This window comes from Streptomyces sp. NPDC046759 (assembly GCF_040645475.1).
In the GTDB taxonomy this organism is placed as follows: Bacteria; Actinomycetota; Actinomycetes; order Streptomycetales; family Streptomycetaceae; genus Streptomyces.
Genome location: NZ_JBEYYJ010000030.1, coordinates 1 through 114,938, shown reverse-complemented (window position 1 = coordinate 114,938; position 114,938 = coordinate 1). Strand labels below are relative to the sequence as shown.

Annotated in this window: 100 protein-coding genes, 2 pseudogenes and 1 riboswitch (1 of these 103 running past the window's edge); of the genes and pseudogenes, 26 read left to right on the top strand and 76 right to left on the bottom strand. The window is 72.3% G+C overall.

Translation table 11 applies throughout. The annotated features are described in order from the left end of the window. Positions 1-314, top strand: partial view of a glycoside hydrolase family 31 protein gene (locus ABZ919_RS32835; protein ID WP_361254963.1) — the 3' end only. Its footprint begins 2,065 nt before the window's first position; the window shows 314 of its 2,379 coding nt (coding positions 2,066-2,379); its start codon lies beyond the left edge, outside the window; it ends in the stop codon at positions 312-314. Here the strand turns inward: ABZ919_RS32835 and ABZ919_RS32830 are convergent. After that, positions 305-841, bottom strand: coding sequence for an NUDIX domain-containing protein (locus ABZ919_RS32830; protein WP_361254960.1), 537 nt, complete (start codon positions 839-841; stop codon positions 305-307). The two genes, ABZ919_RS32835 and ABZ919_RS32830, sit on opposite strands and share 10 nt — an antisense overlap. 46 nt (positions 842-887) lie before the next feature. After that, a pseudogene (locus ABZ919_RS32825) lies at positions 888-1,699 on the bottom strand (M15 family metallopeptidase). A gap of 142 nt (positions 1,700-1,841) precedes the next feature. Between ABZ919_RS32825 and ABZ919_RS32820 the strand changes: the two are divergent. From ABZ919_RS32820 to glpK, 5 genes are all read left to right on the top strand, one after another. Then, complete coding sequence (locus ABZ919_RS32820; protein WP_361254957.1) at positions 1,842-2,294, top strand: zinc ribbon domain-containing protein; 453 nt, start codon at positions 1,842-1,844, stop codon at positions 2,292-2,294. After that, positions 2,291-3,481, top strand: a complete 1,191-nt coding sequence (locus tag ABZ919_RS32815; protein ID WP_361254954.1) for a lipid-transfer protein — start codon at positions 2,291-2,293, stop codon at positions 3,479-3,481. Before ABZ919_RS32820 ends, ABZ919_RS32815 begins: the two co-directional genes overlap by 4 nt. A gap of 128 nt (positions 3,482-3,609) precedes the next feature. Beyond that, positions 3,610-5,259, top strand: coding sequence for a GGDEF domain-containing protein (locus ABZ919_RS32810; protein WP_361254951.1), 1,650 nt, complete (start codon positions 3,610-3,612; stop codon positions 5,257-5,259). A 343-nt stretch (positions 5,260-5,602) separates the two neighbouring features. Then, entirely contained in the window at positions 5,603-6,352 is a 750-nt protein-coding gene (locus tag ABZ919_RS32805) for an MIP/aquaporin family protein (RefSeq protein ID WP_361254948.1), read from the top strand. Between the two features lie 253 nt (positions 6,353-6,605). Beyond that, positions 6,606-8,129 carry a glycerol kinase GlpK gene (gene glpK, locus ABZ919_RS32800; RefSeq protein ID WP_361254945.1) on the top strand — a complete coding sequence of 508 codons (1,524 nt, stop codon included), beginning with the start codon at positions 6,606-6,608 and terminating at the stop codon, positions 8,127-8,129. Positions 8,130-8,216: 87 nt separating this feature from the next. Here the strand turns inward: glpK and ABZ919_RS32795 are convergent, their stop codons facing one another. The 4 genes from ABZ919_RS32795 to ABZ919_RS32780 all read right to left on the bottom strand — a co-directional run bounded on the left by ABZ919_RS32795 (position 8,217) and on the right by ABZ919_RS32780 (position 13,108). Then, complete coding sequence (locus ABZ919_RS32795) at positions 8,217-8,822, bottom strand: ATP/GTP-binding protein (protein ID WP_361254943.1); 606 nt, start codon at positions 8,820-8,822, stop codon at positions 8,217-8,219. A 171-nt stretch (positions 8,823-8,993) separates the two neighbouring features. Continuing rightward, a complete protein-coding gene (locus ABZ919_RS32790) occupies positions 8,994-9,389 on the bottom strand; it encodes a DUF742 domain-containing protein (protein ID WP_361254940.1) in 396 nt (131 codons plus the stop codon). Between the two features lie 9 nt (positions 9,390-9,398). Continuing rightward, a complete protein-coding gene (locus tag ABZ919_RS32785; RefSeq protein ID WP_361254937.1) occupies positions 9,399-9,833 on the bottom strand; it encodes a roadblock/LC7 domain-containing protein in 435 nt (144 codons plus the stop codon). Then, complete coding sequence (locus tag ABZ919_RS32780) at positions 9,830-13,108, bottom strand: nitrate- and nitrite sensing domain-containing protein (RefSeq protein WP_361254934.1); 3,279 nt, start codon at positions 13,106-13,108, stop codon at positions 9,830-9,832. The genes ABZ919_RS32785 and ABZ919_RS32780 overlap by 4 nt, the downstream gene beginning before the upstream one ends. Before the next feature lie 419 nt (positions 13,109-13,527). On the opposite strand from ABZ919_RS32780, the gene ABZ919_RS32775 reads away from it, so the two are divergent. Then, positions 13,528-14,058, top strand: coding sequence for a hypothetical protein (locus tag ABZ919_RS32775; RefSeq protein WP_361254991.1), 531 nt, complete (start codon positions 13,528-13,530; stop codon positions 14,056-14,058). Positions 14,059-14,077: 19 nt separating this feature from the next. Here ABZ919_RS32775 and ABZ919_RS32770 read toward each other — a convergent pair whose 3' ends face one another. The 4 genes from ABZ919_RS32770 to ABZ919_RS32755 form a co-directional block, all read right to left on the bottom strand. Then, positions 14,078-18,736, bottom strand: a complete 4,659-nt coding sequence (locus tag ABZ919_RS32770; protein ID WP_361254932.1) for a hypothetical protein — start codon at positions 18,734-18,736, stop codon at positions 14,078-14,080. Positions 18,737-18,800: 64 nt separating this feature from the next. Then, positions 18,801-19,679, bottom strand: a complete 879-nt coding sequence (locus ABZ919_RS32765; RefSeq protein WP_361254929.1) for a hypothetical protein — start codon at positions 19,677-19,679, stop codon at positions 18,801-18,803. A gap of 31 nt (positions 19,680-19,710) precedes the next feature. Beyond that, a complete protein-coding gene (locus ABZ919_RS32760; RefSeq protein ID WP_361254926.1) occupies positions 19,711-21,240 on the bottom strand; it encodes a hypothetical protein in 1,530 nt (509 codons plus the stop codon). Between the two features lie 110 nt (positions 21,241-21,350). Further along, positions 21,351-22,040 (bottom strand): GntR family transcriptional regulator, encoded by a 690-nt coding sequence (locus ABZ919_RS32755; protein WP_361254923.1) that lies wholly within the window; start codon positions 22,038-22,040, stop codon positions 21,351-21,353. A 111-nt stretch (positions 22,041-22,151) separates the two neighbouring features. Between ABZ919_RS32755 and ABZ919_RS32750 the strand changes: the two genes are divergently transcribed. Further along, a complete protein-coding gene (locus ABZ919_RS32750; protein WP_361254920.1) occupies positions 22,152-23,003 on the top strand; it encodes a putative hydro-lyase in 852 nt (283 codons plus the stop codon). A 770-nt stretch (positions 23,004-23,773) separates the two neighbouring features. On the opposite strand, the pseudogene ABZ919_RS32745 reads toward ABZ919_RS32750, so the two are convergent. The 5 genes and pseudogenes from ABZ919_RS32745 to ABZ919_RS32725 all read right to left on the bottom strand — a co-directional run. After that, positions 23,774-24,601: pseudogene (locus tag ABZ919_RS32745) on the bottom strand (SGNH/GDSL hydrolase family protein); the annotation flags it as partial. Continuing rightward, positions 24,598-25,773 (bottom strand): glycosyltransferase, encoded by a 1,176-nt coding sequence (locus ABZ919_RS32740; RefSeq protein ID WP_361254917.1) that lies wholly within the window; start codon positions 25,771-25,773, stop codon positions 24,598-24,600. The gene ABZ919_RS32740 and the pseudogene ABZ919_RS32745, both read right to left, overlap by 4 nt. Then, positions 25,770-26,897 carry a glycosyltransferase family 1 protein gene (locus ABZ919_RS32735; protein ID WP_361254914.1) on the bottom strand — a complete coding sequence of 376 codons (1,128 nt, stop codon included), beginning with the start codon at positions 26,895-26,897 and terminating at the stop codon, positions 25,770-25,772. The genes ABZ919_RS32740 and ABZ919_RS32735 overlap by 4 nt, the downstream gene beginning before the upstream one ends. Positions 26,898-27,107: 210 nt before the next feature. Then, positions 27,108-28,526: a HEAT repeat domain-containing protein gene (locus tag ABZ919_RS32730; protein ID WP_361254911.1), complete on the bottom strand. Its 1,419-nt coding sequence runs from the start codon at positions 28,524-28,526 to the stop codon at positions 27,108-27,110. Between the two features lie 300 nt (positions 28,527-28,826). Continuing rightward, positions 28,827-29,219 carry an ankyrin repeat domain-containing protein gene (locus ABZ919_RS32725; RefSeq protein ID WP_361254908.1) on the bottom strand — a complete coding sequence of 131 codons (393 nt, stop codon included), beginning with the start codon at positions 29,217-29,219 and terminating at the stop codon, positions 28,827-28,829. Positions 29,220-29,532: 313 nt separating this feature from the next. On the opposite strand from ABZ919_RS32725, the gene ABZ919_RS32720 reads away from it, so the two are divergent. Together ABZ919_RS32720 and ABZ919_RS32715 are read left to right on the top strand one after the other, a co-directional pair. Then, positions 29,533-29,727: a hypothetical protein gene (locus ABZ919_RS32720; RefSeq protein WP_067046482.1), complete on the top strand. Its 195-nt coding sequence runs from the start codon at positions 29,533-29,535 to the stop codon at positions 29,725-29,727. A gap of 40 nt (positions 29,728-29,767) precedes the next feature. Then, on the top strand, positions 29,768-31,477 hold the full coding sequence (locus ABZ919_RS32715; protein WP_361254905.1) for a hypothetical protein: 1,710 nt from the start codon (positions 29,768-29,770) through the stop codon (positions 31,475-31,477). A 109-nt stretch (positions 31,478-31,586) separates the two neighbouring features. On the opposite strand, the gene ABZ919_RS32710 is transcribed toward ABZ919_RS32715, so the two are convergent. After that, positions 31,587-33,095: a PLP-dependent aminotransferase family protein gene (locus tag ABZ919_RS32710; protein ID WP_361254902.1), complete on the bottom strand. Its 1,509-nt coding sequence runs from the start codon at positions 33,093-33,095 to the stop codon at positions 31,587-31,589. A gap of 102 nt (positions 33,096-33,197) precedes the next feature. Here ABZ919_RS32710 and ABZ919_RS32705 point away from each other — a divergent pair, with 102 nt between their 5' ends. The 4 genes from ABZ919_RS32705 (at position 33,198) to ABZ919_RS32690 (ending at position 36,677) form a co-directional block, all read left to right on the top strand. Continuing rightward, on the top strand, positions 33,198-33,851 hold the full coding sequence (locus ABZ919_RS32705) for a hypothetical protein (protein WP_361254899.1): 654 nt from the start codon (positions 33,198-33,200) through the stop codon (positions 33,849-33,851). Next, positions 33,848-34,624 (top strand): glycerophosphodiester phosphodiesterase, encoded by a 777-nt coding sequence (locus ABZ919_RS32700; protein ID WP_361254896.1) that lies wholly within the window; start codon positions 33,848-33,850, stop codon positions 34,622-34,624. The genes ABZ919_RS32705 and ABZ919_RS32700 overlap by 4 nt, the downstream gene beginning before the upstream one ends. A 53-nt stretch (positions 34,625-34,677) precedes the next feature. Continuing rightward, positions 34,678-36,024 carry an MFS transporter gene (locus ABZ919_RS32695; RefSeq protein WP_361254893.1) on the top strand — a complete coding sequence of 449 codons (1,347 nt, stop codon included), beginning with the start codon at positions 34,678-34,680 and terminating at the stop codon, positions 36,022-36,024. Positions 36,025-36,302: 278 nt separating this feature from the next. Continuing rightward, positions 36,303-36,677 carry an RNA polymerase-binding protein RbpA gene (locus ABZ919_RS32690; RefSeq protein WP_003977404.1) on the top strand — a complete coding sequence of 125 codons (375 nt, stop codon included), beginning with the start codon at positions 36,303-36,305 and terminating at the stop codon, positions 36,675-36,677. A 122-nt stretch (positions 36,678-36,799) separates the two neighbouring features. On the opposite strand, the gene fxsA is transcribed toward ABZ919_RS32690, so the two are convergent. The 4 genes from fxsA to ABZ919_RS32670 form a co-directional block, all read right to left on the bottom strand. Continuing rightward, the gene (gene fxsA, locus ABZ919_RS32685; protein ID WP_361254890.1) at positions 36,800-37,354 is read right to left on the bottom strand and encodes an FxsA family membrane protein; all 555 of its coding nucleotides are present in this window, start codon (positions 37,352-37,354) and stop codon (positions 36,800-36,802) included. Between the two features lie 68 nt (positions 37,355-37,422). Next, complete coding sequence (locus tag ABZ919_RS32680; RefSeq protein ID WP_361254887.1) at positions 37,423-38,220, bottom strand: polyprenol monophosphomannose synthase; 798 nt, start codon at positions 38,218-38,220, stop codon at positions 37,423-37,425. A gap of 556 nt (positions 38,221-38,776) precedes the next feature. Continuing rightward, positions 38,777-40,390, bottom strand: a complete 1,614-nt coding sequence (locus ABZ919_RS32675) for an amidohydrolase (protein ID WP_361254884.1) — start codon at positions 40,388-40,390, stop codon at positions 38,777-38,779. 56 nt (positions 40,391-40,446) lie between these two features. Further along, complete coding sequence (locus ABZ919_RS32670; protein ID WP_361254881.1) at positions 40,447-40,887, bottom strand: Lrp/AsnC family transcriptional regulator; 441 nt, start codon at positions 40,885-40,887, stop codon at positions 40,447-40,449. Between the two features lie 244 nt (positions 40,888-41,131). On the opposite strand from ABZ919_RS32670, the gene ABZ919_RS32665 reads away from it, so the two are divergent. Next, on the top strand, positions 41,132-41,566 hold the full coding sequence (locus ABZ919_RS32665; RefSeq protein ID WP_361254879.1) for a hypothetical protein: 435 nt from the start codon (positions 41,132-41,134) through the stop codon (positions 41,564-41,566). Between the two features lie 6 nt (positions 41,567-41,572). Here the strand turns inward: ABZ919_RS32665 and ABZ919_RS32660 are convergent, their stop codons facing one another. Both ABZ919_RS32660 and ABZ919_RS32655 read right to left on the bottom strand, forming a co-directional pair. Continuing rightward, a complete protein-coding gene (locus ABZ919_RS32660) occupies positions 41,573-42,670 on the bottom strand; it encodes a phosphotransferase family protein (protein ID WP_361254876.1) in 1,098 nt (365 codons plus the stop codon). Between the two features lie 14 nt (positions 42,671-42,684). Further along, complete coding sequence (locus ABZ919_RS32655; protein ID WP_361254873.1) at positions 42,685-43,785, bottom strand: hypothetical protein; 1,101 nt, start codon at positions 43,783-43,785, stop codon at positions 42,685-42,687. Positions 43,786-43,922: 137 nt separating this feature from the next. On the opposite strand from ABZ919_RS32655, the gene ABZ919_RS32650 reads away from it, so the two are divergent. Continuing rightward, a complete protein-coding gene (locus ABZ919_RS32650) occupies positions 43,923-44,168 on the top strand; it encodes a hypothetical protein (protein ID WP_361254870.1) in 246 nt (81 codons plus the stop codon). Here ABZ919_RS32650 and ABZ919_RS32645 read toward each other — a convergent pair. Further along, positions 44,131-45,339: an acyl-CoA dehydrogenase family protein gene (locus tag ABZ919_RS32645; protein ID WP_361254867.1), complete on the bottom strand. Its 1,209-nt coding sequence runs from the start codon at positions 45,337-45,339 to the stop codon at positions 44,131-44,133. The genes ABZ919_RS32650 and ABZ919_RS32645 overlap by 38 nt on opposite strands. Positions 45,340-45,672: 333 nt before the next feature. Between ABZ919_RS32645 and ABZ919_RS32640 the strand changes: the two genes are divergently transcribed. Beyond that, the gene (locus ABZ919_RS32640; RefSeq protein ID WP_361254864.1) at positions 45,673-46,905 is read left to right on the top strand and encodes a glycoside hydrolase family 18 protein; all 1,233 of its coding nucleotides are present in this window, start codon (positions 45,673-45,675) and stop codon (positions 46,903-46,905) included. Positions 46,906-46,959: 54 nt separating this feature from the next. On the opposite strand, the gene ABZ919_RS32635 is transcribed toward ABZ919_RS32640, so the two are convergent. The 5 genes from ABZ919_RS32635 to ABZ919_RS32615 form a co-directional block, all read right to left on the bottom strand. Then, entirely contained in the window at positions 46,960-47,613 is a 654-nt protein-coding gene (locus ABZ919_RS32635; protein WP_361254861.1) for a TetR/AcrR family transcriptional regulator, read from the bottom strand. Positions 47,614-47,694: 81 nt separating this feature from the next. Next, a complete protein-coding gene (locus tag ABZ919_RS32630) occupies positions 47,695-47,835 on the bottom strand; it encodes an SCO1431 family membrane protein (RefSeq protein ID WP_361254858.1) in 141 nt (46 codons plus the stop codon). Between the two features lie 114 nt (positions 47,836-47,949). Then, positions 47,950-49,320 carry a peptidase C39 family protein gene (locus tag ABZ919_RS32625; RefSeq protein WP_361254855.1) on the bottom strand — a complete coding sequence of 457 codons (1,371 nt, stop codon included), beginning with the start codon at positions 49,318-49,320 and terminating at the stop codon, positions 47,950-47,952. Positions 49,321-49,584: 264 nt separating this feature from the next. Next, positions 49,585-51,126 (bottom strand): amino acid permease, encoded by a 1,542-nt coding sequence (locus ABZ919_RS32620; RefSeq protein ID WP_361254852.1) that lies wholly within the window; start codon positions 51,124-51,126, stop codon positions 49,585-49,587. A gap of 51 nt (positions 51,127-51,177) precedes the next feature. Further along, a complete protein-coding gene (locus ABZ919_RS32615) occupies positions 51,178-52,134 on the bottom strand; it encodes a hypothetical protein (RefSeq protein WP_361254850.1) in 957 nt (318 codons plus the stop codon). 259 nt (positions 52,135-52,393) lie between these two features. Here ABZ919_RS32615 and ABZ919_RS32610 point away from each other — a divergent pair, with 259 nt between their 5' ends. Beyond that, positions 52,394-53,014 (top strand): hypothetical protein, encoded by a 621-nt coding sequence (locus ABZ919_RS32610; protein WP_361254988.1) that lies wholly within the window; start codon positions 52,394-52,396, stop codon positions 53,012-53,014. 429 nt (positions 53,015-53,443) lie between these two features. Beyond that, positions 53,444-55,306, top strand: coding sequence for an AAA family ATPase (locus ABZ919_RS32605; protein ID WP_361254847.1), 1,863 nt, complete (start codon positions 53,444-53,446; stop codon positions 55,304-55,306). Positions 55,307-55,404: 98 nt separating this feature from the next. On the opposite strand, the gene ABZ919_RS32600 is transcribed toward ABZ919_RS32605, so the two are convergent. The 9 genes from ABZ919_RS32600 to ABZ919_RS32560 all read right to left on the bottom strand — a co-directional run bounded on the left by ABZ919_RS32600 (position 55,405) and on the right by ABZ919_RS32560 (position 62,829). Then, positions 55,405-56,490, bottom strand: coding sequence for a hemolysin family protein (locus tag ABZ919_RS32600; RefSeq protein ID WP_361254844.1), 1,086 nt, complete (start codon positions 56,488-56,490; stop codon positions 55,405-55,407). Then, positions 56,487-57,821 (bottom strand): hemolysin family protein, encoded by a 1,335-nt coding sequence (locus ABZ919_RS32595; protein WP_361254842.1) that lies wholly within the window; start codon positions 57,819-57,821, stop codon positions 56,487-56,489. The genes ABZ919_RS32600 and ABZ919_RS32595 overlap by 4 nt, the downstream gene beginning before the upstream one ends. Positions 57,822-58,024: 203 nt before the next feature. After that, positions 58,025-58,492 carry a PH domain-containing protein gene (locus tag ABZ919_RS32590; RefSeq protein WP_361254839.1) on the bottom strand — a complete coding sequence of 156 codons (468 nt, stop codon included), beginning with the start codon at positions 58,490-58,492 and terminating at the stop codon, positions 58,025-58,027. Positions 58,493-58,507: 15 nt separating this feature from the next. Beyond that, a complete protein-coding gene (gene hisG, locus ABZ919_RS32585; protein ID WP_361254836.1) occupies positions 58,508-59,356 on the bottom strand; it encodes an ATP phosphoribosyltransferase in 849 nt (282 codons plus the stop codon). 62 nt (positions 59,357-59,418) lie between these two features. Then, positions 59,419-59,691 (bottom strand): phosphoribosyl-ATP diphosphatase, encoded by a 273-nt coding sequence (locus tag ABZ919_RS32580; protein WP_361254834.1) that lies wholly within the window; start codon positions 59,689-59,691, stop codon positions 59,419-59,421. A 34-nt stretch (positions 59,692-59,725) separates the two neighbouring features. After that, positions 59,726-60,211, bottom strand: coding sequence for a 6,7-dimethyl-8-ribityllumazine synthase (gene ribH / locus ABZ919_RS32575; protein WP_361254831.1), 486 nt, complete (start codon positions 60,209-60,211; stop codon positions 59,726-59,728). 31 nt (positions 60,212-60,242) lie between these two features. Further along, positions 60,243-61,580: a bifunctional 3,4-dihydroxy-2-butanone-4-phosphate synthase/GTP cyclohydrolase II gene (locus ABZ919_RS32570; protein WP_361254828.1), complete on the bottom strand. Its 1,338-nt coding sequence runs from the start codon at positions 61,578-61,580 to the stop codon at positions 60,243-60,245. Then, a complete protein-coding gene (locus ABZ919_RS32565) occupies positions 61,577-62,224 on the bottom strand; it encodes a nicotinamide mononucleotide transporter family protein (protein WP_361254825.1) in 648 nt (215 codons plus the stop codon). Before ABZ919_RS32565 ends, ABZ919_RS32570 begins: the two co-directional genes overlap by 4 nt. After that, on the bottom strand, positions 62,221-62,829 hold the full coding sequence (locus ABZ919_RS32560; RefSeq protein WP_361254822.1) for a riboflavin synthase: 609 nt from the start codon (positions 62,827-62,829) through the stop codon (positions 62,221-62,223). Before ABZ919_RS32560 ends, ABZ919_RS32565 begins: the two co-directional genes overlap by 4 nt. 157 nt (positions 62,830-62,986) lie before the next feature. Then, positions 62,987-63,117, bottom strand: a riboswitch (FMN riboswitch). A gap of 341 nt (positions 63,118-63,458) precedes the next feature. Here ABZ919_RS32560 and ABZ919_RS32555 point away from each other — a divergent pair. Further along, complete coding sequence (locus ABZ919_RS32555) at positions 63,459-64,202, top strand: NAD(P)H-binding protein (protein WP_361254820.1); 744 nt, start codon at positions 63,459-63,461, stop codon at positions 64,200-64,202. 553 nt (positions 64,203-64,755) lie between these two features. Here ABZ919_RS32555 and ABZ919_RS32550 read toward each other — a convergent pair. Next, positions 64,756-65,985 (bottom strand): ROK family transcriptional regulator, encoded by a 1,230-nt coding sequence (locus ABZ919_RS32550; RefSeq protein ID WP_361254817.1) that lies wholly within the window; start codon positions 65,983-65,985, stop codon positions 64,756-64,758. Between the two features lie 138 nt (positions 65,986-66,123). Here ABZ919_RS32550 and ABZ919_RS32545 point away from each other — a divergent pair, with 138 nt between their 5' ends. After that, positions 66,124-67,338, top strand: coding sequence for an MFS transporter (locus ABZ919_RS32545; protein WP_361254815.1), 1,215 nt, complete (start codon positions 66,124-66,126; stop codon positions 67,336-67,338). Here ABZ919_RS32545 and ABZ919_RS32540 read toward each other — a convergent pair. Next, a complete protein-coding gene (locus tag ABZ919_RS32540) occupies positions 67,298-67,756 on the bottom strand; it encodes a thioesterase family protein (RefSeq protein ID WP_361254812.1) in 459 nt (152 codons plus the stop codon). The two genes, ABZ919_RS32545 and ABZ919_RS32540, sit on opposite strands and share 41 nt — an antisense overlap. A 92-nt stretch (positions 67,757-67,848) precedes the next feature. Next, positions 67,849-69,141: an alginate lyase family protein gene (locus tag ABZ919_RS32535; RefSeq protein WP_361254809.1), complete on the bottom strand. Its 1,293-nt coding sequence runs from the start codon at positions 69,139-69,141 to the stop codon at positions 67,849-67,851. 155 nt (positions 69,142-69,296) lie between these two features. Between ABZ919_RS32535 and ABZ919_RS32530 the strand changes: the two genes are divergently transcribed. Further along, positions 69,297-70,703, top strand: a complete 1,407-nt coding sequence (locus ABZ919_RS32530) for a solute carrier family 23 protein (RefSeq protein WP_361254806.1) — start codon at positions 69,297-69,299, stop codon at positions 70,701-70,703. On the opposite strand, the gene ABZ919_RS32525 is transcribed toward ABZ919_RS32530, so the two are convergent. Beyond that, on the bottom strand, positions 70,655-71,809 hold the full coding sequence (locus ABZ919_RS32525) for a glycoside hydrolase family 6 protein (RefSeq protein ID WP_361254985.1): 1,155 nt from the start codon (positions 71,807-71,809) through the stop codon (positions 70,655-70,657). The two genes, ABZ919_RS32530 and ABZ919_RS32525, sit on opposite strands and share 49 nt — an antisense overlap. A gap of 181 nt (positions 71,810-71,990) precedes the next feature. Here ABZ919_RS32525 and ABZ919_RS32520 point away from each other — a divergent pair, with 181 nt between their 5' ends. Next, the gene (locus ABZ919_RS32520; protein WP_361254803.1) at positions 71,991-72,677 is read left to right on the top strand and encodes a DUF5995 family protein; all 687 of its coding nucleotides are present in this window, start codon (positions 71,991-71,993) and stop codon (positions 72,675-72,677) included. A 104-nt stretch (positions 72,678-72,781) separates the two neighbouring features. Here the strand turns inward: ABZ919_RS32520 and ABZ919_RS32515 are convergent, their stop codons facing one another. The 12 genes from ABZ919_RS32515 to ABZ919_RS32460 form a co-directional block, all read right to left on the bottom strand. Continuing rightward, on the bottom strand, positions 72,782-74,479 hold the full coding sequence (locus ABZ919_RS32515) for an NAD(P)/FAD-dependent oxidoreductase (RefSeq protein WP_361254801.1): 1,698 nt from the start codon (positions 74,477-74,479) through the stop codon (positions 72,782-72,784). Positions 74,480-74,527: 48 nt separating this feature from the next. Then, entirely contained in the window at positions 74,528-75,316 is a 789-nt protein-coding gene (locus ABZ919_RS32510) for a carbon-nitrogen hydrolase family protein (RefSeq protein ID WP_361254799.1), read from the bottom strand. 199 nt (positions 75,317-75,515) lie between these two features. Further along, complete coding sequence (locus ABZ919_RS32505) at positions 75,516-75,809, bottom strand: hypothetical protein (protein ID WP_361254796.1); 294 nt, start codon at positions 75,807-75,809, stop codon at positions 75,516-75,518. Positions 75,810-75,982: 173 nt separating this feature from the next. Further along, positions 75,983-76,612 (bottom strand): DUF4232 domain-containing protein, encoded by a 630-nt coding sequence (locus ABZ919_RS32500; RefSeq protein ID WP_361254793.1) that lies wholly within the window; start codon positions 76,610-76,612, stop codon positions 75,983-75,985. A 116-nt stretch (positions 76,613-76,728) separates the two neighbouring features. Further along, complete coding sequence (locus tag ABZ919_RS32495) at positions 76,729-77,109, bottom strand: DUF742 domain-containing protein (RefSeq protein ID WP_361254790.1); 381 nt, start codon at positions 77,107-77,109, stop codon at positions 76,729-76,731. A 7-nt stretch (positions 77,110-77,116) separates the two neighbouring features. Then, positions 77,117-77,554 (bottom strand): roadblock/LC7 domain-containing protein, encoded by a 438-nt coding sequence (locus ABZ919_RS32490; RefSeq protein WP_361254787.1) that lies wholly within the window; start codon positions 77,552-77,554, stop codon positions 77,117-77,119. After that, positions 77,544-80,255: a nitrate- and nitrite sensing domain-containing protein gene (locus ABZ919_RS32485; protein WP_361254785.1), complete on the bottom strand. Its 2,712-nt coding sequence runs from the start codon at positions 80,253-80,255 to the stop codon at positions 77,544-77,546. The genes ABZ919_RS32490 and ABZ919_RS32485 overlap by 11 nt, the downstream gene beginning before the upstream one ends. A 94-nt stretch (positions 80,256-80,349) precedes the next feature. Next, positions 80,350-81,816, bottom strand: coding sequence for an HAD-IA family hydrolase (locus ABZ919_RS32480; RefSeq protein ID WP_361254782.1), 1,467 nt, complete (start codon positions 81,814-81,816; stop codon positions 80,350-80,352). Between the two features lie 80 nt (positions 81,817-81,896). Beyond that, positions 81,897-82,973 (bottom strand): ABC transporter ATP-binding protein, encoded by a 1,077-nt coding sequence (locus ABZ919_RS32475; RefSeq protein ID WP_361254779.1) that lies wholly within the window; start codon positions 82,971-82,973, stop codon positions 81,897-81,899. Between the two features lie 6 nt (positions 82,974-82,979). Beyond that, positions 82,980-83,798, bottom strand: a complete 819-nt coding sequence (locus tag ABZ919_RS32470) for an ABC transporter permease subunit (RefSeq protein WP_361254777.1) — start codon at positions 83,796-83,798, stop codon at positions 82,980-82,982. Beyond that, complete coding sequence (locus tag ABZ919_RS32465; protein ID WP_361254774.1) at positions 83,783-84,682, bottom strand: ABC transporter permease subunit; 900 nt, start codon at positions 84,680-84,682, stop codon at positions 83,783-83,785. Before ABZ919_RS32465 ends, ABZ919_RS32470 begins: the two co-directional genes overlap by 16 nt. Next, positions 84,679-85,839, bottom strand: coding sequence for an extracellular solute-binding protein (locus ABZ919_RS32460; protein ID WP_361254772.1), 1,161 nt, complete (start codon positions 85,837-85,839; stop codon positions 84,679-84,681). The genes ABZ919_RS32465 and ABZ919_RS32460 overlap by 4 nt, the downstream gene beginning before the upstream one ends. A gap of 213 nt (positions 85,840-86,052) precedes the next feature. On the opposite strand from ABZ919_RS32460, the gene ABZ919_RS32455 reads away from it, so the two are divergent. Next, complete coding sequence (locus ABZ919_RS32455) at positions 86,053-86,793, top strand: GntR family transcriptional regulator (RefSeq protein WP_361254769.1); 741 nt, start codon at positions 86,053-86,055, stop codon at positions 86,791-86,793. A 26-nt stretch (positions 86,794-86,819) separates the two neighbouring features. Here the strand turns inward: ABZ919_RS32455 and ABZ919_RS32450 are convergent, their stop codons facing one another. The 9 genes from ABZ919_RS32450 to fmt all read right to left on the bottom strand — a co-directional run bounded on the left by ABZ919_RS32450 (position 86,820) and on the right by fmt (position 96,254). Next, a complete protein-coding gene (locus tag ABZ919_RS32450; RefSeq protein ID WP_031174468.1) occupies positions 86,820-87,272 on the bottom strand; it encodes an Lrp/AsnC family transcriptional regulator in 453 nt (150 codons plus the stop codon). Between the two features lie 27 nt (positions 87,273-87,299). Next, positions 87,300-88,787 carry an amino acid permease gene (locus ABZ919_RS32445; RefSeq protein WP_361254764.1) on the bottom strand — a complete coding sequence of 496 codons (1,488 nt, stop codon included), beginning with the start codon at positions 88,785-88,787 and terminating at the stop codon, positions 87,300-87,302. A gap of 463 nt (positions 88,788-89,250) precedes the next feature. Then, on the bottom strand, positions 89,251-90,693 hold the full coding sequence (locus ABZ919_RS32440; RefSeq protein WP_361254761.1) for a GuaB1 family IMP dehydrogenase-related protein: 1,443 nt from the start codon (positions 90,691-90,693) through the stop codon (positions 89,251-89,253). A 132-nt stretch (positions 90,694-90,825) separates the two neighbouring features. Continuing rightward, on the bottom strand, positions 90,826-91,155 hold the full coding sequence (locus ABZ919_RS32435) for a barstar family protein (RefSeq protein ID WP_361254758.1): 330 nt from the start codon (positions 91,153-91,155) through the stop codon (positions 90,826-90,828). Next, positions 91,152-91,637 (bottom strand): ribonuclease domain-containing protein, encoded by a 486-nt coding sequence (locus tag ABZ919_RS32430; protein WP_361254755.1) that lies wholly within the window; start codon positions 91,635-91,637, stop codon positions 91,152-91,154. Before ABZ919_RS32430 ends, ABZ919_RS32435 begins: the two co-directional genes overlap by 4 nt. Positions 91,638-91,872: 235 nt before the next feature. Next, positions 91,873-92,916: a sugar-binding domain-containing protein gene (locus ABZ919_RS32425; RefSeq protein WP_361254752.1), complete on the bottom strand. Its 1,044-nt coding sequence runs from the start codon at positions 92,914-92,916 to the stop codon at positions 91,873-91,875. A gap of 90 nt (positions 92,917-93,006) precedes the next feature. Further along, the gene (rpe, locus tag ABZ919_RS32420; protein WP_361254749.1) at positions 93,007-93,693 is read right to left on the bottom strand and encodes a ribulose-phosphate 3-epimerase; all 687 of its coding nucleotides are present in this window, start codon (positions 93,691-93,693) and stop codon (positions 93,007-93,009) included. 128 nt (positions 93,694-93,821) lie between these two features. Further along, on the bottom strand, positions 93,822-95,240 hold the full coding sequence (locus ABZ919_RS32415) for a transcription antitermination factor NusB (protein WP_361254746.1): 1,419 nt from the start codon (positions 95,238-95,240) through the stop codon (positions 93,822-93,824). Positions 95,241-95,321: 81 nt separating this feature from the next. Continuing rightward, entirely contained in the window at positions 95,322-96,254 is a 933-nt protein-coding gene (gene fmt / locus ABZ919_RS32410; RefSeq protein WP_361254743.1) for a methionyl-tRNA formyltransferase, read from the bottom strand. Positions 96,255-96,506: 252 nt separating this feature from the next. On the opposite strand from fmt, the gene ABZ919_RS32405 reads away from it, so the two are divergent. Then, positions 96,507-97,049, top strand: coding sequence for a hypothetical protein (locus ABZ919_RS32405; protein WP_361254740.1), 543 nt, complete (start codon positions 96,507-96,509; stop codon positions 97,047-97,049). A gap of 166 nt (positions 97,050-97,215) precedes the next feature. Here ABZ919_RS32405 and ABZ919_RS32400 read toward each other — a convergent pair whose 3' ends face one another. The 14 genes from ABZ919_RS32400 to pyrR all read right to left on the bottom strand — a co-directional run bounded on the left by ABZ919_RS32400 (position 97,216) and on the right by pyrR (position 114,035). Beyond that, on the bottom strand, positions 97,216-99,375 hold the full coding sequence (locus tag ABZ919_RS32400; RefSeq protein ID WP_361254737.1) for a primosomal protein N': 2,160 nt from the start codon (positions 99,373-99,375) through the stop codon (positions 97,216-97,218). Between the two features lie 353 nt (positions 99,376-99,728). Continuing rightward, positions 99,729-100,937 carry a methionine adenosyltransferase gene (gene metK / locus ABZ919_RS32395; RefSeq protein ID WP_361254734.1) on the bottom strand — a complete coding sequence of 403 codons (1,209 nt, stop codon included), beginning with the start codon at positions 100,935-100,937 and terminating at the stop codon, positions 99,729-99,731. 250 nt (positions 100,938-101,187) lie between these two features. Next, entirely contained in the window at positions 101,188-102,390 is a 1,203-nt protein-coding gene (gene coaBC / locus ABZ919_RS32390; protein WP_361254732.1) for a bifunctional phosphopantothenoylcysteine decarboxylase/phosphopantothenate--cysteine ligase CoaBC, read from the bottom strand. A gap of 102 nt (positions 102,391-102,492) precedes the next feature. Next, positions 102,493-102,765: a DNA-directed RNA polymerase subunit omega gene (gene rpoZ / locus ABZ919_RS32385; RefSeq protein ID WP_005319902.1), complete on the bottom strand. Its 273-nt coding sequence runs from the start codon at positions 102,763-102,765 to the stop codon at positions 102,493-102,495. Between the two features lie 53 nt (positions 102,766-102,818). Continuing rightward, complete coding sequence (gmk, locus tag ABZ919_RS32380) at positions 102,819-103,376, bottom strand: guanylate kinase (RefSeq protein ID WP_361254729.1); 558 nt, start codon at positions 103,374-103,376, stop codon at positions 102,819-102,821. A 60-nt stretch (positions 103,377-103,436) separates the two neighbouring features. Further along, complete coding sequence (locus tag ABZ919_RS32375; protein ID WP_003977346.1) at positions 103,437-103,760, bottom strand: integration host factor; 324 nt, start codon at positions 103,758-103,760, stop codon at positions 103,437-103,439. 300 nt (positions 103,761-104,060) lie between these two features. After that, complete coding sequence (gene pyrF, locus ABZ919_RS32370) at positions 104,061-104,906, bottom strand: orotidine-5'-phosphate decarboxylase (RefSeq protein WP_361254982.1); 846 nt, start codon at positions 104,904-104,906, stop codon at positions 104,061-104,063. Between the two features lie 5 nt (positions 104,907-104,911). Then, positions 104,912-106,018 (bottom strand): quinone-dependent dihydroorotate dehydrogenase, encoded by a 1,107-nt coding sequence (locus ABZ919_RS32365; RefSeq protein ID WP_361254726.1) that lies wholly within the window; start codon positions 106,016-106,018, stop codon positions 104,912-104,914. Between the two features lie 78 nt (positions 106,019-106,096). Continuing rightward, the gene (gene carB / locus ABZ919_RS32360; protein WP_361254724.1) at positions 106,097-109,405 is read right to left on the bottom strand and encodes a carbamoyl-phosphate synthase large subunit; all 3,309 of its coding nucleotides are present in this window, start codon (positions 109,403-109,405) and stop codon (positions 106,097-106,099) included. Continuing rightward, positions 109,398-110,540 carry a glutamine-hydrolyzing carbamoyl-phosphate synthase small subunit gene (carA, locus tag ABZ919_RS32355; protein WP_361254721.1) on the bottom strand — a complete coding sequence of 381 codons (1,143 nt, stop codon included), beginning with the start codon at positions 110,538-110,540 and terminating at the stop codon, positions 109,398-109,400. Before carA ends, carB begins: the two co-directional genes overlap by 8 nt. After that, positions 110,537-111,097 (bottom strand): hypothetical protein, encoded by a 561-nt coding sequence (locus ABZ919_RS32350; protein WP_361254718.1) that lies wholly within the window; start codon positions 111,095-111,097, stop codon positions 110,537-110,539. Before ABZ919_RS32350 ends, carA begins: the two co-directional genes overlap by 4 nt. Next, a complete protein-coding gene (locus ABZ919_RS32345) occupies positions 111,094-112,380 on the bottom strand; it encodes a dihydroorotase (protein WP_361254715.1) in 1,287 nt (428 codons plus the stop codon). Before ABZ919_RS32345 ends, ABZ919_RS32350 begins: the two co-directional genes overlap by 4 nt. 5 nt (positions 112,381-112,385) lie before the next feature. Next, positions 112,386-113,363 (bottom strand): aspartate carbamoyltransferase catalytic subunit, encoded by a 978-nt coding sequence (locus ABZ919_RS32340; protein ID WP_361254712.1) that lies wholly within the window; start codon positions 113,361-113,363, stop codon positions 112,386-112,388. A gap of 90 nt (positions 113,364-113,453) precedes the next feature. Next, the gene (pyrR, locus tag ABZ919_RS32335; protein ID WP_361254710.1) at positions 113,454-114,035 is read right to left on the bottom strand and encodes a bifunctional pyr operon transcriptional regulator/uracil phosphoribosyltransferase PyrR; all 582 of its coding nucleotides are present in this window, start codon (positions 114,033-114,035) and stop codon (positions 113,454-113,456) included. Positions 114,036-114,288: 253 nt separating this feature from the next. Between pyrR and bldD the strand changes: the two genes are divergently transcribed. Beyond that, a complete protein-coding gene (gene bldD, locus ABZ919_RS32330) occupies positions 114,289-114,792 on the top strand; it encodes a transcriptional regulator BldD (RefSeq protein WP_014671524.1) in 504 nt (167 codons plus the stop codon). Positions 114,793-114,938: the final 146 nt, after the last annotated feature.

The window sequence follows — 114,938 nt, the reverse complement described above, 5'->3', positions numbered from 1 at the left end:
GACCGGCGCAGGTGCTCGTCGACGCGCCGCTGTCACGGATACCGGTGTTCGCGCGTGCGGGTGCGGTCATCCCCGTGCGCGCCGCCGACGGTGGCCTGGAACTGGAAGTGTGGGCACCCGCGCGTGGCCGTACGGGAGGCGGTCTGGTCGTGCCGGACGCCGGCGACGCGTGGGACGAACCGGAGATCGAACGCTACGTCGCCCGCCGTCAGGGCCCCCGGGTGGTGGTCACCCGGGAGCGGGAGCACGGTTGCGCCGAGCCGCCCCGCCCGGTGCGGGTGCGGGGACTCGGCTGTTCCGCCGCTCAGACGTAACGGCCCTCGAACCAGGCCCGTACGGCGACGGTGTGCAGCGGGAAGGCGAGTTCCTCGGGCCGGCGCAGCAGCTGCCAGCCCTCGGTCTCGTCCGTGGGGTCGGACGGCGGGAGTCCTTCCGCCGGACGCTCCGGGAGGAGGCCGAACAGCAGCAGGTGCCCGTCGGGCGAGCTCATGGCGTCCACGAGCCGCACCTCGCGCGCCACCGCGTCGATGCCGGTCTCCTCCTTCAGTTCGCGTACGACGGCCTGCCTCCAGTCCTCCCGGTCGTCGATGTAGCCGCCGGGCAGTGCCGTGCCGCCGCGCGCGGGGGCCACGGTCCGGGTGATGACGACCAGGGCCGTGCCCTTGGTGTCGTACACGGGCTGGAGCGCGATCGCGACCGGCAGCGGGTTGCGGTAGGTGACGGTCCCGCAGGTCGGGCAGGTGCGCGGCCAGCCGGAAACGCCCTCTCCATAGGGCGCTCCGCAACTCGAACAGTACGAGCCCGGTGCGGAGTTGGCAGTTGGGTGCTGAGTTTCGGACACGCGCGGACTGTATCCGATCAGATGGAGGGCGTGTTCCGTCCGTATCTCAGTTGCCGCTGATGAGCGACTTGCGGGACACGGGGAAGTCGAAGTAGGTGTCCGGGTAGGGCTCGGACTTGTACGTGTAGTGCCACCATTCCTCGGCGAGGTTCACGAATCCGAGGCGCTCCATGGTGCTCTTGAGCAACAGGCGGTTGGCGCGCTGTTCGCCTTGGATCCGGGGGTCCAGCGTATGCGCGAGGGTGTCGAAGCAGTCGAATCCGGTGCGCCCATGTCGACGGAGTCGTCGGGGAAGCGTTCACCTTTGGGCGCGTAGCAGGGCACGAGCGGATGTCCGGGGTGGTACGCCGGGGTCGGCCTCGCGGGGAGCTTCACGATCGTGAGGTCCATGGTGGAGCCGCGGCTGTGGCCGGACCTCTCGGCGATGTAGCCGTCCGCGAACAGGCTGGTCTTGTCGACGTGGGGGTAGAACTCGCCCTCCATCGCCTGGTCGTCGAGGTCCTCGGCCCAGCGGACGAAGTGGTCCACGGCGCGCTGCGGCCGGTAGCAGTCGTACACCTTGAGGGTGTAGCCCTTGCGCAGCAGGCTCAGCCGGGCCCTGTGGAGCGCTTCTGCGGCGGGGCGGGTGAGGATGCAGATCGGCTGCTCGTAGCCGTCGATGCGCCGGCCGACGAAGTTGTGCGCGGTGAAGTAGCGGATCTCCTGGATGATCGCCGGGTCCACGGTGGACAGGGCCACGAAGTCCTTCGGTGCCCGGGGCTCCGTCCGCGCCTGGGCGGGGGCGGGGGTGACGGTCGGGGCCAGCAGGGCGGCGAGGGCGGTGACCAGCCCTCGGACTGCACGGGTGAGGCGTGTCATGCCCCCTGCGTCTATCAGCCGGGGGGAGGGCCGGGAAGCGACCGGCGGCGTTCCGCCCGGCGGTTCCTGCGGTGCCCTGCCCTTTTCCGGGCGCCCGTGCGAAACTCCTGACGCTCCGTCAGCAACCGAGCGGGGAGGGATCTTGCAGCACACACGCACACCCGCGGTCACCGGCTGGTTCACCGGCGAGGGGGACGACTTCCGGCTCCTGGGCACCCGCTGCCCGTCCTGCGCATCGGTGTTCTTCCCGCGCGAGGACGCCCACTGCCGCAATCCGTACTGCGACGGCGACACGATGGAAGAGGTGCCGTTGTCGCGTAAGGGGCGAATCTGGTCGTACACGGACAGTCGATACCGCCCTCCGTCACCCTATGTGAGCAATGCGGAACTTCCGTGGGATCCGTACGCGTTGATCGCGGTGGAGCTGGAGGCCGAGCGGATGGTGGTGCTGGGACAGGCGGCTCCCGGGATCACCGTCGCCGATCTGACGGTGGGCATGGAGGTCGAGGTCGTCCCCGGCGTGCTCCACGAGGACGAGGACACGGAGACGACCTGGACCACCTGGCACTGGCGGCCGACGGGGGTGAGGGCATGACGATGGACGTGGCGGTGCTCGGCGCGGGCATGCACCCCTGGGGCAAGTGGGGACGCCCCTTCGTGGAGTACGGGACGGCCGCGGCCCGCGCGGCGCTCACGGACGCCGGCATCAAGTGGCGGGACATCGGCTCGGTCGTGGGCGCGGACACGGTGCGCGGCGGGTATCCCGGGTATGTGGCGGGCGCGACGTTCGCCAAGGCCCTGGGCTGGCAGGGAGCCAGGGTCGCGAGTGTGTACGCGGCGTGCGCCTCCGGGGCACAGGCGATCGCCACGGCGCGGGCGCAGATCCTCGCCGGGCTCGCCGAGGTCGTCCTCGTCGTCGGTGCGGACGCCGCACCCAAGGGATTCTTCCGGCCCGCGGGCGGGGAGCGCCCGGACGATCCGGACTGGCTGCGCTTCCGTCTGCTGGGCGCGACCAACCCGACGTACTTCGGGCTGTACGCGCGCCGCCGGATGGCGGTGCACGGAGACACGCCGGAGGACTTCGCCCTGGTCAAGGTGAAGAACGCGGCCATGGGCGCGCTCAACCCGTACGCCCGCTACCGCAAGCGGGTCAGCGCCGACGAGGTGGCCGCGTCCGCGGTGGTCGCCGATCCCCTGCGGCTGCTCGACATCTGCGCCACCTCCGACGGCGGGGCGGCCCTCGTGCTCTCCAGCATGGACTTCGCGCGTCGGCACGGGGTGCCCCGGCCGGTCCGGATCCGGGCGGTGTCGACGGTGGCCCCGAGCTTCCCGAACACGGTGCTGGACCTGCCGGACATCGCCACGGACTCGGCGGTCGCGGTGCAGGCCGCGGGTGGGACCTTCCGCGCCTCCATAGCCCGGGCGGCGTACGAGGAGGCCGGCATCGGCCCCGAGGACCTTTCCCTGGCCGAGGTCTACGACCTGTCCACCGCGCTGGAGCTGCAGTGGTACGAAGACCTGGCGCTGTGCGGCGAAGGCGAGGGCGCGAAACTCCTGCGGGAGGGCGCGACGGCCCCGGGCGGCCGCACACCCGTCAACACCAGTGGCGGGCTGGCCTCGTTCGGGGAGGCGGTGCCGGCCCAGGCCATCGCCCAGGTCTGCGAGCTGACCTGGCAGCTGCGAGGCACGGCGGGCGACCGGCAGGTCACCGGGGCGCGGGTGGGGATCACCGCCAACCAGGGGCTGTTCGGGCACGGGTCGTCGGTGGTGGCGGTGAGATGACGGAGCCGGGGGCTCGTGTGACAGCTGGGACCACAGGGACTGGCCACGCTGTGTGACCACCCCGGAATCCTGCGTGAACGTCTCATGAACTGCCCCTGGGCGCCTGCGGGCAGCGCCAATATTCTCCCGTGCACTCCTGGACGGACACTCTCCGCTTCGCCTTCCAGCCGGTGGTCAACCTGAGGACGGGCGCGGTCACCGCACTGGAGACGCTCGCCCGCCCGGAGACCGGTGACATTCTGGCCGAGGCCCGCCGGGATCCCGAACTGGACGGAAAACTGACCGTGTTGGCGCTCCGCGCCGCGACGCACAAGGAGACCCTGCTGCCGCTGCACCTCAACGTGTTCGCGGCCACCCTCGCCGACCTCGGCGGCCTCACCCCGCTGCACGACGCCGTGCGCGGGGCCGGGCGCCTGCCCTGGGAGGTGACCCTGGACGTGGTCCCGCCCTACACGCACGTCCCGCAGCGTGCCCTGCTGGAGGCCGTGAGCGCGCTGCGCGAGCAGGGCTTCCGGATCAGCGCGGACGGCATCGGGGACGGCGACGTACCGCTGCGGCTGCTCACCGATCTCTCCCCGGACCTGGTCAAGCTCGACGCCTCACTGCTGTCGCGGCCCGCCGCGGTACGGGCCATGCGGACGCTCTGCGAGGAGCTGGGCGCCCTGGTCGCGGTCGAGGGGGTCGAGACGGAACTGCAGTGCGCGGCAGCGCTGTCGGCCGGGGCCCAGCTGGCCCAGGGCGAGCTGTTCGCCCCACCGGCCCGGATCCCCGTCGCGGACGTATACGTTCCGCCCCGCTCCCCCGGCGTCGTCGGGATGCCCAGGTCCGGGCCGTCGGTGCGGGAGTTCGTCCGCCCGGCCGCCGTGCTCCCCGTGACCGCCTCGGCCGGGCAGGTGCGGGCGCTGCTGACCGGATCGCCGGACGTCTCCGGTGTGCTGCTGGTGGACCAGGCCGGCAGGCCCGTGCGGTCGGTGCACCGCTCACGCTTCCTGCTGTCGATGTCCGGCCGCTACGGGCACGCCCTGTATGCCGACCGGCCGGCCTTCAAGCTCGGGGACGTGCCCCGCACGGTCGGCGTCGACGCCACCGCCTGGGAGGTGCTGGACGTCGTCGCGGTCGGCGGCCGGGACCGGACCTCCGACGACGTCGCGGTGGTCGACCGGCACGCCCGGTGCGTCGGTGTCGTACGGCTCGCGGACCTGGTGCGGGCGCTGGCCGAGAGCCGGGTCGAGGAGGCGGCCGGGCTCAATCCGCTGACCAGGCTGCCCGGTTCGGACGCGATCACGAGCGAGGTGGACCGGTGGATCGCGGACGGTCGCACGTTCGCGCTCAGCTGGCTGGACATCGACCACTTCAAGCAGGTCAACGACGGGGCCGGGTTCGCCACCGGCGACGAGCTGATCCGTGCGGTCGGACGCGCGCTGCAGCAGGCGGTCTCGGGGCACGCGCGCGTGGGGCACATAGGCGGGGACGACTTCCTGGTGCTGGCCGAGGAGGAGGCGCTCGATCCGCTGGTGGCCGCCGTCCTCGACGCGCCCTGGTCGGCGGGGGGCCGGCCGGTCACCCTGTCCCTCGCGACCGTGGTGTGCGCGCCGGGAAGCGTGGGCGACCACCGCCAGGCCGCCGCCCAGCTCGCTCCGCTGAAGCAGGCGGCCAAGGCGCTGCGCGGCGCCAGCTGGGTGCTCGGGCGGGCCGGGCTGCCCGGTCACGAGGTCCGGCGTGGCTCGGTGGCGACACGGGCGCAGGCCGGATACGCGACCGCCGAGCCACGGTGGTGAACGCGCTTGCCCCCTGTGACCGTTGCGGCCGGCCGGCCGCAGCCCGGCAGCCCGACACCTCACCGTCATCGGCATCGTCGGCAACCTTGACGCCCCCGTGGTGCCGGTGAACACTTCCCGGTGTCAGCCGACATCGCCGTACATTCTCGGCGTTATCAGGCACTGCGCCACAGGTCTGTCCTGCTCCACGGCCCTCCCCTCCCTGGCGATACGGCTGCGACGGCACGCTCGTCACGGACGCCGGGCGGGGCGCGGGCTCACTGCCTTCGGCTGACGTCGCCAAGGAACCTTCCTGCACGGAGAGCCGGGGCCGAGCGCCCCGACCGGCGCCAAGGGAGCCGCCATGAGCAACGGAGACATTTTCGTCGGCGAGGTCATCGGCACCGCGATCCTCGTCCTCTTCGGTGCAGGTGTCTGCGCCGCCGTCACCCTCAGATACTCCAAGGCGCGCGCCGCGGGCTGGGTCGTGATCGCGTTCGGCTGGGGCTTGGGCGTCCTCGCGGGCGCGTACACCGCCGCTCCTCTCTCCGGCGGCCAGCTCAACCCCGCGGTCACCATCGGCATCGCCATCGACACCGGCAAGTGGGGCAAGGTCTGGGTGTATCTGCTGGGCCAGCTCGTCGGCGCGATGCTCGGGGCCGTACTGGCCTATCTGGTGTATCTCGCGCAGTTCCAGGCCAACGTCCGCACACAGGGCACCACCGAGGGCACGGCCGGCGAACCGGTGCCGACGCTCGGCATCTTCTCGACCATTCCCGAGATCAGGAACCCGCTCGCCAACCTCATCACCGAGATCATCGCGACCGTCGCGCTCGTGCTGCCGATTCTCGCCTTCGGGCTGACGAAGGGGCTCGGCGAGTCCGGCACGACCGTGCTGATCGTCTCCCTGCTCGTCGTCGGCATCGGTCTCTCCCTCGGCGGCCCCACGGGCTACGCCATCAACCCGGCCCGCGACCTCGGCCCGCGCATCGTGCACACCTTTCTGCCGATCCCGCACAAGGGCACTTCCGACTGGGGCTACGCCTGGATCCCGGTCGTCGGCCCCCTGATCGGCGGGGCGCTCGCCGGCGTCATCTACAACGCGGCCTTCTGATACCTGCCGTCTCCCGCACCCGTACGCCGCTCCCAGCCACGTACGCCGCTCCCCGGCCGCGTACGCCGGTTCCCACGAACAGTGCGCCGCTCCCCGGCCGCGTACGCCGGTTCCCACGAACAGTGCGCCGCTCCCCGACCCCGTACGCCGCCTCCCCACCCCATGCGCGACCGCCCGACCCCACGCGCCGCCCCACCGGCCCCGCACGCGCCCCTCCGACCAGCGACCCGACCCAGCGACCCAGGGGACAGCCATGACGGACACCACGGACACCTACGTCGCCGCCATCGACCAGGGCACCACGTCCAGCCGCTGCATCGTCTTCGACCACGGCGGCGCCATCGTCGCCGTCGACCAGCGCGAACACCGCCAGATCTTCCCGAAGCCCGGGTGGGTGGAGCACGACGCGACCGAGATCTGGTCCAAGGTGCAGGCCGTGGTGGCCGGAGCGCTCGCGAAGGCCGGGCTGCGCGCCGACCAGCTGAGCGCGCTCGGCATCACCAATCAGCGGGAGACGACGGTCCTGTGGGACCGCGCCACCGGCAAGCCCGTGCACAACGCGATCGTCTGGCAGGACACCCGCACCGCGGCCCTGTGCAACGAACTGGGCGGTGCGGACGGCCAGGACCGCTTCCGCGAGCAGACCGGGCTGCCGCTCGCCAGCTACTTCTCCGGACCCAAGGCGGCCTGGCTGCTGGACCATGTGCCCGGTCTCAGGGAGCGGGCCGAACGCGGTGAGATCGCCTTCGGGACCATCGACTCCTGGCTGATCTGGAACCTCACCGGCGGCACCGAAGGCGGGCGGCACGTCACGGACGTCACGAACGCCGGCCGCACCATGCTCATGAACCTGGAGACCCTCCAGTGGGATCCGGCCATCCTGTCCGCCATGCGCGTGCCCGAGGCGATGCTGCCCGAGATCAGGTCCTCCGCCGAGGTGTACGGCACGGCGGTCGGGCAGCTCGCCGGGGTGCCCGTCGCTTCCGCGCTGGGCGACCAGCAGGCCGCGGTCTTCGGGCAGGCCTGCTACGACGTGGGCACAGCGAAGAACACGTACGGCACCGGCAGCTTCCTGCTGCTGAACACGGGCAGCCGGCCGGTGCCCTCCAAGAGCGGGCTGCTGACGACGATGGGGTACAAGATCGGCGGCGAGGCCCCGGTGTACTGCCTGGAGGGGTCCATAGCGATAACGGGCGCACTGGTCCAGTGGTTCCGCGACCAGCTCGGGATCATCCGCAGCGCCGACGAGATCGAGACGCTGGCGGCGAGCGTCGAGGACAACGGCGGTGCCTACATCGTGCCCGCCTTCTCGGGCCTGTTCGCGCCGTACTGGCGCTCGGACGCGCGCGGTGTCGTCACCGGCCTCACCCGGTACGTCACCAAGGCCCACCTCGCCCGCGCGGTGCTGGAGGCGACGAGCTGGCAGACCCGGGAGGTCGTGGACGCCATGTACCAGGACTCCGGGGTGCGGATCACCACCTTGAAGGTCGACGGCGGCATGACCGGGAACAACCTGCTCATGCAGCACCAGGCGGACGTCCTCGGCGTGCCCGTGATCCGGCCCCGGGTGTCGGAGACGACCTGTCTGGGCGCCGCGTACGCGGCCGGTCTGGCGACAGGGGTGTGGAACGACCTCGACGAGCTCAAGTCGCACTGGCAGCGGGACGCGGAATGGACACCGGCCATGGAGCCTTCGGTACGCGACCGCGAATACCGCAACTGGCGCAAGGCCGTGGAGAAGAGCTTCGGATGGATGGAAGAAGAGGACGGCGCATAACGGTTGCACGGCACGCGCGCGTGCGTGCGTGCTCACCGGACCACGGCCCGTACCCCGGTCGGCGGGGGTACGGGCCGTGCCCGCCGGTCAGCCGGGGACGGCCTCGCGCCGGTCCGCCGCGTACTCCATCGCATGCCGTACGACTCCGATGAGCACGTCCTTGGCCGACTCCCGGTCACGCGCGTCGCACAGCAGGACGGGTACGGCGTCGTCCAGGTCGAGGGCCTGCCGTACGGCCTCGGCGGGATAACGGGCGGATCCCTCGAAGCAGTTGACGCCGACGAGGAAGGGGATGCCACGCCGCTCGAAGTAGTCGACGGCGGCGAAGCAGTCCTCCAGCCGGCGGGTGTCGGCGAGGACGACGGCACCGAGAGCGCCCTCGGACAGCTCGTCCCACATGAACCAGAACCGTTCCTGCCCGGGCGTGCCGAAGAGGTACAGCACCAGGTCCTCGCGCAGGGTGATGCGGCCGAAGTCCATGGCCACGGTGGTGGTGTGCTTGCCCTCCACACCGCTGGTGTCGTCGACCGGGCGGCCGACCTCGGTGAGCAGCTCCTCGGTGCGCAGCGGCCTGATCTCGCTGACCGCGCCGACGAGGGTCGTCTTGCCCACCCCGAAGCCGCCGGCCACCAGGATCTTGAGCGTGACGGGCTCGACCGGGGGCTTGCCGCGCTCAGAAAGCCCGAAGATCATCGGTCTCTTCTCCTGCTTGACGGTCCTGTTTGACGGTCCTGGTCGATAGTCCTGGCCGACAGTTCTGGTCGACAGTTCTGGTCGACGGTTCTGGTGGCGGTTCTGGTCGACGGTTCTGGTGGCGGTTCTGGTCGACGGTTCTCTTCGACGGTTCTGCTTTGTTCTCTCCGGTCACAGCGCCCGCAGGCCGTTGATCACGTCGCGCAGGATGCTCTCGTCCGGCAGCTCGGCCGGTGGCACCGGACGGGTGACATGGATGAGTTCCGCGTGCACGAGGTCGCCGATGAGGACCCGGACCACGCCGATCGGCAGATCGAGCCCGGCGGCCAGTTCGGCGAGCGACTGGGGTGCGGCGCGGCAGAGCCCGACGATCTCCACATGCTCCGGTGACAGGGTCGGATCCGCCTCCGGGTCACCCGCGTCCGGTTCCGTCACGACAACCGCGATCAGGTCGAGCCGGTGCTGGGCCGGACTGGTGGTACGGCCTCCTGTCATGGCGTACGGACGGACGACCGGTCCGGCCTCGTCGTCGAACCAGTGGTTTCTTCCCTGACCCTCTCCGCTCATGCCATCCCACTACCCACCTGCGGACAGATCGGTGCGCGGGGCGGTGCCCAGATGCACGCCGACCCGCTTGACCAGGAGCGTCATCTCGTAGGCGACCTGTCCGACATCGGAGTCGGCGTCGGAGAGGACGGCGAGGCAGCTGCCGTCCCCCGCGGCCGTGACGAACAGGAAGGCGTCGTCCAGCTCGACCACGGTCTGCCGGACGCTGCCCGCGTCGAAATGGCGGCCTACGCCCTTGGCGAGGCTGTGGAAGCCGGATGCGACGGCGGCCAGGTGCTCGCCGTCCTCCCGGGTCAGGTCCTTGGACACCCCCGTGGGCAGTCCGTCGCCGGACAGGACGACGGCCTTGCGGATGCTGGCGACCCGGTCGACCAGTTCGTCCAGGAGCCAGTTCAGCTCCCCGTTGCTGGTCGCCGTGTGGCCGGTCGCCTTCGGTGCGGTCATCGACCGTCCCCCTTAGTCGTTCCTTGTGCTGTGCCGTTGTGGGCGCCATCGCCCGCGGCATTCTCCTCCCGGCCGCGCTGCCAGCCGCGCTGCAGCGAGGCCATCCGGCTGCGGACCTCATCGGCGTCGCGGTCGGCGGGCTGCGCCGCGCGGTCGGCGCGCCGGGCGGTGTCCTGCTTGAGCTGGGGGGCCAGACTGGCCTGCCGTATTCGCCGGGGCAGGGCCCCGGTGACCGGCTCGTCGCCCGCCGATCCCGTGGCCGGGCGGCCGCCGGTGTCACTGACGCCGGTCGGCGGGACCGTGCCCCGGGTGGCCGGGGTCGCGTCTGCGGGCCGGTCCACGTCGCCGCGAGCGGGGGCGGACTCGGCGAACCGGGCGACCTCACCGGAGGGCTGGGCCATAGCGCCGCCCGCGGGGAATTCCTCGCCTGCCGACTCCGACAGGTCAGCGCCAGAGCCGGCCCACTCGCCGGGCACCTCACCCGCACCGCCACCCGCAGTGAACGCGCCGCCCGCAGGCTCGGAAACGCCACCACCTGAACCGGCCCGCCCGCCCATGAACTCGGCCGCACCGGAGCGGAATTCCCCACCGGTCACCTCACCCGCACCGCCACCGGCACGGAGCTCCCCACCGGGCGCCGCGCCCGCACTCCCACCAGCAGGGAACTCCCCGCCCGTGGACCCGGACGGGCCGCGACTCGGGTGGACCTCGCCGGCGGTGAAATCGTGCTCGGTGCCACCGGTCCGGCCGGCGCCCCGGGCGCGGTCGTCCGCGGGCAACTCGGGGCGGGTGCGCCGGGGCAGGGCCGGGATGCCGGACGTCGCGGCGGGACCGTCGGCGGGACCCACGCCGGGTTCCTCGGGCCGGTCGGTGAGGTCCGCGGGACGGCGGGAGGCCGAGGTGCGCCGGCGGGAGGGCAGCGGGGCCAGTGCATCCCCGTCGGGGCGGCGGGAAGCGTCGGAGGGCTGCTGGTCCGGCTCGTCGTGGCGGGAGCGCTGGTCGATGACCGGCTTGCCGTGCGAGCTGACGAGTTTGGGGGTCTGACGGCGCGGCAGTGGTACGGGCCCGCGGTCGCCGGCCTCTTCGCGTGACCCGTGCTCGGCAGACGGGGAGGGCGCCTGGTCGTCGGCGCGGGAACGGGGGCGGCGGGGCCGGAACAGTCCGCCACGCTCGCTCTCCTCGTCCCGCAGGACGCCGGGGAATTCGTCGACGGCATCGAGGTCCACCGGCGACTCCAGCTCGACCGGGCCGTCCAGCAGGGAGGTCGGCAGGCCGGGCAGCTGCACCGGCGCCACGGAAGGTCCCACGGCACGGCCCGCCTGCCCGCTCCCCCGCGCCGGGCGGTCCCGGTCGAGGCGGAAGCCGAGGCCGTTGGTGTCCGGCACGTCGTCGCTCAGCAGCGCGTCGGGGATGAAGACGACGGCGGTGGTGCCGCCGTAGGGCGACGGCTGGAGGGAGACCCGCACGTTCTGACGCTGGGCGAGGCGGCTGACCACGAACAGACCCAGCCGGTCGGTGTCGGACAGCTCGAACTCGGGGGTCTCGGCGAGGCGCAGGTTGGCGTCCAGGAGGGCCTCGGCCGTCATGCCGAGACCCCGGTCGTGGATCTCCAGCGTGAAGCCGTTGGCGACCCGCTCTCCGAGGACCTGTACGGCGGTGTGCGGGGGCGAGAAGACCGTGGCGTTCTCCAGGAGTTCTGCCACGAGATGAGTGAGGTCGGCGACGGCGGGCCCGGTGACGGCGACCCGGGGCAGGCGCCGTACCTCGACGCGTTCGTAGTCCTCGACCTCGGCGACGGCGGCACGTACGACGTCCATCAGCTGCACCGGACGGCGCCACTGCCGGGAGGGTGCGGCTCCGGAGAGGATCACCAGGCCCTCGGCGTGCCGTCGCATGCGGGTGGTGAGGTGGTCCAGGCGAAAGAGGTCGGCGAGTTCGTCGGTGTCCTCGGTGCGGCGTTCCATGGTGTCGAGGAGGGTGAGCTGCTTGTGCAGCAGCACCTGGCTGCGGCGGGCGAGGTTGACGAAGACCTCGGAGACGCCGGACCGCAGTTCGGCCTGTTTGACGGCGGCCTCCACGGCGGCGCGCTGGAGGGTGTTGAGGGCCTGGCCGACCTCGCCGATCTCGTTCTTGTCGAACTCCAGTCGCGGCACCTCGGTCTCGACGTCGACGTGTTCGCCGGCGGACAGGCGGCGCATCACGCCGGGCAGCCGGACACCGGAGGCCTCGTGCGCCTCCAGGCGCAGCTGGCGCAGGTCGCGGATGAGCCGGCGGCCGATCCGGACGGAGAGGACGACGGAGAGCACGAGCGCGACCAGGCCGAGCAGGCCCGCGACGGCCGCCTGCAGGATGACGCCGACGGCGACGGGGCGGGTACGGCTCTGGAAGCGGTCGCCCACCTGGTCGTCGAGTGTGCCGAGTCCGTTCAGGACGCTCGCGGCCGAGGCGTCCCAGCTCTGTGCGGTGACATCGCGCGGGGTGCCGGAATCCGTGTTGATGACGGATTCCTCCGCCGTGCGCAGCTGGGCGCCGGTGGGGTTCTTCCAGAAGCGTTCGTAGCGTTCGCGCTCGGCGGCGGGCAGCAGCGGCAGGCTGACGTCGTACAGAACGGTGCGCTGGGCGGCGAGGTCGGAGATGGCGCGGGTCTCGGCGGGGGTCAGCCGGCCGACGACGAGGGAGGAGCCGAGCAGGGCGTCCTCGCGGGAGAGCAGTTCGCGGGCGCGGCCGACGTTGACCATCGCGCGGGCCTGGGCGTCCAGTTCGACGTCGTCGATGCCCTCGAGGGAGGCGAGCAGGGTGAAGCAGGGGTCGACGAGGCGGTTGTAGAGACCGAAGGCCTGGGTGCGGGTGACCGTGCCCTGCTCGACGCTGCGGCGCAGGGCGTCGAGGCCGTCGAAGGCGTTCAGGACGGCGGTGAGGCGTTCGTCGTCGTCCGCGTCCATGCTGTCGAGGACGTCGTGGTCGTCGGCGTTCTTCCGGATCCTGGCGATCGCACGGTCGGTGGCGGTGCGGGTGCGCTGCAGTGCGGAGAGGGCGTCGGCGGTTCGCGGGTCGGCGAGGTAGACGAGGGTCTGGCGGCGCTCCTGCTGCAGCACGCGCACCGTGTCCTCGGCGGGGTAGCCGATGTCCTTCTTGAGGTCCGACACGTGGAACAGCCGGGCGACTTCGCGCCCTGTGAGTACCGTCGCGAAGCCCCAGACGGCGGTCAGGGACACCAGCGGCACGAGAAGCAGCGCCACGATCTTCCGGCGGATCGACTTCCCGCGAAAGCGCATGGCCTCCCCCAGCTCGACCCCCACAGGCCGGGGGTGCACATGTCGGTCAACAAACGGCGCGAGCCTACTACCGCCCCACAGATAACTCGAAGACATGTCCGGAGGGTGAACTTCCGCTCCGGCGGCGAGACATGGCGAGTTGTCCGGCCATTGCGGGAGATTGCCACCGCGATCCGGCACCCGCGCCCGGTGGGACTGCGGGGCCGCGGCCGGGCGGTTGGCCGGATTTTTTCGCCGGTTGGGAATCTTCGGGGGATGTTCTTCGTCCTTCTCTACGGGAAATGGGGGCGGAATGGGCCACAGGAGCCGCATCCCGCACCCCGGCGGCGTAAAACAGCGCAAGCCGGGCAGCCACTGGGGAGTCGGAGTCTCGTGAGACCAGGGCGAGCGGTCTGCTGGCGGTGGGGAGTGACACGGTGATGGGCACGGTGGAGCGGCGCGAAGCGCCCGAGGAGAGCGTGGCGGGGCGTTCGGCGGCGCGGCGGAGCCAGAAAGCATCGGATCGCGACATTCCGGCGCGTGGGCGTGCCGGGGAGTCCGCCGGCGAACGGAGGCAGGACTTCCGGCCGTTGTGGGTGGAGGAGCCCGCCCGCCGGCACCCGCTGCCGGATCCGGTGCGTACGGCGGCGGTTCGGGCGCTCCTGGTCATCGCGGTGACGCTGATACAGGCGATGGTGGCGTTCCTGTGCACGATGGCCGGGTCCTGGCTGGCGTTCCCCATGGTGATCAGCAGCGTGGTGAGCACGGTGGTGGCCACCTGGGCCGTGGTCGACGTGTGGGTGACCCGCCAGGTCTGGAACCAGCGGTACGGCGTCGTCTCCGAGCCGAGCAGCACGGCACGGGCACTGCGTCGCGAGCGGCGTGTCCGCCGGCGCGAGGAGCGCGCGGCCCTGCGCGAAGAGGAGCGGATACGCCGCCGGGGCGGCGCCGGGCAGCTGTCCCACCCCTGAGCTGCCCGGGCCCTCGCCGCTACGGCGTGTTCGGCACCGGCTTCCTGAACATCCGTGTCGCCGTGATCTCGCTGTGCACGGCCTCACCGGTCTGAGGCTGCTCGGGCAGTCCGGGCCTCAGATGTTCCTCCACGCTGATGTACTTCAGGCCCGCCCTGAGGTCGGCGTCATTGCGGAGACGGATGACCAGCGGGAACTCGGCCAGCGCGGTCGTGTCGAACAGGCCGGTGGTGTACAGCAGCTGCACGCCGAGCGCATCCGACACGGCCCGCTGCAGCTCCAGCAGATAGGTGGCGTTGGCGCGGCCGATCGGGTTGTCCAGGAACAGCGTGCCGGCGTGCCGGTGCTTGTCCCGGCCCCGGTCGTTCGAGCGGAGGGCGGCCATCGTGCAGTACAGCGCGATCGCGGCGGTGAGCAGCTGGCCGCCGGAGAAGACGTCGCCCATCTGCCCGACGGGGACACGCTCGGCGCGCAGGACGGCATCGGGCTTGAGGATCTCGACGGCCACGCCCTTGGGCTGCAGCGCCGCCCCGACTCCGCGCAGCAGCAGCGACATGCCGTCCCGGCGCAGGTCGGAGTTCTTCCTCACGGCCGCGCGCGTGGCGTCGTCGATCACTTCCCCGAGCCGTTCGGTGAGGGTGGCCTGGTCCGGCTCCTCGAAGCGGATCCGCAGGAACTCCTGCCCGGACCACTCGCCGAGCCCTTCCGGAAGGCGGGAGAGCCGCTGGGCGGAGCGCAGCGTCGCAAGTGCCGACTCCACGAGCCCGCGGAGACGGTCCACGATGGAGTCGCGGTTGCGCTCGAGCTGCGCCAACTCGTCGGTGAGGACACGCAGTCGGGGCGCGAAGGCGTCCGCCCACTTCTGTGCGTGCTCCGGCAGCGCGGATGCGGGCAGTTCCCGGATCTGCTGCCGGGCGGGGGTGCGGACCTGTTCGTAGCGCGTGGAGTTGGCGTGCCGGACGAGGACGTCGCTCGCCTCGCGCACCGCCGCCTCGGCAGCGGACAGGTCTGCGGCGCAGCCGCGCAGCGAGCGGCGCGCCTCGGCCGCGGAGTGCCGGGCCTCTTCCAGGCTGCCGGGGTAGGGCTCCGGCTCCTCCTGCTCCTCCTCCGGGGTGTGTTCGCGCAGCAGGTCGCGGAGCATCGCGGCGATCTCGTCGAAGCCGCCGGCGGCGTCCTCGGCCGCCCGGTGCGCCTCCAGCAGCTCGGCGTGCGCCTCGCGGGCCCCGGCGAGCGCCTCGGTACGGGTGGCGAGTTCGCCCGTCGCTGTGCGCAGCAACACCTGGGCGTGCTCGGCGTCGCGCGGGACGAGTTCCCCGGGAAGTCCGGTGTGTGCCTCGCCGTCCTCGGGGGCGTGCCGTTCGGCCTCGCCGCGCAGCCGGCCGAGCTGCTCGCTCGCGCTGGACATGCGCGTCTCCAGCAGCTGCACCAGCTCCTCCGCGCGCGCGGCGGCGGCCTGCCGGGAGGGCCCGTCGGAGCCGTCGGGTGACTGCAGCAGCTGCTCGGCCCGGGTGCGGACCTTGTTGCTGAGCCGGTCGAGTTCGGCGCGGGCGGCGCTCTCGTCACTCTCCGCGCGGGCCTGCTCGGCGCGCAGGTCGGCGCCGACGCCGACCTTCTCGTACACCTGGGAGGCGGCCCGGTAGGCCTCGCGGAGGGCGGGCAGCGACGCCTTGGGGGCGTCCGCGTCCTGGACCGGTTCGTCGTCGGGCGCGCCGGCGATCTCGGAGCGCTCGGCGCGCAGAGCGCGCGCGGTACGGCGTGCGTCGTCGGCGGCGCGCTGGGCGGCGCGGCGGTCCTCGTCGGCGGCCCGGGCGCGCTCCAGGCAGGTCTGGGCGCGGGCCTCGGACTCGGCGGCCTCATCGGCGAGTTCGCGCAGGCGGGCCTGCCAGCCGGCGCGCTCGCGGAGCCGGTGGGCGAGTCCCGCGAGGGCGTCGGCGGCGCGGCGGGCCTTCTGTGCGCTCTCCTGCCGTTCGTCGCGGACCTGGACGGCCTCCGCCGCGGCCTGGTCGGCCTCCGCGCGCACGGTGCGCGCCTCGGCCAGCTCGGCTTCCGTCTCCTCGGCGAAGGCGCGGGCCTCCTGGGCGGCCGCGGCCAGTTCGGTGAGGCGGCCGGCGGGGCAGCCGGTGCGCCAGGAGGCGAGCCGGGCGGCCAGTTCCCGGTCCTTGCCGAGCCGGGCGGCGAGGGTGCGGATCTCCTCGTCGCGCTCGGTGGTCCGGGCGCGCAGCGCCTGCCGTTCCTCGTCGGCGGCGTGCTCGTCGTGCATGGCGGGGTTCGGCGGCACGAGGAAGACGTCCGCAGAGGCGGCGCTGTCGGCGGGGGGCGGTGCGAGCAGGGCGGCGGCGGTGCCGACGGCGACGGCTGAGCGGGGGAGCAGGGCGGCGTCGCCGAGCGCCTCGCGGGCACGCGCGTGGGTGTCCGGGTCGGTGATGATCACGCCGTCGACCAGTTCCGGGCGGGCCGCGAGGACGCGCGCGTGGTCGGCGGGGTCGACGGCCTGGGCGAGATAGCGCCAGCCGGGCAGCGCCGGGATGCCGTGCTCGCCGAGGAACTCCACCGTGGCCAGCACGTCCGGGCCCGGCGGCAGCAGTCCCCCGTCACCGAGCGCGCCCAGGATCCGGGAGTCGTCGGCGGCGGCGGTGCGCAGCTCGAAGAGGTGCCGTTCGGCGGTCGAGACGGCGTCGTCGAGGAGTTCGCGCAATTCGTCGGCGAAGCGGTCGAGTTCCTCGGGGCCGAGCTGCTGCCCCTCGGCGGAGTCAGCGGAGTCCGGGGCCGATCCCGCGCGCGTGTCGTCGTCCGGTTCCGTCCTCGGGGCGGGCACCCGCGCCCTGTTCGGGGCGCCGGGCAGGCTGAGCAGTTCCGCGAGCCGTTCCTCGGCGGCCAGGGACTCGGCGAGGCGCCGCTCGGCCTCGTAGGCCCGCTCGGCCGCCGTCGCGGCATCGGCGGCGCGGGCGGCGGTCAGTTCCGCACGGGACTCGGCGCCGGCCGCCTCGCGTGCGTGCTCGGTGACCTTGCGGGCGGCCTCTCGAGCCGCGTCCCAGGCGGCGACGGCGGTCTTCTCGGCGTCGCTGGCGGTGAGCGCTGCACGTGCCGGGTCGGCGTCCGAGGCGCTGTCGTCGAGCCAGCCCGCCCGGACCGCCTCGGCGGTCTCCTGCTCGACCTCGGCGAGCCGCTGGCGCAGGTGCCCGGCCTCGCTGCGGGCGCGCTGTGCCTCGGTCGCGGCGGTGGTGGAGTCCCGGTAAGCGGAGTCGCCCACCTCCTGGAGGGCGGCGGAGCGCTCCTCCTCCTCGTTGGCGAGGGTCTCGGCGCTGTCGGCGGCCGCGTGCAGGGCCCGTACGAGGTCCACGGCGGCCTTGGCACGGGCGGCGAGCGCGGGCGCGGCGTCCCGCTCGGCCTCCTGGATGGCGGCGGACACACGGGCCACGCGGTCGGAGGCGGCGCGGTGCCGCAGCACCGCCTCGGCGGCCTGCCAGGCGGAGTGCAGGGTGCGGGCGTCGGCCAGTTCGCGCTTCTGCGCGGCGGCGGACTTCTCCGCGGCGGCGAGCGCCAGGGAGGCGTGCCGGTAGGCGAGTTCGGCCGCGATCAGGGCGCTGCGCTCCCGAGCGCCCTCGGAGTGCGTGACGGCGTACGCGGCGGCCGTGACCCGCTGGGCGAGGTCGGCGGCCCGCACCCGCTCCTGCACCGCCCGCGCCGACAGCCGCCGGGCGAGGGCGCGGGTACGGCGCTCGGCGCCGGTGTGGATGTCACGCGCGCGTGCGCGTGTTTCGGCGGCCTCCACGATCCGCCCGAGCAGATCGACCGACCCGGCGGTGAAGTCCCGTTCGGCGATGAGTTCGGCGCGCCGGCCGAGCTTGTTGCCGAAACCGCCGACGAGATCGGCGAGGCCGTCGGTGTCGCGGGTGTCGGTGACGGCGCGCAGCAGCAGGTCGGTGAAGTCGGAGTCCTTCTTGACCGCGAAGAGACCGGCCGCCTCGCCCTCGTCGGCGTTCATCTCCCGCTGGTAGCGGAAGAGTTCGGGGTCCAGGCCGAGGTCGCCGAGGTGTTCGATCCAGCGGTCGTGGATCTCCTCCCAGTGCACCTCCAGATGCGGGTAGGTCTTGCCCGCCTCCGTCAGGGCGTCACGGAAGCCCTTCATGGTGCGGCGCCGGCCCTGGGCGCCCGAGGTGCCCTCGACGGGCGGTCGTACGGCGGTGGACTCGGCGACCGGCAGGTTGTCCAGGCTGAGCCCCGGACCGGGCCGGAACGAGTACCAGGCCTCGGCGAACTTGCGCGGGTCGCTGGAGACCTGCCGTCCGCGCCACTCGCTGACCTTGCCGACGACGACGCACTCGCCGGTCTGCACATGCTGCCACTCCAGCGCCACGTGCCCGCAGTCGTCGGCGAGCAGGAACTTGCGCAGCACGCCGGAGCTGGCGCCGCCGAGGGTGTTGCGGTGGCCCGGCAGCATCACCGAGAAGATCAGTTTGAGCAGGACGGACTTGCCGCCGCCGTTCTCCAGGAAGAGCACGCCGGCGGGGGCGGGCCGGCGCGGCGGGCCGGCCGGCTCCTCCTCGAAGAACTCCGCCTGCGTGGGCGCCGGGTCGGGCACGGGCTCGCCGACACCCCGCAGGTCAAGCACGGTGTCGGCGTAGCGCGCACCGGCGGGACCGATGGAGTAGAGGCGGACCCGGGACAGCTCGTACATGGCGGACTCTCGTAAGTCTGGTGAAAGGTGCGGTGGTTCTGGATCTTCGGGAGCCGGTCGGCTTTCAGGAGTGGAACGGCAGCCCGGCGTCGGCCACCAGCTCCAGGTCCTCGGTGTCCTCGGCCGGCAGCAGGCTTGCGGTGCCGTCGGTCACCGGTACGACTCCCAGCTCCAGCAGTTCGGCCATGGCGGCGCTGCCGGCCATGTCACGGACCTGGAGCTGGTAGCGGGCCGTGGTGCGGTAGGTGCCGCCGCTGTCGTCGCCGGTGCGCTGGAGGAAGCCCGAGTCGGTGAGGAAGGCCAGGGCCTTGGCCACGATTCCGGTGGTGGAGGCGGCGGGGCGGCGGGCGTCCTTGGTGGCACCGGTGGCGCTGCGTCTGGCCCAGATCCGCCAGGCGGCCTCCAGGCCGGGCGCGTCGGTCGCCGGGTCGGTGTTCTCGCCCAGTTCCTCGGCGCGCTCCTCCAGACGCCGGCAGGCCTGCCGTACGAAGGCGTCGACGCCGTTGACGGTGACGCGGCCGATGTAGGAGTCGTCGGCCAGGTCCTCGGGGCGCGGGAACGCCAGGGCGGCGGCGGCGAGATGGGCGAGCCCGTGCAGGAAGCGGTCACCGGAGTCGGCGGCGGTGCGACGCGCGTAGTCGCCCATGCGGACGGCGAACACCGAGTCCTCGGCGGCCGTCACGGCCATCCCCGCGCGTGGGGACACCTCCAGCACCACGAGTCCGAGACCGGCGGCGACGGCGTCGGCGAGCCGGGCGAAGGCCGAGTCCTCGCGGTACCGGCGCAGCAGCTCGGTGTACTCCTGGTCCCGTGCGGGCTGGAGCTTGGGCTGCAGTCCGAAGGCGACGAGCCGCGCCGCGTCGGCTGCGTCGGCGGGGGTGACGGCGGTACCGGCCGGCGCGGCGGCGGGCTCCGGCTCACTCCAGTCGACGTGCTCGGTCACGGCTTGGGCTCCTTGTCGCGTCGTCGCTCACTCATGCTGCTTCGGTCCTGTCGGCTGCCATCCCCGCCGCGTCCAGCAGGGCGGTCCCCACGATCAGGTCCGCACCGCCGAACTCGGGATCGTCCAGCTCGGTCCCGTCGTCCACGGCGAACAGCAGCTTCTCCTCGCCCTGCCGGTATGCGGTGCCGACGGCGGGGCTGGCCGCGTGGATCGCCAGCAGGGCCACCAGATAGGACAGATCGGGGTCACCGGTGCGCCGGGCCTCGGCCAGCAGCCCGGACAGCCTCCTCGGCGCGTCGGCCGGCAGATCCAGCAGCTCCGTGGCGGCGGCCAACTGCTCCTCGCTGAACCGGCTGTCGTCCGGTGTGGCGATCAGATCGGGTTCGGGCATCTCGGCGCCCAGGTGTTCCCGCTCGACGGGCGGCGTCAGCAGTATGTCGACGAGGTCCGCCACCCGCACGGACACCGGTGTGCGCAACCCCGTGCCGTGCGCGAAGAACGCGTCCGTGACCCGGATCGCCTGCTCCAGGGGCAACGGCAGGACGGGAGCGACGAGATGGCCGTAGAGGTCTATCCCCGACGTGCTCGCCGGCGTGGCGAAGGCCTGCCGGTCCTGCTCGGCGCGGAACAGCGGGCCCGCCTCGAGCAGGCGCGACTGGAGCTGGGTGTGCCGCCGGATGCAGTCCTTGACGATGTCGACCAGCTCGGCGGCGCGGCGCTTGTGCTCGGGCTCCTCGGTCTCGTCGCGGGCCTTGCGGATGTTGGTGAGGATCGCGTTCTCGTGGCGGTAGCGGTCGGCGACGTGGTCCAGGGCCTCGGCGATCATGTCGGGCACGGTGTTGAGCCAGTCGACCGCGCGGACGTTGCGCCGGGTGGCCTCCAGGGCGCGGCGCAGGGTCTCCGAGTACTGCACCGTGCGGTAGCGGGCCTGCTCCGCGGCGAGCTGGGCGTCGGCGAGCCGGCCGCGGCTGATCAGCACCTCCAGCTTGACCTCGGCGGCGATCTGGGCGCTGGTGACGTCGGTGTCGAGGGCACCGACCAGGACGTTGACCGCCTCGTCCGTGGTGCGCAGATAGACCGTGCCGCCGGGGCCGGGGACCTCCTCGATCAGCTTGAAGTCGTAGTCCCGGCGTACGTACGTGCCGTCCGGCGCGAAGGTGCCGTACACGGCGCGGAAGCCTCGGTCGACGCTGCCGACGTTGATCAGGTTCTCCAGGACCCAGCGGGCCACGCGCTCGTGCTCGGCGGTGGGCCGGTGCGGGGCCTGCGCGGCGATGCGCGGGACGAGCCGGGCCACGATCTGCTCGTGGTCGGCGCCGGTGTCGAAGTCCATGTTGAGCGTGACCAGGTCGATGGCGGCGAGGGCCACCTCGGCCATGCCGTACACCGAGTACTCACCGGCCAGGTTGGCCTTGCGTGCGTCGAGGTCGTGCAGCGGCGCGGTGCAAGCGAGCGCACGCAGCCGACGCGCCAGCCCCTCGTCGGCGGCCGGGCCCGTAGCCGGGCGCGGCCCCGCGCTGAGCTGGGGCGGAACGCTGTCCGTCGATGCAGGCGAAGTCACGGTGCACAGACTAGGTCCTCGGTCTGACATCGACCCAAACGACCGGCTCCGCCGGTTTGACGCCCAGGGCCGCCGGTCGTTGTCCGAGCGCGGGCCGCGTGCCGCCGGCCCTACGGGGCGACCCGCCTCCGGTACGCCTCGACCACCCGCTCCAGCGAGTCCGTGAGGTACGTCTGCAGCAGTCGCTCGGCCTCGCGCTTGTCCCCGCTCCGCAGCGCCTGCAGGATCCGGCGGTTGCGCGCGAGGTAGGGCTCGTGCAGCCGGCGCGGGTCGTCGACGACGTGGAAGGCCAGCCGCAGCTCGGCGAAGACGCTGCGCATCAGTTCGTCGGTGCGTTCGCTGCCGGCGAGGGCGACCAGTTCCCGATGGAAGTGGATGTTGGACGTACCCAGGGCCTTCCAGTCGCGCTCCGCGGTCGCCGCCTCTCCTTCGGCGACCGCCTCGGCCACCCCGTCCAGCCGGTACGGCGGCTCGCCGAGCCCGCGGACGACGGCGCACTCGACCAGGGACCGCGTGCGGTAGATGTCCTCGACGTCCTCGACGGTCAGGACCCGCACGAACACACCGCGGTTGAGTTCATGGACCAGCAGGCGTTCGTGCGTGAGCAGCCGGAACGCCTCGCGCAGGGTGTTGCGGGAGACCCCGAGCGCCCCGCCGATGCCGTCCTCCGACAGTCGGGTGCCGGGTGGGAAGTACCCGTCGGCGATACGGCTCCGGAGGATGTCCGAGACCCGCTCCGCCGTGCTCGTACGCCCCAGGAGCGCACGGTCGTCGGCCAGTGCCGTCAGCTGCTCTGCCATGCCGGAATTCAATCGCACGCAACGGAACGAGACAACATGGGTATTGAAGGATCGTTGAACAATCCTCTACTGTGCTCAGGAGGGCCATGCTCACGTCCCCGAGGAGCCGGCATGACGCGCACGTCCCGTACCGAGGATCCGACCGAGTACCTGCCCGTCGCCGTTGTCGACGAACACGCGCGCGCGTGGAGCCCGAAAACCGCGCGGGCCCGCTTCCGGAAGGGCCTCACGGGCCCCACGGCCGGGGTCGCGACGGGCCACACGCAGGCCAACCTGATCTCCGTGCCCGCCGACTGGGCCTACGACATGCTGCTGTTCTGCCAGCGCAATCCGAAGCCCTGCCCAGTGCTGGACGTCACCGACGCCGGCTCCCCCTCGACGGTCCTCGCCGAGGGCGCCGACCTGCGGACCGACCTGCCGCGCTACCGGGTGTGGCAGGACGGCGAGCTGGTCGACGAGCCCACGGATGTGCGGGCCCACTGGCGCGACGACATGGTGTCGTTCCTGCTCGGGTGCAGCTTCACCTTCGAGTGGGCGCTGGCCCGGGCGGGCGTGCCGCTCCGGCATGTCGAGCAGGGCCGCAACGTGCCGATGTACGTGACCACGCGCGCGTGCCGGGCGGCGGGCAGGCTGCGCGGGCCGATGGTGGTGTCCATGCGGCCGGTGCCGCCGGAGCGCATCCGCGCCGCGATCCGGGAGAGCGCCCTGCTGCCGGCCGTGCACGGCGGTCCCGTGCACTGCGGGGACCCGGCAGCGCTCGGCATCGAGGACCTGGCCCGGCCCGACTTCGGTGATCCGGTGACCCCGGCGCCCGGTGACATCCCGGTGTTCTGGGCCTGCGGAGTGACCCCGCAGGCGGCGGTGATGGCGTCCCGGCCGCCGTTCGCCATCACCCACGCCCCGGGCCAGATGTTCCTGACCGACGCCCGCGACGAGCAGTACCGGCTGGTCGGCGTCGTCTGAGGCCGTGGGCGGACGCAGCATCGCCGTGCCGCTCCGAGGACCCGCGCGTGTGCCGGTGGCCGATCGGGGGAGCGGCCGGCGTCCGCTACGCGCCCCTACGCGGGTCGCCGGTACAGGCGAACCCACCAGCCGACTGCCCGGGTCCGGTGCGGGAGCGGGCCGGACCCCGCCGACCGCACAGGAGCCTGCGCCAAAGCGGCCCCGCCCGGTGCACTCCCGGCGGAGCCGCTCATCGGCCCGATCCACGCCCGTGGGCAGCGCCCGGCGCTCCGTCGGGCAGGCCGTGTCCGGCACCGTGGCCTCGGAGGCGGTTCCTACCGCACCGCGGCCTCGGAGGCGGTTCCCACCGCCGGGGCCGCACAGATCACAGCAGGCGCTGCGGCCTCACCGGCCGTATCTGCCCCCCAGGCCGCGCGCACCACCGACGACCGGGCCTCGCCGCCCACACCGCGCACCGCCGACGTCTCCTCACCGGCGGCGCCCTCCATCAAGCCCACACCGCGCACCGCCGACGTCTCCTCACCGACGGCGCCCTCCATCAAGCCCACACCGCGCGCCGCCGACGTCTCCTCGCCGGCGGCACCCCCCGCCGTGGTCACACCGGCGGCCACCACCGACCTGCCCGGGCCGACCGGCCCGGTGGCCACACCGGCGGCCGGCGCCGCAGCCCCAGCCGCGGCGCCGGTCACCCGTGCCCGGCCCGGTACGCCCGTCGGCTTCGTGGCGCCGGCGGGGCGCCGCTGAGCCCCGGCGTCCTCTCCGGGGACCTCCGCCAGGGCCGCCAGGGCCGCGGACACCGCCGCCGAGGCACGCAGGTCGAGGCGCGTGCTGGTGCCCCGGGCCCGGTGGTGCAGCTCGTCGGCGGCGAGACGCAGCAGCTGCGGCAACAGGTCCTTGCACCGCCGGACCACCCAGCCGGTGCCGGCGGTGGCCAGCCACAGCAGGCTCGCCGCGCGGGTCGGCGCGGGGAACTCCGGTTCGGCGGACGGCGGTCGGCCCGACGCTTGTCCAGCCTCGGTGAGCAGGGCGTGGAAGCGCACGGCGAGCTGCCGGTGCCCGCGCTCGCCCGGGTGCAGCCGGTCGGCGCTCCACAGCTCCCGGTCGGTGATCCAGGCACCGTCCGCGGCGTGCAGGTGGACGGCTCCGTAGCGCTCGGACAGCGCGTGGACGACCGTGTTGACGGCCCGTTGCCGGCGGGCCAGCGGACGGGCCAGTGCGCTCGGGAGGCCCAGCATCGCGCCGGGGTCGGGCAGGCAGGCGGTGAGCACGGTGGCGCCCGCTCGGGTGAAGGCCGCGTAGACCTCGTCCAGGTGGGCGGCCACCGCCTGGATGTCGAAGGTGCGGCGCAGCGTGTCGTTGACCCCGATCACCACGGACACCAGGTCGGGCCGGAGTTCGAGGGCGACCGGCGTCTGCCGGCGCAGCACGTCGAAAGTCTGGGCGCCGCTGACCGCCAGGTTGGTGAACTCCACGGCGCCGGCTGTCTGGGCGAGGGACGGGGCCAGCAGGGCGGCCCAGCCCCGCCAGCCGTCCCCGGCGGGGTCACCCACGCCCTGGGTCAGCGAGTCCCCGAGGCCGACGAAGCGGACGGCTCTCATGCCACGCCCTCCGGCACGCTGCGGCGGACGCCGGTCGGACGCAGCACCTCCGCGTCGTGGGCCGCCAGGAACGCCTCCACGGCCGCTCCCCAGCCGAAGCACTCCGCACGCGCGCGTGCCGCCTCGCGCCGGGCCTGCTCGCCGCGGTCCAGCAGCAGCTCCACGGCGTCCGCGAACGCCTCGCCGCGGTCGGCCGCGGTCGCCCCGGCGGAGCCGATGACCTCGGGCAGCGCGGACGACGCGCTCGCCACGACGGGCGTGCCGCACGCCATGGCCTCCAGGGCGGCGAGCCCGAAGGTCTCGGCGGGCCCCGGCGCGAGGGCCACGTCCGCGGTCGCCTGGAGAGCGCCGAGCGCGGCCCGGTCGGAGACGTGCCCGAGGAACGTCACCGGCAGCCCGTGCTCCCGCGCGCGCTGTTCGAGCCGGCTCTTGAGCGGCCCGTCCCCGGCCACCACGAGCACCGCCCGCCGCCCGCGTCGTATGAGCGCGTCCAGGGCGTCCAGGGCGGTTCCGGGGCGCTTCTCCACGGACAGCCGGGAGCACATCACGAGCAGCGCCTCGTCCCCGCGCGCGTGCAGCGTGCGCAGGCCCGGGTCGCGGAGCGCGGGGTGGCGTTGCATCAGGTCGACGCCCAGGGGGGCGCGTACGACGTTGCGGGCGCCGATGCGCACGAATTCCCGCTCGGCGAACTCGGTCGTGCACACCACCCGTGAGTAGACGTGCGCCGTGCGGGTGTTGAGGACGTCGGCGGCCCGGCGGGACAGATTCTCGGACAGGCCCCAGGTGCGCAGCACGCCGTCGGCGGTCTCGTGGGAGACCATCACGGCGGGCACGCGCGCGCGGCGGGCCCAGCGGCCGGTCCAGCGCAGGGTCGTACGGTCGGAGACCTCCAGGCGGTCCGGGGCGAGCTCCTCCAGGAGGGCGGCCACGCGCCGCTTGTCGGTGAGGACGCGGTAGCCGCCGGTGCCGGGCAGCAACGGGCCGGGCAGGGTGATGACCCGGCCCTGCTCGGTGTCGCGGTCGGTGTGCCGTTCGCCGGGCACGACCAGCACCGGCTCGTGGCCCGCCGCCTTGAAGCCTTTGCCCAGCTCCCGCAGAGCGGTGCGCAGGCCGCCGGAGGCCGGGGCGACGAAGTTGGCGAGCCGGACGATGCGCAGGGACTGGCCGGTCATGCCGCCACCGCCGTCCTGCGTGCCGCGAGGACGTCGTCGTAGTGGGCGATCAGCTGGTCGCAGACGGCGGCCCAGGTGCGGCCCTCGACCAGGGTGCGGGCGGCGGTGCCGAACGCGGTCCGCCGTGCCGGGTCGGTGACCAGTTCACGGACGGCCTCCTGGACGGCGGCCGCGTCGCGCGGCGGGACGAGAAGGCCGGTGCGGCCGTGGGCGACCAGGTCGAGCGGGCCGCCGGCGGCGGGTGCGACGACCGGGACGCCGCTGGCCATGGCCTCCTGGACGGTCTGGCAGAAGGTCTCGAAGGGGCCGGTGTGCGCGAAGAGGTCCAGCGAGGCGAAGATCCGCGCGAGCTCGTCGCCGGTGCGCCGGCCGAGGAAGACGGCACCGGGCAGGGCCTCGGTGAGGTGCGCGTGGCTGGGCCCGTCGCCGACCACCACGACCTTGACGCCTTCCAGGCCGCAGGCGCCGGCGAGGAGTTCGACGTGTTTCTCGGGAGCGAGCCGGCCGACGTAGCCGACGATCACCTCGCCGTTCGGGGCGAGTTCGCGGCGCAGCGACTCATCACGCAGATCTGGCCGGAAACGTACGGTGTCCACGCCGCGAGGCCACAGCCGGACCCGGGGCACGCCGTGCGTCTCCAGGTCGCCGAGGGCGGCGCTGGACGGGGCGAGGGTGCGGTCGGCGGCGGCGTGGACGGAGCGGATCCGCCGCCAGGCGGCCGCCTCGCCGGCACCCATGTAGGTGCGGGCGTATCCGGCCAGGTCGGTCTGGTAGACGGCGACGGCGGGGATGCCGAGCCGGGCGGCGGCGGCCATGCCGCGCACGCCGAGGACGAAGGGGCTGGCGAGATGGACGACGTCAGGACGGTGCTCGACGAGCGCCGCGGCGAGGCGCCGGCTGGGCAGGGCGACGCGGACCTGGGGGTAGCCGGGGAGCGGGAGGGAGGGGATCCGGACGACCGGGCACGGGGCGTCCGTGTCCGGTCCGCTGCCCGGAGCCGGGGCGGGGGCGACGACGAGCGGATGGTGACCGCGATCTACGAGGTGCCGGGCGGTCTGGAGCGCGCAGTGGGCCACGCCGTTCACATCGGGGGGAAAGGATTCGGTCACGATGACGACACGCATACGGGTGTTGTCGCCGCGCCCGGCGTGGCCGCGTCAACTTGGATCTTTCCACCCGGGGAACGTCCCATGAGCGTTGGGCTGCACACCCGAGCAGGTCAGACGGCCGTCATGACCGACTGACCTGCGGGACACCTCGTGTTCACGGTCCGGGTGGTCGTCCGCCCGGACCGGGGGTTGCGCGGGGCTCCGGGACTGTCCGGGTGCGCGGGTTCAGCCGAGGGCCGCGTCGGGTCCGAAGCGGCTGCGGACCGCTGTCTGCACCTCCGCCTCCTCGGCCGGATCGGCGGCCAGGCGGCGCAGGCGCTCCACGACCCGGGTGTCGCCGGTCTCGGCGTGCCGGGCGGCGACTTCGCGGGTGGTCTCCTCGCAGTCCCACAGGCACTCGACGGCGAAACCGGTGGCGAAGGAGGGGTCGGTGGCGGCCAGCGCGCGGGCGGCCCGGCCGCGGAGATGGGAGGAGGCCGTCTCACGGTAGATGTGGCGCAGTACGGGCGCGGCGCAGGCGATACCCAGGCGTCCGGTGCCGTCGACGAGGGTCCACAGCGTGGGTGCGTCGGGGCCTTCCCCGCGCACCGCCTCGCGGAGGGCGCCGAGGACGAGGTCGCGGTCCTGGACACCGCCCCGGCAGGCGAGCATGCGGGCGGCGGCGGTGCCGAGCGCGTCAGGGCGCTGGGCCCAGCGACGGGCACGGTCGACCGCGGCGACGCTGCGCATCCGCTCGAAGGCGTCGACGGCGGCCTCCAGGACGGCCGTCGTGCCGTCGGCGACGGCGGCCTCGATCAGGTCGAGGGCGTCGCGGTCGTTGTTGTCGGCGAGGTAGCGCAGCGCGGTACAGCGGGCCCCGTCCATGCCGGTGCGGGCGGCCTGGACGATCTCCGGGCGGTCCTCCGGGCCGGCCACGGCGATCAGGCAGCGGGCGGCCGGCACATGGAGGGCGGCGCCGCGCTCAAGGCCCTGCTGCGCCCATTCGAAGACGGCGCGCACGCTCCACCCGGGCCGGGGACCGGTGGGCCGCATCTGGCGCTGCCAGCGGTCGAAGCAGCCGGTCTCCTGTGCGGCACGCACGCGCGTGGCGATCGATTCGCGCGGATCCTCGGCCCACAGCCGCCAGGGCCGCGGCTCGAAGGCGTCGCGCACGGCGGCGGCCAGCTCGGCCTCGCCCTCGGGATCGGCGGGGAAGCGGGCCAGGACGGGCGCGGCGAGGGCGCGCAGGCCCGCGTCGTCGTCCCTGAGGGCCAGCTCGTCCAGGGCCCAGGCCCAGTTGGAGCCGTGGGCGGCGTACCTGCGCAGCAGTTCGAGCGCGTCCCGCCTGCCGTACGAGGCGAGGTGCCCGAGGACGGCCAGGGCGAGACCGGTGCGGGACTCGTCGGTGTCGAGGACGTCCTCGGCATCGAAGAGGTGCGCCTCGATCGCGTCCAGCTCGCCGTTCAGGTCGAGATAGAGCCGGGCGTAGTAGAGGGAGCGGTTCTCCACCTGCCAGTCGTGGCGGGGATCGCGCAGCACGCAGTGGTTCAGGGCCGCGAGCGCTTCGGCGCGCGGGGCGGTGAGCGCGTGCAGTGTGCCGTCGCCGCGGCCCCGCTGGAGCAGGCCGAGCAGCGTACCGCTGGGCGCTATGACCGGATCGAACATGGGAAACAGCCTCACATCAAGCGTCGACGCAACCGGGGAACACGCACTACCTGGCCGCGTGACACAACGTCGGAGCGCCCGCCGTCTCTTGCTTGCTGAAGACCATCTCTCTCTGCCTCTCGTCGGTGGCCCATGCGGACCGCATCACGGCCCGCGCGGTGCGGCAACACCTGCCCAGCCATCGCGTCCGTGAATCACGTCGTCATGATGACCCGCGGTTTGTGCTGCCGCGACCGTATTTCCGGCGGCCTCTTACCGCCTCCCCCGTTTTGTGTGTCGTACCTGGTCAGGACATGCGCGTCAGTGCGCGCCGAACAGCTCCAGGAGTTCCGTCTTGCCGAACATCCGGGCGGTGTCGACGGCCGACGGCGTCCCCGCGGCCGGGTCGGCTCCGCCCTCCAGAAGAGCCTTGATCACGTCTGTCTCGCCCTTGAAGACGGCACCCGCGAGCGGGGTCTGGCCCCGGTCGTTGACCTGGTCCGCCGCGCCGCCCCGGGCGAGCAGGGCGCGGACCGCGTCGGCGTGGCCGTGATAGGCGGCGAGCATCACGAGGGAGTCGCCACGGTCGTTGGTGAGGTTGGCCGGAACGCCGGCGTCGACGTACGCCACGAGCGCCTCGGTCTGCCCCTGCCGGGCCAGATCGAAGATCTTGGTCGCCAGCTCCACGACCTCGGGGTCGGGGGCTTCACTCATCGGCCGGACCGCCTCTCCTGCGAACTTCGGGGACTTCAGGGAGCGTACGGCAGCGAGAGCGGAACGCGGCCGTACGAGTGAATCGCCAGCGTACTGGCTCGCGCCGCACATGACCCGATGTGCCCGAGGTAAAGATCAGCGACATCCCCCGGCGCAGGCGACCGCCCGACCCGGCAGGGCCGGAGACACTCCACCGGCCGGGTGAAATTCGCCATCTTTCACCCATTTGCACCTTTAATCGTATAGATACATTCTGTGATCCTGGAAGAACTCATGGTGACTGCCCCCCACCTTCGACACCAGGAGGCCCGAAATGATCCTCTCCGTCTCAGGCGTCATGCTGCTCGGCGTCGTCGTCTTCCTCTTCTTCCGCAAGGACGGCCTCAAGGGCTCGCACGCGTGCACCTCGGCTCTGTTCGGCTTCTACCTGGCCAGCACGGGCATCGCCCCGAGCATCAAAGCCGGCGGCGAGAGCCTGGCCAGCCTCCTCGGCGGCATCAAGTTCTGATCCCGCCGGCCCCACCCGCACGCACCGTCAGGAGACAGCAGTGGCCCGGCGCCCTCTCCCCCGCATCCTGAGCAAGGACAGCGCCCAGATCGCCCGGGCCCAGCTCGCCCGGAGCCGGGACCTGGCCCGGACGGCGGCCGACAGCGCCACCGACGTCCTCCACCCGCTGATCACCGTCACACGCGGGCTGCGCCGGCTGGCCTCGGCCGGGCGGCGCAGATGGGCGGACACGCCTCAGGACAAGCGGGGGCCCCTGCTGTTCCTGGTGGCCAGCGTGATCCTGGTCGTGGCGCTGGCGCCGTACGGGCCGCTGCTCGCCGTCATCACCGTCATGGGGGCGGCAGCCTGGCAGGGCCGCGACCGCACCCCGCCCGCCCCGGAAGGGCCCGACGAGTCCCAGAGCGAGCGGCTCCAGGCGCTCTACGAAGCCCTGGTGCCCTACTTCTCCCGCACCGAGGACCCGGCGCCGCTGTACGCGCACGGCGGGGAGTGGGAGAAGGCGCTCACCGCCCACGAGTTCGACGACGCGGGGCGCGTCGGTCATCTGGTGATCCGCTATCCCGCGTACTTTCCGGACGGCGAGTCCGCGGCCCGCGCACGGATCGAGCAGCTGCTCACCGCGAAGGCCGGCCGGGGCCGCGAGTACCGCTTCGCGTGGGACGAGGAGGCCAACCAGCTCACCGTCACCGTCCTCCCCCCGCTGCCCGCCGACATCCCGGCCCAGCACTTCGTCACGGCGCCGGGCGAGACCGTCCTCGGCTTCACCGACCCGGGCGAGGTCCAGCGCACCCTGCCCCTCTCCTACGGGGAGGAACAGATCGACGTACCGCCGGTCGTCTGGCGTACCGGCATCCGCTCCACCGAGCCGCATCTGCTGGCCATGGGCCACCCCGGCAGCGGCACCTCCACCCTCCTGCGTTCCATCGCCCTGCAGGCGCTCCAGTGCGGCGACGTCCTCGTCGTCGACGGCGGCGGCACCGGCGAGTACGCGTGCCTGACCGGCCGGGACGGTGTGCTGGCGGTGGAGTGCGCGCTGACCGGGGCGCTGGCGAGCCTGGAGTGGGCCGCGCAGGAGACCGAGCGGCGCCTGATCGCCATCAATCTGGCCCGGCAGGCGGGCGACCCGCCACCGGCCGACGCCCGGCGCCCGCTGTGGATCGTGCTGGACCGGCCGTCCGTCTTCGCCCATCTCGCCGCGGGGGACGGCCGCACGGACCCGCAGACGCTGCTCCAGGTACCGCTGCGGCACGGCCGGGCGGCGAACGTGACCGTCGTGATGGCCGAGCAGATCGACAGCGCGGAGCTCCTGACGGACGCGGTACGGCAGCACACGCGCGCGCGTGTCGTGCTCGGGCCCGTGGCGCCTCGGCAGGTGGAGGCGGTGCTGGGCGCTCCCCCGCACACGACGCCGCTGGGACACGTGCCGCCGGGCCGGGGATACGCGCGGCTGGGATCCGGTCCGGTGCACCGCCTTCAGGTGCCGCGCACGCCGGATCCGTACGACGACGCGACCAGCGACTCCGATCGCGAGGCCGTGCTGGCGTTGCTGCCTCCGCGGGCCACTGCCGTGAGGGCCGAGCCGGCGGAGGAGCCTCAGCAGGCGGAGGAGGACCAGCAGGCGGAAGCCCCTCGGCCGACGGAGCTCGCGGAGCCGGCGCAAGCCGCTCGGCCGCCGGAGCTCGCGGAGCCGGCGGATCTCACCAAGCCGACGGTTGACGCGGCGGCGCTGACCGCGGAGGCGGCGGGATAGAGCCGCCGGGGTTCCGGCCGTCTCCCGGGCGCGGTCCGACGTGGCCGCTCGCGCAGTTTCCCGCGCCCGGCGCGGTGCCTGGTGCTGCGACGGCAGACCTTTCACAGCACTAGGCCACGAAGGTGCGCGGCTCCTCCGAAGCCCCCGTCCCCCCGGTCTCCACCAGGCGGGCCGCCGCCGCCAGCCGGACCGCGGCCTCCTCCGCCACCGCTCCCCCGACGGTGAACGGAAGCCGCAGGTAGCCCTCGAACGCGCCGTCCACCCCGAAGCGGGGGCCGGAGGGGACGCGGACACCGGTCCGCTCGCCCGCTTCGGCGAGCCGGGAGCCGGACAGGCCGCCTGCGCGGACCCACAGGGTCAGACCTCCCTTCGGGAGGTGGAACTCCCATGTGGGCAGCTCGCGCCGGACCGCCGCCACCAGCGCATCCCGGTTCTCGCGGGCCTGGGCCCGGCGCAGCTCGACGGCCTGCGCCCAACCACCCGTGCTGAACAGCCAGTTGACGGCTAGCTGTTCGAGCACCGGCGTGCCGAGGTCGGCGTACGCCCGCGCGGCGACCAGGCTGCGGATGACGTCCGGCGCCGCCCGCACCCAGCCGATCCGCATGCCCGCCCAGAACGCCTTGCTGGCCGAGCCGACGGTGACGACGGTGGAGCCCGCCGGGTCGAAGGCACAGACCCGGCGCGGCATCCCGCCGCCGTCGAGCTCCTCGTCCAGCCACAGCTCGGTCATCGTCTCGTCGGCGACGAGCACCGTGCCGGCCGAGCGGGCCGCGTCCACCAGCCGGCGCCGCTGGTCCTCGTCGGCGAGGGCGCCGGTGGGGTTGTGGAAGTCGGCGACGACGTAGGCGAGGCGGGGTGCGGCCTCGCGCAGGACCTGCCGCCAGCGGTCCAGGTCCCAGCCGGACAGGCCCTCGGCCATCGAGACGGGGACCAGCCGGGCGCCGGCCTCGCGCATCAGCTGCAGGATGTTGGCGTAGGACGGCGACTCCACGGCGATGCGTTCGCCCCGGCCCGCGAACAGGTGACAGATCGCGTCGATGGCGCCCATGGCGCCGGTCGTCACCATGATCTGCTCGGGCATGGTCGGAATTCCGCACGCCGTATAACGCTCGGCGATCATCGAGCGCAGCGCGGGCAGGCCGGCCGGGTAGTCGCCGTGCGTGTGGGCGTACGGCGGCAGTTCCTCCAGCGCTCCCTGCACGGCACGGGTGAGCCATGGCTCGGGAGCCGGGAGCGAGGCGCAGCCGAGGTCGATCATCGAGCCCAGGGCCTCGGGGGGCAGGGGTTCGAGCCCGCGCGCGGGCAGCGGGTTGCCCGCCGGGACGGCGGTCCAGCTGCCGGCGCCGCGCCGGGACTCCAGGAAGCCCTCGGTGCGCAGCGCCTCGTACGCGGCCGCGACGGTGGTGCGGCTCACGGACAGCGCGAGGGCGAGTTCGCGTTCGGCGGGCAGGCGGGCGGCCACCGGGACGCGGCCTTCGAGCACCAGCAGCCGGATGCCGTCGGCGAGCGCCCGGTAGGCGGGCGGACGGCGGGTGCCGGGGCCGGCCGGGCGGTCCTGCTGGGAGTTGAGGAGCCGGGCGAGCTGCGCGGCCCCCATGGCAGAGGTCCACTGCGCCATGAAGATCAGTCCACCTTCCCCGGATTGGCCATGGATGGCGATCCATCCCAAGCCACAGAGTGACATGCGTCAGGCCACCGCTTCCACCCAGGGGGGTACTTCGTGTCCACTCGGCGCCGTCTCGGACGGCGATTGATCCAGCTGTACGCCGGCCTCACGCTCCACGGCGCGAGCTCCGCCCTGCTCGTGGCGGCGGGCCTGGGTCTGGAGCCCTGGAACGTGCTGCACCAGGGCCTCGCCGAGCTCACCGGGCTGACCATCGGCGTGGTGTCGATCGTCGTGGGCGCGGCGGTGCTGCTGCTGTGGATCCCGCTGCGCCAGCGCCCCGGGCTGGGCACGGTCTCGAACGTCATCGTCGTCGGCCTCGCCATGGACGGCACGCTCGCGCTGGTCCCGGACGCCCGCTCCCTCGCCGTGCGGGTCCCGCTGATGCTCGCGGGGATCGTGCTGAACGGCGCGGCGACCGGCCTGTACATCGCGGCGCGCTTCGGCCCCGGTCCGCGCGACGGCCTGATGACGGGGCTCCACCGGCACACCGGCCGCTCGATCCGCCTGATGCGGACGGGGGTCGAGGTGGCGGTGGTGGTCAGCGGATTCCTGCTGGGCGGCACCATCGGCATCGGCACCGTGCTGTACGCCGTGTCCATCGGGCCACTGGCGCAGCTCTTCCTGCGGGTGTTCGCCGTCCCTGCGGCATCCGGCGGCAGCACGGTCGTTGCCACCTCGACACCGGAGCGCGCGATACTGCACGGGTGACCCTCACGACACCACCCCTGCGCCACCCCTACCTGGACCATCCCGGCCCGATCGCCTTCGCCCACCGGGGCGGGGCCGCCGACGGGGTGGAGAACACCGTGGCGCAGTTCCGCCGCGCGGTGGAGATGGGCTACCGCTACATCGAGACGGACGTGCACGCCACGGCCGACGGCCGGCTCGTCGCCTTCCACGACTCGACGCTGGACCGGGTCACCGACGGGGCGGGCCGCATCGCGGACCTGCCGTGGGAGGACGTACGGCAAGCGCGCGTGGGCGGCCGGGAACCGGTGCCCCTGTTCGAGGAGCTGCTGGATACCTTCCCCGAGGTCCGCTGGAACGTCGACATCAAGGCCGAGCCCGCCCTGCGCCCCCTGCTGGAGCTGATCGAGCGCACGGGCGCCTGGGAGCGGGTCTGTGTGGGCTCGTTCTCCGAGGCCCGCGTGCTGCGCGCGCAGCGGCTGGCCGGGCCGCGGCTGGCCACGTCGTTCGGCACCCGTGGTGTGCTGAACCTGCGGCTGCGCTCGTGGGGCCTGCCGGCCGCCGTGCGCCGGTCCGCCGTCGCCGCTCAGGTGCCCGAGGCCCAGTCGGGCGTCCCGGTGGTCGATCACCGCTTCGTCCGCGCCGCCCATGCGCGCGGGCTGCAGGTGCACGTGTGGACGATCAACGAACCGGAGCGCATGCACCGGCTCCTGGACCTGGGAGTCGATGGCATCATGACCGATCACATCGACATGTTGCGCAAGGTCATGGAGGACCGCGGCGTCTGGGTCTGACCACCCGGCCGCCCGGCCCGCGCCTTCGCAGTTGAGCGGAAGCGAGGGCGCGGGTGGGAACCGACACCGTACGGATGCGGGCGGCCGACGAGACCGCAGGACGCAGACGCGAGCAGCGCGGCTGGTATTTCTACGACTGGGCCTGCTCGGTCTATTCGACAAGCGTGGTGACGGTCTTCCTCGGGCCCTACCTCACCGCGGTCGCCGAGCGGGCGGCGGACGCCGACGGCTATGTGCATCCGCTGGGGGTGCCGGTCCGGGCCGGCTCCTTCTTCGCCTACTCGGTGTCCTTGTCGGTGATCCTGGCCGTCGTGGTGATGCCGCTCGTGGGCAGCGCGGCCGACCGCACGGGCCGCAAGAAGCCGCTGCTGGCGGCGGCCGCGTACACCGGGGCCGCCGCGACCACGGGCATGTTCTTCCTGGACGGCGACCGGTATCTGCTCGGCGGGGTGCTGCTGATCGTGGCCAACGCGGCGCAGTCCGTCGGGATGATGCTCTACAACTCCTATCTGCCGCAGATCGCCCCGCCCGAGGAACGGGACGCGGTCTCCTCCAGGGGCTGGGCCTTCGGGTACGGAGCGGGCTCCACGGTCCTGGTCGCCAACCTGGTGCTGTACTCGGCGCACGGCTCCTTCGGCCTGAGCGAGACCGCCGCCGTCCGTGTCTGCCTGGCCTCGGCGGGCCTGTGGTGGGGCGCCTTCACGCTGATACCGCTGCGCAGGCTGCGCGACCGGCGGGCGCGCACCGAACGCACCGCGGCGCCGGGCCTGAGGCAACTCGCGGCGACGGTCCGCGACATGCGCCGCCACCCGCTGACGCTCGCCTTCCTGCTGGCGTACCTCATCTACAACGACGGCATCCAGACGGTGATCACACAGGCGTCCGTCTACGGCTCGCAGGAACTGGGGCTCGGCCAGTCGACGCTCATCCTGGCCGTGCTGCTGGTGCAGGTGCTGGCCGTGGCCGGGGCGCTGGCGATGGGCCGGCTGGCGCGGACGTACGGCGCGCAACGGACGATCCTGGGTTCGCTGGTGGCGTGGACGGTCACTCTCGCCGCCGGCTACTTCCTGCCCGCGAAGGCACCGGTGTGGTTCTTCGTGCTGGCCGCCGGGATCGGCCTGGTCCTCGGCGGCAGCCAGGCGCTGTCACGGTCGCTGTTCTCCCATCTCGTGCCGCCCGGCAAGGAGGCCGAGTACTTCTCGGCGTACGAGCTGAGCGACCGGGGGATGAGCTGGCTCGGGCCGCTGCTGTTCGGCATGACGTACCAGCTGACCGGAAGCTACCGGTCCGCGATCATCTCGCTGGTGGCCTTCTTCATCATCGGGTTCGTGCTGCTGGCACGCGTCCCGGTGCGGAGGGCGATCGCCGCGGCCGGCAACCCGGTTCCGGAGACGATTTAGCCCTGATTTAGCGCTCAAGGGGAAAGGGCGGTAGTGTACGCCTTTGGCCTGCCAGGCGTACCGTTACTGCGCGTCAAAGATGCCGAAACGCTGGGTGACATCTGCTAGCAGATGTGACAAACCGGGCGCCGGTGGGTAGAACAAGGGGCGGCTACGACGGCGACGCATGACCCGGAACGGGACACGGAACGGGAATCTTTACCGCCGACCGGACGTTGACCGGATGACGACGACAGCGACACCTGTCCTGTGGGCGACAAGCCCGGGAGGCACGATTCATGAGTGAGCGAGCTCTTCGCGGTACGCGCCTCGTGGTGACCAGCTACGAGACGGACCGCGGTATCGACCTGGCCCCGCGCCAGGCCGTGGAGTACGCATGCGAGAAGGGGCACCGCTTCGAGATGCCCTTCTCGGTCGAGGCGGAGATCCCGCCGGAGTGGGAGTGCAAGGTCTGCGGGGCCCAGGCACTCCTCGTCGACGGCGACGGCCCTGAAGAGAAGAAGGCCAAGCCCGCGCGTACCCACTGGGACATGCTGATGGAGCGGCGCACCCGTGAGGAACTCGAAGAGGTCCTCGAGGAGCGCCTTGCGGTTCTGCGTTCGGGGGCGATGAACATCGCGGTTCACCCCCGGGACAGCCGTAAGTCGGCCTAGTCCCCGCGGGGGCTGGGAAAGACACAGCGCACACCGAACCGCGGGCGCCGTACGTGCATCACGTACGGCGCCCGCGGTTTTCGTGTGCCGAAGGGTGCGCTCGGCGTTTGTCGGGGGTGTGCTCAGCGCGTCAGCGGCGGCCGGTGCTCCTCCCCCGGTTCCGGCCGGTCCTGCCGGATGACCTCGCCCTGGACCACCTTGCCGTCGGGACGATGCATCCGGGCCTGCTGGAACGCGTCACCGAGGCTGCCCGGGGCGGCCGTGCGCAACCTCTTGTCCAGGGCGTTCTCGGCGACCCGGCTCACGGCCCGCTGCACCGGCGGAACCAGCAGGAGCAGGCCGGCCGCGTCGGAGACCAGCCCCGGGATCATCAGCAGCAGGCCGCCGAGCATCAGCAGGCCGTTGCCGCCGCCGCGCTCCGGCGAACCGCCTCGCTGCAGCGCCTCGTTCAGGCTCTGGAAGGCGCGGCGGCCCGCCCGCTTGATGACCACGGAGCCTGCGACGAAGCCCGCGACGATCAGCAGGAAGACGGCGAGCCCTCCGGCCGCCCCTGCGACGAGGGTCAGCAGCCAGATCTCCAGCACCAGCCAGGCGGCGACCCCCAGCGGCAGATACCTGCGCAGCCGGGAGCGCCGGGGCCGGGTGGTGCAAGGAGTGGTCGGAGCGCCAGTCGTCATGGCTCCAGTGTGCCTGGCGGCGGCTCAGCGCGGGATAAGGGGATGATCGGCCGGATCCGGCGGGCGGACTACGAGGCCCGCTTGTCCTTGCCGGTGAGCTTGGCGATCCGGTCACTGGCGCCCCAGGCGGTGACCCGCCACAGCGCCTCGACGAGGATGTCCTTGCTCATCTTCGAGTCGCCGAGTTCGCGCTCCACGAAGGTGATCGGGACCTCGACCACGTGGTAGCCGGCCTTCACCGCACGGCGGGCCAGGTCGACCTGGAAGCAGTAGCCCTGCGAGGCGACCTCTTCCAGGCCCAGGCCCTGCAGGGTCTCGCGGCGGAACGCGCGGTAGCCGCCGGTGATGTCGCGCAGCGGCAGGTCGAGGGCGAGCCGGGAGTAGAGGCTGCCGCCGCGGGAGATGAACTCGCGGGACTTGGGCCAGTTGACCACGCGGCCGCCGGGCACCCAGCGCGACCCGAGCACCAGGTCGGCACCCTTGAGGGCGGTGAGCAGCCGGGGCAGTTCCTCGGGCTGGTGGGAGCCGTCGGCGTCCATCTCGACCAGGACTCCGTAGTCGCGCTCCAGACCCCAGCGGAAGCCCGCCAGGTAGGCGGCGCCGAGGCCCTCCTTGCCCTTGCGGTGCATGACCTGGACGTGTCCGTCCTCGGCCGCGAGTTCGTCGGCGAGCTTGCCGGTGCCGTCCGGGCTGTTGTCGTCCGCGATCAGCACGTGCGCCTCGGGGACGGCCTTTCGCACCCGTCCGACGATGGTCTTGATGTTCTCCGCCTCGTTGTAGGTCGGAATGATCACCAAGGCCGTGCCGAGCGGGCCGAACTGCCTCCCCTGGGCCTTGGCCGCGAGGGTCCCGTCGCCGTCGTTCACTGCTGCCCCTTCTGATCGTACGCAGACGTCCACCATAGTGGGCCGCCGTCCGGGAAGACGTGACGGCTCGTGTGGATGGTGGTGTCGATTCCACAAGAGTGGGGTAAGAATGCGGGTTTCGGCCCCTTCGCGGCACACCGGCGCCGTTTCCCCGCCACGGCGGATGGGGGCCCGGCGCCCTTCGGGCCGACCTGGGACCCGCTGGCTGCGGATCGACCGAAAGCCGTTGTCTACTGAGCGCACGGGCCCCACCCGGGTCACACCTTGCCGGGCCGGAACGTTCCCTCGGCGGCACGGGCACTGAGCCTGGCTCCCAGTGACGGTGCCCCGGTGCGGCACACCGTCCCTGACCCAGCGGCGCTGCGACGAGTTGCGTGAACACTCCCCGGTCGGGCGTCCGGTGGTGGACTCGGACGAACCTACCGGCCCCCGGCCGTCGACTGTCAACAGCCCTCTGAGCTGCGACAACGGGGCGGCACCTGCTGCCGCTGGAGAGGATGCGCAGGTCGGGCGGCAAGGCGGCGGCCGCCGACGGCCGCTGCGCCGCCCCCGTAGATCACTCGCCCGGCCGTACGAACACCGTCCGTCCGCCCACCACGGTGCGCAGGCACACCGGGAGGTCGCGGCCCGGGGTGAGGTCGGGCAGACCGGGCGTGCCGGAGCGCGGATCGGTCGACCAGCGGGCCACCCGGTCGTCGGGGGCCTGTACGACCAGCTCATCGGTGCGCCAGACGGCGTAGTCGGCGGGTGCGCCCGGCACCAGGACGCCCGCGTCGTCCCGGCCCACGGCCCGCCAGCCGCCCCGGGTGTGCGCCGTGAACGCGGCCCGGACGGAGACCCGGTGCTCGGGCGTGCGGTGGAACGCGGCGGCGCGCACGGTGCCCCACGGGTCGAGCGGGGTGACCGGGCTGTCGGAGCCGAAGGCGAGCGGCACACCGGCGCGCAGCAGGGCCGCGAACGGGTTGAGGGTGCGGGCCCGCTCGACGCCCAGCCGTGCGGCGTACATGCCGTCCTCGCCGCCCCACAGCGCGTCGAAGGCGGGCTGCACGGAGGCGATCAGCCCCAGCTCGGCGAAAGCCGCGACGGTGTCGCAGGTGAGCATCTCGGCGTGCTCGACGCGGTGACGGGCGGCGCGGATCCGGGCGAGGCCCAGCTTCTCCGCGGCGGCGCGCACGCCTTCCACGACCGCGCTCACTGCGGCGTCGCCGATGGCGTGGAAACCGGCCTGCAGGCCCCCCTCGGTACAGGCGACGACATGGGCCGCTACGGCCTCGGCGTCCAGGTAGACGGTGCCGGTGTGGCCGGCGTCGGCGTACGGCTCGTGCAGGCAGGCGGTGTGCGACCCGAGGGCACCGTCGGCGAAGAGGTCGCCCGCCGCGCCCACGGCACCCAGCTGCCGCGCCTTGTCGACGTTCTGTTCGGCCCAGTAGCCGACGACCCGGGGACCGGGCACCTCGGCGGCGAGCCTCAGCAGGCCGGTGAAGTCGGTCTCGGAGGAGATCTGCGGGCCGCCGCACTCGTGCACCGAGCCGATGCCCAGGGAGGCCGCGTGAGCGAGGGCGGTGCGCTGGGCTTCGGTGCGCTGGGCGGGCGTGATGGCGCCGAGCGCCGTCTCGCGCACGGCGTGATGGGTGTCCTTGGTGAGCGGCGCGTCCTCGCGGGGAACCGCGCCGGGGACCAGGTCCAGCAGCGCGCTGGTGACGACCGCCGAGTGCACGTCGATGCGGGAGAGGTACAGCGGGCGGCCGCCGGTGGCCTCGTCGAGTTCGGCGCGGGTCGGCGGGCGGCCGCCCGGCCAGCGGGCGGCGTCCCAGCCGTGGCCCAGCAGGACGCGGTCGTCCGGGCGGGCGGCGGCGAAGTCGCGGACCAGGGCGAGGGCCGCCTCCAGGGAGGGGGCTACGGTCAGGTCCAGGCCGGTCAGGGCGAGGCCGGTCGCGGTGGTGTGCACATGGGCGTCGGTGAAGGCGGGCGTGACGAGGGCGCCGTCGAGGTCGACCACCTCGTCCACGCCGTCCGCGAAGGCGTCGGCGGCACCCTCGGAGCCCACCCAGGCGACGTGGCCGGCCTCCACGACCATCGCGGTCGCGAAGGGGTCGGCGGGGCTGTGCACCTCGCCTCGGCGCAGGAGGACGGTCTTGGGGGACTCGAGGTCGGCGGTACGGTCGCTCATGGCGGACAGTTTCCCGCGTCGGCCGGCGTGGGCCGTAACCGGGGGCGACCGCCGGTTCAGACCCGCGGCGGGCGCGCCTCGTACGGCGTCGACAGCACCACCGTCGTGCGCGTCGACACCCCGGCCAGGCCGCGCAGCCTCGCCAGCAGTTCCTCCAGTTCGTGCGGGGTCGCCACCCGCACCTTGAGGATGTAGTTCTCGTCGCCGGCGACGCTGTGGCAGGCCTCGATCTCGGGGACACCGGCGAGGCGGTCCGCGATGTCGTCGGGGGCGCTGGGGTCGAACGGTTTCACCGAGATGAAAGCGGTGAGCGGCAGGCCGACGGCCTCGGGGTCGACCACCGCGGCATAGCCGCGGATGACGCCACGCTGTTCCAGCCGCCGCACCCGCTGGTGCACGGCCGACGTGGACAGGCCCGTGGCCTTGCCCAAGTCTGTGTAGCTCATCCGCCCGTCCTTGACGAGCAGCTGCACGATCTGTCGGTCCAGCTCCTCCATGGCGCCAAAACCTACAGTGCGCTTGATCTCCTGGGATAGCCGAGAGCGCAGGTCATGGCCGGTTCGATACAAAAAGCACCGCACAAGCCCCGTACCACGCACCCGCACGCGGCATGTGACGAACGCCACACATCCCGAACAGGCTCCGTAATGTTCTCGTGATTACCGCCCAGGGCTGGCGGGAAGTGCTTGCTGTGGTCGAGGCCGCAGCGCCGTAACGGCCCAGCCTTAGGGGGAGAATCCCATGCAGAGTGTCCATCGCCCTGGTCGATCCACGTCCAAGCGGCAGCAGCCGGTCGTCGAGCTCCAGCCGGAGGGCGTCGAACCCGACGTCTTCGAGGACGACCTCGACGCCTACGACACCTTCGAGATGTACCGGGTGATCTGCCCGGACTGCGCCCAGCCGATCGCGCTGCTGGCGGACGAGCAGGTCCTGCCGGAGCACGCGCTGTGCGCCTCGCCGTGGAACCCGTTCGGGCTCACGGTCTGTGCGGGCACGGGCCGTGCGGCGGCCGACGCCCGCCCCGCGGACGAGTCCTTCGCGCCGCAGGAGCAGGACACCGCCCTGCTGCTGACGCTCCCCCAGGGCCTGAACTGGCGGACGCAGCCCTTTTCGCACGTCGGCGGCCCGGGCTCGCGCCCGATGCGCGTGCCGGCGATGCGCGCCCAGGCCGCCTGAGCCCCCTCACCGCGTCCAGTACGTGCCCTGCACCATGGCACGCAGGCTGCCGTGGTGCAGGATCAGCGCGTCCGGATCCGCCGGCACGGCGGCCTCCCCGAAGTGCACCTGGCGGTAGGCGATGCGCAGCATGACGATCGCGTGCCGCAGAGCGGCGTACAGGGTGTAGAAGTCCATGTCCTGCGGCGTGTGCCCGGTCAGGCGTGCGTAGCGGGCCTCGACGTGGTCCCGGCGCAGGAAACCGGGCAGTCCGCGCTGTCCGGAGGCGACCGTGAGGTCGTGGAAGAAGCGGTGCAGATAGACGGTCCAGCCGAGGTCGACCTCGCGCGGGGCGAGCGCCGCCATCTCCCAGTCGAGGACGGCGACGGGGTCGAAGCCGTCGTAGACGATGTTTCCGATGCGCGCGTCACCCCAGTTGAGGACTGTTTCGCCCGCCTCGCTCGGCCACAGCTGCTCCAGCCGGTCGAAGGCGGCCTCGATCAGGGGTGAGCGGGGCAGACCGTCGGTCACCCAGGCGTAGTAGGCGCGTTGGACCGACACATGCCGGCTCAGCGCGTCTCCCGTACCGGGCGTGGTGAGGAACTGCGCTTCGCTGAGAGGCACTTGGTCATGCAGACGGGCCAGCAGCCCGACGGTCGCGGCCTCCAGGTGCGCGCGCTCGGCGTCGCTCGCCGTGTGCAGCCAACTGCCCCCGTAGGTGTACGGCATGACGTCCGGCGGCACGCGCCCGGCGACCCGTTCCATGACGAGGAACGGCGCCCCGAGCGGGCCCGGATCCTCCTCCAGCCACAGCAGGCGGGGAACGGGCACGTCGGTGTGCTCGGCCACCAGGCGCAGGGTGCGGTACTGGCGGGCCATGTCGTAGGCGGGAAAGACGGTGTACGCCGCCGGGTCCGCCGCCAGTCTCAGCGCACAGGCGCGGCACGGCGCTTGCGGATGCTCGAGGTCGAAGAGCAGGGTCTCGCTGGACATGCCGTTGGAGGCCGGGACGGTGACACCGGTCACCCTGGCGCCGGGCAGCCGGGTGCCGAGCCAGTCGGTGAGGCGCCGGGCCAGGTGTTCCGAGTCGCGGGTGGTGGTACGGGGGCGTGGTGCCGTGGCCATGCCGGGCTCCCTCCTCAGGGCGCGACCGAGTCGAAGCCGGTGAAGCCGCTCGGGTCGTGCCGGCCGAACGAGCCGTGCTCGAAGATGCCGTGACCGGTCTGCCCGTCGAGCCGGAAGCGGGCCGAGTGGTCGGTGACGCCGTAGGCGGCCAGGGGGTGGGGCAGGGTCATGTCGTAGGTGCGCCGGTCGGTCCATCCGGGCCCCAGCCAGGTCCCGTGCTGCCAGTCGTCCGCCGGCGGATAGCCCGCGCCGAGCGCGAGCGGCGAGGAGGCCAGGATCTCGACGTCCAGTTCGCACGGTGCCCGGGTGTCTCCCAGACGGACGACCGCCCGTTCCGGGTGGCGGGTGCCCGAGCGGTAGCCGATCTCGGCCTGGGGCCAGCCCAGTTGGCGGTCGCGCCGGCCCGGACGGACCAGGGTGGCGTCGTTCAGGGAACGGTAGCCGTCGGCGTCCTCCTGGGTGATGACCATCAGGAAACGGTCCTCGAAGCGGACCGGGCACCAGATCCAGTGGAAGCCCTCCGCGGGGTGGTCGGCGGCGAGCCGGCCGCCGTCCTCGCCCGGGACCGGCCGGACGCCCCAGCTGCGGTCCCGGGTGCCGGTCCAGTCGTCCGGGCCGACCAGGAACTTCGCTCCTGCGGCCCGGACGACACCCTGCGCGGTGCCCGCCTGGACGAAGCGGCGGCCCTCGAGGGTGAGCCGGTCGCCCCGGCGCTGGAGGTGGTGCGGCTCCCAGAGGGCGGGGAAGGCGGCGGTCCAGGTGAGGTCGTAGGACAGCTGGTCGTCCTGACAGACCAGGCGCAGCTCGTGCAGGGGCCGGAGGACCTCGATGCGCAGGGGCCCGACGGCGAGCCGCATCCGGTCCTCGCCCAGGGCGTCCGAGGCGCGCACGGCGTGCAGGGTGTCGCCGGTGCGCAGGGTGGCGTAGGCGTCGATCACGCCCAGGTTGGGGTAGACGCCGAGACCGAGGATGAGCAGGGCTCGGCCGGCGTGGTCGAAGACGTGGAAGATGCAGCGGTCGTAGGCGTTCCGGTCACCGGTCGCCACGTGCTTCATGGACAGCGGCACCTGGTGCACGGGGTACTCGTCGAGCGGTACGGGACGGTCGTCGGCCACGGACACCCCCTGAGAGACGGTCGGCTGACGTTACGTCAGATGACCTGAGGAGGCCAGATCGCGGACGGGACGGAGCTGAACTGACGCTCGATTCCGCCGGGCGGTGACCTGTCCGGCCGCTGCCGCGTTCCCCAGGCATGACCCCCATGCACTCGGTCACCGGGCGTCAGCGCCGTGTATTCGTCCCGCGCCCGGCAGAATCGGTTCCGCCGCCGCCCGCGCCGCAGGACCCGCCCATCTACCGCGATCTCATGCGCACGTGGGCCGACCGCGGCCGCACCCTGCCGGGCCGCCACGACCCGGAGTGGATCAGGCTGGCGGCCCCGACGGTCCGCACGGGCCAGTTCAGCGACCTTCGGGTCCCGCCACGTGACGGGCGATGACCATCCGCTGGATCTGGTTGGTGCCCTCGACGATCTGCAGGACCTTGGCCTCCCGCATGTAGCGCTCGGCCGGGAAGTCGGCGGTGTAGCCGTAGCCGCCGAGTATCTGCACGGCGTCCGTGGTGACCTTCATGGCCGTGTCGGTGCAGTGCAGCTTGGCCATGGCGGCCTGCTTGGCGAACGGCTTGCCGGCGTCGCGCAGCCTGGCCGCCGCGAGGTAGAGCGCGCGGCCGGCCTCGATCTGGGTGGCCATGTCGGCGATCATGAAGCGCAGGCCCTGGAAGTCGGCTATCGGACGCCCGAACTGCCGGCGCTGGGTGGCGTAGGCGACCGCCTCGTCGAGCGCGGCCTGGGCCAGGCCGATCGCACAGGCTGCGATGCCGAGCCGCCCGGAGTCGAGGGCGGACAGGGCGATGAAGAAGCCCTGGCCCTCCTCGCCGATCCGCCGGTCGTCGCCGACCCGGACGCCGTCGAGGTGGACCTGGGCGGTGGGTGAGCCCTTCATGCCCATCTTCTTCTCGGGCACCGCCCCGCTCAGGCCGGGCGCGTCCCCGGGGACCAGGAAGGCGGTGATCCCGCGCGGGCCCTCCTCACCGGTGCGCGCCATCACGGTGTAGAAGTCGGCGATGCCGCCGTGCGTGATCCAGGCCTTGGTGCCGTTGATCACCCACTGTCCCCCACGCTCGGCTCCGCTCGCGCCGGAGGTGCCCCCGTCGTCACGGACGGCCTTGGTGCGCAGGGAGGCCGCGTCGGAGCCGGAGGACGGCTCGGAGAGGCAGTACGCGCCGAGCAGGCCGCCGCCGAGCATGGCGGGCAGGTGCTCGACCTGCTGCTGCTTGGTGCCGTAGGTCGCGAGCGCGTAGGAGGCGAGGGTGTGCACGCTGACGCCCAGGCCCACGGTGAGCCGGGCCGCGGCCAGCTCCTCCAGGACCTGGAGGTAGACCTCGTAGGGCTGGTCGCCGCCGCCGTACTCGGAGTCGTACGGCAGGCCGAGCAGGCCGGATTCGGAGAGCAGGGTGAAGACCTCGCGCGGGAAGCGCCCCGCGTCCTCCTCCTCGGCCGCCCTGGGCGCGATCTCGCGCTGGGCGATGTCGCGGACGAGGGCGAGCAGATCCCGCGCCTCCTCCGTCGGCAGCTGACGCTCCACCGGCTGCGGGTCGCGGTCGGGCATGGCGTCGGTCTCCTCCCTCTTTCGGGCACCGGCGGTCTGGCCCGTCGGGTGGGGGCGGCTCCGCCTGTTCGTTCCGGATGGCCGAAGGTGCCCGCTCCCGGGTCTCGGAAGTGGCTGACCAGCGGCTCTGCGCTGTGAGTATGCCCGATCAGCGACCTCCCGTCACCAGTTAACGACCGCTTACTTCAAGAATCCAGCCGGAAGATTTCCCGGTCCCGAAATTGGTACGAACCATTGACGCAGTGGTCTAGTCCTCCTACCGTGCATGACCAACGCTTTACCGCGTTCATGCCAATCGGCGCGCGTTCCCCTCCCCCCACGAGGAGACACCCGATGCACACTCCCCACCGCTCCCGGTTCCGGGCGCTCGTCTCGGCCGCCTGTACCGCCGCCCTCGGCGCCGGACTGCTCGCCGGCACGGGCACCGCCACCGCGGCGGCCCCGACCGCACCGCGGGTCAAGGCCGGCTCGAAGGTCGTCGGCTACTTCACCGAATGGGGCACCTACGACCGCAAGTACTACGTCAGGAACATCGAGACCTCGGGCTCGGTCGCCAGGCTGACCCACATCAACTACGCCTTCGGCAACGTCACCGGCGGAAAGTGCGCCATGGGCGACTCCTACGCGGCCACCGACCGCGCGTACACCGCCGCCGACTCGGTGGACGGCGTCGCCGACACCTGGGACCAGCCGCTGCGCGGCAACTTCAACCAGCTGCTGAAGCTGAAGAAGAAGCACCCGGGCCTGAAGGTCCTGTGGTCCTTCGGCGGCTGGACCTGGTCCAGCGGCTTCGGCGAGGCCGCGAAGAACCCCTCGGCGTTCGCCCAGTCCTGCTACGACCTGGTGAAGAACTCCAAGTGGGCCGGGCTGTTCGACGGCATCGACATCGACTGGGAGTACCCGAACGCCTGCGGCAACACCTGCGACACCAGCGGCCGGGAGGCGTTCAGGAAGGTCATGGCCTCGCTGCGGCAGAAGTTCGGCTCCGGCAGCCTGGTCACGGCGGCGATCACGGCGGACGCCTCCAGCGGCGGCAAGATCGACGCGGCGGACTATGCGGGCGCGGCCCAGTACGTCGACTGGTACAACCCGATGACGTACGACTACTTCGGCGCGTGGGACGCCAGCGGCCCGACCGCCCCGCACTCCCCGCTCACCTCCTACCCGGGCATCCCGAAGGCGGGCTACGACACCTCCGCGACCATCGCCAAGCTCAAGGGCCTCGGCGTCCCGGCGTCCAAGCTGCTGCTCGGCATCGGCTTCTACGGCCGCGGCTGGACCGGCGTCACCCAGGCCGCGCCCGGCGGCACGGCCACCGGACCGGCGGCGGGGACGTACGAGCAGGGCATCGACGACTACAAGGTGCTCAAGACCAAGTGCCCCGCGACCGGCACCGTGGGCGGCACGGCCTACGCCAAGTGCGGGAAGGACTGGTGGAGTTACGACACCCCGGCGACCGTCGCCACGAAGATGACCTACAAGAACCAGCAGGGACTCGGCGGCACCTTCTTCTGGGAACTGAGCGGCGACACCGCGAACGGTGAGCTGGTCAAGGCCATCAAGTAACCCCGGCACGGGGGCCCGGGAGCGGAGGACCACGAGCCTGCGCTCCCCGGTGCGTCAGGTGTCGCGGCGGGCCGGTGGCGGCGCCGGGTAGGCCGGGTCCAGCTCCTCCACGGCGCGCAGCGCTCCGCCGAGCGTCTTCACCAGGAGCGCGCGCATGGTGTCGCGGGACAGCTCGGGCCGGTCGATCCAGTCGAGGGTCGCGCCCTCGACGCTGCAGACCCAGGAGAGCAGGCCCATCCGGGCCAGCGGGGCGATGTCGCTGCGGCCGTAGGCCCCTTCGGCGATCGTGGCGATGATCGCCTCGCGCACGCCGTCGCGGATGGCGTGCACCTCGGTGTCGAAGCCGACGCCGCCGCTGACGATGGTGCGGTAGGCGGCCTGGTGGTGCTCGGCGTAGCGCAGATAGCCGTCGATGGTGCGGTGGACGCGCTCCACGGCGGGCTGCTCCAGGCCGCCGGCGGCAGAGGTGACCAGATCGGCGACGGAGTCCTGGATGATCGCCAGGTAGTAGCCGCGCTTGGACTGGAAGTAGTAGTAGATCAGCCCCTTGGCGACATGCGCCTGGCGGGCGATGTCGTCCATGGACAGCGCGTCGTAGGACGTGTCGGCGAACAACCGCCGCCCGATGGCGATGAGTTCGGCGCGACGCGCGACCGAGCGCTCGGTACCGCGCATCCGGGGACGGACGGCAGCACGCTGATGCGGCATAGTCAATTTCGACCCTGTTCCAGGCGGTCGGCGGGACCTCCGCAGTATGTCAGAACATGCCGCACGCGTGAGCGGGTCGATTCAGAGCAGGCCGAGCCGGGTCACGAGCATCGCGACGACCACCACGAGGACCCAGCCCATGACGTGCTCGAGGACCTTCGGGCCGTCTTCACCAGGGCCGCCGGTGCGGGCGCGGGTGGCGGTGGCCGGGTGTGCGGTCATGGCGTTGCTCGCAGAGGTCGGACGTACGCATCGGATCCAGGGGAGGGGGTCTCCGCCCGTTCGTCCACCCTGCCACCCGCGGCGCCTTGTGCGGCGATGAGCTTGCTCACAGGGTCAGCGCACACCCACCGCCGCGAGCGCCTTGCGCTGGGCCGGAGTGGGGTGGGCCGGGAAGTACAGGTAACACACTCCCCCGGTGCCGGAGACGACCTTGCCGGAGGCGTTGTACCGCTTGGTCCTGAGCCAGATGTTCTCGAACTCCCGGCGCAGGTAGACCCGTCGCACCGCCTCGTCGTCCGGCGAGGCCGGGTCGTTCGCGATGACGTCGCCGTCCGCGGTGAACCCGATCACCGTCATCAGATGGCCCGCGGTGCCGTAGCCGGCTCCGGTCAGCTCGGTCTTCAGGAACGACTGGGACGTTATGGCCGGGATGCCGGCCGCGATCAGTGTCTCCAGGTCGGTCAGCGAGGCGAGCCGGGTGATCACGCCCTGGACGCCGGCGAAGGTGGCCGCGTAGGCCGCGTTGAAGGGCCAGTTGCCGCAGCCCTCGTACTGGTAGTCGTAGGTGGCGCGAGCGGCGTTGTCCACCTGCGGATCGGCGTACGAGGGGTCGACCCAGGACAGCTGCTCGGGGGTGAGCCTGCCGCCCCAGTACTCGATGATCATCTGCGAGGAGGTGGGGCTGCACCAGGCCTCGCCGCCGTTGTCGTACTGCGGGTACTGGCCCTTGTGGATCTCCTGCGAGTAGCGCGGGACGGCCAGTTCCCGGGCGAGGCCGGGGGTGGAGGCGGGGACGGTGAAGCGGTCGGGGACGTCGGACCCCATGGCGCCGAGCCGCCACACGGTGGGCGTCAGGTGGGTGCCGGGCCTGCGGTAGAGGGTGAGGCGCAGCCGGTACGACGCAAGGCGCAGGCCCGTGCTCGCGTCGTCGATGGCGAACGTGTCGGTCCAGACGGCGCTCCTGCCGTCGGCCTGGCCGTCCACGGAGGTCCGTTTGATGTCCTGGTCGCCGGCGGCCCAGCGGCCCATCACGTACGACGGGGTCTCGCTGCCGTCGGAGTACGTGCCCTGCAGCTCCACCTGGATCCAGGTGCCGTGGGGGGTGTGCGCGTTCCAGGAGGCGACGACCTCGGTGGCGGGGACGGTGAGCCGGTGGACCGGCGAGGTCCAGGTGGCGTACTCCCAGGTGGCGGTCGTCCCGGTGTGCGGGTCGGTGTAGTCGGTGCGGCCGGCGGGGACGCCGATGACGACGCCGGGCCGGGCGCCGCTGGCGGCCCGGACGCCCTGGGCCGCGCCGCGCCGCCATGCGCGGTACGTGGTCCAGGCGTGGTAGTCGATCGGACGGGCCTGCGCCCGGCCGGGGTCGTCTGCGGCGCCGGCGGGCCGCTGCGCGGCGGCAGCAGCGGGGGCCGTGGCTCCGGCCACCGCCGTGGCGACGGCGACGGCGAGGACGCTTCTGCGGGACGGCTGCTGGGCTCTGCTCATGGGCGCGGGTACCCCCCAGGAGTGCGGGACGGGGCTGTTCCGGTGCACGGCTGTGCGCCCACTATGGAGCAGGCGGCATGCCCCTGCCAGCACTTCCGCGCACGGCACGCCGAGAACATTGGTCTCGGCCACTGGAAGGAGGACAGGGGGCGGCGCCCCTGAGCGCGCGGGGCCGTCCCGATGTGCGGCACCGCCGCGTGGGCCCGGCCGGCACCCACGCGGCGGCGTTCCGGGACGGCGCGCGGCCGCCCGCGCCGGACCTGCTCAGACCAGGTCCATCGCCGCGACCTCGTCGGGGCGCCCATAGCTGACGGGGCCCTGGAAACGACGGCGGGCGGTGGCGAACCACCACACCGTCGCCACCACCAGGACGGCGGCGAGCGCGATCGGGGCGTAGTTGAAGGAGTCGACCGTGATCGGCGAGGCCTGCGGCAGCATGAAAAGGACGCTGCTGAGGACGATCCAGACCACCGCGAGCCAGCCGATCGGCCGGCCCCAGCGGCCCAGGTGCCAGGGCCCCGGCCGGAACTCGTCACCCAGCCGCAGCCGTAGGAAGATCGGCACAGCGTAGGCGAGGAAGAGACCGACCACGTTGACGCTGACGATGGCGGTGAACGCGGTGTGCGACCACCAGCCGGGCACCACCAGGGCCACCGAGCAGACCACTGCGAGCCACACCGCCTTCACGGGCGTGCGGGTGCGCGGCGAGACCGAGTGCCACCAGCGGGAGCCGGGCATGGCACCGTCCCGGGAGAAGGCGAAGATCTGCCGGGTGTTGCTGGTGAGATTGGCCAGACCGCAGAAGAGCATCGCGCCGATGACGATCAGGAGCATGACCTTGGCGGCGCCGAGGCCGAGGCCGTCGATGAGGATCTGCACGGGCGGCGCGTCCGAACCGGCCTCCTTCGCGTAGTCGCCAATGCTGTAGACCAGTGCCAGCATCAGGATCAGGCCGGTGATCGCCGAATAGCCGATGGCCCGGGTGATCCCCCTGGGTGCGTTGACCGTCGCGTGGACCGTTTCCTCGGACATGTGGAAGCTGCCGTCGAACCCGGTGAACGTCCAGCTGGTGACCAGCAGGCCGAGCATGCCGCCGTAAAGCCCGCTCGTGAAGCCGGTGTTGTTCTCGAAATGCGTCACGAAGGACACCGGCTGATGGTGATCGGGCATGACTATGAGTGCGGCCACGATCACGACGAGTCCGATCAGCAGCCACCACACGGAAATGCGGTTCAGCACGGCGACGAGCTGCACGGTGTAGGTGTTGGCGAGGCCCTGCACCACGATGATCACGGCCGTGATCAGGACCGTCTGGTGCGTCGTGGGCTCGTACGAGGGCCACTGAAGGTGCAGGAAGGCCTGGATGAAGGTGGCGGCCGCATAGCCGGTGGCGGCGGTGCCGCCGATCTGGCCGACGAAGTTCAGCCAGCCCGTGAACCAGGACCAGGCACCCTTGTGCCGCTTCGCGAGTTTACCGGCGGAGAAATACAGGGCGCCGCTCGTCGGAAAGGCCGAGGCGACTTCCGCCATGGATGCGCCGATGAGCAGCACCATGACGCACACACCGATCCAGCCGAACACGAGAATGCTGGGGCCACCCGCATTCATTCCGAATCCGAAGGACGAGAAAATACCCGAGAGGATATTGATGATGGTGAAGGAGATCGCGAAATTGTCGAACGCCTGGAAACGCCGGGTGAGTTTCCGCGGGTAACCCATCGCGTGCAGGGTGGCGTCGTCGTCGAGCACGACCGGGTCCCCGCCCGCACGGGCTTGCGCCCCGGGCGTCGATGTCCGTTCCGACACAGATCGGCCTTTCTCTCGATGGGGAGGTGGGGGTGGAGGGGCGAGCCGGAATCAGCCGGGGCGCGGGACGGGCAAGCCGCAGGCGCGCCGGGCCCGGGTGAGCTGTTCGGCGGGGTCGCCGAAGGCGCTCCAGGGCATGCGCGAGGCGTACGGGCCCATCGCCGTGAGCACCGCCCGGGCCTCGAACTCGCGCTGGGCCATGACCAGCGCGTGCCCGAGGTAGGCGAGGTCGAGCACCGGGGTGAAGCGGCAACCGGCCACCGTGGGCAGCCAGTTGTGGTAGATGGCGAGCGCGGTGGAGCGCCACTGCGGTTGCTCCCAGACGCGCTCGGCGAGCAGCTGCGTGGGGTTGTAGCTCTCCACCAGGGCCACCAGGGGCAGCAGCCGGAGGGCAGAGCCGGCGGGCGCCCGCTGGCTGAGGAAGGCGGCCACGTCCCAGGCGGCGTTGACGGAACCGCCGTACCGCGTGAAGAAGAACGACAGGAAGCGGTGGTAGCCCTCGCGATGCCAGGCGTCCAGCGACAGGATGTGCCCGAACAGCCGCCAGGGGCCGGGCGGGGCGGTGAGCAGTCCTCGCGGGGCCGGGTCACAGGGCCGGTGCAGCCGGGCCATGGCGAGCTTGGCGACCCAGGGCGTGGGGTCCTCGGGGGCCATGGCGGCGGCCCGGTCGCAGGCGGTCAGCGCGATGCGCTCCAGCGCCTCGGCGCGTTCGTCGCGCGCGTCGGCGGCCCTGAGCGCGCGCTGCGCCGCTACCCGGGCCCACATCAGCGCGGCCTCGGGTGTCGGCTCCTCGGCGAGCCAGCGTTCGACCAGATCGGTACCTGCCGCCTCGGAGGCCAGGACCAGCGAGCGATGGGCGCGCAGGGCGAAGTCGGAACGCGTCTCGGCGAGGGCTTCGTCCGCGTATCGATAACGTCCGGCGCGCACATCGACGCACACGCTCGCCAGGACACGGTCGTCGGCCGCCGGATGCCATACATAGTGCCCTTCGAATAACTCCGCGGCCATGTCCCCCTGCCAGTCCCCGTAGTGCACAGCGGTTGCGCTGGAGGCACCCTACTCAGCCGCGGGCGCACCCGGAACGCCTAATTCGACATATCGGTCACGGGATTCGCGAATGTTTATCCGTGGCATTGACTGGCCGCCAGCCGGTGGTTCAATCCACGACGTCTTTCCGTCCCGCCCCCTCGGCGTCACGGCCACTATGGGCCGCTACTACACTGTTTTCCGGAAAACCACCCACACCGATCCACCCCCGGGAACCACCATTCACGACCTCGCCGCCCGACTGCGCGGGCTTCCACCGTCCCTCGGGCCGGTCCGGCTGATCGGCGTGGACGGACACGCCGGCTCGGGGAAGTCCACCTTCACCGGGCACTTGGCCGCCGCGCTCGGCGGGGCCCCGGTGCTGCACCTCGACGACATCGCCTGCCACGAGGAGCTCTTCGCGTGGACCGGCCGGCTGACGACCCAGGTGATCCAGCCGCTCGCCCACGGCAGGGAGGCGTCCTACGCCCCCTACGACTGGCGCGCCCGCGCGTTCGGCGCGTCACGCCCGCTGCCGGCCGCGCCGGTGGTCCTCGTCGAGGGAGTCGGCGCCGGACGCCGGGCACTGCGGCCGCATCTGGCCCTCCTGCTGTGGATGGAGGTGCCACGGGAGGAGTCCTGGACGCGCGGCCGGCTGCGGGACGGGGCGGAGCAGCGGGAGTTCTGGAACGGCTGGACCGAGGCGGAGCGCGCGCACTTCGCCGGGGACCCTTCGCGCCCCCATGCCGATCTTCTGGTGCTGCAGACACAGCAGGGGTACGAGATACTGCCGGGCCCCGGGGCAACGCCTGGACCGGACCAAGTCGTGACCGAGAGTGACAGGCCGTCCGCATTGCGGTGAAGTCATGAACAGCCTTGCGGGCGAACTTTCCCTAGTGCCCCAACTGCGCTTGACCCAAGGGCCGTACAGGTCTTACGTTCTCAATGAGCGGCCATCGGAGCCGCCCACAGACGCGAAGCCCCCGGTTGTTCCCCCGTGATCGGGGGCTTCGTTCTGCCCGCGCGCCCCTTTCCCGGGCGCCCCGCGCACCGATCCGCTCACCCTGGGTCACCGAGTCGTGTGCGCCCCGTCTGCTCCCACCTCGTCAAACGGCCCGTGCGGCACCCTTCGGCACGCGGTCGCCACGCGGGTACGATGCCCTCGGTGCGACCTTCGAGGCTGCCTCGCGCACCTGTAACTCCGGTCCGCGGCACGGCGGTTCGACCGCGGCGGCCGTCGGGCGACGTGCCCGGTGGTGAACCACGGGGGCACGGTCTGTGGGGGGACGGGATGGACTTCGGCACGCAGGGCCCCGAGGCCCCGGCCGACCTCGCCTGGCTGCGAGGGGTGGACGCCTACACGATGGGCGCCTACCCGCAGGCGGAGGAGGAGTTCCGCGCCGCGGTGCGGATGGACCCGGGGATGGCGGACGGCTGGCTCGGGCTGCACGCGCTCCGGGTGGACACGACGACCGCGCTGCTCAGGATGTTCCGGCACCGCGACCGCTTCGGCGAACAGCGCGCCCGCCATCGCCGCACGCTCAACTCCTGGTACTGGCTCGGCTGGTGGGTGCAGCCCGTGCTGGAGAGTCCGCGTGATCTGCTGCTGGCACACGCCTCGCACTGGCTGGACGGCCGGCACGTGCCCGAGCTGGACCGGGCTCTGGCCGGACTGCCCCCGGTCGACACCGATCCGCAGGTGCGCTTTCTGCACGCCTGCCGTGCCTATCTGGTGAAGGACTGGGAGCAACTGGTCCGGCACACCGACCCGCTGCTGGACGATCCCATGCTCGGCATCGAGGCCGGCCTGTTCGGCGGCATGGCCCGGGTCCGGCTGGAGATGTACGGCCAGGCCGAGCCGCTGCTCTCGGCGGCGCTGATGCGCTGCCGCAGTGAGCAGCCGCAGCGCAAGGAGCTGCGCTACTGGCTGGCGAGGGCACACGAGGGCACGGGCCGCTCGGCGGCGGCACTCCCCCTGTACCGGGCCGTGCACCGGGTCGACCCGGCCTTCATGGACACCTCGGCACGGCTCGCGGCGATCGCCGAGGGCGACGGCTACGACGACACCGCCGACCTCGCCGCGATCACCCTGACGGGCGCAGGGCAGGACAGCGTGGACGGCCCGGACGGCTTCGATCCGCTCTTCGGCACCGAGAGCCGCGATCTGCGGCTGCCGGAGCCGGATCTGCCGACGGGGCCCCTGCCGTCGGTGACCGATCCGGCGGTGCGGGTGAAGACCGGGGTGCCCTCCTCGCCGATCCCGGCCGGCCCGACCGATCCGGGACTACTTGAGGAGGCGCTCGCCGAGCTCGAGCGCATGGTGGGTCTGGAACCGGTGAAGCGCCAGGTCAAGGCGTTGTCCGCGCAGCTGAACATGGCCCGGCTGCGGGCCGGGCAGGGGCTGCCGGTGCAGCCGCCGAAACGGCACTTCGTCTTCTCGGGGCCGTCCGGGACCGGCAAGACCACGGTGGCCCGGATCCTCGGCCGGGTCTTCTACGCCCTCGGCCTGCTCGGCGGGGACCACCTGGTGGAGGCCCAGCGGGCCGATCTGGTCGGCGAGTACCTGGGGCAGACGGCCGTGAAGGCCAACGAGCTCATCGACTCCGCGATCGGCGGGGTGCTGTTCGTGGACGAGGCGTACTCGCTGTCCAACACCGGGTACGGCAAGGGGGACGCGTACGGCGACGAGGCCCTGCAGGTGCTGCTGAAGCGGGCCGAGGACAATCGGGACCACCTCGTGGTGATCCTCGCCGGCTATCCGGAGGGCATGGACCGGCTGCTGGCCGCGAACCCCGGCCTGTCCTCCCGTTTCACGACCCGCGTCGACTTCCCCTCCTACCGGCCGCAGGAACTCACCGAGATCGGGAAGGTGCTGGCCACGGAGAACGGGGACGCGTGGGACGAGGAGGCGCTGGAGGAACTGCGCTCGATCGCCGGGCACGTGGTCGATCAGGGATGGATCGACGAGCTGGGCAACGGGCGGTTCCTGCGGACGCTGTACGAGAAGAGCTGCGCGTACCGGGACCTTCGCCTGTCGACGTACGCCGGGACGCTGTCACGGGAGGACCTGGCCACGCTGCGGCTGCCCGACCTGATGCAGGCCTACGGCGAGGTCCTGTCGGGGCGGGGACCGCACGATCCGCCGGGCATGTAGGAGCGCCCCGAAGGGGCGCGGGGCTGTGCCCGGCACGCGGCACCGCCGCACCGGCTCTCCACCGGGCGGCAGTCGCACAGCCCCGCCGCACCGAACACTCAGGCGAGTGCTTCCTCCGGCTCCCCGCTCACCCTCGGCTCCGCCAGCCGCACGTCCGGGAGCGCCCGGTGCGCCGGATCCCGTACCTCACCCACCAGCAGCTCCAGGACATCCTCCAGAGCCACCAGACCCAGCACCTTGCCGGAGGGATCGGCGACCTGGGCCAGATGCGTGGCCGCGCGCCGCATGACCGTCAGCGCGTCGTCGAGCGGCAGCTCGGCCCGGAGCGTGGCCATGGGGCGCCAGACGTGTTGCGGCACGGCCCGCTCGGAGTCCTCCAGGTCCAGGACGTCCTTGACGTGGACGTACCCCATGAAGGTGCCCTTGTCCGTCGCGGCGACCGGGAAGCGGGAGTAACCGGTGCGGGCCGTCAGCGCGACGATCTCGCCCGGGGTGACCGCCGGCGTCACCGTGACCAGGGACTCCCTGCGCAGCAGGACGTCCGTGACCGGGCGGGAGCCCAGCTCCAGGGCGTCCTCCAGCCGTTCCCGCTCCTCGGGGTCGAGCAGGCCCGCCTGGCCGGAGTCCTCCAGCAGGCGGTTGAGCTGCTCGCTGGTGACGACGGCCTCGACCTCGTCCTTGGGCTCGACCCGGAAGACCCGCAGGATGCCCTGGGCGCAGGCGCCGAGGGCCACGGTGATCGGCTTGCAGAGGCGGGCGAAGTACACCAGCCCCGGGCTGAGCCACAGCGCCGCCTTCTCGGGTGCCGCCATCGCGAGGTTCTTCGGCACCATCTCGCCGATGACCAGGTGGAAGAAGACCACCGCGGCGAGGGCGATGACATAACCCAGCGGGTGCACCATGCCGTCCGGGAGGTGGAGCGCGGCGAACACCGGCTCCAGCAGGTGCGCCACCGTCGGCTCGGCCACGGCCCCCAGGGTCAGGGAACAGACCGTGATGCCGAACTGGGCCGCGGCCATCATCTGCGGCAGCCGCTCCAGGCCGTACAGCACCTGGCGGGCCCGGGCGGTGCCGAGCGGTTCGATCTGGCTGCGGCGCACGGAGACGAGCGCGAACTCGGCGCCGACGAAGAAGCCGTTGGTGAGCACGAGCAGCGCGGCGAAGACCAGCTGGAGGACGCTCATCGGACGGCCTCCATGGCATTCATCGCCGGGGCCGTCCGGACCAGGCGGACCTGCTCGGCGCGGTAGTGGCCGACCTGGCGGACCGAGAGCCGCCAGCCGGGCAGCTCGGCCCGGTCGCCGGGGGCCGGGATGCGGCCGAGCAGGTCGGCGACGAGTCCGGCGACCGTCTCGTACGGCCCCTCGGGGACGTCGAGGCCTATGCGCTGCAGGATGTCGACGCGGCAGCTGCCGTCGGCGTCCCAGGCGGGCCTGCCGTCCTCCGGCGGGGCGGGTGCCAGCTCGGGCACGTCCGTGGCGTCGTGCTCGTCGCGGACCTCGCCGACGAGTTCCTCAACGATGTCCTCCAGGGTGACCACGCCCGCCGTGCCGCCGTACTCGTCGACGACGACGGCGATGGGCTGCTCACTGCGCAGCCGGGCGAGCAGGGGCTGGACCGGCAGCGTCTCGGGGACCAGGAGGGCCTTGCGGGCGATGCGGGCGACCGGGGTGCGCAGCCGGTCGTGCACCGGCACGGCGAGGGCGTCCTTCAGATGGGCCATGCCGACGATCTCGTCGATCTTCTCCCGGTAGACGGGGAAGCGGGACAGACCGGTGGCCCGGGTGAGGTTGACGACGTCCTCGGCGGTGGCCGTGTCCTGGAGGGCGCTGACCTTCACGCGGGGGGTCATGACGTGCTGTGCGGTCAGCTCGCCCAGGGACAGGGTGCGCACGAACAGGTCGGCCGTGTCCTGTTCCAGGGCGCCTGCCTGGGCGGAGTGCCGGGCCAGGGAGACGAGCTCGCCCGGGGTGCGGGCGGAGGCCAGTTCCTCGGCGGGTTCCACGCCGAGGGCTCTCACCAGCCGGTTGGCGACCGTGTTCAGCGCGGAGATCACCGGGCGGAACAGGCGGGAGAAGTGGTGCTGCGGGCCGGCCACGAACCGGGCCACCGGCAGCGGCTTGGACACCGCCCAGTTCTTGGGTACGAGCTCGCCGATCACCATCTGGACCGCGGAGGCCAGCAGCATGCCGACGACCACCGCGACACCGGAGACGGCTCCCCGGGGTATGCCGACGGCGGCGAACGGGGCGTGCAGCAGCCGGGCCAGGGCCGGTTCGGCGAGCATGCCGACGACCAGGGAGGTGATGGTGATGCCGAGCTGGGTGCCGGAGAGCTGGAAGGACAGTTCCTTCAGGGACTCGGCGACCCTGCGGGCCCGGCGGTCGCCCTCGGCCGCGGCCTTTTCGGCGTCCGTGGACTCGACGGTCACCAGGCCGAACTCGGCCGCCACGAAGAAGCCGTTGGCGAGGATCAACAGGAAAGCCGCTCCGAGGAGCAGCAGGGAGACGGTCACGCTGCCACCGCCTTCCCGGTATGTCGGGTCGGGGCGGCGCAGGTACTACAGGACGATCCGTCCATCGCTGGAGGGAGTCACTCCTCGGGTAGCAGGAACCCCTGTGCACCGGGTGGCGCCCCAGGGGCGGAGGCGCAGCGAACGCACCTCCGCCACCAGATTAATCAAGACACGGGCCACTCGGGCAGGGTGGGAGCCCCGAGTCAGCCCTGATCTTCCTCCGGGTGGGCCGTCGCCCGGGCCTCGGCGAGGGCCCGCAGGGCCTGCGCGTCGGCGATGGCGCGCCGCTTGGCCAGTCCCGGCTGGATGCCGAGCGCGGGCAGGCTGGTGCCGTCGCTTAGGTTGAGGAAGACCCAGGGATCGCCCGGACGGAGGTTCACCTGGACGATCTCCGCCCAGTCCAGGCGCCGCTTGCTGGCGATGTTGACCACGGTGACACCGGCCTCGTCGGCTACGACCTTGATCCGGGCCAGCTGGGCCAGCACCCAGAAGATCAGCGCCCCGGTGACGACGAAGCTGGCCCGCTCCCCCGGGCCCAGCTGCTCCAGCAGCATCGCGACCCCGGAGATGGTCAGGAAGATCAGGACACCGGCGGTGAGCAGGATCGCCCGGGTGTGGCCCGGCCGGAAGGTGACGGGAAGGGACGGAAGGGTGGTGGGGGTGTCGGCCATCTCGGTGCGCACCTCTTACAGGCGGCAGGCGTGGATGGCCGTGGTCAGGATGGCACGGGCGCCGATGGCGTAGAGGTCGTCCATGATCCGCTGCGCCTCCTTGGCGGGGACCATGGCGCGGACGGCGACCCAGCCCTCGTTGTGCAGCGGGGAGACGGTCGGGGACTCCAGGCCGGGGGTGAGCGCGACGGCCTTCTCCAGCTGCTCGACGCGGCAGTCGTAGTCCATCATCACGTAGGTCCGGGCGACCAGGACGCCCTGGAGGCGGCGCAGGAACTGCTGGACCTTCGGCTCCTCTCCGTCGGTGCCGGTGCGGCGGATGACGATGGCCTCGGACTTCATGATCGGCTCGCCGAAGACCTCCAGGCCCGCGTTGCGCAGGCTGGTGCCGGTCTCCACGACGTCGGCGATGACCTCCGCGACACCCAGCTGGATCGCCGTCTCCACGGCGCCGTCGAGGTGCACGACGCAGGCGTCGACACCGCTGTCCGCGAGGTGCCCGGCGACGATGCCCTCGTAGGAGGTGGCGACCGTCTTGCCCTTCAGGTCCTGGATGCCGCTCGCGGTGCCCGGCTTGGCGGCGAAGCGGAAGGTGGAGCGGGCGAAGCCGAGCGGCAGGATCTCCTCGGCTTCGGCGCCGGAGTCGATCAGCAGGTCGCGGCCGGTGATGCCCATGTCGAGGCGGCCGGAGGCGACGTAGATCGCGATGTCGCGGGGGCGGAGGTAGAAGAACTCGACCTCGTTCTCCGGGTCGACGATCCGCAGTTCCTTGGACTCGCGGCGCTGCTGGTAGCCGGCCTCATGCAGCATCTCCGCCGCAGGGCCGGACAGTGAACCCTTGTTGGGGACGGCGATGCGCAGCATGAGGTCGGCTTCCTTTGCGTGAAGGGGTTTACTACGGCTCTACGGCTTGTGCGGCGGGCGGTTCACAGGTGGGCGTAGACGTCGTCCAGGGAGATACCGCGGGCGACCATCATCACCTGGACGTGGTACAGCAGCTGGGAGATCTCCTCGGCGGCCGCCTCCTTGCCCTCGTACTCGGCGGCCATCCAGACCTCGGCGGCCTCTTCGACGACCTTCTTGCCGATGGCATGGACACCCTTGCTGACCAGCTCTGCGGTGCGGGAGGTGGCGGGATCGCCGTGGGCGGCCTTGTGCTGGAGCTCGGTGAAGAGCTCCTCGAACGTCTTCTTGGACATGGTGGTCCTTACCCTACGCGCTCCGGCCGGTGCCTCAGTGCCAGGGTTCGGATACTGAGCGGAGTGTGGCGGCGGTGGCGACCGCCGCGGTCACCGCCTCGTGTCCCTTGTCCTCGTTCGAGCCCTCCAGGCCGGCCCGGTCCAGGGCCTGCTCCTCGGTGTCGCAGGTGAGTACGCCGAAGCCGACGGGCACGCCGGTCTCGATGCTGACCTGGGTGAGGCCCTGGGTGACGCCCTGGCACACGTAGTCGAAGTGGGGCGTACCGCCGCGGATGACGACGCCGAGGGCGACCACGGCGTCGTAGCCGCGCCCGGCCAGCACCTTGGCGGCGACCGGGAGTTCGAAGCTGCCGGGGACCCGGATCAGGGTCGGCTCGTCGATCCCCAGCTCGTGCAGGGCGCGCAGGGCGCCGTCCACCAGACCGTCCATCACCTTCTCGTGCCACTGCGCCGCGATGACGGCGACCCTGAGGTCGCCCGCGTTGCGTACCGACAGTTCCGGTGCACCCTTGCCGCTCACGTGTCTCCTAAGTGCCTTGCCGTCGTGCTTCTTACTGGTTGCCGCAGGTGGCCGCTGAGGCTGCTGCGGAGGCTGTCGCGGACGCGGCCGCCGAGCCGGGCACGGCCGGTGCGTCCAGCCAGGGCAGGTCGTGCCCCATCCGGTCCCGCTTGGTGCGCAGGTAGTGGAGGTTGTGCTCGCCCGCCTGGACCGGCATCGGCTCGCGGCCGGTGACCCTCAGTCCGTGGCGCAGCAACGCGTCCGTCTTGTCGGGGTTGTTGGTCATCAGCCGGACGCCGTGCACCCCGAGGTCGGCGAGTATGCGGGCCCCGACGCCGTAGTCGCGGGCGTCGGCGGGCAGACCGAGTTCGAGGTTGGCGTCCAGGGTGTCGCGGCCGCGCTCCTGGAGCTCGTAGGCCCGGAGCTTGGACAGCAGACCGATGCCGCGCCCCTCGTGGCCGCGCAGGTAGACCACCACGCCCCGGCCCTCCTGCTGGATGCGCTGCAGGGAGGCGTCCAGCTGGGGGCCGCAGTCGCAGCGCAGCGAGCCGAAGACGTCGCCGGTGAGGCATTCGGAGTGCACGCGGACCAGGACGTCCTCGCCGTCACCGAGGTCGCCGTGCACGAGGGCGACGTGCTCGACGCCGTCGACGGTGGAGCGGTAGCCGTAGGCGGTGAAGGTGCCGTGCTTGGTGGGCAGGCGGGTCTCGGCCTCGCGGCGGACGGTCGGCTCGCTGTCGCGGCGGTAGGCGATCAGGTCCTCGATGGAGATGATCGTCAGACCGTGCTTGCGGGCGAACGGGATGAGCTCGGGCAGGCGGAGCATACGGCCGTCCTCGCCGGCGATCTCCACGATGGCGCCGGCCGGACGCAGGCCCGCGAGCCGGGCGAGGTCGACAGCGGCCTCGGTGTGGCCGTTGCGCACGAGCACGCCGCCGGGCCTGGCTCGCAGCGGGAAGACATGGCCGGGGCGGACGAGGTCCGTCGGTTCGGCCGTGCCGCTCGCCAGCAGCTGGAGGGTGGTGGCGCGGTCGGCGGCGGAGATGCCGGTGCTCACTCCGTGCGCGGCGGAGGCGTCGACCGAGACGGTGAACGCGGTCTTCATCGACTCGGTGTTGTCCTGGACCATCTGCGGCAGTCGCAGCCGGTCCAGTTCCTCGCCCTCCATGGGGGCGCAGATGAGGCCGCGGCACTCGCTCATCATGAAGGCGACGATCTCGGGGGTGGCCTTCTCGGCGGCGATGACGAGGTCGCCCTCGTTCTCCCGGTCCTCGTCGTCGACGACCACGACCGGCCGGCCGGCCGCGATGTCGGCGATGGCCTGTTCCACCGGGTCGAGCCCGAAGTTCTCGATGGCGTCCGTGTCGTACAGGGGCGGTGCCGAGGTCATGCCGGGGCTCCTTCCAGGACGGGCTGCGAGCTCCTGCGGGAGCGCAGCCACCAGTCGCGCATGCCCCACAGGACGAGCGCGCCGTAGATGACGTAGACGAAACCGGAGAAGGCGTAGCCGTTGGCGAAGTTGAGGGGGACGCCGACGAGGTCGACGAGCAGCCAGGCGATCCAGAACTCGACCATGCCCTTGGCCTGGGCGTACATGGCCACGACGGTGCCGACGAAGATGTAGGCGTCGGGCCAGGGGTCCCAGGACAGCGACGGGTAGGCCGTGAAGAGCAGGGCCACCGCGACGGTGCCGGCGGCGGCCGCGCCGAGCATCGCCGCGCGCTCGCGCCAGCTGGCGAACCGGGGGGCGATGTGGCCGTCCGCGGACCGGCCGCGATCGCGCTGCCACTGCCACTGCCACCAGCCGTAGAGCGCGACGGCCATGACGACGGTCTGCTTGCCGGCGCTGCCGGTCAGATGGCCGTAGAAGGCGGCGAAGAGGACGAGGCCGGAGAGGAACTGCACGGGCCAGGTCCACAGGGAGCGGCGCCAGCCGAGTGCGAGGGTGATCAGACCGAGGATGTTGCCGATCATGTCCGACCATATGATGCGCTGGCCGAAGAGGGTGAAGGCCTCGGAGTTCATCCAGTTCACCGGTCGGCTCCCTGCGCGCGGTCGCCGAGGAGCCGCTCGACGTACTTGGCGATGACGTCGACCTCGAGGTTGACCGGGTCGCCCGGCTGCTTCACGCCGAGGGTGGTCAGGGCGAGGGTGGTCGGGATGAGGCTGATGGTGAAGTGGTCGGGGCCGGCGTCCACGACCGTGAGGCTGATGCCGTCGACGGTGATGGAGCCCTTCTCGACGACGTAGCGGGAGAGTTCGGCCGGGAGCGAGATCTTCACGATCTCCCAGTTGTCGGAGGGCTTGCGCTCCAGGACCTCGCCGGTGCCGTCGACATGACCCTGCACGATGTGTCCGCCGAGGCGCGCGCCCACGGCGGTGGGGCGTTCGAGGTTGACCCGGGAGCCGACGGTGAGCGCGCCGAGGCTGGAGCGGTTCAGGGTCTCCGCCATGACGTCGGCGGTGAACTCGTCGCCCTCGTGCTCCACGACGGTGAGACAGACTCCGTTCACGGCGATGGAGTCGCCGTGCTGCGCGCCCTCGGTCACGACGGGGCCGCGGAGCCGGAAACGCGAGGCGTCGCCGAGGTTCTCGACGGCGGTGACCTCACCCAGCTCTTCGACGATTCCGGTGAACACTTCCCGGGTCCTCCTGCCTCTTCGGGCACGGACTCCGGGGCCTGTCGATGACGACAGAATGTACGGGTGGACACACCGGGGCGACGCCGAAAGAGGGCCGTCCGCGTACGGACGCGCCCCAGATACGGCGACGCGCACGGATCTACGTGCCCGCCCGCCGCGCACTGCCTCCCATCCGGACTTTAACCGTCGGTCCAGGAATTTCACCTGGTCAACCGGCCGCTGGAAGCGACCGGGTCGCGGACTGTAACCGCCGGTTCGGACTTTCACCGACCCCGGAGTGCGCTGCTTCTGGTACGAGGCCAGTGTGCCACGCCGGACGGCCGTCCAGACAGGTGCACCGTGTGGGGTCCCTCACAGTATGTGTCGCCCGCCCTGCGCCCCGCACTCGACGGGCCCAACTGCCGGTCCCCCAGTGCGCATTGACCTTGGTCCGGACCCATTGACCACACTGGTCTAGTCCTTTTAGGGTGCGGGCGGGTCCGGTGGCGGTGACGACGGCCCTTGCCCGCCGCCGGGCCGCCAGAAGCCTGCCGGGGCATGTCACGTTCGGCGGGGGTCGGGGGGTCTCAGCGGGTGAAGGGCTGCTCCGACCGGGGGCACCCCCAGTCCGGAGGGACGGCAACAGCATGACCACGATCCTGGTGACCGGCGGAACCGGCACGCTCGGCCGATGGGTGACGGCGCGCCTGCGGGCGGACGGGCACGAGGTGCGGGTGCTCAGCCGGCACACCCGGCCGTACGCCGTCGATCTGCGCGCCGGCGGCAGCGGGCTCGACGCCGCGCTCGCCGGTGTGGAGACCGTGGTGCACTGCGCGAGCAGTCCGCGCGGCGGGGACGAGCAGGCCGCCGACCACCTTCTCGCGGCGGCCCGGCGCGCCGGAGTGGGCCATCTGGTCTACATCTCCATCGTCGGCACCGACCGGGTGCCGCTCGGCTACTACAGGACCAAGCTGGCCGTGGAGCGGCGGATCGAGGCGTCGGGGCTCGGCTGGACCGTCCTGCGCACGACCCAGTTCCACGATCTGCTCGTCTCGGTCCTGGGCGGGCTGGCCAAGTCGCCCGTCCTGCTGGTCCCGGCCGGGGTCCCGGACCAGCCGGTGGAGGTGACCGAGGTCGCGGACCGTCTGGCCGGTCTGGCGCTCGCCGCTCCGGCCGGGCGGGTCGCGGACATGGGCGGCCCCGAGGTGCGGTCCCTCGACTCGCTGGCCCGTGCCTACCTCCGCGCGACGGGACGGCGCCGGACGGTCGCACAGGTGCCGCTGTTCGGCCGCACCTACCGCGCCTGCCGTGAAGGGGGGCTCCTCACGCCGGAACGGGCGGTCGGGAAGACGACGTTCGAGGAGTATCTGACGCAACGCTTCGGCGGCTGACGGAAGGGAGCGCGGGGACCGCCCGGATGAGCTCGGCCGGCCGTTCAGCGGGCAGAGACGGGCTGGTGATCCTGGCCGTTCAGCGGGCAGAGACGGGCGGACGGGCCCGGCCGTTCAGGGAGCGGCGGCGGGCGCGCTTCCGGTGGGCGGGACGCCGACCGGAAGAGGCCGCGGGCGCCGGACGGCTGCACGGCAGAATCGACCTCGGGCGCACGGCAGAAGCGGGCCGCGTCTGCTCCGGTGCGCGGCACGCCGGCCGGAAAACCCCCGGCGCGCAGGACCCCAGCCGGAAAAACCCCGCGCGCCGGGCTCCGGTGCGCAGGGGCCCCTGGCGGGGAACCCCAGGGCGCCCGACAGCCGCACCGCACGGTCGGACACCGTGCACCCCCGGGCGAGTCCCCCGGCGGCGTATGGGCCGGTCCCGTTCCGCAGGGCACGGGCCGGGCAGGTACGGCGAGTCCAGGGCATCGGGGCTGCCGGTGGGGCCGTTGGGGCCGGTTCGTGGCCGCGTCGGCCGCTGGGGCGCGGGCTCAGTTCGCCGGCCGGCGGGTGGTCAGGTGCGGTCCGGTGGCGCGAAGAGGTCGTCCTGGGCACGGTCCCGGGCGGTCAGCAGCGCGCCGCGCAGCACCGCCGTACCACCGAGGGTGCTCGCCCGCACCTCCGTGACCAGCGGTGACATACGGCGCAGCCGCTCCTGTACCAGCCCCGCGAGCACCGCGCCGCCGGCTTGCCCCGCCTCCCCGCCGAGCACCACACAGCCGGGGTCGAGAACGGCCACCACCGAAGCGGCGCCGACGGCGATCCGGTCGGCGACGGCGTGGAGGAAGCGGTCGGCGGGCCGTTCGTCACCCGTCGGAGCCGCACGCCCAGCGCGCTCCTCCCCCGTCTCCGCCACGGCCTCCCGCATCACCACCGCCGCGCCCGGTCCGTCCATGGCTGCCGGTACCGGCAGGCCGTACTCCGCAGCCAGGGTGCCGATCGCCTGCGCCCCGGCCAGGGAGTGGAAGCCCCCGTCGCAGTCCCGCGCCGAGGGCAGTGAGCCGGTGCCCGGAACCGGCAGGAAGCCGATCTCGCCCGTGCCGCCCGAGGCGCCGCGCCGGAGCCTGCCGTCCAGGACGACCGCCGCGCCGACGCCATGGCCCAGCCAGAGCAGGACGAAGGTGTCCCGGTCCCGCGCGGCGCCCTCGCGCTGTTCCGCCAGGGCAGCGAGGTTGGTCTCGTTCTCCACGGTGACCCGGGCCCCGGGCAGCCGTTCCTGCAGGGCGGCGGCCAGGCTCCGGTGCCAGGCGGGCAGGCCTCCGGAGTCCCGGAGGTCACCGGTGGCCGGGTCGATGAGGCCCGGGGCGCCGATGCCGACGGTGTGCAGCCGTTCGGCACCGGCCTCCTTGGCGGCCCGCTCGACGGCGGCCACCGCCTGCTCCACGGCGGGCCCGGTCCCGGTGTCCCCGCCGATCGGCACGGAGGTCTCCGCGAGCACCCGTCCGACCAGGTCGGAGACCAGCACGAAGACACCCCCGGTACGGACGTCGAGCGCGGCCAGATGGGCCCGTTCGGCGTCGATGCCGTAGAGGCGGGCGTTGGGGCCCCGGCGCTGTTCGCCGGACTCGCCGACCACCGTGATCAGACCGGCGGCGGTGAGCCGTTCCACGAGGTCGGCGACCGTAGGCCGGGACAGACCGGTCAGCTGCTTCAACTGCCCTGCCGTCAGCGGGCCTTCCCGCTGCAACAGGCCCAGGGCCAGACGGTCGTTGATGGCCCGGGCGGTGCTGGGAGATGCGGGCATGACGGGAATCCTCCCAGATCGACGCGCCGGGGGACGCCGACGGCGGCCGCGGGGCCACTATCTATCAGGCAGGGACCCTGATAGTTTACGGCCCTACCGGAGGCGTGTCCCGGAGAACTCCTGGGGAGGGGCGGGAACATGAGTGACGTGAGCCAGGCGCGGGAGGAGGCGCGGCGCGCCCGGTATGCCGTGGCGGCCGTGTTCGCCGTGCACGGCGCCGTGACCGGCTCCTTCGCCACGCGGGTGCCGTGGATCCAGGACCACGCGTCGCTCGGCTCCGGCCGGCTGGGATTCGCGCTGGCCTTCACGGCGTTCGGCGCCTCCTGCGCGATGCCGCTGGCGGGCCGGATCAGCCACCGCTTCGGCAGCCGTACGGCCCTGCGCGGACTGCTCGCCCTGTGGACCCTCTGCCTGGTCCTGCCGTCCCTCGCGCCGAACCTGTACACCCTGTGCCTGGCGATGTTCACCTACGGCGCGAGCGCGGGCATGGCCGACGTGGCGATGAACGCGCTCGGTGTCGAGGTCGAGCGGCTGCTGGACAAGTCGATCATGTCGGGGCTGCACGGCATGTGGAGCGCGGGTGCCCTGACCGGTTCGGCGGCCGGCACCCTCGCCGCGCACCTCGGCTCGGACGCCCGGCTGCACTTCGCGCTCACCGCGGCCGTGCTCACCGTAGCCGGGATGGTGGCCTGCACCTGGGTGCTGGACCTGCAGCCCACCGAGGACGAGGAGCCGCCGCCGCGGTTCGCGTTGCCGCCGCGCTCGGCGCTGCTGATCGGCACGGTCGGCTTCTGCGCGGTGTTCGCCGAGGGCGCGAGCCTGGACTGGTCGGCGGTGTTCCTGCGGGACCGGCTGGACAGCTCGGCCGGGGTGGCGGCGGCCTGCACGACCGGCTTCATGCTGACGATGGCCGTCGCCCGGATCGCCGGGGACGCGGTGGTGAACCGTTTCGGCGCGGTCCGCACCGTCCGGGCCGGCGGCGTCCTGGCCGTCCTGGGCGGCCTGCTGATCGTGGTCGCCGGGCATCCGGCGCTGGCGATGGGCGGGTTCGCGCTGATGGGACTCGGGATCGCGGTCGTCGTACCACTGTGCTTCGCGGCGGCCGGGCACGCCGGGCCCAATCCGAGTCAGGCGATCGCCGGGGTGGCGACGATCACCTACACCTCGGGACTGATCGCGCCGAGCCTGATCGGCGGGGTGGCCCAGGCGACCAGCCTCGTGGTGTCGTTCGGCGTGGTGACGGCGCTGGCATGCGGGCTCGCGGTGTGTGCGGGGGTGCTGCGCACCGCCGAGCGCGGCGGCCGGGCCGAGGTCAGCCGGCAGGCCGCAGCAGTTCCCGGCCCACGGCCCTGAAGGCGTCGGTCCAGGGCGTGGGCCGCAGCGTCGTGGCGTCGAGCCGGACGAGCACCCGGGCGCCCCGGGCGTAGGTCTGCGCCCCGTCCGCCGAGCAGAACCGGAAGCCGTAGGTCAGGCCGGTGGTGCCGAGCCGCTCCAGCCAGAGATGGACGGCGTAGGTGCCGGGGCGGGTGACCGGTGCCTCGTAGCCGATGCGCAGTTCCCGGACGGCGTTGCAGGCGTCGCCTGCGGCGTGCCAGTCGCCGTCGAAGCGGACGCCGTGCTCGTTCCACAGCTCGGTCCAGGCGCGCTCGACCATCAGCGGGTAGCGGGCGTTGTGCAGGAGACCGAGCGCGTCGAGGTCGTCGAAGTGCACGGTGACGGGGATCAGCCGGCCGTAGGACACGGCGGGCGCGATCGGGGCTTCGGCGGTCACGGGAGGGACTCCTGAACGATCACTGTGGTGGAACATCGCTGTTGTCGACGATCCATACTAAGCGACCGCTCAGAAGCCCCGGCCGGCTCCTGTCAGCCCGCGATGGAGTCGAGCTGCTCGGCGGCTGGGCGCAGCGCCCACAGGTCACCACCGGGCGGCGCCTCCAGCTTCGCCACGGCCGCCCGGGCCGCCACGTCCCCGGCGTCCGCCGCCGCGTGCACGACGTCGGTGGCCGCGTACCGGTGGAACTCCAGCTCCGGGTGCGACCAGGCCGCCGCACCGGTCGCGGCCGGCAGCAGATAGTCGACCGCCTTGAACAGGCTCTGCCCCTGCGGGCCCCGGTACGACCACAGGTCCACACCCACGTGCCGGCCGATGGCCGCGAGCCGGGTGTAGGCGACCAGGTCGAAGGCGGAGTAGTGCCAGCTGCGGGTCCGGGCGAGCTCCTGGGGCTGGCTGCCGTCGGCCGCGATCTGCGGCGCGACCCGCTTGGCGCGCGCGTCGAGCACGGTCCGCCGGGCCAGGGCGGTGTCGCCGGTGGCGTAGGCGAGGGCGGCGAGCTGCATGTCGTAGAAGGTGCCGTGGTTGTTGGCGGCCGCGCCCTCCTCCTTGCCGAAGTCGCTGTTCTGCAGCCAGGTCAGGAAGTCCGTGTTCCACCTGCCCATCGCGGTGCGGTCCCCGGCGCTCCAGCCGGGGGCGCCGGTGGCGAGGATGGCCTGGGCGTCGAGGACGCTGGTGTACGACTGGGAGAAGTCGATGATGCCGATGGCCCGGCCGTCGTACTTGCACGGGATGAACTGGGCGTGCGCCAGATCGGGGTTCATCCGGGTGGCGGGATCGAGGAACCAGGTGCGCAGGATCTGCCCGGCCTTGACGGCGTAGGCGCGCTCGCCCGTGTAGTACCAGGCGAGCGAGAGGTCGTACGTGGAGTCGAAGACCTTCTCGGCATCCTGCCGGTCGGTGCCGCTGTCCACCTCCGGGTTGCGCTGTCCGTCGCGCTGGACGTACGGGCAGCCCCAGGGGTTGTCGGCGGTGGGGGTCGTGGTGGGCCACCAGTAGGGCGCCTGGCTCAGGTACTCGTGGACATCGCCGCCGGGCGCAGGTCTCGGCTTGTCGACGACCGTCCAGGGGCCCTGGCCCAGCCACGTGTCGGCGCGGGCGGTCAGATCATCGAGGGCACGCCGGAGCCGGGGATCGTGACCGAGACCGGCGCGGGTCCGCCGGAGGCGGTCGCCGTCGAGGACGGCGGTCTTCGGCGCGTTGGGCGCGGCATGCGCGGACGGGCCACTCAGGGCCTTCGGCCCGGCATGCGCGGACGGGACGAGCGTGGCCCCGAACGTCACCACCGCGGCCAGCAGCACGGCCGCAAGTGATCTTCCACTCATCGAGCACTCCGATCTGCCACCGATCACAGAGTTGAACAGACTGAACCAGTATGTGAACGTCGTTCATGAGTAGGACCGTGTGAGCGTAGAGCCCCTCGTTACCCCTGACAATGGTTCGGACCGCCTTCAGGTACCTGAGAAAGCGAAACCCCACCATGGACATCGGCGTGCGCTGGAAACTGCACGGTGACGGGCGCACGCCCGCGCCCGGAGCGGTGGTACGCCCGGACGAACGACTCTCCTGGCCCCGCACGGTCGGCCTGGGCGCCCAGCACGTGGTCGCGATGTTCGGCGCGTCCTTCGTCGCGCCCGTCCTGATGGGCCTGGACCCGAACCTGGCCATCATGATGTCGGGCGTGGCGACCGCGATCTTCCTGCTCGCCACTCGGGGCCGGGTGCCGAGCTATCTCGGCTGCTCCCTGTCGTTCGTGGGCGTGGCCGCCGTGATCCGCGCACAGGGCGGTACGAGTGCCACGGTGACCGGTGCGGTGTTCGTCGTCGGCGTGGCGCTGTTCCTGGTGGGACTCGCGGTGCAGCGCTTCGGGGCGCGGATCATCCACGCGGCCATGCCTCCGATCGTCACCGGCGCGGTCGTCATGCTGATCGGCTTCAACCTGGCCCCGGTGACCGCGTCCACCTACTGGCCGCAGGACCAGTGGACGGCCCTGCTGGTCATGCTGTTCACCGGTCTGGCCGTGGTGTGCCTGCGCGGCTTCTGGTCGCGCATCGCGATCTTCCTCGGGCTGGTCTTCGGGTACGGCATCTCCTGGGCCTTCGACCGGATCTTCGGCAAGATCCACTCCATGAGCCCGAGCGGCAGGGTCACCGACCACTGGCGCCTCGACCTCTCCGGCGTCTCCAAGGCCGACTGGATCGGCCTGCCGCACTTCCACGGGCCGTCGTTCCAGTGGTCGGCGATCCTGGTCGCGCTGCCGGTCGTCATCGCCCTGGTCGCCGAGAACGCGGGGCACGTCAAGGCGGTCGGCGAGATGACCGGCGACCCGCTGGACGACAAGCTCGGTACGGCGATCTCGGCGGACGGCGCCGCATCCATGCTGTCCACCGCGGTCGGCGGCCCGCCGAACACCACATACTCGGAGAACATCGGCGTGATGGCCGCGACCCGCGTCTACTCCACCGCCGCCTACTGGGCCGCCGCCGGCTTCGCGCTGCTCTTCGGGATCTGCCCGAAGTTCGGCGCGGTCGTGGCCGCGATCCCGGGCGGTGTCCTCGGCGGCATCACCGTCATCCTGTACGGCATGATCGGCCTGCTCGGCGCGCAGATCTGGCTCAACGCCAAGGTGGATCTGCGCAACCCGCTGAACCTGGTGCCGGCCGCGGCGGGCATCATCATCGGCGTGGGCAACGTGAGCATGAAGTTCACCGGCAACTTCTCGCTCAGCGGCATCGCCCTCGGCACGCTGGTCGTCATCACGGGCTACCACACCCTGCGCGCCTTCGCCCCGGCCCATCTGAAGAAGCAGCAGCCGCTGCTGGACGAGGGCACGTCCTCCTACGACACAGGGACCGGCGACGCGGCGTCCCCGCGCGCCAAGTCGTAGGCGTACGACGGCAGGAACGTCCCGGCCGCGCCCGCGCAGCCGTCGGACTCCCCCGGCGGCTTCACCCACAGGTACGCGTCGATCCGGGCCTGTCCGGTCTCCAGGGTCGGGGCACGGCCGATCCTCCGGCCGGTCGGATCGCACCACCGTCCGTCCGGCGGAGCGCCGTTGCCGTTGCGGCTGGTGTCGATCACCGCGCCCAGGCTCGCCGGGCCGCCGAGCGCGTCCAGGACCTGACGGTCGTAGGCGATCTCGTCGGCCGTGGTACGGAAGTTGGAGACGTTGCTGAAGACGCCGTCGGCATCGGCGGCTCCCGCCCGCCGCAGCAGGGCGGCCTGTTCGGCCGGCGGGTTCCAGCCGGAGTGGCCGGCGTCGTAGTAGACCCGGGCCCGCGGATCGGCGGCCTTCAGCACCCGGCCCGCGCGGGCCAGCGAGGCGAACCGGGCGGACCGGTCGGCCGGGGTCAGGCAGCCGGACTGGGCGATCGAGTCCGGCTCCAGGACGACGATCACCTCCCTGGGGCCCAGCCCCCGGGCGAAGGCGTCGATCCAGGCGTCGTAGGCAGCGAGGTCCGGCGCACCGCCCCGGGAGGCGCCGCCGCAGTCCCGGTCCGGGATCGTGTACGGCACGAGCACCGGCACCCGTTCCTGCGCCGCCGCTGCCGCGGTGACCGCGCGCACCCCGGCGGCGATGGTGTCCGCGTCCGGGTCGGTGAACCACACGGCGGCCGGCCGGTCGGTGATCTTGGAGGCGATGACGGCGGTGCGCGGATCGTCGGGGTGCGCGCGGACCCAGTCCAGGGCCTGGGAGCCGGGGTGACGGTACAGAAGTGGTGGCACGGCGGTGGTCGGCTGGTCGGTTCCGGTCCGGGCGGGTAGGGGAGTTGCCGCGGTGCGGGCAGGGGCGGCAGTGGCTGCGGTGCGGCCGCGTGCCGAAGGGCGGCGGGGCTGGTCCCGGCCTGCGGCCACCGCCCCGTGGGGGCGATCGACCGCGACGGAGCCGCGGACCGTCGAGGGCCCGTCACGGCCCTCCCGCTCAGCGCTCAGCACCGAGACCACCCCGGTGACCGCGCCTGCCACGATCACCACCGACGCCGCCGTGACCATCACCCCGCGCCGCAGGGCACGCCTGCGCGCGGCCCGGCGCTCGGCAAGGCGCCGGACGCGTAAGCCTGACACGGTGCCGATCCCCCCTCCGCATCCGCACTGCGCCGGTCCGTTCCCCCGTTCCGGCGAAGCACCGGGCCGGTCGGCACGCCGGCCGGCCCAGGGCTGGGACCCTTCCCCCATGGCGCAGCTGGAACACTTCACCACTCCCGTCGACGCGGTCGTCTCCCGGATGCGCGCCCTCGACGCGAGCCTGCCCGTACGGGACGGCGTCGCCGTGTTCAACCGCGTCTACCTCACCGTCACCGCGGAGATCGACCGGCGCCTGGACTTCGGGGACTTCCCGGACCCACGGGCCGCGATCGCGCTGGACATGCGCTTCGCCGAGCGCTATCTGGCGGCGGTCGACGCTGCCGCCGCGGACCGCCGTCCGCCCGCCTGCTGGCGTCCGCTGTTCCAGCTCCGCCGCCATCCCGGGGTACGGCCGCTGCAGTTCGCGCTGGCGGGCATCAACGCGCACGTCGGGCACGACCTGGCGCTCGCCGTGGTGGACGCCTGTCGTACGCTCGGCTGCGAACCGGCCGATCTGGAGGACGAGTTCGACCGCGTGGGCGATCTCCTCGTCTCGCTGGAGGAACGCATCCGCGAAGATCTGATGCCGGGTCCCGACCTGCTCCAGATCGCCGACCCCCTCACCCATCTGCTGGGCTCCTGGAGCCTGGAGCGCGCCCGTGACGCGGCCTGGGTGGCGGGACGGGCCCTGTGGACGCTGCGGCACTGCGGCGACCTGGCCGAGGAGTTCACCGAACGGCTCGACGCGGCGGTGGGGCTCGCGGGCCGGATGCTGCTGACACCGCTCGGTGACTGACCCGGCCGGATCTCGGCCCTGCGCCGGCCGCCCGGAACACCAAAGGCGCGGGCGGCCGGAGTCAGTTCCGGCCGCCCGCGCTGGGTCCTTGCTCGTTGTTCTGGTCAGTCCTCGGGCAGCTCCACGGGTGCGATCTCGTCGTAGACGTCACCCGGGCCGGGGTTGGCCGGGTCGGTCGTGCCGCCGAGGTGGTGCATGACGCCCCAGACCGCGTTCAGCGCGGTCTGGATCGCGCCCTCGGCCCAGCCGGCGGTCCAGGAGATGTCGTCGCCGGCGAGGAAGATGCCGCGCTTGTCCTCGGGCAGCCGGTCCTGCATGAAGTGGGTGAACAGGCGCCGCTGGTAGCGGTAGTGGCCCGGCAGGTTGGCCTTGAAGGCGCCCATGAAGTAGGGCTCGTTCTCCCAGGAGACCGTCACCGGGTTGCCGATGATGTGCTTGCGGATGTCGACCTGCGGGTAGATCTCACCGAGCGACTTCAGCATGACCTCCATCCGCTCGTTCGCTGACAGCGGCAGCCACTTCAGGCTGTCGTCGCACCAGGTGTACGAGAGGCAGATGACGGCGGGCTTGTCCGGGCCGTTGTCCAGGAGGTAGGTGCCGCGGGTCATGCGGTCGGTGAGCGTCATCGACATGACGTCCCGCCCCGTCTCCTCGTCCTTGTCCAGCCAGAACGGCCGGTCCACCGGGACGAAGAGCTTCGAGGACTCCATGTAGTGCGTGCGCTCGATCGCCGTCCAGTGGTCGATCGGGAAGAGCGAGTCGTCGCAGGCGATCTTGGACAGCAGCATCCAGGACTGGGCGGTGAAGATCGCCGCCTGGTAGGTGCGGATGTCGCCGTTCGCGTCCGTCACGGTGATCTGGTTGCCCGCGGTGCGGTGCAGCCGGGTCACGGCCGGGCGCGGCTCGCCGTTCACGTGCAGGGACTTCAGCGAGGTGCCGTACGGCCAGTGGACGATCTTCTCCGGCTCGCGCTCCCACAGGCGCAGCGGCAGCTGCTGGGAGCCGCCGACGATGCCACGGTGGTGGTCGTCGGCCTCGGTGTAGACGACGCGCAGGATCTCCAGGATGGAGTTCGGGAAGTCGGTGTCCCAGCCGCCGGTGCCGAAGCCGACCTGGCCGAAGATCTCGCGGTGCCGGAAGGACTTGAAGGCCTCGGAGTCGCAGAGGAAGCCGTAGAAGGTCTGGTTGTCGAGCTTCTCGACGAGCTTGGCCCAGATCTCGCGGATGCGCGGCACGTCCCGCTCGCGCATGGCGCGGTTCATGTCGGAGAAGTCGGCGCCCTCTTCGAGGCACTTGTTCCAGGCGTCGGCGACGTCCCGGTACACCTGGGGCAGGTCGTCGATGGTCTCGGCGTAGTGCGACTCGCCCTTGAGGTCCACGACGGTCGAGGGGGTGGCCTCGGCCAGCGGGTTCGGGAAGGGGCTGGTCTCCAGGCCCACCATGTCGATGTAGTGCTGCAGGGCGGTGGAGGACGGCGGGAAGCGCATCGCGCCCATCTCGGCGGTCAGCGACTCGTCGCAGCCCTCGAAGCCGACGGTGCGCAGCCGGCCGCCGATCTGGTCGGCCTCGTAGACGACGGGCTTGAGGCCCATCTTCATCAGCTCGTACGCGGCCACGATGCCGGACAGGCCGCCGCCGATGATCGCCACCTCGGTGCCGTGCCCGGTCGCGGGTATCTGGCCGAGGCCCGCCGGGTGGGCGAGGAAGTCGTCGTAGGCGTAGGGGAAGTCCGGGCCGAACATGGTGATCGGCGGCTGCTGCTCGTCGGTGTGCTCGACGGCGTTGGGCACCGTGGACGTCATGGGGTACGGACTCCTTGCGCGGGGTGGATCGAGGGAGGCTCGGGGGGTTCAGACGAGGGACCCGTACAGACCGGGGCGGCGGTCCTTCAGGTACGGGTTCGCCTCACGGGAGGCGGCCAGGAAGGCCGGGTCGACATCGGCGAGCACGAGCTCCTCGCCGCGGCCGGCGCGGGTACGGGCGATGCCGTCGGGCCCGGCGAGGGCGGAGAGTCCGAAGAACTCGAACTCGCCCTCGTGGCCGACCCGGTTGACGTACGCGACGTACATCTGGTTCTCCCAGGCACGCACCGGCACCATGGACTCGGCGACGAACTGGAACGGGTGCATGTTCGCCGTCGGCACGACGAGCAGGTCGGTGCCGGCCAGGGCGTGGGCGCGCGCGTTCTCCGGGAACTCGACGTCGTAGCAGATCATGATGCCGACGGTCAGGTCGCCCAGCCGGGCCTGGATGAGCGACTTCTCGCCCGGCGTGAAGTGGTCGCGCTCGGCGCAGCCGAAGAGGTGGGTCTTGCGGTAGTTCGCGAGCCTGGTGCCGTCGGCGGAGATCAGCTGGGCGGAGTTGTAGACGGTCTCGCCGTCCCGCTCCGGGTAGCCGTAGGCGATCGCCAGGTCGTGCCGTCCGGCGATCTCGGCGATCGCGTCGGCGGAGTCGCCGTCGGCGGGCTCGGCGAGGCGGGCGATGGCGTCGCCGATCGCATACCCGGTCAGGAACATCTCCGGCGCGGCGAGCAGTGCGGCGCCCGCGGCGGCGGCACGGCCCGCGGCCTCGTCGAGGACCTTGAGGTTCTCGGCGACCGAGCCGGGACGGCCGGAGCTCTGGAGCAGGGCGGTGCGCATGCGGTTCCTCACCGGAATGTGGCTTCGGGGGGGCGGGCCTCGACGTTTTTGGGGCCACGAAAAAGGTACGGTCGGCGCGCTCGGCCGGACAAGGAGGAGCCGTTGCAAGTTTGTGCGCGGTTCGTTGCGTGGAGAGGGGGCCCGGCGGCGATTCGTTGCGCGGCGCCGGGGCCGGTTCCGCTCTTCCCTGAGGTGCAGGTCACGCCTGCGATTCCCCGGGCAGGTGGGCGAAGCGGGGTCCCGCCCGCGGGACGATGTGCGGGCGGCTCGCCGGCGGGCGGGTGGCGATCGTCCGGTTCCCGCGCTCGACCTGCGGAAAGACCGCAACCGTCGTGAAGCGCCGTACGAAGATCGCCGCCGTCGCCGTCACCGCCGCCCCGCTGGTCACCGCCGGCTCGACCGGGGCGGCGCCGGCCGCGGACGGTGGAGCACTGGCCGCGGACGGTGGAGCACTGCCGCGGGCGGTGGAGCGCCCGCCGACGGTGGCGGCCACCGTCCCGAGCGCGAGGCGGCGTCGCCGACCGGTACCGCCGAGCTGCGTCGCGACGGCGACCCGGCCGCCGGTGCCCGGGCAGTCGACGCCGGCCTCGGCCCCGGGCGCCCCGACCGTGCAGGTGGTGGCCGATGTCGAGGTCGTGCCCCGTCGGTCGCAGCTGTGGACGGCCCCTACTTGCCGGTGCCCACCGGATCGACGGTGATGGCGGGACCGGAGCCGTCCGAGACGGGCACGTCGATGCTGACGGGGAGCGTGTGGGAGTGCGTCTCGTTCGGCGGGGTCACGACGAGGCTGGTGAAGGTCTCGCCGCTGCCCCCGGAGCCGTTCGGCGGGTAGTGCAGGGTGAAGCGGGTCTCCTCGCCCGGCTTCACCCTGATCAGCGGCGCGGCGAGCTTGCTGCGCCCGGCGCTGACGCTGCCGTCCTTGCTCTTGAGGTCGGCGCCGGGGAAGCCCTTCAGCACACAGGCGGTGGAGCCGGTGTTCTTCAGGTTCACGATGAGGGTGCCCTCGGCCATGCCGCCGGAGGTGCTGAACGCGAGGTGGGAGGTGGTGCAGGCGGACGTCATGGCGCTTCCCGTCCGGGACCCGGCGGGGGCGCTCGCCCCGGCCGAGGGTCCGCTGCCGCCGGAGGCCTGGGAACCGGAGCTCTCGCTGCCGGAACTCCGGGAGGCGGAACTCTGCGAGCTCGGGGCGGAGGAGGCGCCGGAGCCGGAGGAGGCCTTGTCGCCGCCCTGGCAGGCGGTGAGCGACAGGCCGGCTACGGCGGTGACGGCGAGCATCGAGAGCTTCTGGACGCGCATGGTTCCCCTTCGGCGGCACGGGTGAGCGGTACAAGTGAGGTGCTGCTCCCTGAGACAACGACCGTCATCGATGCGTTCCGGTCAGCACCGCTCCCGCACAGGGCTGTGACAAACGGCTAGATCTCCTTCAGCCGCTCCATGATCTCCCGCAGCAGCCCCGGGTCGGCGGCCGCACCGCCGGCCGGGTGGCGGCGGGGTTCGTCGATGCGGATCAGGCCGGCCTCGGCCAGGTCGCCCAGCAGGACCCGGAGCACCGTCAGGGGAAGATCGGCGTCCGCGGCCAGCTCCACGACGGGACGCGGGCCGCGCCGGATCAGGTCGAGCAGCGCGGCACGGGCATGGTCGACGTCGGGTCCCGGCGCGTCGGTGTCCAGCGCGGTGACCCGGGACATCAGGTCGATGGCGTGCGCGCCCGAGGGCCGGGTGCGGCCCCGGGTGACCGTGTAGGGGCGCACCATGGACCCGGTCTCGTCCTCGTACCAGTGCTCGTCGCTCACCGCGGGATCATCTGGGAGCGCGGGCGGCCGCGTCCAGGTGGCGGCCGAGGCGACGAACGAGCAGGGCCATCTCGTGGGCCAGCTGGCCGACGTCGGTGCGGGCCTCGCTGAGGACCGCGAGCCGGCTGCCGTGCCCGGCCGGGGTGATGAAGAGGTAGGCGTCGTCGAGCATCACCATGGTCTGCCGCACCTCACCGGCGCCGAACCGCTCACCGGCCGAGCGGGCGAGGCCGTGGAAGCCGGAGCAGACGGCGGCCAGGTGTTCGATGTCGCGCCGGCGCATCCCGTCCGAACTGCTGAGGGGCAGGCCGTCGGCGGTCAGCAGCACGGCCTGGCGGACGTGGTCGGTGCGCGCCACGAGGTCGTCCAGCAGCCAGCCGAGGTCCGTACCGGGTGCGGCTGCGGTCTCCTCGGGGAGCCCGGAGGTCTGGTCGTCACCGTGCATCGTCGGTGTCCGTCCCTTCGTCGGCGTGGGTGGTCACGGCATCGGTGTCCGCGCCGGCCGTGGGCTCCGGGCTCGCGGGCAGGCCCTTGCGGCCACGGTCGAGTCCGCGCTGGAAGGCACCGAAGATCGCCCGCATCTCCTCGGCGTCGACCTCCGGCCCGGCCGGGTGCCCCCGTGCCGGCGGCTCGTCCCGCAGCTCCGGTGCGAGGGAGGCCTGCCGGATCCGGGTGGGCAGTGCGGGCGCCGAGGCCTGCTGCTGGGACGCACTTCCCCGGCCGGCGTCCGGCGAGGACACCGGCCCCTTCCTCCCCGACGCCGCGGCTCCGGCCTCCCGACCGGCAGCGGATGAGAAGGGCGGCGTCTCCCCCGGCTCCCCCGGCTCCGCCGACGACTCGGCCCCGGCTCCGGCCCTCGGACCAGGAACGCGAGACGGCGCCGACCCGACCGGCGACGGCCCCTCGGACACGGGCGGGAGGGACCGCCACCCCTCAGCCGACGTCCCGGCCCCGGCCCCCTGACCGGCAGCGGATGAGAAGGGCGGCGTCTCCCCCGGCTCCCCCGGCTCCGCCGACGACTCGGCCGCGGCTCCCGGACCCGGAGTTGGGAGCGGTGCCTCCCCCGGCGGCCCGGATGCGCTCCCCGAGCCGGGCCCGGGCACGGAGGCGAGCCGGTTGCGCGCGGGCGGGTGCCCCACGGGTGCGCTCTGCCGATCGGCCGGCCCGGCCGAACGCCTCCTGGCCGGCAACTCGTGTACGGCCGCCCGCTGTTCGCCCTGCTCCGGCAGCACCGGCTCCACCTTCGCCAGCACGCCCTCAGGCAGCAGGACCACCGCCGTCGTACCGCCGTACGGTGAGTCACCGAGGTTGACCTCGATGCCGTGCCGGGCGGCGAGGCGGCCGACGACGTAGAGGCCGAGGCGGTCGTGGCGGGTGGGGTCGAAGCCGTCGGGGTCGGTGAGAGTGCCGTGGGCCCGGCTGCGGGCGTCGGCGTCGAGACCGAGCCCCCGGTCGTCGATCTCCAGCACGAACCCGCTGCCGACCCGACCGGTGCGGAGGGTGACCTGGGTGTGCGGCGGCGAGAACGCCGTTGCGTTCTCGAGGAGTTCGGCGAGGAGATGGACGACGTCGGCGACCGCGTCCGCCGTGATGCCGACCTCGGGCATCGGCGGCACCACCACGCGCGCGTAGTCCTCGATCTCGCTGACGGCCGAGGCGACGACGTCCGCGACCGGTACGGGCCGGCGCCAGCGGCGGCCGGGCGCGGAGCCGGAGAGGATGATCAGGCTCTCGGCGTGCCGGCGCATGCGCGTGGTCAGGTGGTCGATGCGGAACAGCTCGCGCAGGACGTCCGGGTCCTCGGTGCGCCGCTCCAGGGTGTCGACGAGCTTCAACTGCCGGTGCACCAGGGCCTGGTTGCGGCGCGCGATGTTGAGCAGCACCGCGAACAGGCCCCGGCGCAGGCCGGCCTGCTTGACGGCGGCCTCGACCGCCGCGAGCCGCGCGGTGTTGAAGGACCGGCCGACCTGGCCGATCTCGTCGTCGCGCACCTCGTCGGCGGCCAGCGGCGGCGCCTCGGCGAGCGCGTCCACCTCCTCGCCGGCACTCAGTCGCCGCATCACGTCGGGCAGTTGCGTCCCCGTCAGGACGTCGGCCGCGTCCCGCAGGGTCTCCAGGCGGCGCGAGATCCGCCGCGCGCCGCGCACCGCCAGCCACAGCGAAAGCCCGACGGCGGCCAGCCCCACCACGCCGACGACGGCCGCCTTGGTCAGCTCCTGGTAGGCGAAGGCCCGGCCGCGCACCGCGGAGTTCTCGGCCGACCGTGTGCACAGCTGCATGTACCGCTTCACGGCCCGGTCGGTGGTGGAGCGCCAGGTGTCCGCGGCGACGGCCTTCCCGGCGCCCGCGGCCCCGGACCGCAGCAGCGCGTCCTCGCCGCGCACCAGCGAGCCGTACAGGGTTCCGCGCTGGAAGTCCTCGAACAGCGCCCTCGAGTCGGCGGGCAGGTCCGGGACATATGTCCGCTGGAACACCCGCCGGTCCTCGATGGTCGCGGTCAGGCTGTCGTACTGCCGGCCGGTCAGCGTGCCGGCCGCCCGCGCCCCGGCGACCAGCGCGTCCTCCCGGGAGACGAACTCCCTTACCCGTACGAGCTCGATGACGACCTGCGCCTCCCGGGCGAGCTGCCCGGCCTGCAGGGCGGTGAGTGTGGACTGCACGTCGAAGCCGGGCTCCACGAGCGTGCTGTACTCCTCCACGGCCCGGTCCCAGGTGATGTGCCGGGACAGCACCAGCGAGCGCAGCCCCTCCAGCCGGCCCGTGGCGCTCACCATGGCGTCCAGCGCCTGCCGCTGCCGTGCGGTCAGCCGGCCGCGGTCGCCGCCCTGGATCGCCTGCCGCATGGCGTCGACGGCCCGGTCGGTACGGCGTTGCTGCTGGAGCAGCTGACCGGCCGTCCCCGTGTCGAGGCGGGCGCCCAGGTAGGCCGCGGACAACCGGCGCTCGATCTGGATCTGTCCGATCGCGGTGTCCACGGGGGTGCCGAAGTCCTCGTACACCCCCTGGAGCCGCACCAGCGCCCGCAGTTCACCGGTGACGGACCACATGGCGAAGCCCCACAGCGACATCAGCGCGACGGCCGGGGCGAGCGCGAGCGCCACGATCCGCGCGCGGACGGTGGTGGGACGGCCGAGGGGCCAGCGCATGGATACCTGCCGGTGTTACCAGTCGGTAGAAAGTTCGGCACAACCTACGGGATGGTCACCCCGGAACGCAATGGTGACCTGCGGTAACCCCCGGTCACCTCGGCGCCAGGGCAAAGGTGGTGATGACCGCCGCGTGATCGGAGGGCCAGTCGTTGTCCGCCACGTCCGGCCAGGGGCGCGGGCTGCCGGTGACGAGGGTTCGCGCGTCCCGCACGGCCAGGCCCCGGTGCAGGACGTAGTCGATGCGGTCCTGCGGCTCGGGCCGGCCGCTGCCGTCCTCGTGCACAGGGTGGATCGGCGACCAGGTGTGGCCGGGCTCCAGGGCGGGGTCCGGGTGGGCCTCGCGGTAGGAGTCGGCGAAGCCCGCGTCCGCGGCGGCGCTGGTCACCGGCCAGGCCACGTCCGGCCAGTCCAGGTGCGAGGGGCAGTTGAAGTCGCCGACGAGCACGACCGGGACGCCCGCGGCGGACGACTCGGCGATACGGGCGAGCGTGTCCCGCATCTGCGTCAGCCGCAGCTCCTCGTGGGCGATCAGCTCAGCGGCCGGCAGCCCGTCGAAGGCGGCCTCGTAGGGGCCGTACGGCGTGTAGTGCAGATGTGCGGTCCACACGTCGACCTCGCGGCCGGGCGCCACGGCGATCCGGACGCCCGCGGCGCCGTAGAAACCCACCTCCGGATCGCCGAAGCGGGCGGTGATCGGATGGCGGCTGATGACGCCGAGGTTCTCGCCGGCCCGGTGGTGGTGCCAGCCGAGGGCCTCGGCCAGCTCCTGGGCCGCGGTTCCGGCCGTCTCCTGCAGGCCGACGACATCGGCGCCGCTCTCCAGGATGACCTTGAGCTGCTTGGCCCGGTGGTCGTCGACCTCGCTGCCGCCCAGCCACAGGTTCCAGCTCATCACCCGCAGCTCGGGCTGCACCATGCGCCCCAGTTCCTGGACGGTGACCCCGGTGAGGCTGTCGCGCACGGTGCGCCCGGGCGCCGTGCCGATCGGCGCGAGGGAGGGGACGGCGAGCACGGCGCAGCCGGCGGCCTCGGCGGAGGCGACGCCGGTCTCGGTGTCCTCGACGGCCACGCAGGCCGCCGGGTCGACGCCGAGGGCACGGCAGGCGTCCCGGTAGGGGTCGGGGGCCGGCTTGGTGCGGGCGGTGTCGTCGGCGGTGACGGAGACCGCGAACCGGTGCGCGCCGAGGGCGTCCAGGACGACGTCCGCGACCGCGCGCGGAGACGCGGTGACCAGGGCGGTGGGGACGCCGGCGGCGGCCAGCGCGTCCAGCAGGTCCAGGGCGCCGGGCCGGGGCACGATCCCGGTGCGGACGCGCTCCGCGAACTCGCGGTGCAGGTCGGCCGCGAGGCCGGCGGCCGGCCTTCCGCTGTCCGTACCGAGCCAGGCGGCGGTGTGCTCGACCGGGCGGCCGAGCACGTCCGGCTGGTCGGCCTCGGTCAGCGGGCGCCCGGCGACCTGCTCGACCGCCTCCCACCACAGCCGCTCGGTGTCGACGAGCGTGCCGTCCATGTCGAACAGGACGGCCTGCGGTGGGCAGGCGGGGGTGTGGGGGGTCACGTGGGTTTCTTCCTTCGCTTGTACGTGCGCCCGGCCGCGGGGGCCGGTCACTTCTGCGTGCACCCGGCCGCCCGGGCCGGTCACTTCTGCGTACGTTCGGCCACCAGCACCGGCCGCTCGGGCAGCGACACGCTCGCGGCGGCCCCGGCGCCCAGCCCGGAGGCCTCGTGCGCGGGCAGATCGGCCTTCACCTCGGTGCCGTCGGCGAGCCGCACGGTGACCCGGACGACCGCGCCGAGGAAGGCGGTGGCGAGGACCCGGGCGCCGCCCTGCTCGTCGGCACTCACCCGGACGGACTCCGGCCGCACCAGCACGTCCACCGCGCCGTCCGGCACCTCGCCGTCGGCCGGCAGCCGCTGCCCCAGCACCTGGACCGTCCCGTCCTTGAGGTCGCCCGGGATCCGGCTCATCGTGCCGACGAACTCGGCGACGAAGGCGGTGGCGGGACGGCCGTACAACTCGGCGGGCTCGGCGCACTGTTCAAGACGCCCGGCGCGCATGACGGCGACCCGGTCGGCGACGGACAGCGCCTCCTCCTGATCGTGCGTCACGAACAGGGTGGTGATGCCGAGTTCCTGCTGCAGGCGGCGGATCTCCTCGCGCAGGGTGAGCCGCACCTTGGCGTCGAGCGCGGACAGCGGTTCGTCGAGCAGGAGCACGCGCGGGCGCAGGGCCAGGGCGCGGGCCAGCGCGATGCGCTGCTGCTGGCCGCCGGAGAGCTGGTGCGGGTAGCGCTCGCCCTTGTCGGCGAGGCCCACCAGTTCCAGCAACTGCGCTGCGCGACCGCGCCGTTCGGCGGTGCGGACGCCGCGCATGCGCAGCCCGAACGCGACGTTGTCGACGGCGTTCAGATGCGGGAAGAGGCTGTACGACTGGAAGACCATGCCGGCGTCGCGCCGGTGGGCCGGGACGTGGGTGACGTCCTCGCCGTCCACCAGTACCGCGCCGGAGTCCGGGTGTTCGAATCCGGCGAGCATGCGGAGCGCGGTGGTCTTGCCGCAGCCGGACGGGCCGAGCAGCGCGAGGAACTCCCCCGGACGGACGGTCAGGTCGAGCCCGTCGAGGGCGACCGTGGCCCCGAACTCCCGGCGCAGCGAGCGGAACTCGACGGTGGCGGCCTTGTCGGTCACGGCCTTCTCAAGGGTGGTGGCGGTCATGGTGTGTCATCCCTGGGAGGAAGCGGTTCGGGTGCGGCCGCCGGCACCGGCGAGCGCGAGGAGCAGGGCCCAGGTGACGAGCAGGCTGAGCACGGAAACGGCGACGGACATCTGGGCCTGTTCGCCGCCGACGTTGTAGATCCACACGGCGAAGGGCGCGTATCCGAGCAGGTGGGAGACCGTGAACTCGCCGAGGACCAGGGCCAGCGTGAGGAAGGACGCGTTCAGCAGGGCCCCGCGGAGGTTGGGCAGCACGGCGCGTACGAGGGCCTGCGGCCAGGAGGCGCCGCAGCTGCGGGCCGCCTCGACGAGGGTACGGACGTCGATGGCGCGCAGACCGGCGTCCAGGGCGCGGTAGACGAAGGGCAGGGCCATCACGACGTAGGCGAGGACCAGCACGACGGGGAAGCTGTCGTTCTGGATCACCACGAACGTCTCGAACAGCGGCGTCCTGGAGAGATGCTCCGGGCCCCACTTCAGCACGGTGGCGATGCCGGCGACGAAGGCGATGGGCGGCACCACCAGCGGCAGCGAGCACACCACCTCCACCACCGGGCGCAGCCGGGGCGAGCCGAGCCGGAGCGCGACCACGGCGGGCACCATCAGCAGCAGTACGACCGCGATGGTGGCCACGGCCAGCTCCAGCGAGAGCAGCAGGCTGGAGACGAAGCCGTCGGTGGAGAGGATCTTGGTGTAGGCGTCGAAGGTGAGGCCCTGGCCGGGCACGTCCACCGTGAAGACCACGGACGCGGCGAGCGGCACCAGGAAGTACAGGGCGGCGAGGCCGAGAACGGCCCACCGCCACGGGGTCAGGCGTCGAGCCATCGGGCACTCCGTCGCTGAAGGGGCAGGTAGACGGCCATTACCAGGCCCGCCACCAGGACCATGTCGAGGCTGAGGGCGAGGGCGACGTTCTCCTGGCCGACCAGCACGTTGCCGGACAGGGTGTCGGCGATCTGCAGAGTGACCAGCGGGACGGCGCTGCCGACCATGGCGGCGGCGGTGGCATAGGCGGCGAAGGCGCTGCCGAACAGCAGCACGAGACCGCCGAGCAGCGAGGGAGCCAGTACGGGCAGGGCCACGTGCCGCCAGTACTGCACAGCGGTGGCGCCGTTGTTCAGCGCGGCCTCGCGCCACTGGGAGCGCAGGCCGTCGAGCGCGGGGGTGATGGTGAGGACCATGAGCGGGATGAGGAAGTACAGATAGACGAGGACCAGACCCCAGAAGCTGTAGAGGTCCCAGCCGGAGTCCTTCAGGCCCAGGCGCACGGTGAGCACGCCGGCGTTGCCGAGGGTGGCGACGAAGGCGAAGGCCAGCGGTACGCCGCCGAAGTTGGCGAGGACACCGGAGGCGGTCAGCACGGCCTCGCGCAGCCAGCGCGAGCGGGAGCTGACCACGGCCTGCGCGAGCGGCAGCCCGAGCAGGGCGCCGAGCGCGGCGGAGATCGCGGAGAGCTTGACGCTGCCGAGCAGGGCGGTGAGGTACGGGCCGTGCAGCGAGGTCGTCATGTTGGAACCGGTGTACGTGGTGGCGCCCGTGGTGGGGTCGTCGACCGAGAAGGCACCGTTCACGATGGCCAGCGCGGGCAGGCCGAAGGCGACGGCCGTGAACGCCAGCAGCGGCACCACGGCGAGCCAGCCGGGGGCGCGGCGCCGCCGCTTCGCCGAAGCGACGGGCGCCACGTCCGCGCGCGGGAGGGCGGCGGTCATCCGGAGACGGCCTTCCCCCAGCCCTGGGCGATGACCGTCTTGGCCTTGCTCTGCTGGTCCTCGGTCGGGAAGGTCGGCGTGCCGGTGACCTTCGGGAGCTTGGCGGCGGCGCTCTTGTCGAGGGTGCCGGCCTTGTCCAGGGAGGCCATCAGGGCCGGGCGGGCGTAGCCCTTGAGCCACAGGTTCTGGCCCTCGGCGCTGTACAGGTACTCCTGCCACAGGCGGGCGGCCGCCGGGTGCGGGGCGTCCTTGTTGATGGCCTGCGAGTAGTACTGGGCGTACTGGCCGTCGCCCGGGACGACGACCTTCCAGTCGAGGCCCTTGGACTTGAACTCGTCGGCGTAACCGGCGTTCAGGTAGTCCCAGTCGATCGAGATCGGGGTCTCGCCCTTCTCGACGGTGGCGGGAGTGGACTCGACCGGCGTGTAGTTGCCGCTCTTCTTCAGCTTGGCGAAGAAGTCCAGGCCGGGTTGGATGTTGTCGAAGGAGCCGCCGCCCGCGAGGGCCGCCGCGTAGACGCCGCCGAAGGCGGAGCCGGACTTGGTGGGGTTGCCGTTGAGGGCGACCTGGCCCTTGTACTCGGGCTTGAGCAGGTCCTTGAAGGTGGTCGGGCAGGTCTTCACGCGCTTGGCGTCGCAGCCGATGGAGACGTAGCCGCCGTAGTCGTTGTACCAGCGGGCCTGCGGGTCCTTCTGCGCCTCGGGGATGTCGGCGAAGGAGGCCACCTTGTAGGGCGCGAGCAGGCCCTGCTGGGCGGCGCTCAGCGCGAAGGAGCTGCCGAGGTCCAGGACGTCCGGGGTGCGGTCCTGGCCCTTGCGGGTGGTGACGGCGTTGATCTCGTCCTGGCTGGTGCCGTCGGGGCTCTCGTCCTGGATCTTGATGCCGTACTTCTTCTGGAAGCCGTCGATGATGGCTCCGTAGTTGGCCCAGTCGCGGGGCACCGCGATGATGTGCAGCGTGCCCTCCTTCTTGGCCGCCTTGACCAGGGCGTCCATGCCGCCGAAGTCGGCCGCGGAGGTGGCGGTGGCGGCGTTCTTGCCGTCCTTGGTGGTGGTCGACGCCTTGTCGGGGGCGGCGCCGCAGGCGCTCAGCGCGAGCGCGGCGACGACGGCGAGGGAGCCGCCGAGGACGGCGTTTCTCGGCAGGGACACGGTCACGGTCTCTCCAGGGGTGCACACGAGGGTGGAGGCAGAACGGAGAACTTGTCTGAACAAGTTGCGTCACAGTACGCCCGCTCACGGTGTCCTGTCTGTAAACGGGAGCGAAACTTTGGGCCCTGGTTGGCTGCACAATCCAGACCGTTGCAGATCACGCTCAGGTCTCGATTAGGCTGGTCACGCTGTGCACAGCGACCTGAGCAGAGGGGAAGCATGACGGCGCGACACGAGGAGATCGCCGACGAGCTGCGGCGGGCCATCGACCGCGAGCAGTACACGGTCGGCAGCCGGCTGCCCTCGGAGTCGGAGCTGGCCGCGCATTACGGCGTCTCGCGCGGCACGGTCCGCCAGGCCGTCGCGGCCCTGACCGCCGAGGGCCTGATCGGCTCCCGCCAGGGCGCCCGGCGCGTCGTCCTCGCCAGCCGCCGCAGCCAGACCTTCGAGGAACTGCGCAGCTTCGCCCAGTGGGCCCGCGCGATGGGCCGCGAGGCGACGGGCCAGGTGGTGGCCCAGGAGTACCGCCCGGCCACCGCCGAGGACGCCGTGCGCCTCCAACTGGCTGTGGGCACACCGGTGTTGCATGTGCTCCGGGTACGCGGTCTGGACGGCGAGCCGGTGCTCCTGGAGCGCACGGTGTACGCCGACTGGATCTCCCCGGCGGTCGAGTCGATCGAGCCGGAGTGCCCGTCGGTGACGCAGCGGCTCTACGACGACACGGGGCTGGTCTTCGCCTACGGCGAGCACGTCATCGACGCGGTCTCCGCGGGCGCGCAGGACGCCGAGCTGCTGGGCGTGCGCCGCACGAGCCCGCTGCTGCGGGTGCGGCGCGTGACGACGACACGGGAAGGCCGGCCGGTGGAGTGGTCGGACGACCGCTACCGGTCCGATGCGGTGAGCTTCAGCGTGCGGAACTCGATCGACAACAACGCGCTGGCGAGGAAGGCGGCACAGTAGGAGCACTCCGTGGGGGGCGCGGGGATCTACCCCGGCGCCCCGGAGGAGAAGCGGCGCAGCAACGGCGACAGCACCAGCACCGACTTGGTCCGCTCCACGAACGGCTCCCCCGCGATCCGCTCCAGGACCCGCTCGAAGTGCCGCATGTCGGAGGCGAAGACCTGGGCGATCGCGTCCGCGTCACCGGTGACGGTCGACGCGGCCACGACCTCCTGATAGCGCTCCAGGCCTCGCTGGATGGTGTCCGGCGAGGTGTTGCGCCGGCAGTAGATCTCGATGTAGCCCTCGGTCTCCCAGCCCAGCGCCGCCGGGTCCACCCGGACGGTGAATCCGGTGATGGCCCCGGTGGCGCGCAGCCGGTCCACGCGCCGCTTCACGGCGGGCGCGGACAGACCGACCATCTGCCCGATGTCCGCGTAGGAGCGGCGGGCGTCCTCGGCGAGGGCGTGCACGATGCGTTCGTCGAGATCGTTCAGCACGGGGGGTGGTTCACTTCTCCGGTTCCGTCACTTCTCCGCCGTCGTCACGAGGTCCTCACCGGTCGCGAGACGGGAACGGCGATAGCCGTACACGAAGTAGAACACGAGCCCGACCACCATCCAGACACCGAACACGATCCAGGTGACGGTCGACAGGCTGCCCATCATCCAGATGCAGAAGGCGAAGCCCAGCGCGGGAAGCACCGGCGACAGCGGCACACGGAAGGTGCGGTGCATCGCCGGACGCGTCCGGCGGAGCACCACGACGGCGACGTTGACCAGCGCGAAGGCGAACAGGGTGCCGATGCTGGTGGCGTCCGCCAGCTGACCCAGCGGGATCGCGGCGGCGAGGACGCCGCAGAAGACGGAGACGATCACCGTGTTGGCGCGCGGGGCGCCGGTCTTCGGGTGGACCTTGGCGAAGATCTTGGGCACCAGGCCGTCGCGGGACATGGCGAACAGGATGCGGGTCTGGCCGTAGAGGACGGTCAGGACGACGCTCGCGATGGCGATGACGGCGCAGAACGCCAGCAGGGTCCCCCAGAAGCTCTGTCCGGTGACGTCCGTCATGATCTGGGCGAGCGCGGCCTCGGAATCCGTGAACTTGCGCCAGGGCCAGGCACCCACGGCCACCGCGGCGACGAGGACGTACAGCGCGGTCACGATGACCAGGGACAGCATGATCGCGCGGGGCAGGTCGCGCTGGGCGTTCTTGGCCTCCTCACCGGCGGTGGATGCGGCGTCGAAGCCGATGTAGGAGAAGAAGAGCGTGGCACCGGCCGCGCTGACACCCGCCATGCCGAGCGGCATGAAGTTCGCGTAGTTGCCGGACTTGAACCCCATGAAGCCGATGGCGCAGAAGAGGATCAGCGCGGCGATCTTCACGGAGACCATGATGGTGTTGGCCCGCGCGGACTCCTTGGCGCCGCCGAGCAGGAACGCCATCCCGAGGAGGACGACGATCAGGGCGGGCAGGTTGAAGATGCCGCCCTGGCCGGGCGGCGCCGACAGGGCGTCGGGGACGGTGACGCCTATGGTGCCGTCCAGCAGCTCGTTCAGGTACTGGCCCCAGCCGACGGCCACGGCGGCCACCGAGACGCCGTACTCCAGCAGCAGGCACCAGCCGCAGACCCAGGCGATCAGTTCGCCCATGGTTGCGTATGCGTACGAGTACGAGGAGCCGGAGACCGGGATGGTGCCGGCCAGCTCGGCGTAGGAGAGGGCCGAGAAGAGCGCGGTCAGACCGGCGATGACGAAGGAGAGGGTGACGGCCGGACCCGCCTTCGGGACGGCTTGGCCCAGCACCACGAAAATGCCGGTGCCGAGGGTGGCACCGATGCTGATCATGGTCAGCTGCCATAGCCCGAGGGAGCGCCGAAGCTGCCCTCCCTCACCCTGGCCGCCCTCCGCGACCAGGCGTTCCACGGGCTTGCGCCGCATGAGGCGCGCGGCGACGCCCGGGGACGCGGGGGCGGTCGCTGGGCGGTCGTGCGGGGGTGCGCCTTGGTCGAGCACGCGCTGGCTCCTTATCGCTGCCGGTCACTGCGGACGGGGACCGGTGGCAGCCCGCGCGGGCGGGAACGCACCGAGCGGGGCCCCCGCCACGCCATGTACAGCGCAGCACCCTACGGGGGCTCACTTCACGCGCGTAATGCAGCAACCTTGCGCGTCCCCGGATGATCATTGCGTTCATCCGCGCAGAACGCCAGTTCGTTGCACAGGGGCTGCCGACCGTTGCACAACGCCCTCACCGGCACGTTTTACAGACTCTTGGTGAGGAAGTAGCACGCGTCGGCGCACATCCGCTCCTCCTGGTCCGCGTCGAGGCAGGTGTCACGGCCGACGTAGTCGGTCAGGGGGCCGGGCGGCGAGCGCATCGAACTCCATGTCGCCGGCCGTGGACCCCCGGACAAGCCGACGGCCCCCGGTTCTCCCGGCGGGCGGGATCGACGGGGGCCGTGCCAACGGAAGTTGCGGGTCAGCTCCAGCTGGCGTGCAGCGGCTTGCCCTCGGCGTAGCCGGCCGCGCTCTGGATGCCGACGATGGCCTTCTCGGCGAACTCCTCCAGGGAGCCGGCACCGGCGTAGGTGCAGGAGGAGCGGACACCCGCGATGATCGAGTCGATCAGGTCCTCGACGCCCGGGCGGGCCGGGTCGAGGAACATGCGAGAGGTGGAGATGCCCTCCTCGAACAGCGCCTTGCGGGCACGGTCGTAGGCGGACTCCTCCGACGTACGGTTGCGCACCGCACGCGCGGAGGCCATGCCGAACGACTCCTTGTACGGGCGCCCGTTCGCGTCGTGCTGGAGGTCGCCCGGGGACTCGTAGGTGCCCGCGAACCAGGAGCCGACCATCACGTTGGACGCGCCGGCCGCGAGGGCCATCGCCACGTCGCGCGGGTGCCGGACACCGCCGTCGGCCCATACGTGCTTGCCGTACTTCTTCGCCTCGGCGGCGCACTCCAGCACCGCGGAGAACTGCGGCCGGCCCACGCCGGTCATCATGCGGGTGGTGCACATCGCGCCGGGGCCGACACCGACCTTGATGATGTCCGCACCGGCGTCGATCAGGTCCTTGACGCCCTCGGCGGAGACGATGTTGCCGGCGGCGATCGGCACCTGCGGGTCGAGCGCGCGCACCAGCTTGACGGCGCTGATCATCGACTCCTGGTGGCCGTGCGCGGTGTCGATGACGAGCGTGTCCACGCCCGCGTCGAGCAGCTGCTTGGCCTTGCCCGCCACGTCGCCGTTGATGCCGACGGCGGCGGCGATGCGCAGCCTGCCGTTCGCGTCCACGGCCGGGGTGTACAGCGTGGCCCGCAGGGCGCCCTTGCGGGTCAGGATGCCGGCGAGCCTGCCGTCCTTGTCGACGGCCGGGGCGTAGCGGCGGTTGTGCTGGTCGAGGGTGTTGAAGGCCTCGCGGGGATCGATGTCCGCGTCGAGGAGCAGCAGGTCCTTCGACATGACCACTTCGAGCTGGGTGAAGCGGTCGACGCCGGTCAGGTCGGCGTCCGTGACGACACCGACGGGCCGCTGGTTCTCGTCCACGACCACGCCGGCGTTGTGCGCACGCTTGGGCAGCAGGGCCAGGGCGTCGGCGACGGTCTGGTGCGGGGCCAGCACGATCGGCGTGTCGAGCACCAGATGGCGGCTCTTCACCCAGGAGACGACATCGGTGACGACGTCGATCGGGATGTCCTGCGGGATGACCACGAGGCCGCCGCGGCGGGCCACCGTCTCGGCCATGCGGCGGCCGGCGATGGCGGTCATGTTGGCGACGACGAGCGGGATGGTGGTGCCCGTGCCGTCCGGCGAGCCGAGGTCCACGCCCTGACGCGAGCCGACCGCGGAGCGGCTCGGCACCATGAACACGTCGTCGTACGTCAGGTCGTACGCGGGCTGGATGTCATTGAGGAAACGCACGTGCTGCACATCCCAGTCGATCAGAGGTGACCCCCGGACAGGTGTGCCAGGGGGAAAGAGCACGTACTTCATTGTCCCATGCCGGGACCCCGGCCATGCCCTCACAGAACATCCAGGCTGGTCGGCGAGCCGTTAGGAGGATCCTCCAAGGGCCAGGACGACGGCGAGCGCGGGCGTACGGTCCACCGCCTCCGCGAACACCTCCTGGGCCGTCCGCCACTGCTCCGGCTCCGCCTCGGCGTACCGCTGCCAGCCGCGGACGACGATCAGGAGCCCCTGCTCGACGGCCCCCTCGGGCCAGACGGTGTGGTCGCAGAGGGAGTCGGCCAGCGCGTCCCAGTTGCGGCCGAACCAGTCGGGCAGTGCCAGTGCGCGGGCGGCACGGTCCATCAGGCCGGCCTTGCCGGTCACACCGCCGAGGTCCAGGGTGACGACGAGCCTGCCCGTCAGGTCCTCGCTCATCTCAGCACCGCCCGGAAGGAGTTGTAGTGATCATCGGTGTAGTAGATCTCCCCGCCGAGACCGGTGACGATGCGCCGGGCCCCGCGGTCGTGGGAGCCTGGCGTCCTGACCGTGTACTCGTGGTAGTACCCGCGCCGCTGCTTCGGCAGATGACCCTCGAAGTTCCCGAAGACGACGCCGTCCCTGGCGTACGGGAACGGGCCGCCCTTGTCGATCAGGGCGAGTGTTGCGCGGGCCTCGGCGGGCAGCTGGGACTCCTTGACCGTGCCCATGCCGTCGGCCCAGGCCGGGACGGACGCGCCGACGCCGGACGGCCGCGCACCCGCACCCGCGCTCGAATCGGACGAGCATCCCGCGAGCAGGACGGCGAGAAGCCCGGCGAGCAGCCCCACGAGCACACGCGGCGGCGCAGAGGGCCGCTCGCGCGTGCGGAGCAGTGTCGGGCGTCGTCTGCGCCCGTGGGAAACGAACCGCGGCACCATGCCGCCGATGCTGCCACGGCCGTCCCGCTCCCACCCGACCACGGCCGCGTGCCACGCCGAGCCCGCCGGGTGCCGCAGGCCGCGCCACGCCACGCCACGACCAGCGGCGCGCGCGGCACGCCACGCCCCGGCCTCGACCGCCACGACACGACACGAGCGCGCGACGCGACGGACGCGACGGACGCCCGTGTGCGCCCACGGCCCCGGCTCTGCCCGCGACCTGTTCCGGCTGCCGTCACTGCCCGTCGGGGTCGGCCCGGCTCAGGGCCGGCTTCGGGGCCGGACCGGCCGTCATCAGGTAGTCCGCGGCCGAGGTGTCCGTGACCAGGCTGGTGACCAGCCCGGACCGCAGCACCGCGTCGATCGCGGTTGCCTTGCGCTGCCCGCCGGCGATGGCCACGACCTCCGGGATACGGCGCAGCTGGTCGGCCTTGACCGTGATGCACCGCTCCCCCAGGTCCCGCCCGATCCGGCGGCCCTCGGAGTCGAAGAGGTGCGCGGCCATCTCGGCGGCGACGCCGAGGGAGGCGTAGTGCGCCCGTTCCTCGTCGCTGAGCATGTCGTGCACGGTCGAGATGCCCGGCTCCCAGGAGCCGATGGAGACACAGGCGACCGTGACCTTGTCGAAGTACTCGAAGGCCCGGGCGATCCCGGTCTGGTTGCGCAGCGCGGCCGCGGTGGCCGCGTCCTGCAGCAGCATCGGCGCGTAGATGGGGTGGGCGTCGCCGCCCGACACCTGGGCGGCGCGGCGCACGGCCTCGACCGAGCCGCGCTCGGAGGTCCCGGCGTCGTACACGCCCGTCAGCTGCACCACCGTGCACGGCGGCAGCCGGTCGAGCGCCGCCGCCATGTGGATCGTGGAGCGGCCCCAGGCCAGCCCGAGCACGTCCCCCTCGTTGACGAGCTCGCCGAGCAGATCGGCGGCGACCTCGCCCAGGTTCTCGGGGTCGGGGGTCTCCTCGGCCTCGGCCGGGGACTCGACCACGACAGCGTGCCTCAGGCCGTAGCGGGCACGGAGCGCGTCGGAGCGCTCGGCGTCCAGCTCGGCGGGGACGCGGATCTCGATGCGCACGAGATCCCGTTCGAGAGCCGTCTCCAGGACCCGGGCCACCTTGAAGCGGCTGACGCCGAACTCCTCCGCGATCTGGATCTTGGACTTGCCCTCGAGGTAGAAGCGGCGGGCCATGGCCGCCGCCTGCACCAGCTCAGCGGGTCCCATCCGCATGGCTGACCGGCCCGCCGACATACCCGACACGGCGATCTCCTCACTGCTGTTCACACTCTGGATTCGCCGTTCATCCTTGCAGATTCGGCGCTGGGGATCCGCCCTGATGGGGGCCGTTCACTAAACCGTTCACGTAGCCGTGGCTCAGTGGTCGCATGCCCAGGACGCCGCGGCGGTGGCCGCCTCGGCCTGAGCACGCAGTGCTCGCACCGCTTCGTCCGGGTCCTTGGCCCCGTACACGGCCGAGCCGGCGACGAACACGTCCGCTCCCGCCTCGGCGCACCGTTCGATCGTCGAGGCCGAGACCCCGCCGTCCACCTGCAGCCACAGCTGGAGGCCGTGCTTGCCGATCAGCTCACGGGTGCGGCGGATCTTCGGCAGCATGATGTCGAGGAACGCCTGTCCGCCGAAGCCGGGCTCGACCGTCATGACCAGCAGCATGTCGAGCTCCGGGAGCAGGTCCTCGAACGGCTCGATCGGCGTCGCCGGCTTGAGCGCCATGGAGGCGCGGGCGCCCTTGGCGCGGATCTCCCGGGCCAGCCGCACGGGGGCGGCCGCAGCCTCCACGTGAAAGGTGACGGAGGACGCGCCCGCCTCGACGTACTGGGGAGCCCAGCGGTCGGGGTCCTCGATCATCAGATGGCAGTCCAGCGGGGTGTCCGTCGCACGGGCCAGGGACTCCACGACCGGCACGCCGAGCGTGAGGTTCGGTACGAAGTGGTTGTCCATGACGTCGACGTGGAGCCAGTCGGCGCCTCGGACCGCCTTGGCCTCCTCCGCGAGGCGGGCGAAGTCGGCGGACAGGATGCTGGGGTTGATCTGCACGGCCATGCCCCAAGCCTGCCATGCCGCTGCGCTCAGCTGTAACGGCGGCCCTGGCGGTTGCGGTTCACCCACGGGCCGGTGGGGGCTGGTCGCGCAGTTCCCCGCGCTCCTTTCGGGGCGCCGCCCCCAGCGGTTCAGGCGGTTCTGCGGATCAGGGCGAGGTACATCGCGTCCGTCCCGTGGAGGTGGGGCCAGAGCTGGACGTCCGGGCCATCGCCGAGCGCCGGGACGCCCGGGAGCAGCGGGCGGGCGTCGATCAGTTCCGCCTCCGGGTACTGCTTGAGGACGTCGGCGACGACCGCGCGGGTCTCGGCCAGGTGCGGGGAGCAGGTGGCGTAGCCCACGACCCCGCCGGCGCGCACCGAGTCCAGCGCGGTGCGCAGCAGGGAGCGCTGGAGGGGCGCGAAGTTGTCCAGGTCCTCGGGGCGCCGCCGCCAGCGGGCCTCGGGGCGCCGGCGCAGCGCGCCCAGGCCGGTGCACGGCACGTCCATCAGCACCCGGTCGAAGGTGCCGGGCCGCCACGGCGGCCGGGTGCCGTCTGCGGCGACGACCTGGTACGGACCCGGGTTGCCGGCCAGTGCCTTGGCGACCAGCCCCGCCCGGTGCGGCTGCTTCTCGGAGGCGAGCAGCGTGGCGCCGCGCTCGGCGGCGAGCGCAGCCAGCAGCGCGGCCTTGCCGCCCGGACCGGCGCACCCGTCCAGCCACTTGGTGTCGGGCCCTTCGAGGGGCACGGCGGCGAGCGCCAGCGCGACCAGCTGGCTGCCCTCGTCCTGTACCCCGGCCCGCCCCTCGCGCACCGCCTGCACCGCGCCGGGTTCACCGCCTTCGGCGAGCCGCACGGCGTACGGCGACCAGCGCCCCGACACGGCGGCCTCCTCGCTCAGCAGCTCCTCGGCGGTGGCCCGGCCCGGCCGTGCCACGAGGGTCACCTCGGGCCGTTCGTTGTCGGCCTCGAGCAGGTCCTCGATGCCGGCGCGGCCGCCGCCGAGGGAGTCCCACAGCGCGGAGACGACCCAGCGGGGATGCGAGTGCACGACGGCGAGGTGGTCCTCGGGATCCTCGTCGTAGGGCGGCGCGACCTTGGCCAGCCACCCGTCGAGATCGTCCTGGGCCACCTTCCGCAGCACGGCGTTGACGAACTTGGCGCGCCCGTCGCCGAGCACCACCCGCGCCAGCTCCACGGCGGAGGACACCGCGGCGTGCGTCGGGATCCGGGTCCCGAGCAGCTGGTGCGCACCGAGGCTCAGCACGTCGAGCACCGGCGGGTCGACCTCGCGCAACGGCCGGTCGACGCAGGCGGCGAGCACCGCGTCGTACGTCCCCTGCCGGCGGAGCGTGCCGTACACCAGCTCGGTGGCGAGGGCGGCATCACGCGCGTCGAAGTCGCCCTTCTCGCGGGCCTTGCGCAACAGCGGCGGCAGCACGAGGTTGGCGTACGCGTCCCGCTCGTCGACCGCGCGCAGCGCCTCGAAGGCCAGGATGCGGACGGGGTCCTTCTGCGGACGACGGTAGGGCTTGGCGGGCTTGCGGGGCCGCCGGGACTGCTCGCTCACGAAAAAGGTGCTCCGGAGATGAGGAAGGGGATGCGGTTCCCAGCGTACGTCGACGGGCCGTCACCCCAGGTGACCGGGGCCTCAGCCGCCGAGTGTCTCGCTCTCGGCGATGCGCACGCCGCGGGCCCAGTCGGCCGCCCGCATCGGCTTCTTGCCCTGCGCCTGCACCCAGAGGAGTTCCACGGCGTACGACCCGGTGCCCACGTGCACGCTGTTCTTGCCGACCGCCATCCGGCCGGGCGCGAGCTCGGTGCGCCCGGGGACGGGCGTGACCTGGACGAGCTTGAGCCGTTCACCGCGGAAGGTGGTCCAGGCGCCGGGCGCCGGAGTGCAGCCGCGCACGACCCGGTCCACGCGCAGCGCGGGTGCGGACCAGTCGACCTCGGCGTCCTCCACGGTGATCTTCGGTGCGATCGTGATGCCGTCGGCCGGCTGCGGTACGGCCTTCAGGGTGCCGTCCTCGACGCCGTCCATGGTCGCGGCGAGCAGCCCGGCGCCGGCGAAGGCGAGCCGGGTGAGCAGGTCGCCGCTGGTGTCGGTGGGCCGGATCTCCTCGGTCACGGTGCCGTAGACGGGCCCGGAGTCCAGCCCCTCCTCGATCAGGAAGGTGGTGGCGCCGGTGATCTCGTCCCCGGCCATGATGGCGTGCTGCACCGGCGCCGCCCCGCGCCAGGCGGGCAGCAGCGAGAAGTGCAGGTTGACCCAGCCGTGGGCCGGGATGTCGAGGGCGGCCTTGGGCAGCAGGGCGCCGTAGGCGACCACCGGGCAGCAGTCCGGCGCGATCTCCTTGAGCCGCTCCAGGAACTCCGGGTCCCGCGGCTTGAGGGGCTTGAGCACCTCGATCCCGGCCTCCTCCGCCCGCTCGGCCACGGGGGACGCGACCAGCCTGCGCCCGCGCCCGGCCGGCGCGTCGGGTCGCGTGACGACGGCGGCCACCTCGTGCCGTCCGGAGGCGATCAGAGCGTCCAGAGCGGGAACGGCGACCTCGGGGGTACCGGCGAAGACGAGCTTCATGGGCGGGATCGGGCCTCTCGGGCGGGGGTTGGACGGGCAGCGCACCAGTCTATGACCACGGCGGCGAACGGGTCATGCCCACGGATGCCCGGCCGCCGAGGGCGCGCGTGCGGAGGACCGGCGTAGGCATATGCCCGTACGCCCCCAGCCCGTGACCAGCGGAGCGCACACGCGTTGGTCAAGAAAGAGTTGACCGCAAAGGGCCGCTTTCGCGGCCCAATTCCTTTCAACGCCGGTTCGAGAGGCTTGTTCATGGCCGACCACGCAACCCACGACGCCCAGGCCCGGGCCAGCCTGCACCTGCTGGTGCGGGACATCGAGCGGGTCCGCCGGCAGGTGGACGCGCTGCGCACGCTCACCGCCCAGCTGGGCAACGTCTACCGTCCGCGCCGCTCCGGCCCGTCCACGGGCTTCGTCGTCTACGGACGTGCCCCCGCCCCGACGGTGCGCCTCGCCCAGGAACTGCGGGACAGCGTCGAAACCCTGGTCACGGCCGCCGTGGACTTCGACCGCTCGCTCGGCTTCTCGTGGGACGCGGTGGGCTCGGCGCTCGGCGTCACCAAGCAGGCGGTGCACCGCCGTTACGGCGCCCGCCGCGCCGCGGCCCAGGCGGCCGCCGAGGCGGAGCGCTCCTCGGAGCCGTCCGGCACCCGCACGCTCAGCCCGAACACCGGCCTTCCCACGGTTGCGACGGTCCCCGCCGCGCGTTCGATGCCCACGCAGCCGACCGCGGGCAGCCAGGCCCTCCGCGAGGACGCCCGCCCCACGGCCTTCCCCAGCCCGCGCAACGGCTGACGCCCTGCATGCCCTCCCGGACGGCTTCCGGGAGGGCATAACACGCACCCGCCCAGCGCCAGGAGACCCACCGCCCGCCCACTTCGTCATCCGCTGTGCCGCGCAACGCCCGTCGTCTGCGCCCGGCGCGCCGACGGCCCGCACCCGATGGACACCGGACCGCCCCTCACCCGATGTCCGGCGGATCGATCCGCACCCGCACCGGCTCGCCGCTCCCCCGGGCCATGCGGGCGGCCTGGGCCGTTTTGAGGGCGGCCGCCAGCGCGGAGCCGGTGCCGGGCGGTACCCGGACCAGCGCGCGGTCCCAGTGTTCGCCAGGCGGCGGCCCTCCGGGTCTGCGGGGCCGGCCGGGCGGTGTCGCAGGGACCGGCACCGGCCCCAGCACCTCGGCGTCCGGCGGCAGTTCGACCGCGGCCAGGAACTCGGCGACGGCCTCGGGTGTCCCGGACACGGCGGCCATCCGGGACACCGGAGGGAAGCCGAGCTCGGCCCGCTCGGCCAGCTCACGTACGGCGTGCCCGACGGGGTCCCACCGCACCAGCGCCTGCACGGGCCGCAGGGTCGGCTCGGCCACGACGACCACGGTGCCCCCCTCGCTCTGCGGCCGTACCAGCGCTCCGGCCGACATCCAGCGGCGCAGCGCGTCCTCGCCGGCCCGCAGGTCGGGGCGTCCGAGCATGGCCCAGCCGTCCAGCAGGAGGGCCGCCGCGTAGCCGCCCTCGGCGACCGGTTCGGCCCCCGGTGTGCTCACCACCAGCGCGGGTGTGCCCGGCACCGTGTCCAGCACATGTTCCCGCCCCGAGGTGCGCACCGGGACGGCGGGAAAGGCGCGCCCCAGCTCCTCGGCGGTCCGCCGCGCCCCCACGACCTGGGCCCGCAATCGGAAGCCGCCGCACTCCGGGCAGTGCCACGCGCTCTCCTCGCTCCCGCACCAGCCGCATCGCAGAACTCCCGCGTCCTGCCCTTCGAGCGGCCCCGAGCAGTGCCGGCACCGGGCGGGTGCCCGGCACTGGGCGCAGGCCATGCGGGGCGTGTATCCGCGCCGGGGCACCTGTACCAGCACCGGTCCGTGCCGCAGCCCCTCGCGGGCCGCCTGCCAGGCGAGGGTGGGCAGCCGGGCGGCGCGGGCGGCCTCGTCGCGCGCGAGGTCCTCGTCGCCCACGGTCCGCACCAGGGGGGCGGCCCGGCGCCCCTGGTCCCGGCCCGCCACCAGGGGCCGGGCCCAGCCGCTCTCCACGAGCTGGGCGGCCTCGACGGTGCAGGCGAAGCCGCCGAGCAGGAAGGCGCATCCGTCCAGCGCGGCGCGCAGCAGCAGGACGTCGCGTGCGTGCGGCTGCGGGGCGTGCTGCTCACTGTGGCTGTCGTCGCCGTCGTCCCAGATGGCGACGAGTCCGAGGTCCTGCACGGGGGCGAACATGGCCGCCCGCGTCCCGACCACGGCCCGTACGGACCCGCGCCGCACCGCGAGCCACTGCGCGTACCGCTTCTCGGGCCCGGCGTCCGCGGTGAGCAGCGCGTGCCGGCCCGAGCCGAGCAGCGCGGTGAGCGCGGCGTCGACCCGGGCGGCGGCCCGCCCGTCCGGTACGACGACGAGGGCGCCGCGTCCCGAGGCGAGCGTCGCGGCGACGGCGCGGGCCAGTTCCTCGCTCCACAGCGGGCCCGGCAGCGCGTTCCACACGGCCCTGGGCGAGCCTCCCGAGGCCAGCGCACCGATGAACGCCTCCCCGTGCTCATAACGGCCCCAGGAGGCCGTCTCCGGCGCTCTGGGCGGCGGCAGAGGCGCGGGGGACGGCCGCTGCTCGGCCCGCGCGCTGCGCGGCGGCACGGCCAGCTGGAGCACGTCGGCGAGGCTGCCCGCGTACCGGTCGGCGACGGCCCGTGCCAGGCCCAGCAGCTCCTCGCCGAGCACGGGTTCCGGCGACACGACCTGGGCCAGCGCCGCCAGGGGTCCGCTGTAGTCGGACTCGGCGCGCCGCTCGATCAGGAACCCGTCGATGAGCCCGCCGCCCTCACGGCGTCCCTCACGCACCCGGTGCCGGCCGGCGCCGAAGCGCACCCGGACCCGGACGCCGGGCTGCGCCTGCTCGTCGAGCTCCTCGGGCACCGCGTAGTCGAAGTACCGGTCGAGGTGCAGCACGCCCTTGTCGACGAGCACCCGGGCGACGGGCAGCTCCTTGGCGAGCGCCGCCCCCCGCCACGTCCGCGGCTTGGCGCGGGGCGCCTTGGCCTGGCGCACGCTCTCCCGGATGAGCGCGAGCTGCTCCGGCGGCGCCCCTTCGGACCCGCCGTCCCCTTCTGCTCGGGGCGCCCCGTTCTCGCTGCTCACGCTTGCATTCTTACCAAACGGCACCGACAACCGGCGTCCGCCCGAGATCCGTCTCGGCAGCGGGATGCCATACGGCGCCTCTGCCTTGGGCCACTCCGCCATGCCGGCCCACCATGGGGGCGGCAGCAGGGTTCGAACTGCGAGGGGACAACCCGGAAGTACCCGCTTCCTTCGCACCGGGCGGCGTCGGTGATCTCAGCCCAGGAACCGCCGGGCCACGGCCGCCGGTCGTTTCGGCACCGGGGAGGGCGGTCGAGCGGGCGCCGGGTCCGGCTCGCCCGATGATCCACCGGGAATGCGCCGAGGCCCGGCCCCCGGAGGGAGGCCGGGCCTCGTGGGAGGAGTGGCCGGGCCTACAGGCCCGCCGCCGCGCGCAGCGCGTCGACGCGGTCGGTGCGCTCCCAGGTGAAGTCGGGCAGCTCGCGGCCGAAGTGGCCGTACGCCGCGGTCTGGCCGTAGATCGGGCGGAGCAGGTCGAGGTCGCGGATGATCGCGGCCGGGCGCAGGTCGAAGACCTGGTCGATGGCCTTCTCGATCTTCTCCGTCTCGACCTTGTTGGTGCCGAAGGTCTCGACGAACAGGCCCACCGGCTCGGCCTTGCCGATCGCGTAGGCGACCTGGACCTCGCAGCGGGAGGCCAGGCCCGCCGCCACGACGTTCTTGGCGACCCAGCGCATCGCGTACGCGGCCGAGCGGTCCACCTTGGACGGGTCCTTGCCGGAGAAGGCGCCGCCGCCGTGACGGGCCATGCCGCCGTAGGTGTCGATGATGATCTTGCGGCCGGTCAGGCCGGCGTCGCCCATCGGGCCGCCGATCTCGAAGCGGCCGGTCGGGTTGACCAGCAGGCGGTAGCCGTCGGTGTCCAGCTTGATGCCCTCGTCCAGGAGCGCCCTCAGCTCCGGCTCCACGACGAACTCGCGGATGTCGGGCGCCAGCAGCGACTCCAGGTCGATGTCGGAGGCGTGCTGGGAGGACACGACCACCGTGTCGAGGCGGACGGCCTTGTCGCCGTCGTACTCGATGGTGACCTGCGTCTTGCCGTCTGGGCGCAGGTAGGGGATCGTGCCGTTCTTGCGGACCTCGGACAGGCGCTTCGACAGGCGGTGCGCCAGGAAGATCGGCAGCGGCATCAGGGTCGGCGTCTCGTCGGAGGCGTAGCCGAACATCAGGCCCTGGTCACCGGCGCCCTGCTTGTCCAGCTCGTCCTCGTCGCCCTCGACCCGGGACTCGTACGCCGTGTCGACACCCTGGGCGATGTCCGGGGACTGCGCGCCGATGGACACCGACACGCCGCAGGAGGCGCCGTCGAAGCCCTTCTTGGAGGAGTCGTAACCGATCTCGAGGATCTTGTTGCGGACCAAGGTCGCGATGTCCGCGTAGGCCTTGGTCGTCACCTCGCCTGCCACGTGCACCAGGCCGGTGGTGATCAGCGTCTCGACGGCGACCCGGGAGGTCGGGTCCTCGCGCAGAAGCGCGTCGAGAATGGTGTCGCTGATCTGGTCAGCGATCTTGTCGGGGTGGCCCTCGGTCACGGACTCCGAGGTGAACAGGCGACGGGACACAACGCTCCCTGTGGTTGCAGCGGCTGCTGGCTGATCATTTGCGGCGACGCGCGGGGCTGCGCCCGGCGTCGACCGTGAACAGTTTATCGGTCGCACTCGGCCTGTGGGCCACCCGTCTCGCCTCTCGGGAGCGCTGTGACCTGCGGCACGGGCATTCTGCACAATGCCGGGTGGCGTTGACCAGGGCCGCCACACCGGAATTGAACGTGGCGTGAACCTGCTGTCGAGGGCGCCCGGCCGCGTGCCGGAGTCAGCCCAGCCGCCGTGCGACCAGGTCCCAGACGATGTCGGCGAGGGCTTCCTTGGGACCGTGCGGTACGGGGGTCTCGCTGCCGTCGGCGCCGAGCACCACGGCCTCGTTCTCCTCGGAACCGAACGTCTTGCGCTCCCCCACCTCGTTGACCACGAGCAGGTCACAGCCCTTGCGGGCGAGCTTGGCGCGGCCGTTGGCGAGGACGTCGTCGGTCTCGGCGGCGAATCCGACGACGACCTGACCGGGGCGGGCACGCTCGGCCGAGACCTCCGCGAGGATGTCCGGATTGCGCACCAGGACGATCGGGTCGGGCTCCTTGTCGTCCTTCTTCTTGATCTTGCCGGTGGCATAGGCCGCCGGCCGGAAGTCGGCGACGGCGGCGGCCATGACGACCGCGTCGGCGTCCGCCGCCGCCTTCAGGACGGCCTCGCGCAGCTGGACGGCCGTGCCCACCGGTACGACGTCCACGCCCGCCGGGTCGGGCAGTCCGGTGTTGGCCGCGACCAGCGTGACCCGGGCGCCGCGGGCGGCGGCGGTGCGGGCGAGGGCGTAGCCCTGCTTGCCGGAGGAGCGGTTGCCGAGGAAGCGGACCGGGTCGAGGGGCTCTCGGGTGCCGCCGGCGGAGACGACGACGTGCCGTCCCGCGAGGTCGGGCTCGGTGACGGCCCGGGCCAGCACCCGGCGGCAGACCTCGAAGATCTCCCCCGGGTCGGGCAGCCGACCCTTGCCGGTGTCGACGCCGGTGAGGCGGCCGACCGCCGGCTCGATCACGACGGCGCCGCGGCGGCGCAGCGTGGCCACGTTCTCCTGCGTGGCCGGGTGCTCCCACATCTCGGTGTGCATGGCGGGCGCGAACACCACCGGGCAGCGGGCGGTCAGGAGGGTGTTGGTCAGCAGGTCGTCGGCGAGGCCGTGGGCGGCCTTGGCGAGCATGTCGGCGGTGGCGGGCGCGACGACGACCAGGTCGGCGTGCTGGCCGATGCGGACGTGCGGGACCTCGTGGACGTCGTCCCAGACCTCGGCCGAGACGGGGTTGCCGGACAGGGCGGACCAGGTGGCGGCGCCGACGAAGTGCAGCGCGGAGGCGGTGGGCACCACGCGGACGTCGTGGCCCGACTCGGTGAACCTTCTCAGCAGCTCACAGGCCTTGTAGGCGGCGATGCCACCGCTGACCCCCAGAACGACCCTCGGCTTGTCCACCGTCTCTCCCCGGACTCGAAAACCTGGCACACCCATGAGACACCACAGGCCCGGCAGTCGCGCTGCCGGGCCTGTGGATAAGTCAACCGCGATCTGAAAGTACTACTGCGCCGGGCCCTCGATGGCCTCGGAGGTCAGCAGGCCCGCGTTGATCTCACGCAGGGCGATCGACAGCGGCTTCTCGTGGACGTGGGTGTCGACGAGCGGACCCACGTACTCGAGCAGGCCCTCGCCGAGCTGCGAGTAGTACGCGTTGATCTGGCGGGCCCGCTTGGCCGCGTAGATCACGAGGCTGTACTTCGAGTCGGTGGCCTCGAGCAACTCGTCGATCGGCGGGTTGATGATGCCCTCGGGCGCGGTGATGGAAGAGGACACGCTCTACCTTCCGATGGATGGAAAAGAACTGATCATCGTGAGCAGAGTCACGATCACACAACGTCCATCAAGGCTAGCAGCTCGCGCGCCACGTCCTCGACGGAGGTGTTGACCAAGGTCGTATCGAACTCCGGCTCGGCCGCGAGCTCGGTCCTGGCCGCCGCCAGGCGGCGCTCGATGACCTCGGGCGGCTCGGTGCCCCGGCCGGTCAGCCTGCGCACCAGCTCCTCCCAGGAGGGCGGAGCCAGGAACACCAGCTGGGCGTCGGACATGGACTCCCGGACCTGCCGGGCGCCCTGGAGGTCGATCTCCAGCAGGACGGGCTCGCCCTTCTCCAGGCGCTCCAGCACGGCCGCGCGGGGCGTGCCGTAGCGGTTGCCGGCGAACTCGGCCCACTCCAGCAGCTCACCGTTGGCGATCAGCTTGTCCATCTCCTCGTCGGTGACGAAGAAGTAGTGGACTCCGTGCTGCTCACCGGGGCGCGGCCTGCGGGTGGTCGCCGAGACGGAGAGCCAGACCTCGGGGTGTTCCTTGCGCATATGGGCGACGACCGTGCTCTTGCCGACCCCCGAGGGGCCGGAGAGCACGGTCAGCCGCGGACGTTCACTCATGCAGCGATTATTCCAGCAATCCCGGAGTGCCCGGGACTCCTGGTCCGGCCGGCGCCGGGCTCAGGAGCCGGTGCTGCCGAACTCACGCTCCAGGGAAGCGATCTGGTTGGAACCGAGGCCGCGCACGCGGCGGCTCTCGGAGATGCCCAGACGCTCCATGATCTGCTTGGCGCGGACCTTGCCCACGCCCGGCAGCGACTCGAGCAGTGCGGAGACCTTCATCTTGCCGATGACGTCGTTTTCCTGACCCTGCTTGATGACCTCGTGCAGGGAGGCGCCGGAGTGCTTGAGTCGATTCTTGACCTCGGCCCGCTCCCGGCGAGCCGCGGCGGCCTTTTCGAGCGCGGCTGCGCGCTGTTCGGGGGTAAGGGGCGGAAGAGCCACGCCTACGTCACCTCGGATGTCGAACTGTCGGATACGGACCGGTGAGGAACCTAGTCGCCCCACACCTGGGGAGCTACGAGCAACACGCTTCGCCCGCTCTCCCCCACTACCTGATGAGCGTGGGGGTGTCCCCACAGCTCGGAGACTAGCGGTCAAGTCCGCCAGAGTCAGCGAGAACAGCGGAAAAGTCCTGGTCAGCCTCCGCCAGCCCGGACATTTCAGACATTCTGCCCCCGATTTGAGGATGTATTCACACTCAAGTCGCCGCCAGGCCGCCCGTGCGCGCACCCACCGGAGGTCTCAGGCGCCGGCCACGGCGGCCTGGATCCCCTCCGCGAAGGCCTCGGCCGCCGCGCGCAGCGCCCCGACGTCGGGACCCTGCCGCAGCACGCCCCGGCTGACGTTCGGCACCACGTTGCGCAGCGCCGCCCCGAAGACCCCCGGAAGGTCGCCCGGCGTCGCGCCCTGCGCGCCGACGCCGGGCGCGAGGAGCGGGCCGTTGATGGCGAGGTCGTACGACGACAGGTCGCCGACCGTGGCACCGACGACGGCGCCGAAGGAGCCCAGCGGCTCCTCCCCCGCGTTCTCGGCGGCCAGGTGGGCGAGCATGGTCGCCGCCACGGTGCGGCCGTCGGCACGGACCGCGTGCTGCACCTCGGGACCCTCCGGGTTGGAGGTCAGCGCCAGCACGAACAGGCCGGCACCGCTCTCCCGGGCCAGCGCGACCGCCGGGCTGAGCGAGCCGTAGCCCAGGTACGGCGAGACGGTCAGGGCGTCGGAGAACAGCGGGGCGTCCTTGTGCAGGTAGGCCTCGGCGTACCCGGCCATGGTCGAGCCGATGTCGCCGCGCTTGGCGTCCATCACCACGAGGGTGCCCGCGGCGCGCGCCTCCTGGACGACCTTCTCCAGCACCGCGACCCCGCGGGAGCCGAAGCGCTCGAAGAAGGCGCTCTGCGGCTTCATCACGGCGACCCGGTCGGCCACCGCCTCCACGACCGTGCGGCTGAACCGTTCCAGACCGGTCACGTCGTCGTTCAGGCCCCACTCGGCGAGCAGGGAGGCGTGCGGGTCGATCCCGACGCACAGCGGGCCGCGCTCGTCCATGGCGCGGCGCAGCCGGGCGCCGAAGGGCTCGAACAGGCTCATGCGGGTCACCGGGGGCTCCTCACGTCGGCGCCGACCGCGTCGGCGAGGGTGGCGTACGGACTGGTGCGCAGGCGGGCGGCGAGGCCCTTGTGGAGGGCGCGGGACCAGAAGGGGCCCTCGTAGACGAAGGCGCTGTAGCCCTGGACCAGCGTGGCGCCGGCCAGGATGCGCTCCCAGGCGTCCTCGGCGGTCTCGATGCCGCCGACGCCCACCAGGGTGATCCGGTCGCCCACGCGCGCGTACAGGCGGCGCAGGACCTCCAGCGAGCGCGTCTTGAGCGGGGCGCCGGACAGCCCGCCGGTCTCCTTCACCAGCGAGGGTGCGGACCTCAGGCCGAGGCCCTCGCGCGCGATGGTGGTGTTGGTCGCGATGATGCCGTCCAGGCCCAGCTCCACGGCCAGGTCGGCGACGGCGTCCACGTCCTCGTCGGCGAGGTCGGGCGCGATCTTCACCAGCAGCGGGACGCGCCGGTTCGCGACCGTGCGGTCGGCTGCCTCGCGGACGGCGGTCAGCAGCGGGCGCAGATGGTCCACGGCCTGGAGGTTGCGCAGGCCGGGCGTGTTGGGCGAGGAGACGTTGACGACCAGGTAGTCCGCGTACGGCGCGAGGCGCTCGGCCGACTTCACGTAGTCGGCGACGGCCTCCGTCTCCGGGACGACCTTCGTCTTGCCGATGTTGACGCCCACGACGGTCCGGAAGACCGGCCGGCGCGAGGCGAGGCGGGCCGCCACGGTCAGCGAACCGTCGTTGTTGAAGCCCATACGGTTGATCAGCGCGCGGTCCGCGACGAGGCGGAACAGCCGCTTCTTGGGGTTGCCGGGCTGCGGCTCGCCCGTGACCGTGCCGATCTCGACGTGGTCGAAGCCCAGCATCGACATGCCGTCGATCGCGACGGCGTTCTTGTCGAAGCCGGCCGCGAGCCCGAAGGGGCCGTGCATGCGCAGGCCGAGGGCCTCCGTGCGCAGCTCCTTGTAGCGGGGCGCCAGGGCGGCCGCGACGAACGTGCGCAGCACGGGAATGCGGACGGCGAGCCGGATCCAGCGGAAGGCCAGGTAGTGGGCCTTCTCGGCGTCCATCCGTTTGAAAACCAGACGGAAGAAGAGCTTGTACATGTTCGGTGTGTCCTCGTGAAGCCTCAGGGAGCCCTCATGAAGAGGGGGACACCGTTTCCGGTGTCCCCCTCGGGGCTGCTAGTCGCGGGCCGCGGTCAGGTGTTCCGCGTGTTCCTGGAGCGAGCGGACGCCCACGTCACCGTGGTTGAGCGCGTCGATGCCCTGGACGGCGGCGGCGAGGGCCTGGACCGTGGTCAGGCACGGCACGGAGCGGGCCACCGCGGCCGTACGGATGTCGTAGCCGTCGAGGCGGCCGCCGGTGCCGTACGGGGTGTTGACGATGAGGTCGACCTCGCCGTCGTGGATGAGCTGGACGATGGTCCTCTCGCCGTTCGGGCCGGTGCCCTCGGACTGCTTGCGCACGACGGTGGCGTTGATGCCGTTGCGCTTGAGGACCTCGGCCGTGCCGGAGGTGGCGAGCAGCTCGAAGCCGTGGGCGACCAGCTCGCGCGCCGGGAAGATCATCGAGCGCTTGTCGCGGTTGGCGACCGAGATGAACGCCCGGCCCTTGGTCGGCAGCGGGCCGTAGGCGCCCGCCTGGGACTTGGCGTACGCCGTGCCGAAGACGGAGTCGATGCCCATGACCTCACCCGTGGAGCGCATCTCCGGGCCGAGGATGGTGTCCACTCCGCGGCCGTGGATGTCACGGAAACGCGACCACGGCATGACGGCCTCCTTGACGGAGATCGGCGCGTCCAGCGGCAGCTCGCCGCCGTCGCCGTGCTTCGGCAGCAGGCCCTCGGCGCGCAGCTCGGCGATGGTCGCGCCCAGCGAGATCCGGGCGGCGGCCTTGGCGAGCGGCACCGCGGTCGCCTTCGAGGTGAAGGGGACCGTGCGGGAGGCGCGCGGGTTGGCCTCCAGGACGTAGAGGATGTCGCCGGCCATCGCGAACTGGATGTTGATCAGGCCGCGCACCCCTACGCCCTTGGCGATGGCCTCGGTGGAGGCGCGCAGGCGCTTGATGTCGAAGCCGCCGAGGGTGATCGGGGGCAGGGCGCACGCCGAGTCGCCGGAGTGGATGCCGGCCTCCTCGATGTGCTCCATCACGCCGCCGAGGTACAGCTCGTCGCCGTCGTAGAGCGCGTCGACGTCGATCTCGATGGCGTCGTCCAGGAAACGGTCGACGAGGACCGGCCGGGAGGGGCTGATCTCGGTGGACTCGGCGATGTAGGCGGCGAGACGGGTCTCGTCGTAGACGATCTCCATGCCGCGCCCGCCGAGGACGTACGACGGCCGGACGAGGACCGGGTAGCCGATCTCGTCGGCGATGGCCTTGGCCTCCTCGAAGGTGGTGGCCGTGCCGTGCTTCGGGGCGGGCAGGCCCGCCTCGGCGAGGACGCGGCCGAACGCGCCCCGGTCCTCGGCGGCGTGGATCGCCTCCGGCGAGGTGCCGACGATCGGCACGCCGTTGTCCTTCAGGGCCTGCGACAGGCCGAGCGGGGTCTGGCCGCCCAGCTGCACGATCACACCCGCGACCGGTCCGGCCTGCTGCTCGGCGTGGACGATCTCCAGCACGTCCTCCAGCGTGAGCGGCTCGAAGTACAGCCGGTCGGAGGTGTCGTAGTCGGTGGAGACGGTCTCCGGGTTGCAGTTGACCATCACGGTCTCGTAGCCCGCGTCGCTCAGCGCGAAGGAGGCGTGGACGCAGGAGTAGTCGAACTCGATGCCCTGGCCGATGCGGTTCGGGCCGGAGCCCAGGATGATGACGGCGGGCTTCTCGCGCCGCGCGACCTCGGTCTCCTCGTCGTAGGAGGAGTAGAAGTACGGCGTCTTCGCGGCGAACTCGGCGGCGCAGGTGTCGACCGTCTTGTAGACCGGGCGGATGCCGAGCGCGTGCCGGACCTCGCGGACCACGTCCTCGCGCAGGCCGCGGATCTCGCCGATCTGCTGGTCGGAGAAACCGTGCCGCTTGGCCTCGGCGAAGAGGTCGGCGGTCAGCTCGGGGGCCTCGGCCAGCTCGTCCGCGATCTCCTTGATCAGGAAGAGCTGGTCGACGAACCACGGGTCAATCTTGGTGTACTCGAAGACCTCCTCGGGCGTGGCGCCCGCGCGGATGGCCTGCATGACCGTGTTGATCCGGCCGTCGGTGGGCCGTACGGCCTCGCGCAGCAGCGCTTCCTTGTCACCCGCCTCGCCGACGAAGGTGAACTGGCTGCCCTTCTTCTCCAGCGAGCGCAGCGCCTTCTGGAAGGCCTCGGGGAAGTTGCGGCCGATGGCCATGGCCTCGCCGACCGACTTCATGGTGGTGGTCAGCGTGGAGTCGGCCTGCGGGAACTTCTCGAAGGCGAACCGCGGGGCCTTGACGACCACGTAGTCGAGCGTGGGCTCGAAGGAGGCCGGGGTCTCCTGCGTGATGTCGTTCGGGATCTCGTCCAGCGTGTAGCCGACGGCCAGCTTGGCGGCGATCTTGGCGATCGGGAAACCGGTCGCCTTGGAGGCGAGCGCGGAGGACCGAGACACCCGCGGGTTCATCTCGATGACGATCACACGGCCGTCCTCGGGGTTGACCGCGAACTGGATGTTGCAGCCGCCGGTGTCGACGCCGACCTCGCGGATGACGGCGATGCCGATGTCCCGCAGGATCTGGTACTCGCGGTCGGTCAGCGTCATCGCGGGCGCCACGGTGATCGAGTCGCCGGTGTGCACGCCCATGGGGTCGAAGTTCTCGATGGAGCAGACGACCACGACGTTGTCGTGCTTGTCGCGCATCAGCTCCAGCTCGTACTCCTTCCAGCCGAGGATGGACTCCTCCAGGAGCACCTCGGTGGTCGGGGAGAGCGTGAGGCCCTGGCCGGCGATGCGGCGCAGCTCCTCCTCGTCGTGCGCGAAGCCGGAGCCGGCACCGCCCATGGTGAAGGACGGGCGGACGACGACCGGGTAGCCGCCGAGGGTCTCGACGCCCTTGAGGACGTCGTCCATGGAGTGGCAGATCACGGAGCGGGCGGACTCGCCGTGCCCGATCTTCCTGCGGACCTGCTCCACGACGTCCTTGAACTGGTCGCGGTCCTCGCCCTTGTGGATCGCCTCGGGCTTGGCGCCGATCAGCTCGACGCCGTACTTCTCCAGCACACCGTTGTCGTGCAGCGAGATCGCGGTGTTCAGGGCCGTCTGGCCGCCCAGGGTGGGCAGCAGGGCGTCGGGGCGCTCCTTGGCGATGATCTTCTCGACGAAGTCCGGGGTGATCGGCTCGACGTACGTGGCGTCGGCGATCTCCGGGTCGGTCATGATCGTCGCCGGGTTGGAGTTGACGAGGATCACCCGCAGGCCCTCGGCGCGCAGTACGCGGCAGGCCTGGGTGCCGGAGTAGTCGAACTCGGCGGCCTGGCCGATGACGATCGGGCCGGAGCCGATGACCAGGACGGACTGGATATCGGTGCGCTTAGGCACGCTGGCCCTCCATCAGGGAAACGAAGCGGTCGAACAGGTACGCGGCGTCGTGCGGGCCGGCTGCCGCTTCGGGGTGGTACTGGACGGAGAAGGCCGGCTGGTCGAGCAGCTGCAGCCCCTCCACGACGTCGTCGTTCAGGCAGACGTGCGAGACCTCGGCGCGGCCGAACTTCGTCTCGCTGACCTTGTCGAGCGGCGCGTCCACGGCGAAGCCGTGGTTGTGCGCGGTGACCTCCACCTTGCCGGTCGTCCGGTCCTGGACCGGCTGGTTGATGCCGCGGTGGCCGTACTTCAGCTTGTAGGTGCCGAAGCCGAGGGCGCGACCGAGGATCTGGTTGCCGAAGCAGATGCCGAACAACGGCGTCCTGCGCTCCAGGACGGCGGTCATCAGCGCGACCGGGCCGTCGGCGGTCGCCGGGTCGCCGGGGCCGTTGGAGAAGAACACACCGTCGGGACCGACCGCGTAGACCTCGTCGGCCGTGGCGGTGGCGGGCAGGACGTGCACCTCGATGCCGCGCTCGGCCATGCGGTGCGGGGTCATGCCCTTGATGCCGAGGTCGATGGCGGCGACGGTGAAGCGCTTCTCGCCGATCGCCGGGACGACGTACGCCTCCTTGGTGGCGACCTCCTCGTAGAGGCTCGCCCCCTTCATGTGCGGCTGGGCCTGCACACGCTCCAGCAGCTCGGTCTCGGCGGCGATCGCCTCACCGGAGAAGATGCCGGCGCGCATCGACCCGCGCTCGCGCAGGTGGCGGGTGAGGGCACGGGTGTCGATCCCCGAGATGCCGACCACGCCCTGCCGCTCCAGCTCGTCGTCCAGGGAGCGCTTGGCCCGCCAGTTGGACGGCACGCGCGCGGGGTCGCGGACGACGTAGCCGGAGACCCAGATGCGCTTCGACTCGTCGTCCTCGTCGTTCCAGCCCGTGTTGCCGATCTGCGGGGCCGTCGCGACCACGATCTGGCGGTCGTAGGACGGGTCGGTCAGGGTCTCCTGGTAGCCGGTCATACCGGTGGAGAACACGGCCTCGCCGAAGGTCTCCCCCACGGCCCCGTAGGCACGGCCGCGGAAGATGCGGCCGTCCTCCAGGACGAGTACGGCGGGAACCATCGCGGCTCCCCTGGTGGAGGTCGTCATCGTGCGCCTTCCGTGTCGTTGATCATCTGGTTCAGGGTGTCGGCCCACTCGGTGTGCTCGGCCGCGTGGTCGGAGCGGAAGCCGGAGTCGATCAGCTTGTCGCCGAGCGCCCAGGTCACCACCAGCAGGCCGCCCTCGGTGAGGACCTTGCCCGCGATGCCCTTGTCCAGCCGGGCCCCGCGCAGTGCGGCGGTCGGGACGAAGAAGTCGGTCGCTCCGGGGCGCTCGACCTCCAGACCCGCGTCCGTCAGGGTGAGCTCGGCCCGGCTGCGGGTGCCCAGGCCGTGGGCCACGATGCGGTCCAGCCACTGCCCCGCGGTGGTCGAGCCGTGGTAGCGGCCGCTCATGCTCAGTCTCGCCGGGCCGGTCTCCTCCGGCGCGCTGGGCGGCGCGGGCAGGTCGCTCTGCAGCGTGCCGCGCCACTTCCAGCCCTCCCGCATCAGCCAGTAGACGAGCGCGATGAACAGGGCGAGTCCGACGAGCCAGCCGATACGGGCCGGCCAGTCGGTGACCGCGGCCGACCTCTTGGCCTCGGCCAGCAGGATTACTGGTGTCACGTGAGCTTCCCGTCGACGAGCGTGGCCTTGCCCCGCAGCCACGTGTGCGTCACACGGCCCGGCAGCTCACGCCCCGCGTAGGGGGTGTTGCGGCTGCGCGAGGCGAAGCCCGCGGGGTCCACCTGACCACGGTATTCCGTGTCGACGAGGGTGAGGTTGGCGGGCTCACCAGCCGAGACGGGACGGCCGTGGCCGGTGGCCTGTCCGATCTGCGCGGGCTTGGAGGACATGCGGTCGGCGACGCCGGCCCAGTCCAGCAGGCCCGTGTCGACCATGGTCTCCTGAACCACCGACAGCGCCGTCTCCAGGCCCACCATGCCCATGGCGGCCGCGGCCCACTCGCAGTCCTTGTCCTCGTGGGGGTGCGGGGCGTGGTCGGTGGCGACGATGTCGATCGTGCCGTCCGCGAGGGCCTCGCGCAGGGCGTGCACATCGCGCTCGGTGCGCAGCGGCGGGTTGACCTTGTACACGGGGTTGTACGTGCGCACCAGCTCGTCGGTGAGGAGCAGGTGGTGCGGGGTGACCTCGGCGGTGACCTGGATGCCGCGGGACTTGGCCCAGCGCACGATCTCCACGGAGCCGGCGGTGGACAGGTGGCAGATGTGGACGCGGGAGCCGACGTGCTCGGCGAGCAGCACGTCCCGCGCGATGACCGACTCCTCGGCGACGGCCGGCCAGCCGCCCAGGCCCAGCTCGGCGGAGACGACGCCCTCGTTCATCTGGGCGCCCTCGGTCAGCCGCGGCTCCTGCGCGTGCTGCGCGACGACCCCGCCGAAGGCCTTCACGTACTCCAGAGCGCGGCGCATGATCACCGCGTCGTCCACGCACTTGCCGTCGTCGGAGAAGACGGTGACCCCGGCGGCCGACTCGTGCATGGCGCCCAGCTCGGCGAGCTTCCTGCCCTCCAGGCCGACGGTGACGGCGCCGATCGGCTGGACGTCGCAGTAGCCGTGCTCCTGGCCGAGCCGGTAGACCTGCTCGACCACGCCGGCGGTGTCGGCGACGGGGAAGGTGTTGGCCATGGCGAACACGGCCGTGTAGCCGCCGGACGCGGCCGCGCGGGTGCCGGTGAGGACCGTCTCGGAGTCCTCGCGGCCCGGCTCGCGCAGATGGGTGTGCAGGTCGACCAGGCCCGGCAGCAGCACCTTGCCGCCGGCCTCGACCACCTCGGCGCCCTCGGCGGACAGTCCGGTGCCCACCTCGGCGATCGTCTCGCCGTCGATCAGCACGTCCTGCGGCTCGCCGCCGAGCACCTTCGCACCACGGATCAGGATCTTGCTCATGGGTGTTACTTCTCCTCGGTACGGGAGTGGGTGACGGCGGGCTCGTTGCCACCGAGCAGCAGGTAGAGGACGGCCATGCGGATCGAGACGCCGTTGGCGACCTGCTCGACGGCGGTGCAGCGGTCGGAGTCGGCGACCTCCGCGGTGATCTCCATGCCGCGGACCATCGGGCCGGGGTGCATCACGATGGCGTGCTCGGGCAGCCTGGCCATGCGGTCGCCGTCGAGGCCGTAGCGGCGGGAGTACTCGCGCTCGGTCGGGAAGAAGGCGGCGTTCATCCGCTCGCGCTGGACACGCAGCATCATCACGGCGTCGCACTTGGGCAGCGTGCTGTCCAGGTCGTACGACACCTCGCACGGCCAGGTCTCGACGCCGACCGGCACCAGGGTGGGCGGGGCGACGAGGGTGACCTCGGCGCCCAGGGTGTGCAGCAGGTCCACGTTGGAGCGGGCGACCCGGCTGTGCAGCACGTCGCCGACGATGGTGATCCGCTTGCCGGACAGGTCCTGGCCGATGCCGGCGTCCCGGCCGATCAGCCGGCGGCGCATGGTGAAGGCGTCCAGCAGGGCCTGGGTGGGGTGCTGGTGGGTGCCGTCGCCGGCGTTGATGACGGCGGCGTCGATCCAGCCGGAGTTGGCGAGGCGGTACGGGGCTCCGGAGGCGCCGTGCCGGATGACGACGGCGTCGACGCCCATGGCCTCCAGGGTCTGGGCGGTGTCCTTCAGGGACTCGCCCTTGGACACGCTGGATCCCTTGGCGGAGAAGTTGATGACGTCCGCGGAGAGGCGCTTCTCGGCGGCCTCGAAGGAGATCCGGGTGCGGGTGGAGTCCTCGAAGAAGAGGTTGACGATCGTGCGGCCGCGCAGGGTCGGCAGCTTCTTGATCGGCCGGTCGGCGACCCGGGCCATCTCCTCGGCGGTGTCGAGGATCAGGACGGCGTCGTCGCGGGTGAGGTCGGCGGCCGAGATGAGATGACGCTGCATCTGTCAGGCTCCGTAAGGCAGTTAAATCGGGAGATTAGAGGCAAACCGGCACGTGTGCGGGCACGCCGAAGCGGCCCTGCGCCCGACTTGCTACTGGCCGGTCTGCTTCACACCGAGCAGCACGGTGTCGCGACCGTCCTCCTCGGCGAGCTGGACCTTGACCGTCTCCCGCAGCGACGTCGGGAGGTTCTTGCCGACGTAGTCGGCGCGGATGGGCAGTTCGCGGTGGCCGCGGTCCACCAGGACCGCGAGCTGGACCGCGCGGGGGCGCCCGATGTCGTTCAGGGCGTCGAGAGCGGCGCGGATGGTGCGGCCGGAGAAGAGCACGTCGTCGACGAGGACGACCAGCTTGCCGTCGATGCCGTCACCGGGGATCTCGGTGCGGGCCAGCGCACGCGGCGGGTGCATGCGCAGGTCGTCGCGGTACATGGTGATGTCGAGGGAGCCGACCGGCACCTTGCGCTCGGTGATCTGCTCCAGCTTGACGGCGAGCCGCTGGGCGAGGAAGACGCCCCGGGTGGGGATGCCGAGGAGCACCACGTCGTCGGCGCCCCTGGCGCGCTCGACGATCTCGTGGGCGATGCGGGTCAGCACCCGCGCGATGTCGGGGCCCTCGAGAACGGGCCGCGCATCGGACGCCTGCGGATTCGCGTGCGATTGCTGCTTGTCCATACGAAACGGACCTCCTTCTCCGCCTCACGGGACGGACCTTAAAGGACGTCGGATTTGCGCCATCCACCGTATCAGGTCGTGGAGAGGACCCCGATCACCCCCTCGGCCCAGTCAGGTGTCACTAGCACGGAAGAGTCGGGGTGGACCATTCGGCTTGACGCAGAAGAGTCACGCTGCGTAACCTCACAGTGAGTTACCAGCCGCGCGGCGGGAACCCAGTCCGACCGCGTCGACACAGTGTCCGGGGAGCTATATGTCCAGCGAATACGCCAAACAGCTCGGGGCCAAGCTCCGGGCCATCCGCACCCAGCAGGGCCTTTCCCTCCACGGTGTCGAGGAGAAGTCCCAGGGGCGCTGGAAGGCCGTGGTGGTCGGGTCCTACGAGCGTGGCGACCGTGCGGTGACCGTGCAGCGGCTCGCCGAGCTGGCTGATTTCTATGGCGTTCCTGTGCAGGAGCTGCTGCCGGGCACCACGCCGGGCGGCGCCGCCGAGCCGCCGCCGAAGCTGGTCCTGGACCTGGAGCGGCTGGCCACCGTGCCGGCCGAGAAGGCGGGCCCCCTGCAGCGCTACGCGGCGACGATCCAGTCCCAGCGCGGTGACTACAACGGCAAGGTGCTCTCCATCCGCCAGGACGACCTGCGCACACTCGCCGTCATCTACGACCAGTCCCCCTCGGTCCTCACCGAGCAGCTGATCAGCTGGGGCGTGCTGGACGCGGACGCACGCCGTGCGGTGGCCACGCACGAAGAGGCCTGAGCCGCGCCAGAACAGCGCAGAAACGTGCCGCCGGGGGGGGGGGGGGCGCGCGGGCCCCGCCCCCCCCCCCGGGGGAGGGGAGACAACAACGCAAAAAAACAAATCAGCAGCCGAAAAAACGTGTTCGGGGGAGTGGGTTTGTGAGA

Coding starts and splice junctions, on each gene's coding strand:
- ABZ919_RS32815 (WP_361254954.1), top strand. CDS start 2,291: ATGACGATGGACGTGGCGGTGCTCGGCGCGGGCATGCACCCCTGGGGC.
- ABZ919_RS32500 (WP_361254793.1), bottom strand. CDS start 76,612: ATGCGCGTCCAGAAGCTCTCGATGCTCGCCGTCACCGCCGTAGCCGGC.
- ABZ919_RS32555 (WP_361254820.1), top strand. CDS start 63,459: ATGACCACGATCCTGGTGACCGGCGGAACCGGCACGCTCGGCCGATGG.
- pyrR (WP_361254710.1), bottom strand. CDS start 114,035: ATGGACAAGCAGCAATCGCACGCGAATCCGCAGGCGTCCGATGCGCGG.
- ABZ919_RS32725 (WP_361254908.1), bottom strand. CDS start 29,219: ATGAGTGAAGCCCCCGACCCCGAGGTCGTGGAGCTGGCGACCAAGATC.
- ABZ919_RS32600 (WP_361254844.1), bottom strand. CDS start 56,490: ATGAGCGTCCTCCAGCTGGTCTTCGCCGCGCTGCTCGTGCTCACCAAC.
- ABZ919_RS32525 (WP_361254985.1), bottom strand. CDS start 71,809: ATGGTCACGGCGGCGTCGGTGGTGATCGTGGCAGGCGCGGTCACCGGG.
- ABZ919_RS32780 (WP_361254934.1), bottom strand. CDS start 13,108: ATGCGCTTTCGCGGGAAGTCGATCCGCCGGAAGATCGTGGCGCTGCTT.
- ABZ919_RS32510 (WP_361254799.1), bottom strand. CDS start 75,316: ATGCGCACCGCCCTGCTCCAGAGCTCCGGCCGTCCCGGCTCGGTCGCC.
- ABZ919_RS32630 (WP_361254858.1), bottom strand. CDS start 47,835: ATGACCGCACACCCGGCCACCGCCACCCGCGCCCGCACCGGCGGCCCT.
- ABZ919_RS32490 (WP_361254787.1), bottom strand. CDS start 77,554: ATGCACGGTGACGACCAGACCTCCGGGCTCCCCGAGGAGACCGCAGCC.
- ABZ919_RS32485 (WP_361254785.1), bottom strand. CDS start 80,255: ATGCGCTGGCCCCTCGGCCGTCCCACCACCGTCCGCGCGCGGATCGTG.
- ABZ919_RS32580 (WP_361254834.1), bottom strand. CDS start 59,691: ATGTCCAAGAAGACGTTCGAGGAGCTCTTCACCGAGCTCCAGCACAAG.
- rpe (WP_361254749.1), bottom strand. CDS start 93,693: ATGGCCGTGCAGATCAACCCCAGCATCCTGTCCGCCGACTTCGCCCGC.
- ABZ919_RS32365 (WP_361254726.1), bottom strand. CDS start 106,018: ATGTACAAGCTCTTCTTCCGTCTGGTTTTCAAACGGATGGACGCCGAG.
- ABZ919_RS32605 (WP_361254847.1), top strand. CDS start 53,444: ATGGACTTCGGCACGCAGGGCCCCGAGGCCCCGGCCGACCTCGCCTGG.
- ABZ919_RS32720 (WP_067046482.1), top strand. CDS start 29,533: ATGATCCTCTCCGTCTCAGGCGTCATGCTGCTCGGCGTCGTCGTCTTC.
- ABZ919_RS32665 (WP_361254879.1), top strand. CDS start 41,132: ATGCAGAGTGTCCATCGCCCTGGTCGATCCACGTCCAAGCGGCAGCAG.
- ABZ919_RS32405 (WP_361254740.1), top strand. CDS start 96,507: ATGGCCGACCACGCAACCCACGACGCCCAGGCCCGGGCCAGCCTGCAC.
- ABZ919_RS32650 (WP_361254870.1), top strand. CDS start 43,923: ATGACCCCCATGCACTCGGTCACCGGGCGTCAGCGCCGTGTATTCGTC.
- fxsA (WP_361254890.1), bottom strand. CDS start 37,354: ATGACGACTGGCGCTCCGACCACTCCTTGCACCACCCGGCCCCGGCGC.
- ABZ919_RS32755 (WP_361254923.1), bottom strand. CDS start 22,040: ATGGCAGAGCAGCTGACGGCACTGGCCGACGACCGTGCGCTCCTGGGG.
- ABZ919_RS32530 (WP_361254806.1), top strand. CDS start 69,297: ATGGACATCGGCGTGCGCTGGAAACTGCACGGTGACGGGCGCACGCCC.
- ABZ919_RS32570 (WP_361254828.1), bottom strand. CDS start 61,580: ATGACCTCGGCACCGCCCCTGTACGACACGGACGCCATCGAGAACTTC.
- ABZ919_RS32590 (WP_361254839.1), bottom strand. CDS start 58,492: ATGGCCGACACCCCCACCACCCTTCCGTCCCTTCCCGTCACCTTCCGG.
- ABZ919_RS32775 (WP_361254991.1), top strand. CDS start 13,528: ATGGGCACGGTGGAGCGGCGCGAAGCGCCCGAGGAGAGCGTGGCGGGG.
- ABZ919_RS32710 (WP_361254902.1), bottom strand. CDS start 33,095: ATGGCGCAGTGGACCTCTGCCATGGGGGCCGCGCAGCTCGCCCGGCTC.
- ABZ919_RS32750 (WP_361254920.1), top strand. CDS start 22,152: ATGACGCGCACGTCCCGTACCGAGGATCCGACCGAGTACCTGCCCGTC.
- ABZ919_RS32340 (WP_361254712.1), bottom strand. CDS start 113,363: ATGCAGCGTCATCTCATCTCGGCCGCCGACCTCACCCGCGACGACGCC.
- ABZ919_RS32795 (WP_361254943.1), bottom strand. CDS start 8,822: ATGATCTTCGGGCTTTCTGAGCGCGGCAAGCCCCCGGTCGAGCCCGTC.
- ABZ919_RS32470 (WP_361254777.1), bottom strand. CDS start 83,798: ATGGCTCGACGCCTGACCCCGTGGCGGTGGGCCGTTCTCGGCCTCGCC.
- pyrF (WP_361254982.1), bottom strand. CDS start 104,906: ATGAGCCTGTTCGAGCCCTTCGGCGCCCGGCTGCGCCGCGCCATGGAC.
- gmk (WP_361254729.1), bottom strand. CDS start 103,376: ATGAGTGAACGTCCGCGGCTGACCGTGCTCTCCGGCCCCTCGGGGGTC.
- ABZ919_RS32475 (WP_361254779.1), bottom strand. CDS start 82,973: ATGACCGCCACCACCCTTGAGAAGGCCGTGACCGACAAGGCCGCCACC.
- ABZ919_RS32430 (WP_361254755.1), bottom strand. CDS start 91,637: ATGGTGCCGCGGTTCGTTTCCCACGGGCGCAGACGACGCCCGACACTG.
- ABZ919_RS32730 (WP_361254911.1), bottom strand. CDS start 28,526: ATGTTCGATCCGGTCATAGCGCCCAGCGGTACGCTGCTCGGCCTGCTC.
- ABZ919_RS32535 (WP_361254809.1), bottom strand. CDS start 69,141: ATGAGTGGAAGATCACTTGCGGCCGTGCTGCTGGCCGCGGTGGTGACG.
- hisG (WP_361254836.1), bottom strand. CDS start 59,356: ATGCTGCGCATCGCCGTCCCCAACAAGGGTTCACTGTCCGGCCCTGCG.
- ABZ919_RS32785 (WP_361254937.1), bottom strand. CDS start 9,833: ATGACCGCACCGAAGGCGACCGGCCACACGGCGACCAGCAACGGGGAG.
- ABZ919_RS32635 (WP_361254861.1), bottom strand. CDS start 47,613: ATGCCGCATCAGCGTGCTGCCGTCCGTCCCCGGATGCGCGGTACCGAG.
- ABZ919_RS32740 (WP_361254917.1), bottom strand. CDS start 25,773: ATGACCGGCCAGTCCCTGCGCATCGTCCGGCTCGCCAACTTCGTCGCC.
- ABZ919_RS32670 (WP_361254881.1), bottom strand. CDS start 40,887: ATGGAGGAGCTGGACCGACAGATCGTGCAGCTGCTCGTCAAGGACGGG.
- glpK (WP_361254945.1), top strand. CDS start 6,606: ATGACGGACACCACGGACACCTACGTCGCCGCCATCGACCAGGGCACC.
- ABZ919_RS32515 (WP_361254801.1), bottom strand. CDS start 74,479: ATGACGTCCACGGTGCCCAACGCCGTCGAGCACACCGACGAGCAGCAG.
- ABZ919_RS32735 (WP_361254914.1), bottom strand. CDS start 26,897: ATGCGTGTCGTCATCGTGACCGAATCCTTTCCCCCCGATGTGAACGGC.
- bldD (WP_014671524.1), top strand. CDS start 114,289: ATGTCCAGCGAATACGCCAAACAGCTCGGGGCCAAGCTCCGGGCCATC.
- ABZ919_RS32790 (WP_361254940.1), bottom strand. CDS start 9,389: ATGAGCGGAGAGGGTCAGGGAAGAAACCACTGGTTCGACGACGAGGCC.
- fmt (WP_361254743.1), bottom strand. CDS start 96,254: ATGAAGCTCGTCTTCGCCGGTACCCCCGAGGTCGCCGTTCCCGCTCTG.
- ABZ919_RS32435 (WP_361254758.1), bottom strand. CDS start 91,155: ATGAGCGAGGACCTGACGGGCAGGCTCGTCGTCACCCTGGACCTCGGC.
- ABZ919_RS32805 (WP_361254948.1), top strand. CDS start 5,603: ATGAGCAACGGAGACATTTTCGTCGGCGAGGTCATCGGCACCGCGATC.
- ABZ919_RS32465 (WP_361254774.1), bottom strand. CDS start 84,682: ATGACCGCCGCCCTCCCGCGCGCGGACGTGGCGCCCGTCGCTTCGGCG.
- ABZ919_RS32660 (WP_361254876.1), bottom strand. CDS start 42,670: ATGGCCACGGCACCACGCCCCCGTACCACCACCCGCGACTCGGAACAC.
- ABZ919_RS32690 (WP_003977404.1), top strand. CDS start 36,303: ATGAGTGAGCGAGCTCTTCGCGGTACGCGCCTCGTGGTGACCAGCTAC.
- ABZ919_RS32770 (WP_361254932.1), bottom strand. CDS start 18,736: ATGTACGAGCTGTCCCGGGTCCGCCTCTACTCCATCGGTCCCGCCGGT.
- ABZ919_RS32625 (WP_361254855.1), bottom strand. CDS start 49,320: ATGAGCAGAGCCCAGCAGCCGTCCCGCAGAAGCGTCCTCGCCGTCGCC.
- ABZ919_RS32455 (WP_361254769.1), top strand. CDS start 86,053: ATGACGGCGCGACACGAGGAGATCGCCGACGAGCTGCGGCGGGCCATC.
- carA (WP_361254721.1), bottom strand. CDS start 110,540: ATGACGACCTCCACCAGGGGAGCCGCGATGGTTCCCGCCGTACTCGTC.
- ABZ919_RS32345 (WP_361254715.1), bottom strand. CDS start 112,380: ATGAGCAAGATCCTGATCCGTGGTGCGAAGGTGCTCGGCGGCGAGCCG.
- ABZ919_RS32545 (WP_361254815.1), top strand. CDS start 66,124: ATGAGTGACGTGAGCCAGGCGCGGGAGGAGGCGCGGCGCGCCCGGTAT.
- ABZ919_RS32520 (WP_361254803.1), top strand. CDS start 71,991: ATGGCGCAGCTGGAACACTTCACCACTCCCGTCGACGCGGTCGTCTCC.
- ABZ919_RS32675 (WP_361254884.1), bottom strand. CDS start 40,390: ATGAGCGACCGTACCGCCGACCTCGAGTCCCCCAAGACCGTCCTCCTG.
- ABZ919_RS32615 (WP_361254850.1), bottom strand. CDS start 52,134: ATGGCCGCGGAGTTATTCGAAGGGCACTATGTATGGCATCCGGCGGCC.
- ABZ919_RS32640 (WP_361254864.1), top strand. CDS start 45,673: ATGCACACTCCCCACCGCTCCCGGTTCCGGGCGCTCGTCTCGGCCGCC.
- ABZ919_RS32645 (WP_361254867.1), bottom strand. CDS start 45,339: ATGCCCGACCGCGACCCGCAGCCGGTGGAGCGTCAGCTGCCGACGGAG.
- ABZ919_RS32550 (WP_361254817.1), bottom strand. CDS start 65,985: ATGCCCGCATCTCCCAGCACCGCCCGGGCCATCAACGACCGTCTGGCC.